The sequence below is a fragment of the Bradyrhizobium sp. HKCCYLRH3073 genome (genome assembly GCF_051167995.1).
Taxonomy (GTDB): Bacteria; Pseudomonadota; Alphaproteobacteria; order Rhizobiales; family Xanthobacteraceae; genus Bradyrhizobium.
In genome coordinates this window covers 1-115,343 of sequence record NZ_JBNPUD010000002.1, presented here as the reverse complement: position 1 = coordinate 115,343, position 115,343 = coordinate 1, and the positions used below count along the sequence as shown (strand labels likewise).

Genomic DNA, 115,343 nt, shown 5'->3' with positions numbered 1-115,343 from the left:
TCGGCGAGCTTCTCGGTGATGGCGCCACCGAGCTCCTCGGCATCGACGATGGTCACCGCGCGACGGTAGTAGCGGGTGACGTCGTGGCCGATGCCGATCGCGATCAGCTCGACCGGCGAGCGGGTCTCGATCTCCTCGATGATGTGGCGCAGATGCCGCTCGAGATAGTTGCCGGGATTGACCGACAGCGTGGAGTCATCGACCGGCGCGCCGTCCGAGATCATCATCAGGATCTTGCGCTGCTCGGCACGCCCGAGCAGGCGCTTGTGCGCCCAGTCGAGCGCCTCGCCGTCGATGTTCTCTTTCAACAGCCCCTCGCGCATCATCAGGCCGAGATTCTTGCGCGCCCGCCGCCACGGCGCATCGGCCGACTTGTAGATGATATGGCGGAGATCGTTGAGGCGGCCGGGATTGGCCGGCTTGCCGGCGGCAAGCCACGCCTCGCGCGACTGCCCGCCCTTCCAGGCCCGCGTCGTGAAGCCGAGGATCTCGACCTTGACGCCGCAGCGCTCCAGCGTGCGGGCGAGGATGTCGGCGCAAGTCGCGGCCACCGTGATCGGTCGGCCACGCATCGAGCCGGAATTGTCGAGCAGCAGGGTCACCACGGTGTCACGGAAGGTCGCTTCCTTCTCACGCATGAACGACAGCGGTTGATAGGGGTCGATGACCACGCGCGACAGCCGCGCCGGATCGAGGATGCCTTCCTCGAGATCGAACTCCCAGGCGCGGTTCTGCTGCGCCATCAGCCGGCGCTGCAGCCGGTTGGCGAGCCGCGCCACGATGCCCTGCAGATGTGCGAGCTGCTTGTCGAGATAGGAGCGCAGCCGCTCCAGCTCGTCATGGTCGCACAGGTCTTCCGCGGCAATGACCTCGTCGAACTTCGGCGCGAAGGCGTGATATTCCGGCCCGCGCGGCTCGTTGGCGCCGCCGCGGTTCGGACGCGTCGCCTCGCCCGGCGTCTCGTCGTCGCCGAGCTCGCCGTCGTCGAGCGTGTCGGACGCCGAAGCCTGGGCGGCCTCCATCGCGCTCTCCGACATCTCGTCCGACGTCGTCTGCGCCTGGTCTGCGCTCATCTCCTGCGCGGCGTCGGATTCGGGCGAGCCCTCGGCGCCGGACTGGTCGTTGTCGCCGTCGCGGCTGTCGTCGTTGTCCTCGTCCTCTTCGGAATCGGCGTTGCGCTCGTCGCCGAGATCCAGCGCCGACAAGAGATCGTGCACGAGGTCGCCGAACTTCGCCTGATCCTCGGTGAAGCGGCCGAGCTCATCGAGACGCTGGCCGATCCTGTCCTCCAGGAACGGACGCCAGAGATCGACCACCTTGCGCGCCGCGTTCGGCGGCGCCATGCCAGTGAGGCGCTCACGCACCATCATGGCCAACGCATCCGACAGCGGTGCGTCGGCACGGTCGGTGATCTCGTCATATTTGCCGCGATGGAAGTGATCATCGAGCATCGCCGTGAGATTCTTGGCGACGCCGGCCATGCGTTTTGCACCGATCGCCTCGACACGCGCCTGCTCGACCGCCTCGAACACGCCACGCGCCTGCGGATTGCCCGGGATCAGCTTGCGATGGATTTTCGGATCGTGGCAGGCGAGCTTCAGCGCGATCGAGTCGGCATGGCCGCGCACGACGGCGGCGTCGCGCTTGGTCATCTTGCGCGCCGGCTCCGGCAGCCGGGCCTTGCCCGGCGCAAGGCCGGGACGCTCGGCTGCGAAGGAGACTTCGAGCTCAGGCGCCCTGGCGATCGCGCGCAGGCACCCCGTGACCGACCTCTTGAAAGGTTCGGTCGGTGCTTCCTTGACGCCAGGACGGGGCTTGTTGCTCGGTGTGGTCATCTGGTTCCTGCGGCTATCGTCCCGGCGAACGCCAGGCCCGATAACCACCGGCGTTCGTTTGTTCGCACTCGCTCTCCCGCATCACCCCACGAGAGAGGCCGCGGCGTATGGGTCCCGGCCCGAGGCCGGGACCACGCCGTTGTGTCAGCTCAGCGCCACGTTGATGGAGGATTCCGGCAGCTCCGCATTGAAGCAGCGCTGATAGAATTCGGCGACCAGCGGACGCTCGAGCTCGTCGCACTTGTTGAGGAACGTCACACGGAAGGCGAAGCCGATGTCACCGAAGATCTCGGCGTTCTCGGCCCAGGTGATCACCGTGCGCGGGCTCATCACCGTCGACAGATCGCCATTGGCGAAGGCGTTGCGCGTGAGGTCGGCGAGCCGCACCATCTTGTTAACGATGTCGCGTCCCTGCGCGTTCTGATAGTGCTTGGCCTTGGCCAGCACGATCTCGACCTCCTCGTCATGGGCGAGGTAGTTGAGCGTGGTGACGATCGACCAGCGGTCCATCTGGCCCTGGTTGATCTGCTGGGTGCCGTGATAGAGGCCCGAGGTATCGCCAAGGCCGATCGTATTGGCGGTCGCGAACAGGCGGAATGCCGGGTGCGGCTTGATCACCTTGTTCTGGTCGAGCAGCGTCAGGCGGCCCGACACCTCCAACACGCGCTGGATCACGAACATCACGTCCGGACGGCCGGCGTCGTATTCGTCGAACACCAGCGCGACGTTGTGCTGCAGTGCCCAGGGCAGGATGCCGTCACGGAACTCGGTCACCTGCTTGCCGTCCTTGACCACGATCGCGTCCTTGCCGACGAGGTCGATACGGCTGATGTGGCTGTCGAGATTGACCCGCACGCACGGCCAGTTGAGCCGCGCCGCGACCTGCTCGATATGGGTCGACTTGCCCGTTCCATGGTAGCCGGTCACCATCACGCGGCGGTTCTTGGCGAAGCCGGCCAGGATCGCCAGCGTGGTGGCGCGGTCGAAGCGGTAATCGGCATCGACCTCGGGAACGTGCGGGTCGGTCGCTGAAAAAGCCGGCACCTCAAGGTCGCTGTCGATCCCGAACACCTGCCGCACCGACACCTTCATGTCGGGCACACCGGTCATCTCCTGCGCATTGGTCGTAGCGGCGGTCGTCATTCATCCTCCGAGGTCCCGGGCATTCCCGAAACCAGATTTCATGTTTGGCTGCGGTTGAAGGGCTTCGACGCCAGCCTAGCAGAGAGCACGCGCGGGCAGAAGCCTAAGCCTTGATCAAAGTTCCGTCGTTATATCATCGAGATAGGCATGGGTGGCCGTTTTCGGAAGGCTGCCCTGCGAATCGTGCCACCTTTTCGCCCACCGGCTCTTCCCAGGAATCTCGACGTGGCACCCAGGGCCGGGGTTCCTACTTATCGGGAAGTCCCCGCCCCACCCTCTCCACCAACAGGAACCGCGTGGCCCATCTGCTCGACCCACTCATTGCCTTTGTCTCAGCGCATGCGGGACTGGCCTATCTCACCCTGTTTCTGGCCGCCTTGCTGGAGGCGATCCCGATCGTGGGCTCGGTGATTCCGGGCACGACCATCATCCTGGCGCTGAGCGCGCTGATTCCGGGCGGCGAGCTGACCCTGCAATGGGTGCTGGCGGCGGCCGTCCTGGGCGCGGTGCTCGGGGACGGCGGGGCGTTCTGGGTCGGCCATCGCCGGCAGCGCGAGATCCTGGCGAACTGGCCATTCTCGAACTATCCGCGCCTGGTGGCGCAGAGCGAGGCCTTCTTCCACCGGTTCGGCACCCTGGCGATCTTCTTCGCCCGCTTTGTCGCGCCGATCCGAGCCGTCGTGCCGATCACGGCCGGCGCGCTCGACATCCCTCCGCTGCGCTTCTACGCCGTGAACATCCCAGCCATCGCGCTGTGGGCCTGCGCCCACGTCCTGCCCGGCGTCTTCGCGGTGCAGCTGTTGCACCGTTATGGCGGGATTCCGCATCATAGCCATATCGCCAAGTCCACCTGGATCATCGCGGCTGTCGCGGGCACGATCGTGGTCTGGCTGGTCCTCAGATTGGTGCGGAAGCGGCGCGAGTCTGAGCTCGCCGCTGGCGTCACGGATTAGAACGCTACAGCGCATCCAACATGGCTCCGCGGCCGGGTGCGGGTCCGATATAGCGAGCACGTGGGCGGATCAGGCGGCCGTGCTGCAGCTGCTCGCAGGCATGGGCGAGCCAGCCGACGCAGCGTGCCATCGCGAACAGCGCCAGCTCGCTGCCGGCAGGCAGCCGCAGGCTATGCACCAGCACCGCCAGCGCATAGTCGATATTGACGAACTCGCCGGTCGCCTCGGCGATCCGCTCCGGCACCTCGCGGGTGAATTTGCGCGGCGCGCCGGCGCGCGTCAGCGCCTCCAGCAGCGAGATGGCGCGGGGGTCGCCGTGCTTGTAGACGCCGTGGCCGAAGCCGGCGAAGCGCTCGCCGAGCGCCACCCGCTCGCGGATCAGCGGCGCGACATCGCGATCAACGAGGGTCTTCACCAGTTGCGACGCCAGGACGCCGGCGCCGCCGTGCTGCGGTCCTTTGAGCGCCGCAAGACCCGCGATGACGGCATCGTAGAGACTGAGGCCCGTCGACGCCGCACAGCGGACGGTGAAGGTCGACGCGTTCAGCTCATGATCGGCCAGCAGCACCAGGGTGTGGCGGATCAGGTCCGGCGCATGTTCATGTCCGGGCGCCCAGCTCCGCGCGACCTGAACATGCAGCGGATCGGCTGAGGTGGGCTGGTTCAACATGGTTGCGACCACCAGCCGGACGATGCGCGCGCCGACCAGCGCCCGACCATCGGGAGCGCGGTTGAACGCCGCGGGATCGGCATGTGTCGCCAGCGCCAGCACCGCGATGGCCCGGTCGATCGGCGCCGCACGCCGCGCGGCATCGGCGATGAAACCCATCTCCTCCGACACGGCCGGAAGGTTGCCCGGCGCAAACGGATCGAGCGCGGTCACGTCCCACAGCAGGGTCGCAGCATGTTCCAGCGTGCCGCGCACGGCTAGGTCGACGCAATTGACGCCTCGATAGATCGGACCGGCTTCGGTGATTGTCGACACGGCGGAATCGAACACGGGGAGGTCCGCATCGAAGCTGCGGAAGGCGCGCGGCTCGGGGGCCGGTGCACGCCGCTCCTTCAGGGCCCGGATGTCCTCGGCGCGATAGCGGTTGCCGCGCGAATTCGGCGACGGCTCGGAGCGGACCAGTCCGCGGCTGACATAGGCGTAGAGGGTGGCCGGCGAGATCGCCAGTTCAGCCGAAGCTTCGGGCGCAGATAGGTAAAGACCGCTGTCTTTTTTCATATTGATCAGCTTAATCAAGATTGATCAAGTTGTCGACTGGGCGGATCTTGGCAGCGTGACCATTTCTCGAAGGAGACCCGCCATGACCATCCAGCTCGGCAAGACCCCCATCGGCCTCGACGGAATCGCCGCCGCCGAGACCGTGCTCAGCCACGTCGACGGCCAGCAGGGGGAGCTCATCATCGCCGGAGCGCGTGTGGCTGACCTCGCCGCCGCCAGCGGCTTCGAGGGCGTGACTGCCCGACTATGGAGCGCGGCGACGAAGCGCAGCGTCGGCGAGACGGATGTCCGTGCCAGCCTCGGCCAGGCCCGCGCGCGCGCCTTTACGCGGCTGCCCGAGCTGCTCGCCGCGACCTCCGGCCTGTCGATCATCGACGGCTTCCGCGCCGCCATCGCGGCGCTGCGGTCCGAGCCCGGGCTCGACGACGAAGCCACGATCGTCGGCGCCTGCCCGGTGATCGCCGGCGCCCTGGTCCAGCGCGCACAGGGAGCACAGCCGATTGCGCCCGATCCTGACGCCGGCCACGCCGCAGACACCCTGCGCATGGTCCGCGGCGATACGCCTGCGGCTGGCGAGGTGGCGACGCTGGACACGTATCTCGTCACCGTCAGCGATCACGGCATGAACGCCTCGACCTTCGCCGCGCGCGTCGTCGCCTCGACCCAGGCCGACCTGTTCGCATCGGTGACCGCCGGCTATTGCGCGCTCACCGGCCCGCTGCATGGCGGGGCGCCGGAGCCGGTGCTGGAGATGCTCAACGCGATCGGCACGCGCGAGAACATCAAGCCGTGGGTCGACGCGGCGCTCGGCCGCGGCGAGCGGCTGATGGGGTTCGGACATCGGATCTATCGCGTGCGCGATCCGCGGGCCGACGTGCTCAAGGCCGCGATCGAGCGGCTGGCGGGCAGCGGCGCCGACCTGCCGTTTGCGAGCGAGGTGGAGGCTTACATCCGCCAGGCGCTGCGGCGGAAGAATCCGGAGCGGGCGCTCGACACCAATGTCGAGTTCTTCACCGCCATCCTGCTCGATGCGCTGAAGATTCCGCGCCAGGCGTTCACGCCGATCTTCGCGGTGGCGCGGGCCGCCGGCTGGACCGCCCATGCGCGGGAGCAGCAGCGGACGGGGCGGTTGATCCGGCCGAGCTCGGCCTATATCGGGCCGAAGCCCTGAGACCTTCGACGCAACGCGCGGCAGCCTCACGCGCTGCCGCGCGTCAGCCCTTCACCACCGTCTTCAGGTAGTTGTAGGCCTTGATGATCTCGATCAGGCGATCCTCGGTGGAGCGGTCGCCGCCATTGGCATCGGGATGGTGCTGCTTCACCAGCGCCTTGTACTTGACCTTGACGTCTTCCAGCGTCGCGTCGGGACCGAGGCCCATGACCTGCAGCGCCTTGCGCTCGGCGTTGAACACCTTGCGCGTCTCGGCCTTGGGGGCCGACCGGGGATCCGGGCGCCAGCTGCCGCGGCCGTTGATCTCGGCGAATACGCTGAACGGATCGGCGGCATCGCCGAGATCGCCCTCGGCGCTGCCGGTGCCGCGCTTGGCCGACGTGTTGGCCCCCATCTTCCAGGTCGGGCGGTGTCCGGTCAGCGCATCCTTCTGATAGCGCGCGACCGCCTCGGCGTTCATCCCCGAGAAGAAATTATAGGACTGGTTGTACTCGCGCACGTGATCGAGACAGAAGTGCCAATACTCGCGCGCGTTCTCGCGTCCCTTGGGCGCGCGATGCGAGCCCTTGTTCTTGCAGTCCGGCCACTGACAGGGCTGGGCCTCCTCGCGCACCACCGGCTGCCGCGCAGCCGCCTTCTTGGGCTTGATGCGGATGGAGTCGAAGAATTTGTTTGAATCGATCGGCATGGCGGACTTTGACTACGCAACGCGAAAAGCTTCAAGTCTTGACATTGCGAATACCTCGGGCGGGGACCGCCGATTGACGAAAAATAATTTGATGCGTATTTCCAGAGACCATGCGGACCCGAGATGCTATCATCAAAAAGTTGCGCGAAGCTTTCACGCCTGAAAGCCTCGATGTTCAGGACGAATCACATCTGCATGAAGGCCATATGGGCCATCAGCCGAGCGGTGAGACCCATTTCCGCGTGTATATTGTGTCGCAGGCCTTCGCGGGCAAGAGCCGTGTCGATCGCCACCGCCTGATCAACGCCGCATTGGCAGCGGAACTTGCCGGCTCGGTGCACGCGCTCGCGCTGCATGCGAAGGCGCCGGGCGAGGCTTGATCCCATCGCTTTGTTTGAGCATGATCTCTTCGGAAAACCGGCTTCCACTTTTCCGGATCATGCTCTAGCTAGAACGCCGTGCCTGCACGGCGCGGCCGCGTCTCCTCGGTTTCGCCGCGCGGCACCGGTACGATGCGCAGCGCAGTGATGCGATTGCGCTCCCGGCGCAGCACGCGAAACCGGAAGCCGTGAAACGTGAAGCTCTGGCCGCGCTCGGGGATCGAACGCGCCTCGTGAATGACGAGACCGGCAACTGTCGTTGCTTCCTCATCCGGCAGCGTCCAGTCCATCGCGCGATTGAGATCGCGGATCGGCACTGAGCCATCGACGACGACGGATCCGTCCGGCTGCACGCGCACACCCGCGACCTGCACATCCTGCTCGTCGGAGATGTCGCCGACGATCTCCTCCAGAATATCCTCCAGCGTGACGATGCCTTCGACCTCGCCATACTCGTCGACCACGAGCGCGAAATGCGTCTTGCGCCGGCGGAACGCCTTCAGCTGTTCCGACACGGACCGCATCTCGGGTACGAACCACGGCGGCAGCGCCAGTGAAGCAACGTCGATGTGCGACACGTCGCCCTCGGCGGCGCGGATCGCACGCAGCAAGTCCTTCGCATGCAGCACGCCGATGATGTTCTCCGGCGTGCCGCGCCACAGCGGGATGCGTGTGTATTCGGTGGCGAGCACCTCGCGCACCAGTTCTTCCTGCGGCAGGTCCGCATTCACCATCACCATCTCGGTGCGGTGGACCATGACGTCGGACACCTGCAATTCGCGCAGATCGAGCAGGCCGCCGAGCATGTCGCGATCCTGCTTCTCGACCTTGCCTTCATGATGCAACAGATCGACGGCGCCGCGCAGGCGTTCGGTCGGCGACAGGATCGGCTGATTGGCCCCGACCTTGAAGCCGATCAGCCGCATCAGCCCGCGCACGATCGCTTCGATCACGGCGAGCACCGGACCGAGCACGATCACCGCCGCCCGCATCGGCCTGGCGACCGCGAGCGAGACGCGATCCGGCGCGTTGATCGCGATCGTCTTCGGCAGCACCTCGGCAAAGATCACGACCAGCGCGGTCATCACGCCGGTCGCGTAGAGCACGCCGACCTCACCGAACCAGGCGGTGAAAATACCGGTCGCCAGCGCGGAGGCGCCGATATTGGCGATGTTGTTGCCGAGCAGCAGCGCGCCGATCAGCCGTTCGCGCGTGTCGAACAGGCTCGACACCACGTCGGCATCGCGATTGCCCTGCTTCGACAGCCGCAGCATCGAGGCGCGAGAGGCGCCGGTCAGCGCGGTCTCGCTCAGCGCAAAGAAGGCGGAGGCGGCGAGGAGGAGAATGACGACGGAGAGTGTGAACCAGTCCATGACGCCGATGTCGCTCTGGAGGGAGGCAGCCGATGATCCGTTGGCACTGCTCAATACGGCGTAAAGCCCGGGATCAGCTTCTGCTGCGCAATTTGGCCTGGAGAAAGTCGCGGACCCGCGCCGGATCGACGTCGTTCGCGATGACGGCGCGGCCGATGGCTTCCATCAGGATGAAGGTCAACTTGCCGCGCTTGACCTTCTTGTCCTGCGCCATCAAGGCCAAGAGCCGGTCGGCGTCGCCGATCCCCTCCTGGGCAAAGCCGGCGATGTCCTGCAGATGGGTCGGCAGGCCGACCGCAGCAAGGTGACGCTCGATGCGCACGACGTCGTCCGGCGGCAGCATGCCGAGCTCGGCCGAGAACTGCGCCGCCAGCACCATGCCGACGGAAACGCCCTCGCCGTGGAACAGGCGGTCGGAGAAGCCGGTGACGGCCTCCAGCGCATGGCCGAAGGTGTGGCCGAGATTGAGCAGCGCGCGGTCGCCAGTCTCGCGCTCGTCGCGGGCCACGATCGCCGCCTTGGCGCGGCACGAGGTCGCGACCGCGTGCTCGCGCGCGGCGCCGCCTCTGACGATGTCGGCGTGATTGGCCTCGAGCCAGGCGAAGAAGCTGGCATCGCCGAGCAGGCCGTATTTGGCGACCTCGGCATAGCCGGCGCGGAACTGGCGCGGCGACAGGGTATCGAGCACGGCGGTGTCGGCGATCACCAGCACCGGCTGATGGAAGGCGCCGAGCAGGTTCTTGCCTTGCGGCGAATTGATGCCGGTCTTGCCGCCGACGGAGCTGTCGACCTGCGCCAGCAGCGAGGTCGGCACCTGCACGAAATCGACGCCGCGGCGCAGGATGGCGGCCGCGAAGCCGGCGAGATCGCCGACCACGCCGCCACCGAGCGCGACGACCAGATCGTTGCGTTCGATCCTGGCAGCGATCAGCGCCTCGCTGACCTTCTCCAGGCCGGCATAGGTCTTGGAGCCCTCGCCCTCATCGACCACGATCGTGGACGCCGGGATGCCCGCCTCCGCCAGGATCGCCTCGGTCGGCTTCAGCCAATGCGCGGCCACGGTACGGTCGGTGACGATGGCCGTGCGCACGCCCGGCCGCAGCGCCGCGATGCGCTGGCCGAGCGAAGCCAGCACGCCGCGGCCGATGACGATGTCATAGGCGCGCTCGCCGAGCGCGACGTCGACGATGATCGGATCGGAATGCTTCAGAGGTGCTGTCATCGGAGCGCGCCCATCGCGTGCGGAGGATCGGGTTGAACTGGATCGGGTTGCGGTCCGGCCGGCCCCGCCTCGGTCTCCGGTGACGAGAAGAACGCCTGCAGCGCCTCAATGCAGTCCTCGACAACGCGATCATGCGGCACATCGCGCGAGCAGATCGTGAGATCGGCAAGCTGGTAGACCGGCTCGCGCTCGACGAGCAGGCGAGCGACCGTGCCTTCGGGATCGGCGGTCTGCAGCAGCGGCCGGTCGGCCCGCCGCCGGACGCGGCGCATGATCACGTCGGCATCGGCCTTCAGCCAAACAGAGACCGCCTTCTCATGGATGCGCCGCCGCGTCTCCTCGCGCATGAAGGCGCCGCCACCGGTTGCCAGCACACCGGGCCCGTTTTCGAGCAGCCGGGCGATCACCCGGGCCTCGCCGTTGCGGAAATAGTCCTCGCCGCGCGATTCGAAGATTTCCGGTATGGTCATGCCGGCCGCGGTCTCGATCTCGGTGTCCGCATCGACGAAGGGCAGCCGCAACCGCGCCGCGAGCCGCCGGCCCACGGTCGACTTGCCGACACCCATCATGCCGACCAGCACGATCAGCCGCTTGCCGAGGCCTGCGAGAATAGCGGTCTCCGGAGCGGCTGGGCTTACAGCGGGTTGGGACGTGTCGGTCATATGAAGGCTTCTAACCCAGCCCCTGCTGCTTTCAAAGGCATCCTGTTCCGCGACACGCAACCGGTTCTCCCCGCGGACGTCGTTCCGGGGCGCGCGCAGCGCGAGCCCGGAACCCATACCCACAGGATGCTGTGTGAGGCAGGCTGGCTGTTGGCATCTCGCCGACGACATCGTCCTGCGGTGATGGATTCCGGGCTCGCCGCGCTGCGCGCGCCGCCCCGGAATGAGGGAGCAAGCAGAACCGACCTCCGGACGAACGGTGGAGAGCGCCGGACTTGCCAGCCGGGTGCGAACATGTTGGATGAAACTATTCCTTCCCTGGTGGCCCGCGCGACCCCGATGCCCAGCCTGTTCCGCTTCCTGACCGTGATCGCCGTCATCGTCGGCGTGGTCTATGGCGCGATCTACGCGCTGGCGAATTTCGTCAGTCCCAAATCGCGGGAGATGACGGTGACGATCCCGCCGGACAAGTTCCAGAAGAAATGATCCGGCACGCGAGCGCGAACTCAAAAGCCACACGGCATTGATTAAGCATTTTGCGCTTCTCTGAGGTGGCCGGGCGCCGCGATATCGGCCAGATTTGCAGTCACCGCTCGATGTGCCCCGGCGAATACCTCGTAGTGATTCGATCGCCTCGGACGCAGCGGATTTCACGACATGAAGGTCAAGGCCTCCGACGCCAGGCTGATGAGCCTGTTCCTCGACATGATGGCCGCCGAGCAGGGCGCCGGTCAGAACACGCTGGACGCCTATCGCCGCGACCTCACCGATCTCTCCGAATTTCTCGGCGGCAAGGCCAACAGCTTTGCCACGGCCGACACCCAGGCGTTGCGCGACTATCTCGCCGACCTCGATACCAGGGGCTTCAAGTCCTCCAGCGTGGCGCGGCGGCTGTCGGCGATGCGGCACCTGTTCCGCTTCCTGCTGAGCGAGCGCATCCGCAGCGACGATCCCGCCGCCATCCTGTCCGGCCCGAAACGCGGCCGTTCCTTGCCCAAGGTGCTGTCGATCGGCGATGTCGACCGGATGCTGACCAGGGCCAAGGAGCTCTCCGAGGTCGGCGAGGCCTCGCCGGCGCAGCGGCTGCGCGCGCTGCGGCTGTATTGCCTGCTCGAGGTGCTGTACGCGACCGGCCTGCGCGTCTCCGAGCTGGTGGCGCTGCCGCGCACCGCGGCCCGCAACGACGCCCGCATGATCGTGGTGCGCGGCAAGGGCAACAAGGAGCGGCTGGTGCCGCTGAACCAGGCCTCGCGCCAGGCGATGGCCGACTATCTCGCCGCCCTGGATGCGCTGAAGCCTGAGAAGAAGGCCAGTGCGACATTCGGCAAATGGCTGTTTCCCTCGTTCGGCGAGAGCGGCCACCTCACCCGCCAGCACTTCGCCCGCGACCTCAAGGAACTCGCGGTGGCCAGCGGCCTGCCCGCCCGGCTGGTGTCGCCGCACGTGCTGCGCCACGCCTTCGCCAGCCATCTGCTGCACAACGGCGCCGACCTGCGCATCGTGCAGACCCTGCTCGGCCACACCGACATCTCGACCACCCAGATCTACACCCACGTGGTCGAGGAGCGGCTCAAGAGCCTGGTCCGCGACCTGCACCCGCTGGCCGAGACCTGACCTCGCTTCACACCTTCCCGAAACCAAATCCGCCGGCGTGACGCCCGGCCGGCTTGACTTCGCGCCCGTCTGCCCCGAAAGAGCGCCATCCTGCCCGCGATCCCGGCGCGATGCCTGGAGGCTGGGCACCGATCGTACCCTAAGCTCCTGAAGTCGTTCGGCTTCAGGTCCGAAGGCCGAACCGATTTCGTCTCCCAGCGCTCTTCCTTCAGCTCTTCCATGCCGGATCCCATGCGCAGCTACCTCGATTTCGAAAAGCCTGTTGCCGAGCTCGATTCCAAGGTCGACGAACTCCGGGCGATGGCCGCCTCCGGCACCGATATCGGCGAGGAGGTCAGCCGGATCGAGGAGAAGGCCGGCCAGGCGCTGGCCGAGCTCTACGCCACGCTCACGCCGTGGCAGAAGACCATGGTGGCCCGCCATCCGCAGCGGCCGCACTTCACCGACTTCGTGGGCGGCCTGATCACCGAGTTCACCCCGCTCGCCGGCGACCGCAAGTTCGGCGAGGACGCCGCTCTGCTCGGCGGCTTCGGCCGCTTTCGCGGCGAGCCGATCTGCGTGATGGGCCAGGAAAAGGGCGCCACCACCGAGTCCCGGCTCAAACACAATTTCGGCATGGCCCGTCCCGAAGGCTACCGCAAGGCGGTCCGGCTGATGGAGATGGCCGAGCGCTTCGGCATCCCCGTGCTGTCGCTGGTCGATTCCGCCGGCGCCTATCCCGGCATCGGCGCCGAGGAGCGCGGCCAGGCCGAAGCGATCGCGCGCTCGACCGACGCCTGCCTGGCGCTCGGCGTCCCCAACATCGCGATCATCACCGGCGAAGGCATGTCGGGCGGCGCGATCGCGCTGACCACCGCCAACCGGGTGCTGATGCTGGAGCACGCGATCTACAGCGTGATCTCGCCGGAAGCCGCCTCCTCGATCCTCTGGCGCGACGGCACCAAGGCGCAGGAAGCCGCCAACAGCATGAAGATCACCGCCCAGGACATGCTCCGCTTCGGCGTGGTCGACACCATTCTCAAGGAGCCGGTCGGCGGCGCTCACCGCGATCCCGCGGCAATGATCGCGGCGACCGGCGAGGCGATCGCCCAGGCGCTCGACGAGCTGAAGGGCCTCGACGCCGACGCCATCCGCAAGCAGCGTCGGCAGAAGTTCATCGAGATCGGCCGCAAGCTCGGCTGACCGGGCTTGCGCTCGGGCCTCGGCGCTCGCGGTTTTGTGAGTCTTTCCAGCCGTTTGGCCGCATTTCGGCCCCGCCGACGGGGTCTGCTGTTTAGAAGTTGTTGACCAAGGCGGCCGGGGCCAGGTGGCATCGCCGGAGCGCGGGTTGCGAGGCCTGGGGTCAAAGGCTACAATTTTAATCAATGGTTTGACGGCATGACGCAGGGTCGACCCGTGATTTATCCAGCTTTCGGGCCGATCGGGTGAGATGAGACTGGGGTGTTGCGGCATGCGGGGTTTGCGGGGAGCTTTGCTTTGATCAACCGCGCTTTCGTCCGGGTTCTCCTGACCTCGGCGGCGTTGGCCGCCGGTGCGCTGCTGACCGGTTGCAACAGCGATCAGGTCGGACTCGCCACCAACGCCAAGGCCAACCAGCCGGTACCGCCGAAGCTCGTCGCGACGATGGGCGAGAAGGATATGGATCTGCAGTCGCCGATCCTGGTCCGCGTCTTCAAGCAGGAGGCCGAGCTCGAGGTCTGGAAGCAGGACCGCTCGGGCAAGTTCGCGCTGCTCAAGACCTATCCGATCTGCCGCTGGTCGGGCGATCTTGGACCCAAAGTGCGCGAGGGCGACCGCCAGGCGCCGGAGGGCTTCTACTCGATCAATCCGAGCCAGATGAACCCGCAATCGGCCTACTATCTGTCGTTCAACACCGGCTATCCGAACGCGTTCGACAAGGCGCTCGGCCGCACCGGCTCGCAGCTGATGGTGCATGGCGACTGCTCCTCGCGCGGCTGCTTCGCGATGACCGACGAGCAGATCGCCGAGATCTATGCGCTCGGGCGCGAGTCGTTCTTCGGCGGCCAGCGCGCCTTCCAGTTCCAGGCCTATCCGTTCCGGATGACGCCGGTGAACATGGCGAGGCACCGCAACAATCCGAACATGCCGTTCTGGCGCATGATCAAGGAAGGCTATGACGCCTTCGAGGTCACGCGGCAGGAGCCGAAGGTCGACTTCTGCGAGAAGAAATACGTCTTCAACGCCCAGAAGCCGCCGGGCGCGACGCATGATCCGGTGTTCGACGCCTCTGCCAAGTGCCCGGCCTATGTCGTGCCCGACGAGATCACCGCCGCCGTGCGCGACAAGCAGCAGGCCGACGAGGCGGAATATGCCAAGCTCGTCGCCAAGGGCACGCCGGTCGCCAAGCTCAACACCGGCATCGACGGCGGCATGAATCCGATCTTCGCCAGCCGCGTGCCCGGAGCCTCCACCGGCCTGTCCGACGCCGGCGAGGCGCCGGGCCTGTCGCTCGCCAACTTCCAGGCCGCGCCAGGCACGATACCCGGTCACGTCAACCCGCCGCGCGCGCCCGGCGCCGACGAGGTCGCGATGCCGGCCAGTGCCGCGGAGGCGCCGGTGAGCGCGCCGTCGACCCGCGTGGCGGCCGTCAGCGCGCCCGAGAAGCCGAGCTTCATGTCGAGCCTCGCCCGCAAGGTCGGGATCGGCGGCAATGCGGCGGCTGAGAGCACGGCGACAGCCAAGCCCGCGCCGAGCAAGACCGCAGAGGCGAAGCCCGCCGAGACCAAGCCAGCGCCGAAGCCGGTCGCGGCCAAGCCCGCCGAGACCCGGCAGGCTGCCGCGCGGCCGCCGTTCAAGCCCGCGACCAGCGAGGCGCCGGCCACCACCGCCTCGGCTCCCGCCCAGACCCAGACCGCGCTGGTCTCCGGCGCCGTCCCGGTGCTGCAGTCGAACTCGTTCGACAGCCGGTTTTCGGGATTCAAGTAGGTAGGACGTCGGCGCCGCCGGCTCGGAAGAGCCGATCCGAACGCATGACGCCACCCTCCCCTGGAGGGGAAGCACCGCGTTCGTGGTGCCATCGTGGTCAACGATCTCAAACTGCATCTGGGGATGCGCGTCTCTGTTCTCGCGGCGCATTCGGCGTCCGAGTGATGCATCGATCTCACCCTCTTCAAGACCGAGGGTGCAGGGAAGGCCGGACCTCGACTGAGGCCCGTGGCCCGCCTGCGAAAAAAATGCAGGCGGCAGGAACCACAGGTCCAGCCGGACGATCCGGCCCTCCCTGCGCGACGGTTTGAACGGCTGCTTCGCGCTCTCCCTGGGGACCGGGCTGTCTTGCCCCCATCACCGGCGAGATGCACGAGGCATCATCAGCCGGCTTGACCTCAGCATCGGGAGGCCAGGACCACGCGACTTGACCGTACGGACCGGTGTTGTTCGTCGGCGCGATCAACTCACGCTGCAAACCGGCCCGCCCATCACATCCCGCACTCCACGCTTCGTGACGACCGCGCAGCGCCCCTCGCCGATGAGGCGGGACGACAGGAATAGATCACGAATTTCCGAAATCGCGAAGCGGAATATTTTCGCTCACGGGACTGGACAGCCCAAATCAGCCTGAACGCGCAGGCGAAATCAGGTTTTCCGCGCCAATGACTTTGCGGCGGATCAGGGGGGATGGACGCGCCCCGCATTCGCGACGAGCCGCAGGACCGAGTCGCCCGACGGGCAGACACGACAGCATCGCCCAAGGCCGCGCGAAGGCAGACCGGTTGACGGTCCGGGTATCATGTCATATTAAAAGTTACATGAGATCCAACAGCCAGTTGTCCGGCATCCTCCACGTCCTGCTCCACATGGCGGAGCACGACGGCCCGGTCACCTCCGAAGCGCTCGCAGCGATGATGCAGACCAACCCGGTCGTGATCCGCAGAATCATGGCGGGGCTCCGGGACAGCGGCTATGTGCGCTCCGCGAAGGGCCATGGCGGCGGCTGGACGCTCGACTGCGATCTGGCGGCCGTCACCCTGCGCGACGTCTACGATTCGCTCGGACGTCCGTCGCTGTTCGCGATCGGCCATCGGAGCGACAATCCCGACTGTCTCGTCGAGCAGGCGGTCAATGCCGCGCTCGACACCTCCATCCGGGCCGCCGAGGGGTTGCTGCTGTCCCGTCTCGGCGCCATCACGCTGGCGGCGCTGAGCGCTGATTTCCACGACCGCCTCGAACGACGCAAGCGACCTCGCAAGGGAGACATTTGTCATGCCGGCTGACATTGCCGACGGCGCTCAGCAGTTCATCCGCGCGTTTTCCGATCCCGAATTCGTCGCGCGCTATACCGATGGTCCACGGCGCTTCGTGCCCGGTCTCGACGGGCTGCACCGGATGACGGCGGTTTTGCTGGCCGAGCGGGCGCCCGACCATGCGCGGGTGCTCGTGCTGGGCGCGGGCGGCGGGCTCGAGCTGAATGCGTTGGCCGAAGCGCACCCATCGTGGACCTTCGTCGGGCTCGATCCGGCGCCGCAGATGCTGCGACTCGCCGAACGCACGCTCGGCGCGCGGATCAGCCGGGTCGAACTGATCGAGGGCACGATCGACGCCGCGCCGGCGGGCCCGTTCGACGCGGCGACATGCCTGCTGACGCTGCATTTTCTGGCAGCGCCGGAGCGTTTGCAGACGGTCCGCGCCGTGCACGACCGGCTCCGCCCTGGCGCGCCGTTCGTGGTCGCCCATAGCTGCCTGCCGAAGGAGCCGACTGAGCGGGCGCTGTGGCTGGATCGCTACGCGGCCTATGCCGTTGCGTCGGGCACGGACCCCGAGCAGGCAAGGACGATGCGCGCGACCGTCGATGCCAGCGTCAACATGCTGAGCCCCGAGGAGGATGAAGCGATCTTGTGCGACGGCGGCTTTCGCGATGCCCGTCGCTTCTTTGCCGCGCTGACCTGGCATGGCTGGATCGGCCACGCCTGAACCGCGGCTGAGCATCACACCGATGCCCCCCTGAACGATCGCGATCAGGGCCTGCTAATGAGTTGCCCGGCCTAAGCGGGCATCCACGTATTCCCTCCCTGCGGCCACTGAAGAGGTGGATGGCCTGGCCTTGCGGACAGGCTTCGCGCCCGAGCCCTGCCACCTCTCAGCTTGCGTGACGTCGCGCACGGAGCGCGGGGACGCGATCTGCGACAAACGGCGCGTCACCCGAGGCGAGGTGACGCAACCGAGAGGAGCAGGTCATGAGCTTTTGGGATGATATCGGAGATGCCGTCAGTTCCGCAGTCGATGACGTGAAGGACGTCGCGAAGGATGTGGCGGGCGCAGTCGGCGGCGCGGCGGGCGCCGTGGTCAACACGGTCGAGCACGTCGCCGGCGATGCGGCGCATGCCGTGGGCAGCGTGGTGCACGGGATCGGCGCGCTCGGCGGCGAGGCCATCCATACCGTCGGCGGCGTGCTCGGCGCGATCGGGCATGGCGCCGAGGCGATCGGCGGCGGCCTGCTTCACACCGTCGGCGACGTCGCGTCGACCGTGGTCCATGTCGGCGGCGACGTCCTCCACACCGGGATCAACGTCGCCGGCGACGTGGCGTCCGGCGTCGGCCACCTGGTGCATGGCGACCTCGACGGCGTCATCAACGACGTCAAGCATATCGGCGGCGACATCGTCGACGGCGGGCTCAAGGTCGGTGGCGACGTGGCGCATGGCGCCCTCGACGTCGCCGGCGACCTCGCGCACACCGCGGTCGGCCTCGGCGAGGCCGGGCTGGAGGCAGCGGGCGCAGTCGGCCACGGCGCGCTCGACATGGCCGGCACCATCGTCGGAACGGCCGGCGAGGTCGGCATGGACGCGCTCGACGCCGCAGGCGCGGTGGTGAAGGGCGGCTTCGACGCCGGCGTGGCGGTGGCTGACGGGGCCATCGGCGTGGTCACCGACACGGCGTCGGCGGCCGGCCACCTGATCGGCGGACCGATCGGCGAGGCGATCTCCGGCATCGCGCACGGCGCCGATGCGGTCGGCACCGGAATCGTCGATGGCGTCGGCCACTTCGTCGGCGAAGGCCTCAACGGGCTGGCACAGACCGCGGGCGATTTGAGCCACTCGCTGGGTCAGCAGCTCGACGCGATTGGCCACGACCTCGGCTCACTGGTCAACGACCTCAGCCATGGCGATCTCGGCGCTGCCATCGGCGATATCTTCAAGCTGGCGCAGGACGGCTTGCGCGGCGACGGCATCGCGGTGGCCCATGGCGGGTCCGAGGGCGGCAGCCATGGCGGGTTCTGGGACTCGATCGCCTCGGCGATCCAGCAGTCGGGCGACAACGCCCAGGGTGGCCAGGGCTCGGGCTTGGGCTCGGGGTTCGGCTCCGGTCCGCTGCACGGCGAAGGCTCGTCGCACAACCCGATCATCGTCGACAATTTCGGCGACCATGGCCACCCCGGCAACACCGGCATCGTGCCGCCGAATTTCGATCACGCGCCCGTGGCCGTGCACGATGCGCCGCACGCCGACTACAGCCACATCGTCCAGATGGACGATTCGCATCACTTCGCGATGCATGGCTGAGGCAAGCAGGACATCCCGCCGTGACCGTCACGGCGGGATGTCGCGTCAGGACCGATCGGCGCTCTGCTGGACGATGGCCGGCGGCGCGCCGGTCGCCTGCGCGCGATCACGCGGCAGGTGATCGTTCATTGCCGAGAGTGCGCACAGCGCCAGCGAGCCCCAGACCGCGGCGCTGAAATACAGCGACATCCAGGCGATCTCTTCCTTCCAGTGCTCGAACTCGTGGGTGACGGTCCAGCGCGTGGCGGAGTCGCGCAGGCCGGCGAGCGGATGCAGCAGCGGCGTGCCGGCGGCGCGCTCGATGCGCCAGCGCTTCACATACATCGGGACATCGATCACGACGAGGAAGGCGAGATAGCAGGCGATGCCGACGAGGCCCGCGATCAGCAGGCCGCGCACCACGCCATCGAACTCCGGCAGCAGCCGGCCGAGCCCGATGCCGACGAGCAGGAAGGCCACCGCCCACAGCGAGTTCTCGATCGCGTTGTAGAGGAAATTCCGGGTGACGACAGCGTACCAGGAACAGATCTCGGCGATGACGATCAGCGGCACGATGATACGGGCCATGTTCACCGCGGTCTCGGCATCGGCGATGGCGCCGAGCTGCGCGAGGATGATGGCCCACTGTGCCGCGAAGGCGATCTCGGCGATGGTCGCCACGGTGCGGCCGACGAACACGCTCGACAGCCAACTGTCGACCAGGCAGATGCGCTGCACGTCGGCGCGCGGCAGCACCGAGCGGAAGGCGCAGCCGAACACATAGGCCGCCGACAGCGCCAGCATCGAACCGGTCTGGGACGCCTGACCCGCCGAACTGCTGCCGCCGTTGAGCTGGCGGTACAGGATGAACCAGAACACGATGTTGGCGAGGCTGACGAGCGTCAGCATCGCCCACCACAGGGCGACCGGGTTCGACAGGGCTCGCGACTGCGCACGCATCCGGGCACTCCAATTTTCATGTGAACGACATGGGATCGTATTAATTTGGTCATGGAGCGGCAACCCGTTCCGGCCACGGAAGGCGCGCAAAAGGCCGTGTGCCGGGAGGGAGGTCGGCGACCGCGCGGCGGCCCCATCCCGTGCCCTGCACGGCCAGGAACTTCCGCCCTTCCTCGCCGTTCATGACGCGGCTGCGGCGTCGCGCCGCGGCCTGTCATCATCAGCCTGGAGCCGCGCAATGGCCGCAGCCCGCCATCTGCAGCGCGCGCCGCTGCTCACCTTCACCGCGATCGTTGTCGGCCTGATGGGCCTCGCGCTGCTCGCCGGCGGGGCGTGGCTCGCCGCGATCGGCGGCTCACCGTATTACCTGGTCGCAGGCCTCGCGCTGCTGGTCGTCGCGGTGCTGCTGTGGCGGCGGCATGCGGCGGCGCTGTGGATCTATGCGGCGCTGCTGCTGGGCACGATGATCTGGGCGATCTGGGAGGTCGGGCTGGATTTCTGGTCGCTGGCGCCGCGCGGCGACGTGCTGGTGCCGCTCGGCGTCTGGCTGCTGCTGCCATTCATCACGGCGCATCTGGTGGGCGACATGCGCGCGGCGCGCTGGGGGCTCGTGGCCGTGCTTGCGGTGGCCGTGGTCGTGCTCGGCGCCTCCCTGCGCGGCGATCGTTTCGGCGCCGATGGCGCGCTGCCGCAGGCCGCGGCGGCGACGGCCGGCACCGATACCGCGCCCGCCGAGGCGCAGGCGGACTGGACCGCCTATGGCGCGACCAATTTCGGCACGCGCTTCTCGAGCCTGAAGCAGATCACACCCGACAATGTGAAGACTCTCAAGCTCGCCTGGGAATTCCGCACCGGCGACCGCAAAGGGCCCGACGATCCCGACGAGTTCACCAACGAGGTCACGCCGCTGAAGATCGGCGATCTGCTCTACACCTGCTCGCCGCATCAGATCGTGTTCGCGCTCGATGCCGCCACCGGCAAGCAGCGCTGGACGTTCGATCCGAAGATCGAGCATCACAAGAATTTCCAGCACATGACCTGCCGCGGCGTGGCCTATCACGAGACCAAGCCGGGCGCGGTCGACGTGTCAGGCGCGGCGGCCCCGACGGAATGCGCCAGGCGCATCTTCCTGCCGACCAATGACGGAAGGCTGTTTGCGCTCGACGCCGACAGCGGCAAGCCATGCGAGGGCTTTGGCGAGCACGGCCAGATCGATCTCAAGGCCGGCAACGAGATCACCACGCTCGGCTTCTACGAAGGCACCTCGCCGCCGGTCGTCACCGACAAGGTCGTGATCATGGCCGGCGCCGTGATCGACAACTACTCCAACAAGGTGCCGTCGGGCGCGATCCGCGGCTTCGACGTCTACACGGGCAAGCTGCTGTGGGCGTTCGATCCCGGCAATCCCGATCCCAACGAGATGCCGTCGGCCACGCATCACTTCACGCCGGGCTCGCCGAACGGCTGGAGCGTCGGCGCGGCCGACGAGGCGCTCGGCCTGGTCTACATCCCGCTCGGCTCGAGCTCGCCGGACATCTGGGGCGGCAACCGCTCGGCCGACAACGAGCGCTATGATTCGGCACTGGTGGCGCTGGACATCGCCACGGGAAAATTGCGCTGGTCGTTCCAGAATGTGCATCATGATCTGTGGGACATGGACATGCCGTCACAGCCGAGCCTGGTCGACATGCCCGGCAAGGACGGCGTGGTGCCGGCGATCTACGTGCCGGCCAAGACCGGCAACATCTTCGTGCTCGATCGCCGCGACGGGCATCTGCTGGTCCCCGCGCCGGAGAAGCCGGTGCCGCAGGGTGCTGCGCCCGGCGACCGGCTGTCGCCGACGCAGCCGTTCTCCGAACTGAGCTTCCGGCCGCGCCAGGAGCTTTCGGGCGCGCAGATGTGGGGCGCGACGATGTTCGATCAGTTGGCGTGCCGCATCATGTTCAAGCGGCTGCGCTACGAAGGGCCGTTCACGCCCCCCTCCGAGCAGGGCACCCTGGTCTATCCCGGCGATTTCGGCATGTTCGAGTGGGGCGGCATCGCCATCGATCCCGTGAAGAAGATCGCGATCGCCAATCCGCAGTCGATCCCGTTCGTGTCGCGGCTGGTGCCGCGCGGCAAGAACAATCCGGCCGAACCCAACGCCGCGCATCCGCCGGGCACCGAGCTCGGCGTGCAGCCGATGTACGGCACGCCCTACGGCGTCTCGCTCGGCATCTTCCTGTCGCCGCTCGGCATCCCCTGCATGGCGCCGCCCTGGGGCAGTCTCGCCGCCATCGACCTCAAGACCAACGCGATCGTCTGGCAGCACCGCGTCGGCACCATCCGCGACCAGGCGCCGCTGCCGCTGCCGTTCAAGCTGGGCGTACCGATGCTCGGCGGCCCGATGGTCACTGCGGGCGGCGTCGCCTTCCTGACCGGCACCATGGACGACTACATCCGCGCCTTCGACGTCAAGGACGGCCGCCTGCTGTGGCAGGACCGGCTGCCGGCCGGCGGCCAGTCGACGCCGATGACCTACGAGGCCGGCGGCAAACAGTATGTCGTCACCGTCGATGGCGGGCACGGCTCGTTCGGGACCAAGCTCGGCGACTATGTGCGGGCCTACGCGCTGCCCGGCAACGTCGCCAGCAAATAGTCCCGCGTGTTCCAGCTCCGCAAAGAGTCGCGCATGGCGTTGGCAGTTTCGTCACGATGTCCCAGGTTCCATGGCGAAACCCAGCGCCGGCGGCCGGCGGCTTAATCATCGGCTGTCCGACCTCGTGCATGACTCGGCGCGGGCAGAGGTGCTGCCCGCGTTGACGCTTCGCTAACCGCGATTCCGCGCGCGCCAAAACCCGTCCCGCCGCGGAGCGTAGCTGGCTGCGTGAGGTAAATTGCCGATGTTGACGATTCTGTCCTGCCTGCCCGCCGATCATGATCTGCGCTACGTCGCCGCCGCGCTGCTGGTCTGCGTGCTCGGCTCCCTGCTGTCGATGCGGCTGCTGGCGCGCGTCCGCCGCAACACCGGCCTGCGACGCTTCCATCTGCTGTTCCTGGCCGGGCTGGTCGCCGGCGGCACGGTCTGGACGACGCATTTTGCCGCCATCCTCGGCTATGACGCATCCGGCAACCGTTCGTTCGAGGCGGGACTCACGTTCGCTTCGCTCGGCCTCGCCGTGGTGTTTTCCTGGCTGGGCTTCTTCATCACCACGCGAACGCAGCGCGGCCCGCTGATCGAGGTCGGCGGCGCCGTGTTCGGGCTGGGCATCGCCGCGATGCATTACACCGGCATGGGCGCGCTCAATCTCGACGGCATCCGAACCTGGCACGCGCCGGCGATCTGGCTCTCGGTCGCGCTGGCGACGGGCTTCGGCGCCGTCGCCGCCAACCGCATCGCCCGTCCCGTCACGCGGTTCTGCAAATATGGCAGCTCGCTGGCGATGGTGCTCGCGATCCTGAGCCTGCATTTCACCGGCATGGCTGCGCTGACCTTGGCGCCGATGGCCGGCATCGACGCGCCCGTGCAATCGCTGTCCGACAGCGTGATGCTGATCAGCATCGTCACCGGCATCGGCCTGATCATGGCGATGGCCGCCTCGGCCTATATGATCGATCTGCAGGCGGCGCAGGAGGCTGTCGAAGGCTATCGGCAGCTCGCGTTGCAGGATCCGCTGACCGGCCTGCCCAACCGCAACGGCCTCGGCCATCGGCTGGCGCCGCTGCTGACCGACGGCGACGAGACGGCGCACCTGGTGGTGCTCGCGATCGACCTCGACCGCTTCAAGGACATCAACGACGCCCACGGCCATGCCGCGGGCGATGCGGTGCTGACGATGATCGCGCAGCGTATTGCATCGACGCTGCAGCCCGGCGAGTTCCTGGCGCGGATCGGCGGCGACGAGTTCGTCGCCGTCAAGAGCGAGATCTTCGCGCGCACCGAGGCGGCGAAGTTCGCCGAGCGGATGCGCACGCTGGTGCTGGCGCCTGTCGAGTGGGAGGAACGCAGCCTCTCGGTCGGCTGCAGCATCGGCATCGCGCTGCATCCCGACCACGGCCTCACCGCCGACGAGCTTCTCACCCGCGCCGACCTCGCGATGTACCGCGCCAAGAGTCTCGGCCAGGGCAAGATCTGCACCTATGAGCCGTCGATGGACGAGGCCAGCCGGCGCCGCGCCGAGCTCGCCATCGACCTCAAGCGCGCGCTGGTGCGCAACGAGTTCGAGCTGCACTACCAGGTGCAGAACGACACGCAGAGCGGCGGCATCATCGGCTTCGAGGCGCTGCTGCGCTGGAATCACCCGGTGAAGGGCCGCGTGCCGCCGAACGATTTCATTCCGATGGCCGAACAAACCGGGCTGATCGTCGACATCGGCGACTGGGTGCTGCGCACCGCCTGCGCCACCGCCGCGAGCTGGAGCCAGCCGTTCAAGGTCGCCGTCAACGTCGCGCCGATGCAGCTCAACCACGACCTGCCGAAGCGCGTCGCCGAGGTGCTGCGCGAGACCGGATTGGCGCCGGAGCGGCTGGAGATCGAGCTGACAGAAACGGGCATCATCGCCGACCGCCAGCACGCGCTACAGGTAATGCAGGCGCTGAAGGCTATCGGCGTCACGGTGGCGATGGACGATTTCGGCACCGGCTACTCGTCGCTGTCGACCTTGCAGGTGTTTCCGTTCGACAAGATCAAGGTCGACAAGAGCTTCATCCAGTCGGTCGAGACCAGCGTGCACGCCGCGGCGATCGTCAAGGCGACCCTGCTGCTCGGGCGCAGCCTCAACATCCCCGTGCTGGCCGAGGGCGTCGAGACCGAGCAGCACCTCGCCTTCCTGCGCGAGGAGGGCTGCAGCAGCGTGCAGGGCTTCCTGTTCGGCAAGCCGATGCCGCAGGAGGCGATCAGCCGGATGATCCGCGACGTGCCGACAGCGCCGGCGCGCGCGCCTGCCAAGAGCGCTGCGGCTGCCTGAGCAGGCGGACGTCTCAGAAAGTTCGGATGATCTTGAAATCGAGCCCGTCGGCCGCGGCGAGATGCATCGCCATGCCGGCGCGGCCCTGCCGGATCGTCACCTCGCCGCGCGCGCCGGAATAGACGATGTTGCGGCCGGCGGCTGCGAGCGGTCGCAGGGACAGCGAGCCGGCGCGCTCGGCGGCGGCTTTCAGGAAGCGCAGGCCTTCGTAGTTCGACTGGCCGACCGATCCGACCGGCGGCGCGGCGGCGCCGAACATGGCGGTGTAGCGGCTCATGAACGCGTCATTGGCCTTGGAGCCGATGCAGCTGAAATAGCCGGAGGCCGAATACAGGTTCTCGGTGTTGTCGGCGCCGATGCCGAGCAGCACCGTTTCGTCCACCGCGCCGGCGAGACGCAGGGTGGTCGCGGCGAGGCCCGATTCGCCGAAGGCGCGGTTGAAGGTGATGCTGTCGGTGCCGATCAGCGAGATCAGCACGACATCCGGCTTGGCGGCGCGGATGCGCGCCAGATGCGCCTCGTGATCATCCTCGCCGACCGGCACGAACTCCTCGCCGACGACATGCCCGCCGGCCTCGGTGATGTAGGTCTTGGTCTGAAGATGCGACTGCCAGGGCCAGACATAGTCGCTGCCGATCAGGTACCAGCGCCTGGCGCCCTTGTTCTCCGTCAGCCAGTGAATGGCGGGGCGCGTCTGGCTGTGCGGCGTCTCGCCGATCGCCATCACGCCGGGCGTGCGCTCGCCGCCTTCATAGACCGGCGTATACACATACGGGATGCGGCCGCGGGTGAGCCGGCGCAGCGCCAGCCTCACGGCGCTGATATGCGAGCCCATGACGACGTCGATGCCGTCGAATTCGAGCGCGTCCCTGGCGCGCTCGGCGACCTCGTCCGCCGGCCCGCCGGAATCGTAGAACGACAACTCGATCTCGCGGCCGAGAATGCCGCCGCGGCGGTTGATCTCGGACACCGCGAGCAGCGCGCTGTTGGTCGCGGCCGGCCCCCAGATGCCGGGCGAGCCGGAGAAGGTGAGGAAGTTGCCGACGCGCAGCCTGCTCCGGGAGCCGCGCCGCTGCAGACGGTCGGGATCGAGGGGGGCGAGTGCGGGAAGGCCGGCCCGCCGCGGCGGGCTCCTGAACAGCAGGGACGGCGGCAGACCGAGACGCCCGGCCGTGACAGATCCTGTCGAGAGCACACCCACTCCTTGGCCGTAACCGTGTCTGGCCCATTGTGGGCCGGCGGTCATACGCCGTCAAAATCAGCACGTGTTCGGCAAATATCCTATTCGAAAATGTTGAATGTTCAAGAATTGGGATGCATATAGATCGGGCAGCAACTGCCGGACATTCATTCAAGTCGGGACCGCAAGCGAAGTTCATCGTGGCCAAACCGCCCCATCCCAACACCCCCCTCACCGAACACCTCGCCTACCTGCTCGCGCAGGCCAACCGCGAGATCAACCGGCAGCTGGAGTCGCGCCTGAGCACCGAGGGCGTGCCCGTCGAGCAGTGGCGCATCCTCAAGGTGCTCTCCGATGGCGAGGGGCACTCGATGGGCGATCTCGCCGATGCCGTGCTGCTGAACCACCCGACCCTGACCAAGATGATCGACCGCATGGTGTCGGACTCGCTGGTCTACCGTCGCCAGGACGCCCACGACCGCCGCAAGGTGTTGATGTTCATCAGCGACCATGGCAAGGCGCTGTGCAAGCGGCTGAACTCGCTGGCGGCCAGCCAGGAAGCGCACATCCTGGAGAACTATGGCGACAAGGCCACCGGCGAGCTGAAGCGGCTGCTCGAGAATTTGATCGACGCGGCGAGCTGAGGAGGCGCTGCTTGAACGATCGATTCGCGGTGCGCGTTAGTGCGCCGCCTCCCCTTGTGGGAGAGGGCGCTGTATCGCACAGCGCATGGCGGGGCTCGATCCGGGTGAGCGACAGCGCGCTTCTCCCCAACTAACGCTGCAGCGCAGCGTTGCTGCGACAATTCTCCCGGAGTCCCCAATCATACCGGGATAGACGCAAGACGAATCCTCGCTCATCCTGTCCTCTCGCGATCGCGACAAACGGGCCACAGAGCCCGCGCGCGATCACCGGCCGCATCGGCCGGACGAGGACACGACACCGGGAGGACAGGCCATGGGCATTCACCTGCTCGATCGCGCCATCGGCAGCGACTATCCGACATTCGCCAGCACGGCTGACATCCGAGCCTTCGAGCAGACGCCGTATGATGAACGCATCGCCGCGCGGAGCACCTATGAGGCGCTGAAATGCGGCGCGTCTGCCAATCCGGACGCGCCGGCGATCCAGTTTCTGCAGAATGCCGATCCCGCCGATACGCCGGTCGTGATCTCCTATCGCGACTTCGTCGCCAGGGTGACGCAGGCCGCGAACATGTTTCATGCGCTCGGCGTCGGCCCTGACGACGTCGTCAGCTTCATGCTGCCTCTGGTGCCGGACGCGTTCGTCACGCTGTTCGGCGCCGAGGCGGCCGGCATCGCCAACCCGGTCAATCCGCTGCTCGAGCCGCACCAGATCGCCGAGATTCTCGATGCCGCCAAGACCAAGGTGCTGGTGGCGCTCGGTCCCCTGCCCGGCACCGACATCTGGCAGAAGGTGGAGAAGGTGCGCGGCGGCCTCAAGCACCTCAAGGCGATCGTGCAGGTGCATGGCGGCGGCGGTGATCCTGCCAACGGCATTCATGCCTTCAACGATTTGATCGGGCCGCAGCCGAGCGATCATCTGGTCAGCGGCCGGCAGATCAAGGCGAGCGACACCGCCGCCTATTTCCACACCGGCGGCACCACCGGCACGCCGAAGCTGGTGCGCCACAGCCATGGCAATCAGGTCTATCAGGCCTGGGGCGTCAACCTGATCCTGAAGGCCAAGCCCGGCGGCACCCTGCTGTTCGGCATGCCGCTGTTTCACGTCGGGGGATCGCTGACCCAGGCGCTGCAGACGCTGTCGGCGGGCGGCTGCCTCGTCGTGCTCTCCGGCGCCGGCTGGCGCAATCCGAACGCGGTGCGCAACATCTGGGGCCTGGTCGAGCGCTTCAAGCCGGAGACGCTGTCGAGCGTGCCGACCGTGCTGGCGGCGACGCTCGCGGTGCCGCAGGGCGATGCCGACATCTCCAGCCTGCGCTACGCCGCAGGCGGCGGCTCGGCGATTCCGGTCGCGGTCGGACAGGCGATCATGGACAAGCTCAAGCTGCCGGTGATCGAAGTCTACGGCATGACCGAGACCGCGAGCGTGCACACCATGGCCTATCCGGACCAGCCGATCCGGCTCGGCTCGGTCGGCCTGCCCCTGCCCTACGCCAAGGTGCGGATCGTCAAGCTCGACGCCGATGGCCGTTACGAGCGCGATTGCGCACCGGATGAGATCGGAGTCGTCATCATGGCCGGGCCCGGCGTGTTCTCCGGCTATCTCGACGACGTCCACAACAAGGGCGCCTTCGTCGACGGCCATTGGGTGAACTCCGGCGATCTCGGCCGGCTCGATGCCGACGGCTTCCTGTGGATCACCGGCCGCGCCAAGGATCTCGTGATCCGCGGCGGCCACAACATCGATCCGGCGCCGATCGAGGAGATCCTGTTCCAGCATCCTTCGGTCGGCTTCGCCGCGGTGGTCGGCCAGCCCGACGCTTACGCCGGCGAGCTGCCGATCGGCTATGTCCAGCTCAAGCCCGGTGCTGCCGTGCAGCCGGGCGAGCTGGAGGACTGGGTGCGCGCGCGCACGCCGGAGCGCGCCGCAGTGCCGGTGCAGATCATCCCGATCGATCCGATGCCGGTGACCGGCGTCGGCAAGGTGTTCAAGCCGCAGCTGCGCTGGGACGCCGCGGCGCGCGTGTTCACCAAGGTGCTGTCGCAACTGACCGACCGCGGCATCGATTGCAGCGTCAAGGTCGGCGCCCATGGCAGCCACGGCAGCCTCGCCACGGTGACCTTGCGCAACGTGCCGGCGGAGAGCCGGGAGGCGATCGAGACCGAGGTGCACACGCTGCTGGCGCCGTTCGTGATCCGGCACGAGGTGGTGATGGGGTGAGCACCGGCAGAGCAAGAGCCCCAAGTGGGGGGCTCGGTAATTTTGCGGAATGTTGCGGTCGAACTACATGCAGTTCGACCGCTGCATGTTACCACCTCGGCGGGAAGCTGAGGAATTCTGGGAATGCTGAGAGTTCTGCTGGGTACGGCGGCGATTGCCTTCACCGCCTCGACTGTGTTCGCCGCCGATCTGCCGCTCAAGGCCAGCCGCCCGGCAGCTCCCATCAAGTTCACCTGGACCGGCTGTTTCGTCGGTGGCCATCTCGGCGGACTGGTCAGCGACGATCGGACGACGAATGATCTCGGCGTCTCAAGGGACTACGATGCCGCAGGCTTTGTCGGTGGCGGCCAGATCGGCTGCGACTACCAGTTTGCGCCCAACTGGGCGATCGGCGCCGAAGCCCGCGCTTCCTGGAGCACGCTGCGAACAAGTCATCCCGGCTCAGTGCGGAACCGCATCACCGGAGCGGTCCGCCCCTCGCAATTCATCACAACGAACGATGTCCTGGCTTCAGCAACGGTTCGGCTCGGCTACATCTATGGCGAGCGTTGGCTGGTCTATGCCCGCGGCGGTGCTGCATGGACCCGCGAGCGCAATGAGGACCCGTTCATCCTGCCGGCGGGAGATGCGGTCGATCCGAGCACGACGTCGACGCGGCCCGGCTGGACCGTCGGAGGCGGTGTCGAGTGGGCCTTTGCGCCGCATTGGTCGGCGAATGTCGAATACAACTACTATGACTTCGGCACCCGCGGCATCACGATGACCAACACGGCCCCGGTCGTCAACATCACCGGCTTCGAGGTCAGCGACCGCATGCACGCCGCAACGCTCGGCGTGAACTATCGATTCTGAGACCGCGGGCTCGCACGCACGGGATTTGTTGAGGCGGACGGCTGCCGCCGTCCGTTTCTACTTTGGCTCGCCGGGCGATGCCGCGGGCCATAAGACGCCCTTCTCGACCGCCACCTTGCGCAACAGATCCGGACGATCGGAGATGATGCCGTCGGCTCCGATATCGATCAGCCGCGCCATGTCCTCGGGCTTGTTGACCGTCCACACGACGGCTCGCAAGCCGAGCGCATGCGCCTCACTGATCAGCTCGGGCGTGACATCGGCGAAATAGGGCGACCACACCTTGCCGCCGGCCGCGCGGATTGTGCGCGGCAGCGAGCCGCCGTGATCGGCGGGGTTGAAGCCGGCAGTCCAATGCGTGGCCTGTGCGAGAGAGACGTTCGGCGACCTGCCGCGCTGGATCGTCAGATACACCGTCGGAATCTCGGGCGCACGCTGCTGCACCAGCTGCAGGGTGCGCCAGTCGAACGACTGGACCATGACGCGGTCGGTGAACGCCTCCGCCTTCAGCAGATCGAGCAGCAGCGTGACGAAGCGTTCCGGATCGGGCGCCTCCTCGGGATGATGGGGATCGAGCTTGGTCTCGATGTTGAGGCGCACATGCGTGTTGCCCGCGCTGCGCACCAGATCGATGAGCTGTTTCAGGGTCGGAATGCACGGCGGAGGAACATCACCCGACAAGGCCCGCTGCTCCGGAAACTGCCTGGCGTAGTCGCTGCCTGGACGGATCTGGCCGAGGTCGTAGGACTGCACCTCCGAGAGCGGCAGCTCGATCAGCAGCGGCCCGGGCTGAGCGACGTAGTTGCCGGCGGCATCGCGGGCGAGATCCGGATTGATGCGCCGCTCATGCGAGACCACGAGCACGCCATCGCGAGTGGCACCGATATCGAGCTCGAGCGTGTCGACACCCATTGCCAGCGCAGCGGCAAAGGCCTGCAGCGTGTTCTCCGGAAACAGACCGCGGCCGCCACGATGAGCCTCGATGTCGAAGGCCATGGCTAGGCTCCCAGCAAAAGAGAGAAGCAGGGACAGAGACAATACGAGACATCGGCGCCACATGGCGCCAGCCTATCATACCTGCACGGAGAGCCCATTCCCCTTGTCTCCGCGCGCCTTCTGAACTAGGCCTTTTCCCATCAGACCGGCAGACGATGCCTGTCGTGGATCGAGGGGAGGCGATTCCCGCGCGCGCTGCAGCGCCCGCGCCCCCATGCCCTTTGACCCTCCTTGCGAGCCTTGTTTTCCGAGTTCACGCGCGACGGACCATGCCCATGACCGACCTCCCTGTCATCATCGCCGGCGGCGGCATCGGCGGCCTGGCGACGGCGCTGACCCTGCAGCAGATCGGCGTGCCCTGCATCGTCCATGAAAGCGTGCGCGAGATGCGGCCGCTCGGCGTCGGCATCAATTTGCAGCCCAATGCGGTGCGCGAGCTCTACGACCTCGGCATCGGCGCTGCCGATCTCGACCAGGTCGGCGTCCCCGCGAAGGAATGGGCGCTGGTCGGGCTGAACGGCAACGACATCTATTCCGAGCCGCGCGGCCTGCTCGCCGGCTACGACTGGCCGCAATATGCCGTGCATCGCGGCAAGCTGCACATGCTGCTGTACAGCCGGCTGGTGGAGCGTGCCGGGCGCGACGCCGTGCGGCTCGGCAGCCGCGTCACTGGATATGACAAGAATGCCGATGGGTCGGTGATGGCCCGCGTCGAGCATGCCGACGGCTCGCGCTCCGAGCAGCGCGGGCGGCTCCTGATCGGCGCCGACGGCATCCACTCGGCGATCCGGGCGCAGATGCATCCCACGCAGCCGCCGATCCATTGGGGCGGCGCCGTGATGTGGCGCGGCGTCACCTGGGCGAAGCCGATGCGCACCGGCTCGTCCTTCGTCGGGCTGGGCACCCACCGCCATCGCGTCGTGGTCTATCCGATCTCGCATCCCGATCCGAAGACCGGACTGGCGCTGATCAACTGGATCGCGGAAGTGACGATGGACAACACCGAGGGCTGGAAGCAGACCGGCTGGTTCCGGCAGGTGCCGGTAGCTGAGTTCGCGCATCATTTCGCCGGCTGGACCTATGACTGGCTCGACGTGCCCGCGCTGATCGCCGGCGCCGACGGCGCCTACGAGAACCCGATGATCGACCGCGATCCGGTCTCGACCTGGGTCGACGGCCCCGTCGCGCTGATGGGTGACGCCGCGCACGCGATGTATCCGACCGGCTCCAACGGCGCCAGCCAGGCGATCGTGGACGCGCGCGTGCTCGGCGCCTGCCTGCTGGTGCATGGCGTGACGCCCGCCGCGCTCGCGGCCTATGACGAGAAACTGTGCGGCCCGATCTCGCAGGTCATCCTGCGCAACCGCGGCGCCGGACCGTTCGGCCTGCTCAATCTGGTGGACGAGCGTTGTGGCGGGACGTTCACCGATATCGATGACGTGATCCCGCCGGCCGAACGCGACGCGTTCATGGCCGGCTACAAGAAGGCGGCCGGCTTTGCGATCGAGCAGCTGAACGCGGCGCCGCGGACGATTGCGGAAGGGGCAAGGGTCGGCGGTCTGGCGACGATCTGAGTCCTGCGGTCAGCGACGTGATCTGAACCGGTGAACCTGAGTCGCCGAAACAGCCGCCAAGCGGGGATCGCCATGCTCCGACGATTTGGTCGACGGTCCCTGGCGGCCGCATTCCTGACGCTGACGGGTCAGACCGGCCTTGCTGCCGACTGCAGCAAGAGACCGGCAACCGCGCAACTGGTCGGCCCGATGATCATGGCCGGTTTCTTCGGGACCAAGACATCGGATCCGGGATTTCAGCAAGTCCTGTCCGATCTCGAGGAGGGGCTGATCGGCGGCGTCGTCATCCTCGGCCGCAACGTCGGAACATCGGACGATCTCACCGCGATGATCGACCGGATCCGATCATGCAAATGCGCGTCTCCTCCGTTCATCGCCATCGACGATGAAGGAGGTACGGTCGAGCGGCTCGGATCGAATGTCGGCCTTGCGGAAACACCGTCGGCCGCAGAGGTCGCTCGCGGCTCCATCACGGCGGCGCGAAGCGCTTACACCGCGCTCGCCGAGAAGCTCGCGACGCTGCACATCAACATAAATCTCGCGCCGGTGGTGGACCTCAACACCAACCCGTCGAACCCGGTCATCGGGCAGCGGCAACGCAGCTATGGCGCCGACTCCGACGCCGTCGTGCGCTATGCGGCGGCGTTCATCCAGGCGCACCGAAAAAAAGGCATCCTGACGGTGCTCAAGCATTTTCCCGGGCATGGATCATCGACCGCCGACAGCCATGCCGGCATTGCCGACGTCACAACCACCTGGTCACCGGCAGAGTTGAAGCCGTACCGGCGGCTGATGAGGCGAGGGCTCGCCGGGGCGATCATGGTCGGACATCTGGCGAATTCCCGGCGATGGGGCGGCGTTGCCACCCAGAGCGACGGACATGCGATCGATCGCCTGCTGCGCCGCGACCTCGGCTACGACGGCGTGGTGATGACGGACGATCTCGCCATGAAAGCCATCCTCGATGCCAAGCCGCCGGCCGCCGCCGCCATCGACGCGGTCAAGGCGGGCGCGGATATCATCATGTTCACCAAATTGAGCGACGCGGATCAGACCTCCGACGTCGGCCGCGAGATCAATCGCGCGCTGACCGCCGCCGTCTGCTCCGGCGAGCTCAAGGCCGGCAACCTGCAACGCTCCGCCGCGCGCATCCGAAAGTGGACGTCGGGCTGGACGCAGCACGGCCGCTCGTAAGCACAGCATCACGCGCGCGTCGCCGTGCGCTGATCTCAGTCCCATGCTGCCAACAGGTGTGAGGCGGCATGCTGGAGCAAGCAGTGTGCCCAAGCACGCCGGCCTGTGGTTATGGATCCCGGCGTTCGCCGGGATGACGGCGGTGGGTTCGGCGCACAGCTCGATCAACAGCGTCATTGCGAGCGCTGCGAAGCAATCCAGAGTCGCGGGCGGGACTCTGGATTGCTTCGCTTCGCTCGCAACGACAATGGAGAGACTGCCGCGCGCAGACCCGCGCCTACGCGTACTTTCCGTGGCAGTGCTTGTACTTCTTGCCCGAGCCGCACGGGCAATCCTCGTTGCGGCCGATCTTGCCCCAGGTGGCGGGGTCGTTCGGGTTGCGCGCTTCGGCCGGGACCGGGGCTGCACCTGACGACGGCACGAGCGACACGTTGGCGAAGGCCATTTCGTCCTCGCCGGTGTTGGGATCCGCGTGGTGCGCCTGCATCGGCGGCAGCACCTGCTGCTGCTCCTCCGGCGGCACGATCTCGACACGCATCAGCTGCGCGGTGACGGCCTCGCGCAGATGCGCGATCATGGCCTCGAACAGCGTGAAGGCTTCCGACTTGTACTCCTGCAACGGATCGCGCTGGCCGTAGCCGCGCAAGCCGATGACCTGGCGCAGATGATCGAGCATCACCAGGTGCTCGCGCCAGAGATGGTCCAGCGTCTGCAAGAGGATCGTCTTCTCGACGTAGCGCATCACGTCGGGGCCCCATTGCGCAACCTTGGCGGCCATGCGCTCATCGGCGTGGGTCTCGATGCGCTTGAGCAGCTCCTCGTCGGCGATGCCCTCTTCCTTCGCCCATTCATCGACCGGCAGGTCGAGGTCGAGCACGCGCTTCAGCTCCTCCCTCAGGCCGGCGACGTCCCACTGCTCGGCATAGGCATGCTCGGGCACGTGCTTGCTGACGAGATCGTCGATGAAGGCATGGCGCATGTCGGTGATCGTTTCGACGACGCTCTCGTCCTGCATCAGCTCGACGCGCTGGTCGAAGATCACCTTGCGCTGGTCGTTCTGGACGTTGTCGAACTTCAGGAGGTTCTTGCGGATGTCGAAGTTGCGCGCCTCGACCTTCTGCTGCGCCTTCTCCAGCGCCTTGTTGATCCAGGGATGGATGATGGCTTCGCCTTCCTTCAGGCCGAGCCGGGTCAGCATGCTGTCGAGCCGGTCGGACCCGAAGATCCGCATCAAATCGTCTTCCAGCGACAGGAAGAACTTGGAGCGGCCGGGGTCGCCCTGGCGGCCTGAGCGGCCGCGCAACTGGTTGTCGATGCGGCGGGATTCGTGCCGCTCGGAACCGATGATGTAGAGGCCGCCGGGCTTGGTCACGGTCTTGGCAGGCTTCGAGCCCTTGGCCGGCTCGATCTCGACCGTCTCCTCGGCCTTCAACACGATCTCGCGGAAGCGGGCGATGTCGGCCTTGATCTGCTCGATCTTGGCGGCCTTCTCGGCCTCATCAGTAATGCCACCGGTCTCCTGCTGGATGCGCATCTCCAAGGAGCCACCGAGCTTGATGTCGGTGCCGCGGCCGGCCATGTTGGTCGCGATCGTGATCGCGCCGGGCACGCCGGCTTCCGCCACGATATAGGCTTCCTGCTCGTGGAAGCGCGCGTTCAGCACTGCGAACAGCTTGGCCGGCTTGCCGGCGCGGGCCGCAGCATAGAGCTTGTCGAGCGCGCGCTCGCTGCCGAAATCGATCTGCTTGTAGCCGTGCTGCTTGAGATAGGCGGCCAGCACCTCGGACTTCTCGATCGAGGCGGTGCCGACCAGCACCGGCTGCAGGCGCGAATTCGCTCGCTCGATCTCGGCGAGGATCGCGGCGTATTTCTCCTGCTGGGTGCGATAGACCTCGTCATCCTCGTCGAGACGCGCGACCGGCAGGTTGGTCGGGATCTCCAGCACCTCGAGCTTGTAGATGTCGAACAGCTCGTCGGCCTCGGTGGCGGCCGTGCCGGTCATGCCGGCGAGCTTGGCGTACATGCGGAAGTAGTTCTGGAAGGTGATCGAGGCCAGCGTCTGGTTCTCGGGCTGTACCGGCTGGTGCTCCTTGGCCTCGAGCGCCTGGTGCAGGCCTTCGGAATAGCGCCGGCCCGGCATCATGCGGCCGGTGAATTCGTCGATGATCACGACCTCGCCGTCGCGGACGATGTAGTCCTTGTCGCGGGTGAACAGCGTGTGTGCGCGCAGCGCCTGGTTGATGTGATGGACGACGGAGACGTTCTCGACGTCGTAGAGCGAGTCGCCCTTGAGCTGGCCGGCGTCACGCAGCAGGGTCTCGATCTTCTCCATGCCGGCTTCGGTGAGCGTCACCGTGCGCTGCTTCTCGTCGACCTCGTAGTCGGTCTTGTCGAGCTTCGGCACGAAGGTGTCGATGGTGTTGTAGAACTCGGAGCGATCGTCGAGCGGGCCGGAGATGATCAGCGGCGTGCGCGCCTCGTCGATCAGGATCGAGTCCACCTCGTCGACGATCGCGAAATAGTGCCCGCGCTGGACCATGTCCTCCAGCCGGTACTTCATGTTGTCGCGCAGGTAGTCGAAGCCGTATTCGTTGTTGGTGCCGTAGGTGATGTCGCAGGCATAGGCCGCCTTGCGCTCGGCATCGTCGAGGCCGTGCACGATCACGCCGGTGGTCAGGCCGAGGAAGCCGTAGATCTGGCTCATCCAGCCGGCGTCGCGGCGGGCGAGGTAGTCGTTCACCGTCACGACGTGGACGCCCTTGCCGGCCAGCGCATTGAGGTAGACCGCGAGGGTCGCCACCAGCGTCTTGCCTTCGCCGGTCTTCATCTCGGCGATGTCGCCCTCGTGCAGCACCATGCCGCCGATCAGCTGGACGTCGAAATGGCGCTGGCCGAGGGTGCGCTTGGAGGCCTCGCGGACGGTGGCGAAGGCCGGGACCAGGATATCGTCGAGGGTCTTGCCGTCGGCGAGCTGCGTCTTGAACTCCTCGGTGCGCGCCTTGAGCTGCTCGTCGGTCAGCTTGGCGAGCTCCGGCTCCAGCGCGTTGATGGCGTTGACACGGGACTGGTAGCCCTTGACGCGACGGTCGTTGGCGGAGCCGAATAGCTTACGGGCGAGCGCGCCGATCATTGCTGAAATCCTGCCTCTATGGGGTCTGCGTAGCAGCCGTAACTCGTGGTTTGGGTTTGCTGTTCCCGACGTGATGCACCGCAGCACCCGCGCCAGCCTCGACCTTCGGCGCCGGGCGGCGTCCGCCAGATGAGTGGGAGACAGGCAAACCAGGGTTCAACGGCCAAAAACGCAGCAAAATAAGCGCTATCGCCCTTGAAGCGACCGGGGAGAGATATGGCTGGGGGGGAACGTTGTCAACGGCGCCCGACGGCGGGCCGTCGCCGCCAACATGTCGCCGATTTCACGAAATTGACAGACTTTTCGCGTTGCCAAGGCCCGGCGATTGGGCGAGTGTCCCGGCCGCCCTGAGGCCTCCCCCTCGAGCCCCCTCTTCTCAACAAGGATTTTCCATGACCACGTCGTTCCCGGTTACGAAAACCGGCCTGCGCCTCGGCCTTGCCACCGCTCTCGCCGGAAGTCTCGCGTTGTCCCTGCTTGCCGCGCCCGCACGCGCCGCCGACGATGCCAACCCGGTGCTGGCCAAGGTGAACGGCGCCGAGATCCGCAAGAGCGACGTGACGCTCGCCGAGGAGGAGCTCGGACAGAGCCTCGCGCAGATGGATCCGGCGACCAAGGACGAGAACGTGCTGTCGTTCCTGATCGACATGAAGCTGGTCGCCAAGGCGGCCGAGGACAAGAAGGTCGCCGACACCGAGGAGTTCAAGAAGCGCCTCGCCTTCACCCGCAACCGCCTGCTGATGGACAGCCTGCTCGCCACCGAGGGCAAGGCCGCGACCACGCCGGACGCGATGAAGAAGGTCTATGAGGAAGCCGCCAAGCAGATCGGCGGCGAACAGGAGGTCCACGCCCGCCACATTCTGGTGGAGACCGAGGACGAGGCCAAGGCCGTCAAGGCCGAGCTCGCCAAGGGTGCCGATTTCGCCGAGCTCGCCAAGAAGAAGTCCAAGGATCCCGGCGCCTCGGACGGCGGCGACCTCGGCTTCTTCACCAAGGAGCAGATGGTGCCGGAATTCGCCAACGTCGCCTTCTCGCTGGAGCCGGGCAAGATCTCCGATCCGGTGAAGACCCAGTTCGGCTGGCACGTCATCAAGGTCGAGGAAAAGCGCAGCCGCAAGCCGCCGGAGTTCGACCAGGTCAAGGGCCAGATCGAGACCTACGTCACCCGCAAGGCGCAGGCCGACTACGTCGGCAAGCTGCGCGAGGCCGCCAAGATCGAGCGCCTGGACAAGCCGGCCGCGACCGACGCGGCCAAGCCGGCGGATGCCAAGCCCGCCGATGCGAAGCCGGCCGAGCCGGCGAAGAAGTAAGCGGCATCGCCACTTGGCTTGAGACGCGACATACTCACGTCATGAACAGCGTCGTCCCCGCGAACGCGGGGACCCATACCGCGTGATGCCTGAAACGGGCATGCGGCCGATACCGCGGATCACGACTAAATCCTGTGGTTATGGATCCCCGCGTTCGCGGGGATGACACCGTGGGAGTTGCAAGCCTCTCCCGTATCATTGGCTGAGATGATACAGAGCGCTTCCCGCTCATCCCTGCCGGAAGCCTCTCCGATGTCCTCAGCCGTCTCCCCGCTCGCCCCCACCGATGTCCCCGACATGCCCGCCGTCGCGGGCGTCAAGCTCGCGACTGCGGCGGCCGGCATCCGCTACAAGAACCGTACCGACGTGCTGCTGGCGCTGGTCGATCCCGGCACCACGGTGGCCGGCGTGTTCACGCTGTCGAAATGCCCGTCGGCGCCGGTCGAATGGTGCCGGGCCAAGCTGAAGGGCGGCAAGGCGCGCGCGCTGGTGGTGAACTCCGGCAACGCCAACGCCTTCACCGGCAAGACCGGCAAGCAGTCGACGGCGCTGACGGCGGCCATCGCCGCCAAGGCGGTCGGCTGCAAGCAGGACGAGATCTTCCTGGCCTCGACCGGCGTGATCGGCGAGCCGCTGGATGCGACCAAATTCGACGGCGTGCTCGAAGGGTTGGCCGGCACCGCGGCGCCTGAGGACTGGATGGGCGCGGCGCGCGCCATCATGACCACCGACACCTTCCCGAAGGTGGCGACCGCCACCGTGAAGCTCGGCAAGGCCAGGGTGACGATCAACGGCATGGCCAAGGGCGCCGGCATGATCGCGCCAGACATGGCGACAATGCTGTCGTTCATCTTCACTGATGCGCCGATCACGGCCCCCGCACTGCAGGCGCTGCTCAAGGCCGGCGTCGAGGACACCTTCAACGCGGTGACGATCGACGGCGATACCTCGACCTCCGACACCCTGCTCGCCTTCGCCACCGGCGCCGCCGCGGCGAAGGGCGCGCCGAAGATCAGCCGCGCCAGCGATCCGCGCGCCAAAGCATTCGTCAAGGCGTTCAACGCCGTGCTGGCCGACCTCGCCGAGCAGGTCGCGCGCGACGGCGAGGGCGCCCGCAAGCTGGTCGAGATCATCGTCGAGGGCGCCAAGAGCAAGCCGTCGGCGCGCAAGATCGCGATGTCGATCGCCAACTCGCCGCTGGTGAAGACCGCGATCGCCGGCGAGGACGCCAACTGGGGCCGCGTGGTGATGGCGGTCGGCAAGGCCGGCGAGCCGGCCGACCGCGACAAGCTCTCGATCTCGTTCAACGGCATCCGCGTCGCATCGAAGGGCGCGCGCGATCCGTCCTATGACGAGGCGGAAGTCTCCGAGGCGATGAAGGCGCAGAAGGTGCAGATCAAGGTCGCGCTCGGCCTCGGCAAGGGCCGCGACCGTGTGCTGACCTGCGACCTGACCAAGGAGTATGTCGCGATCAACGGCGACTACCGGTCCTGATTCCGCAACCGACCGCGGCAAGGAAGCGCGCAAATGCCGGCGCGCTTCCGGGGGGCGTGTTGATCAGCTCGCGATCCGTGCGTCGGCGACCGCCTTCTGGAACAGCGCCTTCATCGCCTCGGCGATGCCCTGGGTCGGCGAGACCTCGAAATAGAATCCGTCCGAGGCGCAGGCCTGCATCTTCTGCGCGATCTCGCTGTTCGGCGACGGACCGAACGGTCCTTTGTTGAAAGGATCGATCCAGCTCATGTACCAGCTGTTGGTCGGCAGCTGCAGATAGGTCGTGTAGAGCACCGCGATCTTGATGCCGCGGTTCTTGAGCGTGGTGCAGAGCGCCGGATTGATCGGCGACTGGCAGCGATTGCCGCTGGCCTTGGGCTTCAGGCAGGACGCGTTGCTCTCGTCCGCGACCCCGTCGGAGACGAAGAACAGGTATTTCAACGGCGAGCCGGTGGTGCCGTCGCCGGGCGTCGAGATTTCGTTGTTGATGGCCGGGAATACCGAGGTGAACGGCGTATCCTTGTCGGCGGTGTAGGCGTCATTGTTGCCGTAGACGCCCATCAGGTCGATGTTGCCCGCGGCGCTCTTGGCGCTGGACAGGCTCGACGACAGCGAAAACAGCGCCCGCAATCCGATCGTCTTCGACGCTGCGCCGAAATCGTAGATCGCCATGCGGAACTGGTTCGTATAGGTCTGCGTCTGCTGCGCCGTATCCATCAACTGCTGGGTGGCGTTGCGCAGCACGTCGATCCGGGTGGTGACGTTGAGCGTCTTGGCGAGGTTGTAGTAGTTGTTGGCGTCGTTGTAGTCGTGGCAGGCGAAGGCGCATTTGTCGGAGGTCGCATTGACCATCTTGGTCACGTCCGCCGGCGTCGCCGCCACGCCCATCGACGGCGAATTGTCGAGCAGCAGGTAGAAATCGATGTATCGCGGCATCGAGGCCTTGGCCGTCGACGAGCCCTGCAGGGTCATGGTCTTGAACCCGACGATGTTCATGAACATCATCGGCACGGTGGCCGAGAACGACACGGTGGCGGTCAGCACCGAGCCGGCCTTCTTCACCTCCGGCGTCAGACTGGTCAGCGTATAGCCCGACGTGCCGGACATGTTGCCGTTGAAGATCTTTGCCGCGTCGTCATTGCCGGCGGCAATCACGCCGTCCGAGGTCATCGTGCCCGCGGCGATGAAGGCCGGCGCGGTGCGGGACACTGCGCCGACCGAGGCAGCGTCGACCGCCGCCTGCAGCTTGGCGCGCATCTGGTTGGCGCGGCTGTAGTCGACGCCGCAGCCGACCGCGGTGATCAGCGGAACGCAGACGATCGCGAACGTCACTGCGACGTTGCCGCTGACGTCGCGGCGCAGGCGGCCGAGCAGGCTAGATAGAATTCGCATGAATGATGCCTAACAAACCATGAGGAGGCCACGGCGTTCACCCGTGAAAATACGCGGCCGGCCATTAAGGTTGGCTTATTTCAACCGTGGAAACGGGGCGCGAAACGGCCTAGGTTAAAATTCCCTCAACAGCGTGCCTGGTTCTCGGACCGGCGCATCCCTCTCGCAACCGATCGGATCATGCCCGACCTGAAACTCACGCTCGTCGTCGCCTGCGCGCTCGTCGACGCCGACAATCGTGTGCTGCTGGCGCAGCGGCCGCCCGGCAAGACGCTCGCGGGACTCTGGGAGTTTCCCGGCGGCAAGCTCGAGCCGGGTGAGCGCCCCGAAGCGAGCCTGATCCGCGAACTCGACGAGGAGCTCGGCATCACCGTGCGCGAGGCCTGCCTCGCGCCGCTGACCTTTGCCAGCCACGCCTATGAGACGTTCCATCTGTTGATGCCGCTCTACATCTGCCGGCGCTGGGAAGGCCTGGTGACCGCGCGCGAGGGCCAGCAACTGGCCTGGGTGCGGCCGAACAAGCTGCGCGACTATCCGATGCCGCCCGCGGACATTCCGCTGCTGCCGCATCTGATTGATTTATTGATGTAGCTGGGACGGCGCCCAACCTCACTCGTCATGCGCGGACTTGATCCGCGCATCCATCCTCTTCCGAAGACTCTCGAAGAGGATGGATCGCCGGGTCAAGCCCGGCGATGACGAGTCTGCTTACTCGCGATCACCGGCTCCCTGGCTCCGCTTCACCGCCGCTTCCAGGCTGGCGGTCGCCGATCCCGGCTTTAGCGGCTTCTGCTGGCTTTCGTGCGGAGCCCAGCCGGACAGCCAGACGATATCGAAGGTGGCGCGGATGCGGCCGTCGGGATCGGCGAAGCGCTCGGCATAGATTTCGGCCATCCGCAGCAAGGTCGCACGACGCAGCGGCGTGCGGCGGCGCTCGACCAGGCTGTTGGTCGCGCCCATGCGGCGGAGATCCTGCATCAGGCCGAACGCACTGGCATAGCGCACCACGACCCGGTCGACGTCGGTGACCGGCAGAGCAAAGCCGGCACGCTGCAACAGACCGCCGACATCGCGCAGATCGGCGAACGGGACGACACGCGGCGACACACCGCCCTCGCATTCGGCCTCGGCGGCCGCGAAGGATTGCCGGAGCTCGGTCAGCGTATCGCCGCCGATCATCGCCGCAAGCAGCAGACCATCTGGGCGCAAGGCCCGGCGAACCTGCACCAGCAGGCCGGGCAGGTCATTGACGAATTGGAACGCCAGCGCCGACAGCGCCAGATCGAGCGATTGCGGCGCCAGCGGCAGCGTCTCATCCGCCGTGGCGGGCGCCGCCAGATGGGCCAGTTGCGCAACGCCGCCTGTGAGATGTGGCGCCAAACCGGCGCCGGGCGTCCAGATATCGGCGGCCGCATCGAACGACCGGTTCACCGCGGCGAGGCGGTCCGCGATGTCCTCGGCGACGCGCTCCAGCAGGAACGTCTCGGGCGCGCCCGCAGCCCGCCGCTGCCGCTGCGCAAGCAGGGGACGGTCGAACAGAATGGGAGCTGTCGCGGGCTGGGTCATCGGGGCTGGTTACGCCGATCCTGGTGGCCGGGCAATGCGCCGCTTGAGCGGCGCGGGTTGCGACGCTAGCCTCAACACATGGGCGTGACGTTTGCTCCAATCAGCGTCGGACGACTTCGTACAGCCGTAGGCGCGCTGCACGGCGGTCTCGCGCATGTCGCGAAGCTCGCACTCGACGTCGCGCTCCCCACACTGTGCATCGCCTGTCGCGAGCCGGTCGACGGCGAGGGCGTCTGTGCCGCCTGCTGGGGCAAGCTGTCGTTCATCGAGCGGCCGTATTGCCCGAAGCTCGGCATCCCCTTCGTCTACGATCCCGGCCCCGAGCTGCTGTCGATGGAAGCGATCGCGGCGCCGCCGGCTTACGCCCGCGCACGCGCGGCGGTGCGCTATGACGAGGTCGCACGCACCCTGGTGCATCAGCTGAAATATCAGGATCGCACCGATCTGGCGCCGATCATGGGACGCTGGATGGCCCGCGCCGGCCGTGAGCTGCTGGCCGAAGCCGACCTCGTGGTCCCCGTGCCCCTGCATTGGCGGCGCGGCTTTTCCCGCCGCTATAACCAGTCCGGCGCCCTTGCCCGGGTGGTCGCCCGCTGTAGCCGCGTCCGAATGAGCGGCGATACGCTGCGCCGTGTCCGCGCCACCGAGCAGCAGGTCGGCTTGTCGCGCGCCCAGCGCGCCAGCAATGTGCAGGGCGCATTCCAGGTATCTTCAGACCGCCTGCATGAGGTGCAGGGGCGCCGCATCGTGATCGTCGACGACGTGCTGACCACCGGCGCGACGGTGGAGGCCTGCGCCCGCGCGCTGCTGCGCGCCAAGGCGGCCGAGGTCAGCGTGCTGGTCTTCGCCCGGGTTGTCGATGCCCCCCGGGCTCCCATATAATCTATTGTTCTGAAACAGCTGAGCGCGACATGACCGCTGCGATCGAAATCTATACCCGTCCGGGGTGCGGCTACTGCACCGCGGCCAAATCGCTCCTGACCCGCAAGAACGTTGCCTTTACCGAGCACGACGCGGGCAGGGATCCGACGGTTCGGCAGAAGATGTATGATCGTGTCGGCCCGGGCTCGACCTTTCCGCAGATCTTCATCGGCCAGACCCATGTCGGCGGCTGCGACGATCTCTATGCGCTCGATCGCGAGGGCAGGCTCGACGCCATGCTGGCGGGAGACAAGGCGACATCATGAGCAACGACCGCAGCTTTACCGCCGCCATGGTGCAGATGCGCACCTCGCTCCTGCCCGAGCCGAGCCTCGAGCAGGGCACAAGGCTGATCCGGGAAGCGGTGGCGCAGGGCGCGGAGTACGTCCAGACGCCGGAAGTGAGCAACATGATGCAGCTCAACCGGACGGCGCTGTTCGAGCAGCTCAAGAGCGAGGCGGACGATCCCTCTCTCAAGGCCTATCAGGCGCTCGCGAAGGAGCTGGGCATCCATCTGCACATCGGATCGCTGGCGCTGCGCTTCTCGGCAGACAAGGCCGTGAACCGCTCGTTCCTGATCGGGCCCGACGGCAACGTGCTGGCGAGCTACGACAAGATCCACATGTTCGACATCGACCTGCCGGGCGGCGAGAGCTATCGCGAGTCCGCCAATTATCAGCCGGGCGAGACGGCCGTGATCTCGGATCTGCCCTGGGGCCGTCTGGGGCTGACGATCTGCTACGACGTGCGCTTCCCGGCGCTGTATCGCGCGCTGGCCGAGAGCGGCGCCTCGTTCATCAGCGTGCCCTCAGCGTTCACCCGCAAGACCGGCGAGGCGCACTGGCACACGCTGCTGCGCGCCCGGGCCATCGAGACCGGCTGCTTCGTGTTCGCCGCCGCCCAATGCGGCGTGCACGAGAACAAGCGCGAGACCTTCGGGCATTCGCTGATCATCGATCCCTGGGGCGAGATCCTCGCGGAGGGCGGCGTCGAGCCCGGCGTCATCATGGCGCGGATCGATCCCGCGCGGGTCGAGAGCGTGCGCCAGACCATTCCTTCGCTGCAGCACGGCCGCCGGTTCGGCATCGCCGACCCCAACGCGGGTCCGGACTATCTGCACCTGGTGCGGGGCTCGGCATGATTCGCTACGCGCTGCGCTGCGAGCGTGACCACACGTTCGAAAGCTGGTTCCAGAGTTCCTCGGCCTACGATTCGCAGGTGAAGCGCAAGCTGGTGGAATGCCCGGCCTGCGGCTCGACCAAGATCGAGAAGGCGATCATGGCGCCGCGCATCGTCAGCAAGAAGGGCCGCGACGCGGCGCCCGTGCCTGCCGCGCCTGCTCCGGTACCGACGCCCGCCCAGGAGGTCATTCCGCCCGGATCGACGTCGCTGATGATGGCGCAGGAGCGCGAGCTGCGCGCCAAGCTCAAGGAGCTGCGCGACCACATCGTCAAGAACGCCGACGATGTCGGCGAGCGTTTCCCGACGGAGGCGCGCAAGATGCATTACGGCGAGACCGAGCACCGGCCGATCTATGGCGAGGCTTCGCTCGACGAGGCCCGCGAGCTGATCGAGGAAGGCATCGAGGTCGCGCCGATCCCGGTGCTGCCGGACGATCGGAATTGACGGGCTCGGCGCGTTCTTCGGCGAAAGCCTGCCAGTGATGCGCGCACGATCTCGGCAACCTCTCCGTCATTGCGAGCGCAGCGAAGCAATCCAGAGTCCCACCCACAGCCCTGGATTGTTTCGCTGCGCTCGCAATGACGGTTGAGACATGTTGGCCCACACTGCGACCTGCCCCCGGAGATGACGATGTTCCCCCTCTCCTCCTCCTGGCAGCTCTGGGCGTTGTTGTCGGCGCTGTTCGCCGCGCTGACCGCGATCTTCGCCAAGGTCGGCGTCGAGGGGCTCAACTCCGATCTCGCCACGCTGATCCGCACCGCGATCGTGCTGGTGACGCTGGCGCTGATCCTGTTCGCGACCGGCCAGCTGACGAGCCCCGGCCCGATCTCGATGAAGAGCTGGCTCTTCCTGACGCTGTCGGCGCTCGGCACCGGCGCCTCGTGGCTGTGCTATTTCCGCGCCCTGAAGCTCGGGCCGGCGACGCTGGTCGCGCCGATCGACAAGCTCAGCGTCGTGCTGGTCGCCTTGTTCGGGGCCGTGTTTCTCGGCGAGCGACCGAGTCCCCAGGGCTGGATCGGCATCGCGCTGATCGCGGCCGGTGCCGTGCTGATCGCGCTCAAGGGTTGACTACACCGCGATCAGCAGCGCCACCCCGGCGACGATCAGCGCGATGCCGCCGATCTCGCGCAGCGAAACCGGCTGCTTGAACGAGTAGTACGACACGCCTTGCGCGAACAGCACCTCGATCAGCGCCAGCGTGCGGACATTGGCGGCCGCGGTCAGCGCAAACGCCAGGAACCAGAATTGCGACGCGAAGGCGCCGACGAAGCCGGCCATCATCGACGGCCGCCACAGCGACAGGATCCCGCGCAGGATGCCGGGGGCGCGCGCCAGCAGATAGACGGTGAGGAGCGCCGTCTGCACGAACAGGCCCCAGACCAGCGTGTAGGACGCCGCCGTGACGAAGGAGACGCCGTCGACGGTGATGATGGCACCGCGGAAGCCGACGGCCGACAAGGCGAACGCGGCGGCTGCGACCAGTCCGGTCACCGTCGGCTTCAATTCTGCGAAGCCCTTCTCGCCACCGGGACGCAGCGCGGTGATAACGACGCCGATGGTAGCGATCAGGATGGCGACCAGCTTCGGCAGCGAGAGCGGATCACCGAGGAAGATGAAGCCGAAGATCGCGGTCTGGATCGCCTCGGTCTTCAGATAGGCGGTGGTGACGACGAACGAGCGATCGGTCATCGCCAGCAGCATCAGCCCGGTGGCGATGATCTGGCTGAGCGCGCCGAGCAGCAGCCACGGCCAGAACACAGCAGGCGGCCATGGCAGATGGTCGCCGGTGGCCAGCAGCACCACGGTCAGGAACACCAGCGAGAACGGAAAGCCGAACAGGAAGCGGATATTGGTCGCACCCCAGGTGCCGAGCTTCGCCGTCAGCGACCGCTGCATCGCATTGCGCGCGACCTGGCCGGCGGCGGCGACCAGGGTGAAGGGAATCCAGAGGGAGGCGATGGAGAGCATGGGGAGGTGACTTTACGGCGGTGAGGACTGCACCGTGGCGAGGGCCGCACGCGGGGTCAACAGCGCATGCGGCATTTCAGCCGCATGTCAGGATTGCAGCTCTCGCTCGAAGCGCCCGCATCTTCGACGTTTTATGGTACGCTCGCGCCACAAAGAGGGTGTCGTCCCTGCGAACGCGTGCGTTCGCAGGGACGATGGCGGAATTTGGAGCGGCTACCTGTTGTTCTTCGCGCGCCATGCCGCGAAGTCGGCGGGCGTCTGCGGGTCGGTTGCCGGATAGAGGCCGAGGATCGAGCGGCCCTTGGCAACTTCCTCGGCAACGAAATCCTCGAACGCGGTCATCTCGAACGTCTCGTCCGCGATCTCGTCGGCGAGATGGGCTGGGATGACGATGACGCCGTCGGAATCGCCGAGGATGACGTCGCCGGGAAACACCGGGGCGTCGCCGCAGGCGATCGGGCCATTGATCTCGATGGCATGATGCAGGGTGAGATTGGTCGGCGCGCTCGGGCGCTGGTGGAAGGCGGGGATGCCGAGTCTCGCGATGTCGGCGGCATCACGGAAGCCGCCGTCGGTGACGACGCCGGCGACGCCGCGCTGCTGCAGCCGGCTGACCAGGATCGCGCCGGCCGAAGCAGCGCGCGCGTCCTTGCGGCTGTCCATCACCAGCACGGCGCCGGGCGGACAATCCTCGACGGCCTTGCGCTGCGGATGGCCGCGGTCGCGAAACACCTCGATCGTGTTGAGATCCTCGCGCGCCGGGATGTAGCGCAGCGTGAAGGCCTCGCCGACCATGGTCGGCTGCGCCGAGCTGAGCGGATGGACGTTCTGGATGCACTGGATGCGCAGGCCGCGCTTGAACAGCGCGGTGGCGACGGTCGCGGTCGAGACGGTCTTGAGCTTGTTGCGGGTGGCGGTGCTGAGTCTGGTCATGTCTTGGGCTTGCTCGCTGCGCTCCCTCCCCCTTGCGGGGAGGGGTTGGGGGTGGGGGTCCACATCAATGGTGTCGCTTGGGGCTACCCCCTCCCCAGCCCTCCTCCACAAGGGGGGAGGGAGCGCGCCTTTGTTGCGGTGATAGCTTGAATCCCAATCTCGAAGTTCCAGACTCAGGCTTCGCCTGCCTAGGAACGACAATCGCTAACTAATAAATAGCCGGCTCGCCCACCGGCGCGCCGAAGCCGGTTTCCAGGAAGTCGAAGTCGCAGCCATCATTGGCCTGCCTGATGTGGCGGGCGAACATCCAGCCATAGCCGCGCTCGAAGCGCGGCGTGGGCGGCTGCCATTCGGCACGGCGGCGGGCCAGCTCGTCCTCGGGAACGTCGAGATTGATGGTGCGGGCGGCGACGTCGAGCGTGATGAGATCGCCGTTGCGCACCAGCGCCAGGGGACCGCCGATATAGGACTCTGGCGATACGTGCAGGATGCAGGCGCCGTAGCTGGTGCCGCTCATGCGAGCGTCCGACAGGCGCACCATGTCGCGGACGCCCTGCTTCACCAGCTTGGTCGGGATCGGCAGCATGCCCCATTCCGGCATGCCCGGGCCGCCCTGCGGCCCGGCATTGCGCAGGATCAGCACATGATCAGCGGTAACATCGAGATCGGGATCGTCGATCGCCTTCTTCATCGACGGATAGTCGTCGAACACCAGCGCCGGGCCGGAATGCTTGAGGAAGCGTGGCTCGCAAGCCGAAGGCTTGATGACGCAGCCGTCCGGCGCAAGATTGCCCTTGAGCACGGCGAGTGCGCCCTCGCGGTAGATCGGGTTGGACTGCGGACGGATGACGTCGTCGTTGTAGACGCCGGCATCCGCGATGTTGTCACCGAGCGTACGGCCGTTGACGGTGAGGCAGTCGAGATGGAGGTGCTCCGTCATCCGGTTCATCAGTCCCGGCAAGCCGCCGGCGTAGTAGAAGTCCTCCATCAGATAGGTGTCGCCGCTCGGCCGCACATTGGCGAGCACCGGCACCTTGCGGCTCGCGGCCTCGAAATCATCGAGGCCAATGCCTGCACCCGCGCGGCGCGCCTGCGCGATCACATGGATGATGGCGTTGGTCGAGCAACCCATTGCCATCGCCACCGCGATCGCGTTCTCGAACGCGGCCTTGGTCTGGATCTTCGACGGCGTCAGGTCCTCCCACACCATCTCGACGATGCGGCGGCCGCATTCCGAGCTCATCCGGATGTGCTCGGCATCGGCGGCGGGGATCGACGAGGCGCCCGGGAGGGTCATGCCGATCGCTTCCGCGATCGCAGTCATGGTCGACGCCGTGCCCATGGTCATGCAGGTGCCGTGGCTGCGGGCGATACCCGCCTCCATCGCATTCCAGTCGGCGTCCGACAGCTTGCCGGCGCGGCGCTCGTCCCAGTATTTCCAGGCGTCGGAGCCGGAGCCGAGCGTCTTGCCTTTCCAATTGCCGCGCAGCATCGGCCCCGCGGGAAGATAGATCGCCGGCAGGTTCATGCTGGTGGCGCCGAGCAGCAACGCCGGCGTGGTCTTGTCGCAGCCGCCCATCAGCACGACACCATCGACGGGATGGCTGCGCAAGAGCTCCTCGACATCCATCGCCAGCATGTTGCGATAGAGCATCGTGGTCGGCTTCAACAGCGACTCCGACAGCGACAGCGCCGGCAGCTCGATCGGGAAGCCGCCGGCCATCAGCACGCCGCGCTTGACGTCGTCGACGCGGCTCTTGAAGTGCATGTGGCAGGGCTGCGCATCCGACCAGGTGTTGACGATGGCGATGACCGGGCGGCCCTTCCATTCCTCCTGGGCGTAGCCCATCTGCATCACCCGCGAGCGGTGGCCGAAGGAGCGGAGATCGTCGGGCGCGAACCAGCGCGCGCTGCGCAGCTGATCGGGTTGCTTGCGGTCGTTCATGATTGGGTGCCCCAGGTCAGCACGGTCTTGCGCTCGATGGTCCGGAAGATCAGGTTCTCGACCACGAGACCGATCAGAATCACGGTCAGGAGGCCGGCGAACACCGCCGGGATTTCGAGCAGGTTGCGGTTCTCGAAGATGAACCAGCCGAGACCGCCCTGGCCAGAGGAGACACCGAAGACCAGCTCCGCGGCAATCAGGGTGCGCCAGGCAAAGGCCCAGCCGATCTTCAGGCCGGTGAGGATGGCCCCGAACGCCGCCGGGATCAGGATGCGGATCACGTAGGAGAAGCCGGTGAGGCCATAGTTGCGGCCGACCATGCGCAGCGTGTTCGACACGCTCTTGAAGCCCGAATGGGTGTTGAGCGCGACCGGCCACAGCACCGAATGGATCAGCACGAACACGAGACTGCCGCTGCCGAGCCCGAACCAGATCAGGGCCAGCGGCAACAGCGCGATCGCCGGCAAGGGATTGAACATCGCCGTGATCGTCTCGAGGAAATCGGTGCCGATGCGGGTCGAGATCGCGAGCACAGTCAGGATCGCCGCGAGAACGATGCCGGCGGCATAGCCCATGAACAGCACCTTCAGCGAGGTCCAGACGCGCATCGGAATGGTGCCGTCGCGGACCTTCTCCCACAGCGCCGCGATGGTGTCGGAGAAGGTCGGGAACAGCAGGGGATTGTCGAGATAGCTGCCATAGGCCTGCCAGATCGCGGTGAGCAGGACAATGATCAGGGTCTTGCGCACGAAGCCGTCGTTCCACAGCAGCTCGAGCACGCCGAGCTTGCGCGCGACATCTGCAGGCGCGGCGCTCGCGGCCGACGTATCACGCAGGATGATCTTGGCTTCAGCCATGGGCGCCGTCCTCAATGCGTCGTTGCGGGTTCGGAGAACAAGAGATCATGGATCTGCTTCTCCAGGCGCGCCGCGCTGCCGTCCTCGGCCGACACCTTGTCGACGTCGATGACCTCGGCCTTGACCCGGCCGGGATGCGGCGACAGCAGCAGGATGCGGTTGCCGATCTTGATCGCCTCCGCGATCGAATGCGTCACGAACAGCACCGTGAACTTGGTCTCATTCCAGAGCTGCAGCAGCTCGTCCTGGCAGGTCCGCCGCGTCAGCGCATCGAGCGCCGCGAACGGCTCGTCCATCAGCAGGATGTCCGGCTCCATCGCCATGCCCCTGGCAATTGCGACGCGCTGCTTCATGCCGCCCGACAGCGTGTGCGGATAGGCATCGACGACGCGCGTCAGCCCGACCTTTTCGATGTAGGCGCGGGCGCGGCTCTCGGCCTCCTTGCGCGGCATGCGTCGCGCCGTCAGCAGTGGAAACATGACGTTGGCGAGCACGGTCTTCCAGGGCAGCAGCTGGTCGAACTCCTGGAAGATCATCATGCGGTCGGCGCCGGGCCCGGTGATCTCGCGGCCGTCGATGCGCATCCGGCCTTCGCTCGGCTTGATGTAGCCGCCGACCGCCTTCAGCAAGGTCGACTTGCCGCATCCCGACGGCCCCAGCAGCACGAAGCGGTCGGAGCGGTCGACGGAGAAGCCGACCCGCTCCGTCGCGGTGATCACCGCGCTGGAGGTCTTGTAGCGGAGGGTGACGCCATCGACGTCGAGCAGCGCGGACATCAGTTGCCCTTCAGATCATGCGCGACCGGCAGATAATAGTCGGTCCAGGCCTTGGGCTGGGTCTTGATGGTGCCGATCTTGGCGAGATGGGCGGCGAACTTCATCGTGCCCTGCGGCTCCAGATTCCATTCCATCATGCCGGGCTCCTTGAGCCAGGCAAGCAGGTCCTCGACCGAGGTCTTGTCGCCGGTGATCTCCTTGTAGATCTCGACCGCGGTCCGGGTGTCGCTGCGGATCAGGTCCTGCGCTTCCTTGGTGGCCTCGCGCACCGCCTGGATGATCTTCGGATTGGCGTCGGCGAACTTCGTCGTGGTGAAGAACTGCGCCTGGCTGAGCGGCCCGCCCATCACGTCGGGCGAATTCAGCACGACATGCGCGCCGGGCACGTTCTTCAATTCGAGAAACGTGTAGGGCGGGATCGAGAAATGATTGTGCACCTCGTGCTGCGGATTCGATAGCGCCGTATAGGCGTCGGGGTGACCGAGCTGCACGGTGTTGGCGTCGAGCTTGTTCCACTGATCGGCGCCGAACGCCTCGGCGGCCGCGATCTGCAGCACGATGGCTTGGGTCGAGACCTTCACGGTCGGCACCGCGATCTTGTCGCTGGGGCCAAAATCCTTGATCGACTTGATATTGGGATCGCGGCTGATCAGGGTCATCGGCTGCGCCGAGGTCGCGACGATGCCCTTCACGCCACCGCGGGTGCGATCCCACAGCAGCAGCAGATTGCCGGTGCCGGTGTTGAGGATGTCGACGCTGCCCGACAGCAGCGCATCGGTCTGCGCGCCGCCGCCGGAGAAGGTCAGCCATTTGGTGGTGACGCCGGGCACGCCGAGCGCGGCAGCATGCTTCTCGATCAGCTTCTGCTTCTCGATGATGTGGCTCGGCATGTAGAAGATGCCGGGCTGGCGCGACAGCGAGATTTCGGTCTTCTGCTGGGCCTGCGCGGCGTCATTCCAGGCCGGCGCGACCAGCAGCGCGGCCAGCAGGCCGGCGGCTCGTGCGGCCGAGCGCGCGAACTTCTCGAACATGGGACATCCCTCCTCGCGTGCCGACTCCTTCTTGACGGCCGGCGGAGAGATGCACTAATGCATTAGTGCATCTCTGACAAGGGCTGTTCTCCCCCTGCGACATTCGAGCCGGACGTCCGACCCCATGGCATTGCCTGCGACGCCTGCTGCGGTTCTCCCGCCCGAACGGCTCGATCCGAGCCGGCGCGCGGCACCGCAGGTCTTCGAACGGTTGCGCGACCAGATCATCGCCCTGGCGCTGCCACCGGGAGCACCATTGTCGCGGCCGGCGCTGCAGGCCGAGTTCGGCCTCAGCTCGACGCCGATCCGCGACGCGCTGATGCGCCTCGCCGAGGAAGGCCTCGTCGACGTGTTCCCGCAGCACGCGACCCTGGTCAGCCGCATCGATGTTGGTCGGGCGCAGCAGGCGCAGTTCCTGCGCCAGGCGCTGGAGCTCGAGATCGTGCGCCTGCTCGCGCTGCGGCCTGCGACGGCCCCGATCGACGAACTGAACGCGCTGATCGCCCAGCAGCGGCGCTTCGCCAGGGACGGCGACTTCGCGTCATTCACGGTGGTCGACAACGCATTCCACGAGCGGCTCTACACCGCCGCGGACAAGCACGAGCTGTGGACCCTGGTGCGGAGCCGCAGCGGTCACATCGACCGGCTGCGCCGGCTGCATCTGCCGTCCCCCGGCAAGGCGCAGACGATCCTGCGCCACCACAAGCAGATCGTCGACGCGATCGCCGCGGGCCGCCCGGACGACGCGCAGACGCATCTGCGCGAGCACCTGACCGGCACGCTGAGCGACCTCGCGACCATTCGGGGCCGCTGGCCGGACTATCTCAGCGGCTAGTGGCACGCCGATACGAGCAAAACAGGAGCCCTGGCAAATCGTCCATCACCCAGATTAATCGAATGTGAAGCGTTCCAGCCTTACAACCACGGCGCGAATGCCTCAAATGCAGGCAAGAACGCCGTTCGAGCACACGCCTCGCTCCCGCAACGCAAGGCGCCCGGATTGTCTCCCGATTGGCGCGTCCGGAACAGCGGTGTCTGCCCGCGTCCCATCCTGCATGTGACTTGTCCGGCGAAACGCTTGCGGCGCGCCGCGAATTGGGCAAAACCTTACAACTGACCGTTGGTCTTGCTGCCAGCCAATCGGGAGATGCGGAGCGTGGCGAAGATTCTGGTCGTGGACGACGATCCGCTCATGCAGCTGACAATTCAGCGCGTGCTCGAACGGGCCGGTCACGTCGTCGGCATCGCCGGCGACGGCCAGAAGGCGCTCGTCCGCTTCAAGAGCGAGAGCTTTGACCTGGTGATCCTGGACATCTTCATGCCGGGCATGGACGGGCTGGAGGCGATGCGCATGATCCTCAGGCACACGCCGGGTGTTCCGATCATCATGACCTCGGGACGTTCCCACACCCCGGCCTCGATGTCTGAGCCCGACTATCTTACCATGGCCACCAAGCTCGGAGCGGTTTCCGCGTTGCCCAAACCGTTCAAACCGGCAGCCCTCCTGACGATGGTTTCCGAATGCCTGGCATCGGCAGGCGATCGGGCTACTCGACCCCGGCCAGGCCAAGATGCTGTTCCGAAATCCTGACGGCCGAACCGAAGGGCTGCTGCTCAGCAGCGCGCAGCGCGCGAGCGAGGCTTCGCGGTTCGGCGGGCGCCTCACGCTGACGACGCGGCTGGCGATCGCGATGATCCTGCTGGTCGCGATCGCGGTGTTCGCCGTCGGCTGGCTCGGCTATCGCAGCCTCGAGCGGGCGCTGTTGCCGCGCGCGCTCGATCGAATCGAGTCGCATTCGCGCCTGATGGCGACCGAGCTCGAAAACTATGTCGGCAGCGCCCGCAACGACATCAACGGCTATCGCGCCTCGCCGAATCTGGCAACGTTGATACGCACACTGAAGACGGGGGCTCCCGATCCCCGCGAAGGGCTGCCGGCGCAGTCGTGGCGCGAGCGGGTCGCAACGCGCTACTTCGCCGAGCTGCAGGCCAAGCCGACCTACGCGATGATCCGCCTGGTCGGGATCGAGAACGATTATCGCGAGCTGATCCGGGTCGACCGGCTCGGGCCGGGCAACACGGTGCGGATCGTTCCGGAGAACGAGTTGATCACGCGCGGCGAGCGCAACTACATCAAGGAGACGCTGAGCCTGCCGCCCGGCGGCATCCGGCTGTCGCCGATCATTCTCGACGGCAACACGACGGACCCCAAGACAGGCGTGCCGATGCTGTGCGTCGGCACGCCGGTGTTCGGGGCGGACGGCAAGCCGTTCGCGATCCTGATGGTCGATCTCGACATGCGCCCGGTGTTCGCGCATCTGCGCACGGCGGCCCGCCCGGGCGCACAGCTCTATGTCGTGAACGCCCGCGGCGACTATCTCTTCCATCCCGAATCAGACCGGGAATTCGCCTCGAAACGCGGCCGATCGACGCGATGGCAGGACGATTTTCCGACGCTCGCAGGCGCAACCGGCAGCGCCGAGGGTTTCGCGCAGATCCTGCACGACGAGGCCGATCGTCCCGGCGGCGTCGCCTTCGCGCCGGCGCTGCTCGCGGGACAGGAATGGGTGGCCGTGATCGAGACGATCCCGAACACCGCCTTCATGGCGCCCGCCCTCGCCATCCGCAAGACGGCGATCGAGGTCGGCCTGATCGCAATGCTGTGCGCGGCCGCGCTCGCCTTCGTGGTCGCGCGCTCGCTGACGCGGCCGATCAACCAGCTCACCCAGGCCGTCGAGGGCGTGGGGCGCGGCGAGGCGGTGAATATCCCGCTCGAGGCGGTCGGCGAGACCGGCGTGCTGGCGCGCGCCTTCGCCCGCGTGCTGGACGAGGTTCGCACCAAGACCGCCGAGCTCGAGCGCGAGGTCCAGGAGCATTACCTGACCGAAGCGGCGCGCGACCATTTCGCCGCCCGCGAACGGCTCTACAGTGCCGCGGTGGAATCGTCGAACGACGCGATCGTGACGCTGTCGCTGGACGGCACCATCACCGCCTGGAATCCGGCAGCCGAGGCCATGCTGGGCTACTCCGCCGAGGAGGCCGTGGGCCGCCTTGCCGATTTCCTCGTGCCGCCCGAGCGCATGCCCGAGGCCCAGGACTTCCTCGTGCGCGTGGCGCGCGGCGAGCGGATCCAGCATTTCGAGACGGTGCGGATCCGCAAGGACGGTGAGCTGGTCCAGGTCTCGCTCAGCGTCTCGCCGATCAAATCACCGACGGGCCAGATCATCGGCGCCTCCAAGATCGCACGCGACGTCACCGAGAGCCGCCGGACCGAGCTGGCGCTGCGCCAGCAGACCGAGGAGCGGCGGCGCATCTTCGAGACGTCGCAGGACCTGATCCTCATCACCGACCGCAATGGCATCCTGATTCAGGTCTCACCGAGCGTGGAGACGATTCTCGGCTATGCGCCAGCCGAGATGATCGGCCGCAGCGGCGCGGATTTTATCCACTCGGACGATCTGCTCAAAGCACGCGAGGAGCTGCGCGCCTCGCGCCTCGGCCTTCGGGCGCGCACCTCCGACTGCCGCTACGTCCACAAGGACGGCCGCGTGGTGACGCTGTCCTGGACCTCGAACTGGTCGGAGCCGGTGCAGCGCCACTTCTTCATCGGCCGCGACATGACCGAGAGCCGGCTGGCGCAGGAGACGCTGCGGGAAAGCGAACAGCTCGCCCGCAACATCATCGAGACCGCGCTCGATGCCTTCGTCCAGGTCGACGACAACGGCGCCATTCTCAACTGGAACTCCCAGGCCGAGAAGATCTTCGGCTGGTCGCGCGCCGAGATCATCGGCAAGGACGTCTTCGACGTCATCACGGTCGGGGATGTCGGCGAGGAGCTGCGCGCCGCGCTCGGCCGTATCCTGATGACCGGACAAGCGAGCGCACTCGGGGGCGGCCGCCGACGCGAGGTCATGGTGAAGCGGCGCGACGGCCGCGAGTTCAAGGCCGAGCTCAGCGTGACCGCGCTGAGGACCCGCAACGGTGTCGTGCTGAACGGCTTCTTCCGCGACCTCACCGACAAGATCGCGACCGAGGAGCGGATCCGCCAGTCCGAGAAGATGGAGGCGATCGGCCAGCTCACCGGCGGCATCGCACACGACTTCAACAACATCCTCACCGTGATCACCGGCACGATCGAGATTCTCGCCGCGGCCGTGGCCAAGGAGCCGCAGCTCGCCGCGATCACCAGGATGATCGACGAGGCCGCCGCGCGCGGGGCCGATCTCACCCAGCATCTGCTCGCCTTTGCGCGCCGGCAGCCGCTGCAGCCGCGCGAGGTCGACGTCAACACGCTGATGATCGACACGGCCAAGCTGCTGCGGCCGACGCTCGGAGAGCAGATCGAGATCGAGTCCGTCTTCCAGGACGAGACCTGCGTGGCGCATGTCGATCCGAACCAGCTCGCCACGGCGGTCATCAACCTCGCGCTCAATGCCCGCGACGCGATGCTGAATGGCGGCAAGCTCATCCTGGAGACCGGCTGGGCCGACCTCGACGAGAACTACGCAAGTCTCTACGACGACGTGCGGCCCGGTCGCTACGCGATGATCGCGGTGAGCGACAGTGGCAGCGGCATTCCCGCCGCCATCATCGACAAGGTGTTCAATCCGTTCTTCACCTCGAAGGGGCCGGGCAAGGGGACGGGGCTCGGATTGTCGATGGTGTACGGCTTCGTGAAGCAATCGGCCGGCCACATCAGGATCTACAGCGAAGAGGGTCACGGCACCACGATCCGGATGTACCTGCCGCCGGGCAGCGAAGAAGCGATCACGCAGCCATCGGGCGCCGCGCCGGCGATCCAGGGCGGCCAGGAGACGATCCTGGTGGTGGAGGACGACCGGCTGGTGCGCGGCTACGTTCTCGCCCAGCTCCATGCGCTGGGCTACGCGACGCTGGAGGCGGCCAATGCCGCCGAAGCGCTGGCGATCACCAATGCCGGAGAGCCGTTCGATCTACTCTTCACCGACATCATCATGCCGGGGACGATGAACGGCCGCCAGCTCGCATCCGAGATCCAGCGGCTTCGTCCCACGCAGCGGGTCCTGTTCACCTCCGGCTATACCGAGAATGCCGTGGTGCATCACGGCCGGCTCGACGAAGGAATTCTTCTGTTGCCGAAACCGTACCGCAAATCCGAGCTGGCCAGGATGATCCGCAAGGCGCTCGCCGCGACCGAGGCTTGAAAAGCGAGGCTTGACCAATGCGGCCTGACCGACGCGGCCTGCGCCTGCGATTGCCGCTGCTCCAGAGCGCGGCCACGTGCGGGCGGCCCGGCCATCGGCTCAATTGGCGCGCGACGCCGTCATCACGATGCGGATCAGATCGGCCGCGTTGCGCGCGCCGAGCTTCTTCATGATGTTGGCGCGGTGATCCTCGATCGTGCGCGGGCTGATGCCCAGCGTGCGCCCCGCCTCCTTGTTCGAGGCCCCCGCCGTGAACTGTTCCAGGACCTCGCGCTCGCGCCGCGTCAGCGGCTCGCGGCCGGGGAAATGCAGCGAGCCGATCTTCGGCGAGGCATTCTCCTTCTGCCGCCGCGCGAACGCGCCAATCGCCTCGTTCAGACGGGCCACGATCTCACTGCCGCGGAACGGCTTCTCGATGAAGTCGAGCGCCCCGTTCTTGATCGCATTCACGGCCATCGGGATGTCGCCCTGGCCTGAGATCATGAAGATCGGAGCCGGATAGTCCTCGCCGTGCAATTCCCTGAGAATGTCGAGACCGGACTTTCCGGGGATGTGCACATCGAGCAGGATGCAGGCCGGTGTCCTGCTCCGCGCCACCGCCAGGAGCGCGGCGCCGTCCGCAAAACAGATCACTTCATACCCACCTGCCGACAAGACCATCGAGAGGGTGTCGCGCACGGCTGGGTCGTCATCGACGACAAAAATCTCACCGCGGGAAGTTGTTTGTTCGGCCATGGGCGATTGCTCTTGCAAAGGAGAAGAAACAATGAAAGCGCGTCTTATGATACCATACTCGTCGGGTGCTTTGGGCACCCGTATTTGTACGGTTTATGATCCTAACCCACAAGTAGTAGCTGCAGATCGGTGATCGCCTTCACGAGACCACGATCTGGACACGATCTCAAGGCAGTCGTCTCGAGCAGCATGCTGCCTTGCAAAACACATCAACGCCGACAGCATCATGATCGACATCAAACTCTGATCGCATCAGCGTTGCCGACGTGCACCACGCCGAACAGACATGCTCGGCGCCAGACGCGTGCACGGCTCTCTGTCCACGAAAATCTGCACGGCATTTGACACAAGACGTACAGGCGTCAGCCGGCCTTGCCCTCGTTTTGATCAGAGATCGGCGGGATTTGGACGTTGCACAGGATTGTGCACTCCGGACGGCGGCTTGCGCCGATGCGGCTCTCTCAGGACCGATGCTTCGCGGCAACACTTTCGGCTGCGACGCCGCCCCAGGTGTGAACCACGGGCAGGCCGAGCGCAGTCTTGCCGAGATTGGCCAGGCAGATGCGCAGCGCCGCCAGATCGACTGGCTTCGGCAGGCTCTGCAGGTCGATTCCGAGCGAGCGCGCGAACAGCCGGGCCTCAATTCGCTTGGCCGCGTCCATGCCGCTGATCACGATCACGGAACCGGCGAAGCGGGTATCTGCGATGACCTTGAGGACCTCGGTCCCGTCGCCGTCCTCGAGCATGAGATCGAGCGTGACGCAGTCAAAGCGCTTGTTGCGCACCTCGCGGATCGCATCGCTGCACGTGGCCGCGACCGTCACGGCGTGGCCGGCCTGCTTGGCCGCCAGCGCGATCAGCGTCCGCTGCGCGGCGTCGTCGTCGACGACCAAGAGCTGCAGCGCGCGCCGCTCGCCATCATCGGCGCGCTCCGACCGGCTGGATGCAAGTTCCGAACTCATGACCGGCATTGGCCGTCCCTGGAAATTTGACCGACGTCATTGTCTTACACGTCCGACCCTGCGGCGACGTAAAGCGGCTCTCCGAAAAACCGCCACCCGTCTTAGGACTTGCGCAGGACACGGGCTGGCGCGTCTCTTCGTCGCTCCGCGCGCGGAAGCTTCCCAAGCCGCGGGCGAGCAATGCGCCGTGCCGCCGGAAGGCGAACTAGTTGACGGTCGCTTCCTGGCCGGCGGAGGCGTTGCCACGTTTCTTCTTGTTCTTTCCCTTGATGAACTGGATGTCCATCTCGGAGCCGTTGACCCGGACCAGCTCGCAGCGGCGGTAGGCGAGCCCCGTCGAGGACAGCAGCAGAAAGAACTCCTTCAGGTTCAATCCCTGGATCGATCCTTCGACCGTCAGCACCGCGTCGTTGTCCGAGATGGCGTTGAGCTGGCAGTCCCTGCGCCAGGTCCCGTCGATGCCCATGATGCAGACATCGTAGCCGCGGCTGAAGGTGACCCGCTCCGTACCTTTGTTGTCGTCAGACATCTTCGCGTCCTGCTCTATTGGGCTGCCGACATCTAGTTGCCCGCGGCCGCGATCCTGGGCATTCCCGGAGCCGGCGCCTTCGCCGCGGAAACGATCCCGCTCGGGCGATACAGGCCACGCCGGTCCGTAAGGGGCTTGAACACGTCGGTGAGGCCGACGACGGTCTCCGCGGCACCGAGAACGAGGAAGCCGTCCGGCTCCATCAACTTGGCGAGCCGGCCGAAAATGTTGATCTTGGTGTCCTGATCGAAATAGATCAGCACGTTGCGGCAGAACACGACGTCGAACGTGCCGAGCTGGGAGAAGTCGTGCAGCAGATTGAGCTGGCGATGCTGGACCATGCCGCGCACGTCGGAATTGATCTGCCAGAGTTCGCCCGCCTGCTTGAAATATTTGACCAGAAGCTGGATCGGCAGCCCGCGCTGCACCTCGAACTGGCTGTAGAGACCCGCCTTGGACTTCTCGAGCACCTCCTGGGAGAGATCGGTGGCGATGATCTCGATGCGCCATCCACTGAGCGCAGATCCCATCTCCTTGAGCGACATCGCCAGCGAATACGGCTCCTGGCCGGTCGAGCAAGCGGCGCACCAGATCCGGATCGACTTGCGGTTGGCGCGCGCCTTGAGGAGCTCCGGCATGATCACGTCGCGAAAATGATCGAACGGGACCTTGTCGCGGAAGAAGAACGTCTCGTTGGTCGTCATCGCTTCGACGACCTGGCTGATCAAGGCGCTCGACCCGTCCTTCAGCTTCTGGACGAGATCGCTGATGCTGGCCAGGCCGGCCTTTCGCGCGAGCGGAAGCAGGCGGCTCTCGATCAGATATTGCTTGTCGGCAGACAGATCGAGACCCGATTTGTCTCGAAGCAGTTTGCGCAGGAACTCATAATCGGGCTGGTTCACGGGCGGCCTCTTCTGGGCAGACGAAGGGATCAGGCGGATTCGGCTGACAGCGCCTGGATGAGACCGACTTCCTGGAATTTGGCGGCGACGATTTCCTTGTCGAACGGCTTCATGATGTATTCGTTGGCGCCGGCGTTCAGCGCGCGCGAGATATGATCGATGTCGTTCTCGGTGGTGCAGAACACCACCTTCGGGCCTTCGCCGCCCGGCAGCCGGCGCAGGCGCCCGAGGAAATCATAACCGTCCATGACGGGCATGTTCCAGTCGAGCAGAATGGCGTCCGGCAGGCTCTTGGTGCAGATCTCGAGCGCCCGCTCGCCATCCTCCGCCTCGACGACGGAAAAGCCCAGCTCCTCCAGGATACGGCGTGCGATCTTGCGCACGACGCTGGAGTCATCCACGACCAGACAGCTCTTCATTGTTGTCTCCCCTATGGGACGGTTGACGGGCTAGGCAGCGATTGCTGCCTTCGGCAGGAGCTCGAGCACGCGATCGACGTCGAGAATGACCATCAGCTGGCCGTCGAGGCGGTGCACGCCGCCGGCGAATTTCGCCATGCGCGGGTCGAGGTTGACGGGGTTCTCCTCCCGGCCCTCCTCGGGCAGCCGCAGCACCTCGCCGATCTGGTCGATCAGGAGACCATAGGACTCGCCGCGCAGATCGACGCCGACCGCCATCGGCGGCTTGCCGTCCTCGGCGCGCGCGAGGCCGAGCCGCGCCCGCATGTCGACGACGGTCACGATGCGGCCGCGCAGGTTCAGGACGCCTGCGATCTCCGCCGATGACAGCGGCACCCGCGTCACCCGCTCCGGCATGAACACGTCCTGGACCCGGGAGATCGGCAGGCCGAACAGCTGGCCGCCGATCATCGCGGTGACGTATTCGACGGCGGCGCCCTCGGTGGTTTCGATCTTGCTGCTCATCGCACGCTACTCCTGTCCGCTTGCTGTCACGCGGCCCGCCGGTTGGCTTCGGCGCGGGCCCGTTCCTCGATCTGTTCCTTCAGCGCCGCGATCAGGCCGGGCCGGTCGAACTTGGCGATGTAGTCGTAGAGCCCGGCCTGGCGGCCGCGCTCGATCGCCGCCGGCGACACCAGCGACGACACCGCGATGACCGGCATCTGGTTCAGGTTCTGGTCGGCGCGGATCGCCTCGGTGAACTCGAAGCCGTTCATCTCCGGCATCTCGATGTCGGTGACGACGATGTCGAAGCTGTGCCCGGAGCGCAGCGTGGCCAGGCCCTCGAGCGCCGAGGCCGCCGTGCGCACCTTGTAGCCGGCCGACTTCAACACCGGCGCCAGCATGTTGCGGAAGAACGGCGAGTCATCGACCAGCAGCACCGACTGCGTCTGCGACTCGGTGGCCATCTCCTTGCGGATGAACCAGTCGGCGAACGCCATCGGCAGGAAGTGGCCGACGTCGATCACCTCGGTCGCCTGGCCCTTGATCACCGCCGAGCCGAGGATGCCGTCCTTGGCGCCGGAGACCTGGATGTTGAGCCGCTCCTCGACGATGTCGATGATCTCGTCGACCACGAGGCCCATCGCGCGGGTCTCGTCGGCGAACACCAGGATCGGCTGCGAGCCCGACGTCTGCACCGACACGCCTTCCATCTGCACCAAGGGCATCAGCTGGTCGCGGTACTGCACCATGTAGCGGCCGTTGGAGATCTCGATCTTGTCGGCCGCGATCTCCTCGAGCCGCGTGACCAGCGCCAGCGGCACCGCCTTGGGCTGCGCCGTCCCGGCCCGGAACACCAGCAGCGAGGTGAGCTGCTCGCCGCCGATGGCGTGATGCGCGGCGTGCTCGTCGGACACCGCCTGCGAGGCCGAGCCGGCGGCGCCGAGCGCTTTCGCAATGCCGTTCGGATCGATGATCATGATCACGGCGCCGTCGCCCAGGATCGTGTTGCCCGAGAACATGTCGATGTGACGCAGCTTGGTCGACATCGGCTTGACCACGATTTCCTCGGTGTGGAACACGCAGTCCACCACGATGCCGAAGGTCTGGTTGCCGACCTGCGTCACCACGATGAAGCCGTTCTCCGGATCGGTCGACGAGCCGTCGTCGATCTTCAGGAGCTTCTTCAGATGCATCAGCGGCAAGAGCTTGTTGCGCAGGCGCAGGACCGCGGTGTCCTTGATGCGCTCGATGCGGTGCTCGGAGTTGGCGCGCGCGCGCACCAGCTCGACGACCGACAATTGCGGGATCGCGAAGCGGTCGCCGCCGGCTTCGACGATCAGCGCCGAGACGATCGCGAGCGTCAGCGGGATCTTGATGGTGACCGAGGTGCCCTCGCCGACCACCGACTTGATGTCGATGGTGCCGCCGATCTGGTCGATGTTGGTGCGCACCACGTCCATGCCGACGCCGCGGCCCGAGACCGAGGTGACGGCGGCCGCGGTCGAGAAGCCCGGCTCGAAGATGAACTTGTGGATCTGCGCTTCGGTCATCTTCTCGAGCTCGGCCTCGGTGACGAGGCCGTTCGCCAGGGCCTTGGCCTTGATGCGCTCGGTGTTGAGGCCGCGGCCGTTGTCGGCGATGCAGATGATGATATGGCCGCCTTCATGATAGGCGGAGAGCCGGATGGTGCCCTGCTCGGCCTTGCCGGCCGCGGCGCGCTCGGCCATCGTCTCCAGGCCGTGATCGGCGGAGTTGCGCACCATGTGGGTGAGCGGGTCCTTGATCAGGTCGAGCACCTGGCGGTCGAGCTCGGTGTCGGCGCCGTGCATCTCGAGCTCGATCTGCTTGCCGAGTTCGGTCGCGAGGTCGCGGACGATGCGCGGCAGCTTCTGCCAGGCATTGCCGATCGGCTGCATGCGCGTCTTCATGACGCCCTCCTGCAGCTCGGCGGTGACGTTGGACAGCCGCTGCAGCGGCACCTTGAACTCGGTGTCCTCGTTGCGGCGGGCGATCTCGAGCAGCTGGTTGCGCGTCAGCACCAGCTCGGAGACCATCGTCATCAGATGTTCGAGCGTGTCGACGTTGACGCGGATCGACTGGTTGGCGACCTTGTCGTTCTCGTGCACCTCGCCGTCGGCATTGGCCTTCGGCCGCGCCGCCTTCTTCGGCTCGGCCTTCTCTGCTTCCGCCTTGGCAGGCCCGGCCTTGGCGACCGGCGCCGGGGCAGCGGCTTTGGGCTCAGGCGCCTTCTCATGCGCGGGCGGCATCTCGATCGCGGTCTCGCGGAAGGCGCGCTCCAGCTCGTCGAGCGACACTTCGCCCGGACGCAGCGGACGCTCCAGCGTCTGGTCGATCAACGAGCCCTGCGTCACCGCGGGCTTGGGCGGCGGTTCGGGCGCCGCGGGCGCGAGCGGTGGCGCGGCCTCGCCGGCGGCCATGGCCGCCATGCCGCGCTCGACCATGGCTTCGAGCTCGCTGATGAGGTCGCGGTCCTCGCCCTCGGGCTCGGCCTCGTTGGCCTCGAGCTGTCCCAGGATGTCCTTGATGCGGTCGATGGTGGTGAGGATCAGCGTCACGGCCTCGCCGGTGACCGGCATGCCGTCGCGGAATTTGCCCATCAGGGTTTCGGCGGCATGCGCCAGCGCCTCGAGCCGCGGCAGGCCGAGGAAACCGCAGGTCCCCTTGATCGTGTGCACCAGCCGGAAGATGTTATCGAGGATCTTGGCGTTGTTCGGCTCCTGCTCGAACCGCACCAATTGATTGTCGACGGTATCCAGGCTCTCGCTGGTCTCCGTCAGGAACTCACGCAACAGATCGTCCATGAAACTGGCCTTCCAAGAATTGGCGCCGCGGTCACGGGGCGACCGCTGATCCTGTCAGAGCGACGGTCGGTCCCGGCCTTCACCAGCAGCGCGGATCGATACCCGGCCCTCGCCGACTCGGCTGAACAGACTTTCGTCCAAGCCATCGTTAGGTGGGGCTTTTATCCGTCCCGTTAATTTTATCGTCCGTGCTAATACGGACGTAGCACCGACCTCTCAGGCTGAGGTGAGCCCGGCCCCTTTCCGCGGCCGGAATGTCAAGGCATCGCTTCTGCCGGCGCGACTGCGCGATCCTCTCGCTCGATCAGCGCCCTGATCTCCTTCAGCGCCTTGTACAGCGCTCCTTCCGTGACATGGCGATCCACCATCTCGGCTTGGCCGGCGGCTTCCGGAATCGCCCTGCGCAACTCGTTCATACAGGCGAGATAGGACGCGCGATAACGGATCGCGTCGTTCTTCAGATACATCGTCTGGACGCAGAGGTAGAGGCGCTTGGCCGGCGTATCGGCGGTCTCGGCGGTGACGGTGTCACGCTCGCGGAGGATAGGCGCGTCGCCTTCGACGATGAAGCGGGCGCGCGTGTTCGAATTCACGATGACACTGTCGCCGATCACGATGCGCTCGAAAGGCTTCAGCTCGACCCGCAGGGGCATGGCCCAGTCTCCTCTCAGAAGGCTCCTCTCGGGAGTCTCCTCTCGGGAGCGGCGTCGTCGGCAGGCTGCACTCGCGTCGACACGACGTTGCTCTCGTGCTCGCTGTCCGGCTGATCCGGCGCCGCAGCCGAGCGGCGTCAATTTGCGAATAGTCTAGAGCCGAAAACGGCGGGGCAAGCCCCGCCGCCTCCGATATTCGTGGGTGCCGTCCGCGCCTTAGCGCAGCAGCTGCAGCACGCTCGCCTGCGACTGGTTGGCGAGCGACAGCGCGGACACCGCGATCGACTGGCGGGTCGACAGCGCCTGGCTGTTGGCCGCTTCCTCGTTGGTGTCGGCCAGCGTCAGGTTCGACGAACCGGTCTGCAGCACGTTGATCAGGTTCTTGTTGAAGTCCTGACGAACCTGCACGACCGAGAGGTTCGAACCCAGCGTGGAGGCCTCGTTGCGCAGCGTCGAGCTCGCCGAGTTGAGCACGCCGATGACCTTGTTCGCCGAGTTGTTGTCGAGGAAGTCGGTGCCCGAGGTCAACGTCGAGAGGCCGAGGCCCGCCGAGTTGAACGTGACACCGGTGATCGACAGCGTCGACTTGCCGGTTTCGTTGAAGGTCAGCTTCAGCGTATCGCCGTTCAGCAGGTTGATGCCGTTGAACGAGGCGTCAGCCGCGGTCGTGTTGATCTGCGCCAGCACGTTGTTGTACTGGGAGACCAGGCTCGCGCGCTGCGTCTGAGCAGTCGCGTCCGCCACCGGAGCCGCCGCCGTCAGGCCGTTGAAGGACTGGCTGGAAGCAGCCGCCGTACCACCGATCGCGCCGATCGTGGCCGAAGCCGCGTCGTTGGTCGTGGTGATCGAGATCTTGCCGGTGGACGAGTCAACGGTGGCCTGCAGGTTGTTGGCTGCGAGCTTGGCGTTGAGATCGTTCAGCGACTTGACCTGCCCTGTCCCCAGGCCGAACGTGATGCTGGTCGCCGTGCCACCTCCTGTGGCGCCGACCGTCAAGGTCTGACCCGACAAGCCGTCGCCGACGGCAGTCAGCCCGAGCTTGGCCAAGGTGCCGCTGCTGCCCGAGAGCGTCAATCCCGCCGCCGGCGGCGTCAGGGTGATCGCACCCGCGGTGATCGACGCCGTCACGCCGGTCTGGGTCTGGATCGCCGACAGCAGGTTGCTGACGCTGTCGCCGATGCCGATGTTGGTGCCCGTCGAGGACGTGCCGGTGATGAAGGTGAAGGTGGTGCCGTTGACGACCAGCGTCTCACCCGACGTGATGCCGGTGGAGAGGTCGTTCGACGAGGTGCCCGACGTACCCGACAGCTTGGTCGAGCCGGTGATCGCCGCCGGAGTCGTATTGTCGTTCTGGACGACCGAACCGGTCACAGCGGTCGAGCTGGAGCCGAGCAGGTCGGTGGCGGTCGCACCGGTCAGGGCCGCCGAGGTCACGCTCGACTTGGTGGAGTAGCCCACCGCGCTCTGCAGAACCTGGTTGGCGATCGACTTGGCACTGTCGACGAGCTTCTGCAGCGAGGTGATGCCGGTGTTGGCGGCCTGCAGCACCTGCACGCCGTTGCCGATGCCGTCGAGCAGATTGGAGATGTCGGAAGCGCGGTTGTCGAGACCCTGGGCGGTGAAGAAGTTGGTCGGATTGTCGAGCGCCGAGTTGACCTTCTTGCCCGTGGAGAGATTGTTCTGGGTGGTGGCGAGGAGCTGAGCTGTCGACTGAAGCGATAGCAGATTCTGGCGTACCGACGCCGAGAGGACGATACCTGACATTTTCATACCCTTCTGGTGTGAAATAAGCCCCGATCCCTTCGAGATCAGGGTGAAGCCCAGGTCGACTTGAGCGACCCGGACGACGGGCGTCACGGTGAATGGCAGTGGCTAACAAACGCTGAAGAGTTGTGGGGCGCAGCCGCCTCAATCAGCAGAACAGGCGCATCGGCGCGGCTCATTGCCGCGTCATCACGCAGGAACGCCCCTTGAAAAGGCTCATTGATTCAACAACCGCACCCGTCATTCACAACGCGTCAACCACCTTTGGAAAGGTTTCGACACGCGCGGCTACATTCCGTCGGCGGTCGTCATCGACCAGCGGACGACGCCTAGATGCGGTTTGCGATCAGAGCGCCAGCGGCGGAGCTTCGATCTCGATCAACGGCGTGAGACCGGCCGCGCGCTGGCGGCCGAACATGAGGACCGCCGCAATCAGCCGGTCGATGTCGCTCGTCCCGGTGCGATGATTGACGATCGCGGCACGGATCGCCAGCCGTCCGTCGAGCATCGTGGTCGACGGTGCGGCGAGGCCGGATTCGTGGATGTCGGCGACGATCTCGCCGTTGAGCGCATCGGCATCGTCTGCGCGATAGCGGAAGCAGACGATGTTGAGATTGACCGGCGCCAGCAGCTCGAGCTCGGGCTCGGCGCGCACCCGCGACTCCAGATGGCGCGCGAGCTCGCAGCTTCGCGCGATCACGGCACCGAGCGCGTCCGTGCCGAACGTTCTCAGCGTGAACCAGGTCTTCAGCGCCCGGAAGCCGCGCGACAGATCAGGACCGAGATCGCAGGGCCATTCGGCGCCCGCCGCGAGACCGCGGGTTTCCCGGCGCAGATAGGCGGCCGGCGAGGCGAAGGCGTCACGATGCTTGGTGCCATCGCGCACCAGCAGGAAGCCCGCATCGTAGGGCACCTGCCCCCATTTGTGAAAATCCAGCGCAATCGAATCCGCCAGCTCGATGCCGGCGAGCTTCGGTGCGAGCTCCGCTGACAGCATCGCGAGCGCACCGAAGGCGCCGTCGACGTGAAACCAGAGCCCCTCGGCACGGCAGAGCTCGGCAACAGCCGCGAGGTCGTCGATGGCGCCGATATCGACGGTGCCAGCGGAGGCGACGACGAGAAACGGATGCAGGCCCGCGGCGCGATCGCGCGCGATCGCGGTCCGCAGCTCGCCGACGTCGACGCGATGTGCGGCATCCACCGCGATGCAGCCGAGCGCGTCGCTGCCCAGTCCGCAGATGTCCATCGCCTTGGCGATGCAGCCATGCGCCGCCTTCGACGTGTAGGCGCGCAAGCGCCGCCCCTCCTCACCGAGACCCGCCGAGCGAACCGACGCGCCGAGCTCGGCGCGGCGCGCCACCAGCACCGCCATCAGGTTCGCCATCGAGGTGCCGGTGACGAAGATGCCGCTGGCGCATACCGGAAAGCCGAACAACTGGCGCGTCCAGTCGACGACCTGCCGCTCGATCTCGATCGGCGCATGGTCGCGGCCGCCGAGATTGGCGTTCAGTCCGGCAGCCAGCATCTCGGCAAGCATGCCGACCACGGTGCCGCCGCCGTGCACCCAACCCATGAATCCGGGATGCACGTTGCCGGTCGCGTAGGGAACGACGAGCTCGCTGAAATCGCGATAGACCTCGGCGAGATCGGTCGGCGCATGCGGCAGCGCGCTGCGGAAGCTCTGCCGTGTCGCCGGCGACATCGGCTGCCACACCGGCCGGTCGCGGATATCGGCGACATAGTCGATCATGTCGTCGAGCATGCGATGACCGAGCGCGCGCATCTGGTCCCAATGTTGCGGATCGAGCGTCTCCGCCGTCCGCGACGCGGGATCGATGCGCAGCCCGGCGGTCACGCCGCCTGCTCCGCCCGAGACGCGGCGCGCTTCTCGATCATGGCCGCGAAGGCCGCGAAGATCTTCTGCATCTGCGGCGGCTTGTAGGGGAAGATCTCCGGCGAATCCATGTTGTGGACGACGGCCGTATTGTCGGCCTCGAACACTAGCAGCGCGCCGTCCCTGGTCTCGGCGCAATCGATGATGAAATAGTCGAGGCCGACGCGCGCAGCGATCGCATCGAGCACGCTCCGATGGCGGCGGCCGAAGCCGATATCGAAGGTCTGCATGAAGGTCGCCTCTTCGAGGCGCTTGCTCTCGCTGCCGGCCATGTTGGCGTTGAGGTACCAGATGTCCCAGCGCCGCGCGATCGCCATGTGGCAGGCGTAGGCCGTGCCGTCGACGAACACGATGCGGTACTTGCGGAACTGGCCGTCCTCGCTGGCATAGTCGACGAAGCGCGAGACGAAGAACTCCTGCTCGTCGCGCTCGTCGAGATAGAGCGACAGCTCGAGCGGCTCGTCGATCTTCTCGAGGCCGACGCCGGCATGCGAGCCGCGCGGCCGCACGATGACCGGGAAGGCGAGCGAGTGGTCGACGTCGGTGATCCATTCGCGCTCGTCGGCGATCTCGATCAGGCGCTCGCGGTCGACGGGGATTGTCGCCGGAATGGTGAGTCCGTCGATGCAGGCCAGCAGCGCATGCAGCTTGTCGCGGTCGAGATGCCAGATCCGCTCCGGCGGATTGAGCAGCGGACGCGGCCAGCGCGCCGCGACGGCATCGATCTCGCGCAGCGCGTGCTGGCAATCCTCGGAATCGGAGGCGATGACGATGGCGACGTCATGGGCCGGCAGCGGTGCCAGCAGGTTCGCGCCTGGAACGACGTAGAGCAGCAGCAGCTCGAAGTCGGTATCCTCGAGCAGGAACTCGATCGGCGTGTTGCTGCCCATGTCGGTGGCCGCAGCGAGCGCGAGCACGCGCAGGCGCGGCGTCTCGCTCTTGCAGCGCACGCGATAGAGCTGCTGCGACTGCAGCACGTCGTGCTGGATTGCAAGCCCGGACGATTTCTCGCCGATGAGCTGCGCGATCAGCGCCAGGTCGAGCCCCTCGCCCGGCTCCGCGCGGCCGTCGAGCAGCTTGGCGAGCAAGGCGGCCCACATCGGTTTCAGGTCCTGGCCGTCGAAGGCGGCCTTGGCGAGCTTGGCCATGCCGACCCGGTCGGCACATCCTGCGCCGGTGGCGTCGGCCAGCGCGAGCAAATCAGTCGGCATTGCAGATGTCCCTGAGATCCTGGCTGCTCAGATCCGATACGAGCAGCTCTGTTTTGGCAACGATGTCGGCGACGCGGTCGATGTCGGATTCGAGATTGACCCGGGCGGCGGTGACGTCGTCACACCATGCGTCCGTCACCTGGCGCGCCCCGATGCACAGCCGCAGCGCGGCCGTCGGCGCCTCGCCCGCGCGTTCGATCCGCACCGGCTGGCCGATCAGGCACTGGCGCGCGGCAACCTCGGCCGCTCGCCCGGTGAAGCGGCTGCCTAGATCGCGCTGCAGCGCGCGATATACCGCCTGCGTCTCACCGAGGCCGAGCGCGCCGCCGTCACGCTGGAGCGCGAACGGGAAGATGGTGGGAAAGCCGAACGCGCCATCGCTCGCATCCGGCGCAGGCGCGCGGGCGGCGATCGGACGCAGCGCCGGCGACAGCATCAGCAGGCTTTCGATGGACTCGCCGAGCTGCCGGATCGCCATCCGGCGGAACGGCTCGGGCACGGCGTGATATGCGGCGATCTCCGCCAGCGCGGCTTCCCAGCGCAGCCATTGGCCGATATTGGCGCGCGGCGCCGTGCGCGCGCGCAGATCCGTCCAGGCGAGCGGCCAATCGCTGCGATTGACATAGTCGAACAGGCCGGGCGCGATCGGATGTCCGCAGCGCAGCGCAGCCGCTGCGGCCGCGGGCACCAGCAGGGCGCCGCTGAAGGCGGGTCCGCCGAAGAACTTCGCGCCCGTGACGAGCACCAGATGGCCGCGATCGAGATGGGCGCGCAGCCGCGCCGTGCCGAGCCGCATCTGGCAGGCATCGACGACGACCTGCACGCGCCCCGGCCAGCGCCGCGCCACCTCGTCCAGGCAGGCCATGTCCGGCGCGCGCCAGCCGAGCTTGGAGGACTCCATGACCTGCAGCAGGACGCTACGGCCCTTCCGCGCCAGCGCCTCGACGCTGTCGAGCACCTCGGCATCGATATCGCCGCGCGGCTGCATCGATGCGCCGTCGAGCAGCGGCAGCGACACGGCGTCGCCCGAGAGCCCCTCGATCGGCGTGTTCGTCCGCACCGCCAGGCCGTTCGCCGTCCGCGTGCTGAAATGGTGTCCCCGGGCGCTCGCGGCAGTGCCGCTTCCGGTCTGGTCGCTGCCGACGACGATGCTCGTGACGCTCTCGCCGAGCATCGCCCGCACCAGCGCCAGCGCATGCAGTTGCGAGTCGGTGCCGGACGGCGAGAACACGATGTCGATGTCGTCGGCAAGGCCGAGATGTCCGCGCAGTTCGCAGCGCATCTCCTCGGTGCGCCGGTCGAGCGCGGCGTCGAGGCCGAGCGAGATCGCCGCATGCATCAGTTGCTCGCGCGCCAGCTCGACGCGCGCATAGGCGCGTTCCGAAATCGGCGACGCCGTGCTCGATGCGAAGCACAGCACATCGGGTTCGGGCGACGGCCCGCAGCCATAGACGTTGCGGCCCCAGGGGCGATCGAGCGCCAGGCGGGCGTCGCCGCCATCGATCAGGAGATCGCCGAGCAGGGCAAACAGATCACGCAGTCCGGCCGCGACGCCCTGCTCGCGCCGGTCGATGCGGGATGGCTGGGAGATCTGCGACCGGGTTGCCGCCGGGGTCATGGTACGGATCGTCAGGCTGCGTCAGCCGCAGCAGCGGTCGGAACCGCCACCGCCGAGGCGAATTGCGAGGCGACATTGCCATGGAAGACGGACGGACCGACGTGATCGAGCCGGCTGTCGAGATCGGCCCAGATCTCGCCGCCGAGATCGGTCCATCGTCTGCAGAACGCGAAATCCTCGCTGAGATAGGTGCCGGTCGCCGGATCGATCATGCATTCGAACAGCGCGAAGCGGTTCGGGCTGCCGGCCAGCGCATCCTGCGAATGCTCGCGGAAGAACTGCAGCGGCGCGTAGGCCGGATGCGCGATCATCGCCTCGATGACGCGGCGGCGGATCATCAGGAAGCCGGTGCCGGCATAGCGCACGCGGGTAAAGCCGTTGACCACCGCGACGTGGTCCGGATTGTCAATCTCCAGCACGTAGTCGAGCGACGCCGCCGGCACGTCCATCCGGTTGTCGTTGATGGCGCGGCGCGCCTTGCTCCAGTTGACCTTCTTGACCGGATAGACACCGGCGACCATGTCGCCGCCGGACTCGATCAGCCGGAAGACCTGCCTGGGCGTAAAGCCGATGTCGGCATCGACGAACAGCAGATGGGTTGCTGTGGGATCATTGAGGAACAGGGTGACGAGATTGGCCCTCGCCCGGGTGATCAGCGCATCACCGTCGCGCATGTGGACGGTGAGGCCGACGTTGGAGGTGGCGCGCAACTCGCGCTGCAGGGCGAAGATCGAGCTCGCATAGATGCTCGACACCTGACCGCCGAAGCATGGTGTCGCGACCACCAGATGAATGCGCTCGTCGGTTCCGTCACTCACGTTCCGCCTCCAGACAAAGAGGCTCTCGCCCCAGATCTGAACAAAAGCTAAAGAGACGTGGTTAACGAAAACCTAACCGCCGTCCCCGGGGCGCTACAGATATTTCACCAGCGTCAACTGGGCGAGCATCGCCGTCGTCTGGTAGGACGCCTGGAGGTTGGTCTGGAGCTGCAGGATCTGGCTCGCCACCTCCTGCTGCGAGATGCCCTCGGTCTGGTCGACCATGGCCTGCATTGCCGCCTTGGCCTGGGTCTGGCGCGCCGTGGCGTCCTTCATCGTGGTCTGGGCGTTGGCGAACTCGGTCTGGATGTCCGAGATCGCCTGCTGGCCGAGCTGCGGCGTCAGGTTGGCGGCGATGCGCTGGCTGAGCGCGCCGATCTGCTGCGGGGCATTCGCACCCGCCGGCGGCGTGTTGACGGCGGCATAGACCGCGGTCTGCTGCACGAGGTTGCGGATCGCATACTCGTTGCCCTGGGCGCCGAACTGAATGCTCTGCGCCGTGTCGATCCGGATGGTCGCGCTCGACCGCGCCGAGCCGGGACCGCTGTTGCCGGTGTACCAGGCGACGGTGTTGGCCGAACCGTTGACGAGGCTGGTCGCCGACCCCAGCGGCGAGCCGGAGACGCGCAACGGCGGCGTCGGCGCCGTCACGGTGCCGGAGAAGCCGAGCGCCCCGAACGCACCCGCGTTCGAGCTCGACACCGAGAAGCTGGCGGCGTCGTCGGTGCGCAAGGTGATCACGCCGCCGCTGACCGTCGACGGCGTCGACGTGCCGCTGAGCGTATCGATCTTCGACAGCAGCGTCTGCACGCTGTCGCCGACATTGATCTGGTTGTTGCCGTTGGCGCCGGAGGCGACGAAGGTCAGCGTCTGTCCGTTGACGGTGATGGTGTCGCCGGTTGCAAAGCTGGTCGCGATCGAGTCGGAGCCCGCACCGCCCGACAGCAGCGTCGCTCCGGTGATCGGAGCCGGCGTTGCGAGCTTGTTGTTGACCACGGTGCCCGACACGGAGCTCGCCGTGTTGAAGAAGTTGTCACCGGCGACGACCGCCGAGGCGGCGGTCAGCGAGGTGTTGGCCAGCGTCGACAGCGCCGTGTTGAGCGCCGCGTTGAGATTGGCGGAGGTGGCCGCGGGCGTGGCACCGATGGCGAACGTATTGGTCGGCGCCGGCGTCGTGGTGGACGCCGTCAGCTTGATCGATTCCGAGGTGCCGTCGGGCAGCTTGAAGGTGAAGCTGATCTGGTCGCCCGCATTCGGATTGCCGGCGGTGAGATCGACCGAGATGCCCGCGGGCGAGCCGGACGGTCCGGTCACCGTGGCGTTGGTCAGCGACGACGTCACCCCGCTCAGCTTGAAGCCGAACGGCGAGCCGGCGACGTCCTCCGCCAGCGTGATCGGCATGGTGGCCGACGCCGACAGGTTGAGACGCCCGAGACCGTTGAGCCCGAGATCCGCCTGCTGCCGCTCGGCGATGACCTGCTTGAGCCCGGCCTGCGTTGTGGTGCCGTTCAGGATGTCATCGGCCGATGCGATCGCCGGCCGGTCGGTGGCGCTGCCGGAGAAAATGTAGCGGTCGCCGACCTGCGTGTTGAGGATGCCGGTGATCGCCGACAGGTTGGACAGCGCCGTCAATTGTCCCGTGGTCTGGCCAGTGCTGGTCAGGTTCTGTGGTGTCGCCGAGGCGCCACTCTGGACCTGGTCATGAATCTTGGACAGCGATTGCAGCGAGGTATTGACCGCGCCGATCACGGTATTGACGTGGGTCATCGTCAGCGTGAACGCCGAGATGTTCGACAGCTGCGCCCGCGCCGCGATCGCGAACCCCTCGTCGGGCCCCATGCCGGCGTAGTTGTTCGCCTTGACGCCGCTCGAGAGCTGCGTGGAAAGGTCCGCGAGCTGGCTCGTGATGTTCCGCACGGACAGGCCGAGCAGAGAGCTTCCGTAATTGACACTGCTGATGGTCATCTTACACGCGCCTCACTAAAACGCCTGGAGCAGGCTCTGCATCATGCTTTGCACGACCGACATGATATGGGCGTTTGCCGCATAGGTGTTCTGGACCTGGATCAGGTTGGACATCTCGCTGTCCATGTTGACCCCCGCGGTGCCCTGGAACTTCTCCTTCAGCGTGCTGACCACGACGGCCTGGCCCTGGCTGAGCTGGGTCGCCAGCGTCGACGCACTGCCCTGCTGGCTGACGAATTGCTGCAGATAGCCGGACACCGTGCCCTGGAACGGCTGCGCCGCCGAGCCGAGGCCGGTGGTCGGCGAGTAGCTGAAGGTCGCCGAGGTGAGCTGCGCGAACAGGAAGTCCGGCCGCGTCGAGTCGCCGGCCGCGGTCTGCGGCGAGGTCGAATAGGTCGACAGCTTGGTCGGATCGTTGAGCAGCGCCGGGTTGACGTTGAGCCGCCCGGCGAGCCCCGTCATCTGCGAGCCGGTCGAGGTGATTGCGCCGGTGTAGAGCGCGCCGCCGTCGGTGAACACCGGGAGCTGCGCATTGCCGCTGGCAAGCGTCTGCGTCGTGGTGGTGGCCGAGGCCGCCTTGACGGTCGCCTGGCTGGTGCCGTCGTCGGTGATCCGCAGCGTGCTGCCGGAGGGATTGGAGAACTGCAGATGCGCCGACCCGAGCGCGCTGTTGAGCTGCGACACCACCGAGGCCATGCCGAGCGAGAAGTCGACGCCGACATAGGACGGGTTGGCGCCGGTGGCATTCTGCAGCGGCAGCGCAGCGGGATCGTTGACGTTGACGACCTTGATCTGACGCTGGACGTTGCTCGAGTCCGTGTAGGTCAGGTTGATGGTGTTGCCCGCCAGCAGCCCTGATGTCGAGACGTCAAAGCCGGCCGGCGGACCGGTCACCGCGGTGCCCGCCGTGGTCTTGTCGGACAGTGCCGAAGCCATCGTCGCCGCGAGCTGGTCGACCTGGGTCTGGGCCTGCACCAGGGTCTGGTCGCGCAGCTTGAGGTCGGCTGCGATCTGGCCCGAGTTCAGGAGATTGTTCGACACGACGTCGAGCGACACGCCGTTCGACAGCTTGATGTTGAGCTGGCCGACGCCGGTCTTGGTCGGATCGCTGTTGTAGAGCGAGGTGGCGTCGAGCGTCCCCGGCGAAGAGAAGGTGAACTCCGAGCTGAGGCCCGCGCCGACCAGCTGGATGCCCGAATTGGTGAATATGCTCGTGCCGTTGGTCGGGTCGGACACGACGCGGATATCGACATATTTGGCGAGCGTGTTGATCGCGTTGTCGCGCTGATCCTGCAGGGTCGCCGCCAGCGGGTCCGAGCTGTCGAGGCCCTGCAGCTGCGTGTTGAGCGTCGCAATCTGCTTGATCGCCGCGTTGGCCTGCGTGACCGAATTGCCGATGTCCTGCTCGACATTGCTGCGCAGGGTCTGGATGCCCTTGGTGGTCGCGTTGAGCTGCAGCGCCACGCCCTGCGCCGCCGACAGCGCCACCGATTGCGCCGACTGGTTGCTCGGATTGTTCGACAGCGACTGCAGCGCCGTGGTGAAATTGTTCAGCGCCGTCTCGAGCGTGCCGCTGCCGCCGGGCGTACCGTACACGGTCTGCAGCTGGCTCAGGATGTTGGCCATCTGATTGGCGTAGGTCCCGCCCGAGGTCTCGGTGCGGAGCTGGTTCTGGACGAACAGATCGAGCTGACGGTTGACGCCGGTCGTCGTCACCGTCGAGCCGAAGCCGCCGCTGGCGACCTCGATCTGGTTTGGGTTCTGCGCGACGTAGCCGGGGGTGTTCGCGTTGGCGACGTTCGACGAGATGATCGAGAGCGCGGCCTGCGTCGAACGCAGGCCGGACATCGCGGTGGCGAGGGCAGAACTCAAACCCATGTGCGGTAGCCTTATGTCAATTCAACTGCCACGTCTCAGCGCGATCAGCGCAGCACGTTCAGAAGATCCTGCACCATCGAATTGGCCGTCGTGATCACCTTGGTGTTGGCCGAATAGGCCTGCTGGGTCACGATCAGCTTGGTGAACTCGTCGGCGATGTCGGTGTTCGAGCCTTCCAGCGAGCCGCCCGAGATCTTGCCGGTCGCGCCGATGATGGCCTGGCCGGACTGATCGGTCGCCTCATAGGCGCCGCCGTCGAGCGCCTTCAGGTAATTGGTGCCGTTGAAATGCGACAGCGTCACCTGCGCCAGGTTGATGGTCTGGCCGTTGGAGAAGGTGCCGGTGACGACGCCGCTGTTGTTGACGGCGACCGACTGCAACTGACCGGCGGCGAAGCCGTTCTGATTGATCTGGTTGATGGTCGCCGAGCCGATCGTGCTCGCATATTGCGTCAGCGCGCCCGAGGAGATGTTGAGGCTGACGGTACCGAGCGTGGTGCCGTCGACCACGACGTTGGGGATGGAGATGTTGGAGGTCGTCGGCGACACCAGCGAGCCGTCGGAGGCGAACTGGAAGTTGGTGCCGACGTTCTGCCACGCCACGGTCGAGCCGGTCGCGTTCGAGTCGGTCTGGTAGAACAGGTTCCAGGTGTCCTTGTGGCCGGTGCCGAGCGTCGCGCTGTCGACCTTGCCCCAGCGCAACTGCACGTTCACCGGCGTGCCCGACGAGTTGTAGGCCGTGACCGCGCCGCCAGAGATCGTCTCGTTGTTGAAGTTGGTGAGATCGTTGCCGATCACGATGCCGGTGCCGGGACTCGCCGTGCGCGTCAGTGCCACCGGTGACGTGAGGCCGAGCGCGGTGAAACCCGGGGACGCGCTGCTCATGGTCCAGTCCTCGCCGCTGCCGGAATGCAGCGTGATCTTGCCGGCGGTGATGGTGGGCGTCACGCCGGTGACGGCCGCGATCTTCGCCATCAGCGTGCCGACGGAGTCGCCGACGTTGATCTGGGTGCCCGAGGCGCCGGAGGCGACGAAAGTGAAGGTGATGACGTCGCCCGCGCTGCCGGTCATGGTGATCGTGTCGCCGGTGGCAAAGTTGCTCGTGATCGAATCGGTGGCCGCACCACCCGACAGCAGCGTCGACGTGGTGATGTTCGCCGCGTTCTTGTTGACCGCCGTACCGCCGGTGACGGTGGAGTCGGCGTAGAAGTTGGTGCCCACCGGCAGCGGCACGTTGGAGAGGTCGGCCGAGTTGAGGCCGCCGGCCGCGACCAGGGTGCCGGTCGCGGCATTGCCGCTCGCGGCGGTCTTCGGCTGCGTCGGCAGGTTGGCGGCGTACTGGATTGCGGTGGTCGCCTGCGCCGGCACGAAATTGTTGGCGAATTGCAGCACGGTCGGCACGTTGCCGGTGGCGTTGCCGGTCTTCGGATCGACCGCGACGCCCATCAGGTAATAGCCGGCGCCGTTGATCAGGTTGCCGTTGGCGTTGAGCTGGAAGTCGCCGCGCCGGGTGTAGTTGGTGACGCCAGTGAAGACCGGCACGTTGTCGACGACCGAGGAGGCCTTCTGCACGTTGAAGAAGCCGTCGCCGTTGATCGCCATGTTGGTGGCGACCGAGGACGTCGAGACGGTGCCCTGGGTGGTGATGGTGGCCTTGGCGAAGGCGGTGACGCCGCCGGCATTCTGGCGCGTCGGGTTGGTCGCGTTGGGGATGAGGTCTTCGAAGCTGGTGCCGATGCCCTTGTAGCCGACGGTCGACGCGTTCGCGATGTTACCGGAAATGTTCTGCAGCGCGAATGATTGAGCGGACAGACCGCTCACCGAAGTGTTCATCGCGTCGAAGATACCCATACCAATCTCTCCACTGTGATGCCGGTGACGGGTCGGCCCGCACCGCGTTTCGTGGAGAGCTGTCGCAATCGCTGTGCCAGATGCGAAAATACTGTGAAATCAGCGGGTTGAAAAACAACAACGTCAAAAAACCAGCGTCAAAACTGGTGAACAATTGCCGAGCCGGCAGTTCTTGCCGGGCCGGACACGCCAAATCGCGCTCCGGCGCGGCCGCTCGTCACGGCTGACGGCGCGTCCTCAAGACCCCCATCTGAGCCTTGAACGGACGAGCCGGAATATCCGGGCGCAGATTCCCGTCAGGTCGACGACGGATTTGCCGGGTGGAACGTGAGCGACAGCCCGTCCATGCAGTAGCGCAGGCCGGTCGGCTTGGGGCCATCGTCGAACACGTGGCCGAGATGGCCGCCGCAACGGCGGCAATGCACCTCGGTGCGGACCATGCCGTAGGTCTTGTCCTGGCGGGTCGCCACGGCATTGTCGAGCGGCTTGAAGAAGCTCGGCCAGCCGGTGCCGCTGTCGAACTTGGTGTCGGAGGAGAACAGCGGCAGGTCGCAGCCGGCGCAGGCGAAGGTACCCTTGCGATGCTCCTTCAGCAGCGGGCTGGTCCAGGGCCGCTCGGTGCCCTCCTCGCGTAGGATCTCGTATTGCTGCGGCGTCAGTTGCGCGCGCCACTCGGCCTCGGTTTTCTCGACCTCGAACTTCTCGGCGGCGCGGGCCGGCGCGGAACCGCCGAGCCAGCGCAGGGCGGCGAAGCCGAACAGTCCGGCGGCGGTGGTCAACATCAGGCGGCGGTCGATCATGGCGGTCTCCGTACGGCGATGGGTTACCGGATCTACGGATGGGATCCCGCGAAGTTACGTCGGGCGCGGGCGCGGCGGCTCACTTTCTTGCGAGGTGTCAGCCCTCCCCGGCGTCGGGATGGCGGTTCAGATCGGATGGCTGCGGCCGCAGCGGCAGCCGCGAGCCGGGCCGCTCGGCCGCCCGGCGCCGCGCTTCGGCCGCCCGGATCTCGCGCATGCGCTCCTGCGCACGCACGCGCTCGCGGTGTCGCGCCAGCGTCCCGGCGGCGGCGGAGCGGCCGCGGACCCAGAGATTGACGACATGCCCGGCAACCCGGCCGCTGACGCCGCCGGCCCAGACCAGTTCGAACGGCGAGAACAGCTTCCAGCGGTCGTCGCCGGCGAGGATCGCCTGGGCGATCAGCTGTCCGGCCATCGCCGAAGTGTTGAGCCCCTGCCGGCCGAAGCCGCTCGCGACCCACAGGCCTTTGCGGAGCTGGCCGATCTGCGGCATGCCGTGCACGGTCTGGCCGGTGACGCCGCCGAAGGTGTCGGCGATCTCGACCCGGCCGAGCTGCGGAAACACCGTCCGGATCCGGCGCTGCAGCGCCGCGGCAAATCCGCTGGGCCGCGCGTCCCAGGTCGTCTCCGGGCTCGCCCACATCAGCCGGTCACCGTCGACGATACGGAAATGATCGATGCCGTCGGTGTCGCTGACCGATCCCTGGAAGGAAATCGCCTCGGCGAGGCGCTCGCCGAGCGGCGCGGTGACGCCGCCATAGCGCCACACCGGCAGCAGCGTATCGGACAGCTTCTGCAGCGGCGCGCCGAGATGGATGTTGCCGGCCAGCACGATGTGCGAGGCGCGCATCCGCGCCGACGGCGTCACGATGCGCTTGCGCACGCCCGACGCATCGATGCTGACCACCGGCGTGTCCTCGAAGATCCGCGCCCCGGCCTTGTGCGCGAGCCGCGCCAGCGCGTGAACGTACCTGCGGCCGTCGAGCTGGAACGCCTTGGGATAATGGACGCCGTGGAAGTAGCGGTCGGTCTTGAGCTCGGTCCTGACGCGCTCGACCTGCCAGCCCTCGACCTCGGTGTCGAAATCCTCGTGCAGCATCTGCAGGCGGCGGATCAAGGCGTCGCCGGCGTCGACATTGGAGACTTCGAGCGCGCCCTCGCTGAGCCCGATGCCCGGCATCGCTGCCTCGGTGGCCTGGGCGCGGATGAACTCGGCACCGGACCAGGACAACGCCCATAGCGCCCGGGCATGCGCGAGCCCGACGCGCTCGATCAGATCCGGCAGCGGCAGGTCGAACCCAGGCATCACCGTGCCGATCATGTGGCCGGATGCGTTCCACCCGACCTGGCGGCCTTCCAGCACCGCGACGCTCGCCCCCTGCCGGGCCGCGCACAATGCCACCGTCAAGCCGGCCAATCCCGCCCCGACCACGCAGACGTCGACGTCGAGGTCGAAATTCAGCCTGGTGCGGCCGTGTGCACCTGCGGCATCCGCGTCATCGTTCACGCTTGTGGAAGTCTCGCTCATGGCGTTTTCTTAGCGAACCCTGCGCCGGACGTCATGACGCTTTTAATGGCGACAAAGAGACGTGGTACAGCCGGACCCAGCCTGAACGATTCGAGACGGAATTCCATGCGCCGATTGATGCTGCTGCGCCACGCCAAGACCGAGACTGACGCGCCGACCGGCCGCGACCAGGACCGCCGTCTCGACGAGCGCGGGCACCAGGATGCCGCCATGATCGGCGATTTCATCGCCAGCCACCCGCCGGTGCCGGAGCTGGTGCTGGTCTCGACCGCGGTCCGGGCACAGCAGACCTGGGACCTCGCGCTTGCGGCGATGAAGGACCGTGTCCCGGCCCCGCAGGTCGAGACCGTTCCCGGGCTCTACGGCGCCGAGCCGATGCAGATGCTGCATCACATCCGCCTCGCGGCAGTGCACGATCCGAAGCAGCTCCTGCTCGTCGGGCACAATCCCGGAATGCACGAGCTCGCGCTGGCGCTGACCGGCGGGGGCGATTCAGAGGCCCGCCACGAGCTGATGCGCAACATGCCGACCGCGGGTTTGGCGGTGCTCGATTTCGACACCGACGATTGGGGCGACGTCAGCTTCACCCGCGGCCGTCTCCTGAGATTCGTCACGCCCAAGCTGCTCAAGCATGGCTCGGTCGATTGACAGGCAGGTCCGGTCCGGCGCGTAATCCCGGCGGACAGAGGAGGACCTTCGATGTTCAACTCGATTCTGGTGCCGATCGATCTGGCCGACACCGACCTCGCCAAGCCCGCCATCGCCACCGCGGCCACGTTGGCACAGACCTGGAGCGGCACGGTGCATCTGCTCAACGTCATGCCGATGACGCCGGTGATGCTCGCCGAATACGTCCCGGCCGATTTCGACGCGCAGCAGCGCGAGACCGCCGAGGAAGCGCTGTCGATCGTGGCGCGCGAATCCGGCATCCCGGCGGAGCGCATCAGCTATACGGTGCGCCAGGGCGGCATCTATCACGAGATCCTCGAGGAGGCAGCCAAGGTCAAGGCCGACCTGATCGTAATGACCTCGCACCGCCCGGCGATGCGGACCTACTTCCTCGGCAGCAATGCCGGCCACGTCGTGCGCTACGCCAAGTGCTCGGTGCTCGTGGTGAGGCCGTAAGACGCGGCCCGTCCGACGCATCCTGCGCGTGGACCAATTTCCACTTCGTGGTCATTGCCATTGCATTGGCGTTTCTCGATCATATTGCCCGACCGAAGCGCCGACTGAGGACACCGTCATGAGATGGCCTCTGCCTTATCCAAGGGCTGGTGACGTATTGGGTATCCTATTCATCGTCGCGCTGCTTTGCCTTCTCGTTTCTGGCTTCTACTGGTTTCCCAATCCTAATCCGAATACCGGATTTGGTCCGGACTGGGATTGCACTCCTGTCCCCAATGGCCAACCGATCTGCATCAAAAAGATAGGTCAGTGAACGCAGTCCGCTGACGGAATGAACCACGCGGTTGTCCGAATGCCCCCGATCATGCGTCGGCGTGATCTCGATCGAGATCTTGCTTCGGTTGGCTGTGAATAAGGATCCGGCTAGCGTGAAACGATCCCATCGAATCTCACGCGCGTGTTGGAAGACCCTGAGCAAGTGTTGGGTCAGACGGGCGGAGCCCGAACGGCGCGGGCAAGCCAGAAGCTGCGCTCGCCTTTGGCCGGCTCGCCGACTGACTGTGCGATCAGTTCGAATCCATTGTCGCGCAGCAACGCAGCGTACTCGGACGGATCGAGAGACGCATGATAGAGCGGATCGCCGCGGTAGGACCCGATGGCTTCGCCATGTGCGGGTCCGGCGTTGAACAGCAGCACGCCGCCCGAAGCCGCGCAGGCCGCGAAGATCGGAAACATGCGCCGCTGGTCATCATGTCCGAGATGGAAGAAGCTGTCCCACGCCAACACCCCGTCAAATCGCCGCCCTGAGGTCCACGACCGCATGTCGGCAACGACCCATTCCTGATCCGGCATTCGCGTCCGACACAGCGCGATCATCGTCGGCGAGCTGTCCACCCCGGTGACGGAAAATCCTTGCGCCGAGATGTGCGCTGCGACCGGCACACCACCCCCGCAGCCAAGATCGAGCACGTTCGCGCCCGGCCGCAGGAGCGTAACGAAGCGTTCGATGGGAGGCTTGTCAGTCCAGGCGGCCGCGCGGCGGTCAGCGTCCCACGCCAATGCGTGACGCTCATAATGGGCGACGATCCGGCTCGCACCTCGGCTCATGGAAGCTCCGTCATAGAAGTAGGGTCGGCAAAGGCGCGCCCGATCAGCGTGCTTGTCCGTGCCATCTGAGGGCGCTGTGCCCACCGTCTCGCGCGGATGGAGAGACGGTGGGCACATCATCGTGCGGCTCGCGCCCCCCGATGACTTTGCCCACCCTACGGGGCTCGCACCTTTGCCTCGAGCTTTGCGCCTCACGGCCACTCCGCAATGTAGCCCTTCGCCTTGTACGGCGCGATCTTGTCCCATTCGCCGAGCACGCGGCGGCGGAATTCGGGATGTGTGTGCCAGAGATGGCGCGGCACGCCGAAGCCGTCCACCGTCAGCAGCATCTTCTCCACCTCGGGCCAGTGCCGCTGCAGGGTCATCGCGTAGCGCCGCGCGGTCCAGCTGTTGCCGAGACAGATCACGCTGCCGACATTGGCGAGGCCGAGCGCGGCGTCGATCACCGGCAGCGCGAGCACGACGTTCTCGCCGGTGTTCGTGGCATGATGCTCTTCGAGGATGCGCTCGGCCGGAACGCCGCGCCTCACCATGGCGGCCTTGATCAGCGTACACTCCGAAACATCCGCGCCCGGCGTGATGCCGCCGCTGACGATGGCGTGGCGGAAGTAGCCCTGCTGCCATAGCTTCGCCGCCGTCTCGGCACGCAGCTCCTCGTCGACGCGGGTGCCGAACACGAACAGCAGATCGGCCGGCCGCAGCGGCGTGTCGGCGAAATGCCGCGCGTTGATCGCGGCGATCTCGGCGTCATCCGGCCTGCGCAGCGCGCGATCCTGCATCGTCCCACTCCGAAAGCGACTCGCTCAGTCTGGCATGGTGCGCCAAATCTGCACGATCACATTCGGTGACCGGCGATGCGATTGCGTGATCACGGCAGCAGCGCGGCCGGAATGTCCGTGAACGTGTAGCTGCGCGGCCTGTTGCGGGTGATGAAGCCGCCGACATACCAGGCGAACAGCGCGGCGAAGCCGATCAGGAACAACGCGCCCGACCATTCGGCGATGACGAGCGCACGCACCAGAAGCCCGGCCATCGCGACGGCGAGCAGCGCGATCGCGGCGAGCGCCGCGCCGTAGGTGACGCGGCCGAGGCCCGCGGTCAGCCGCGCGTTGCTGCCGCTGACGGCGAGCCGCGCATGCAACCCGAGAATGAAGGCGCGATAGGCCTCGCTCTGCGGCGCCATCAGGGCAGCCGTCTGCCAAGAGACGGAGATGATGCCGAGGCGGCGGCCGTCGCGATGGGTGACGTCGGCCCGAAAACGCTTCGCCTGCATCGACACCGGTCGGTAGGACAGCCGGATCGCGGCGATCTCGGCGTAAGGCCACAGGCCGGTACGGCCGGCGAACCGCCACGACAGGCCCTGCTCCGTCAGTTCGAACTGGTGCGCGGCCCCGATCAGCGACGCCTTGTAGGCGTAGCGGATCGTATCATCGCCGGCCGTGGTGGTGCGCTCGGAAATGGATCGGTCCTGTTGCGTGTGGCACGCGCCTTATCCTACAAGCGGAGCATGAGCGAAACGATCTATTTTCCGCGCCATTTGATCCTGGCCGGGGCGATGGCCGCCGGCGTGCTGCTGGCGCTGGCGGTGCACATGCTCGGCGCCCGCTACGGGCTCGATCTCGGCGGCCTGTGGCAGACCGAGAGCGGCGCCTTCATGCCGGCGGGATCGGCGATCGCGTGGTGGCTGATCGCCACCGTCGGGTTCTCCTCGGGCTACTTCATCGCCAACATCATGCACAGCGCGGTGTCGGGCGAGATCCCGCAGCGGATGCGCAACTTCCTGGTCGTGGTCGGCGTCCTGATGCTGGCCGGCATCGGCCAGGCGATCTCCGGTCCGAGCCCCGTGCCGTCGGCCTCGGGCGTACTGGCAGGCCTCGCCGCGCTCTGCCTCGGCGCCCTGATGGCGTTCTGCGGCGCCAACTTCGCGCTGCGCAAGACCTGACCGGCGCGATCCGCCGACGCCGCGCGGGCGACCCGCGCGGCGTTTTGCCTCATCAACGATCGAGCGTCAGCTCGCGGCGCGCAGGTTGACGCTCGTCTCGGCGAGCTTGGTCAGCTTCATGTCGGTCGCCTTCTCCTCGTCGAGCGTCTTCTGCAGCACGGCGGCGCAGTCGCTGCGGCCGAGCTGCTTGGCCCAGGCGATCAGGCTGCCATAGCGGGTGATCTCATAGTGCTCGGCCGCTTGGCCGGCATTGATCAGGGCGGCGTCGAGCACGGTCTTGTCCGCGACCTCGCCGGCGACCTCCTCCGCCTCTTCGATGATGCCGTCGATCGCCGGGCAGTCGACTGCCTTGGGCGCGATGCCATGCATCTCGAACACCTGCTCGAGCCGCTTCACATGCGTCCTGGTTTCGTCGAGATGGGCAAGAAAACCCTGCTTGAGCTTCTGATCCGTCGCCTTCTCCGCCATCTTGGGCAGCGCTTTGACGAGCTGGTTTTCGGCGTAATAGATGTCCTGCAGCTGATGAACGAACAGATCGTTCATCGTCTTGATGTCCTTTGTGAACAATCCCATTTGCTTCACGTCCTCCTGGTTCGGGAACATGGCAGGTCCCGCCCCCGACTGGTGGTCGCCATGTTCGCTGTGCTCGCGGGCGCTAACCGGCGGCAGCGGCGGTCGTTCCTGTGTCACCGAGCCTGCCGTCCGGAACCGGGCGCGGAGGACCAAGTTTGCCCGTGAACCCCGCGGGTAACCAGTTGGACCGAACTGAGGCGGATGGGCGGCCAGCCATGTGACCGGAGTGTGACAGACCTGCGCCGCATGGGTCGGAGCTGACCTGTGTCAAGGACTGCACAAGCCGCGCATTTTAGCATAAGAAACAGGCTGTCACGAATTGCCCGCCCCATCGATCAATGGTTTCGCCTCTTTTCCAAGATCTAGTACCGCCCCGCCGGGAGGATGAATGCAGCGCCTGCTGACCACGCTTGGGCGTGGCTTCAAGAAATGGATCGGCTGGAAGCGGCTGGGGATTGCAGCGAGCCTTGCGATCATCGCCTTCGCGATCACGACGCTCGTGCGCACGCTGAAGGGCGTCGACGCCGGCGTCATCCTGACCGCGCTCACCGAAATCCCGCCCGGTCACATCGCGCTCGCGGCCTTGTGTGTGGTCGGCGCGTTCTGCACGCTGACCTTCTATGACTATTTTGCACTGCGAACGATTGGCAAGAAACACGTGCCCTATCGCATCGCGGCGATGAGCGCCTTCACCAGCTATTCGATCGGCCACAACATCGGCGCCACCGTGTTCACCGGCGGCGCCATCCGGTTCCGGATCTACTCCGACTACGGCCTGTCCGCGATCGACGTCGCCAAGATCTGCTTCCTATCGGGCCTGACCTTCTGGCTCGGCAATCTGTTCGTGCTCGGTATCGGCATGACCTTGCATCCGGCCGCCGCCACCGCGATGGACCAGTTGCCCCCGGCGGTGAACCAGTTGATCGCGATCGGCATCCTCGGGGCGATCTTCGCCTATCTCGGATGGCTGACCGCCGGCAAGAACCGGCGCCAGCTCGGCCAGAACGGTTGGAAGGTGGTGCTGCCCTCGGCGCAGCTCACGCTCGTGCAGATCCTGATCGGAGTGGTCGACCTCGGCTTCTGCGCGCTGGCGATGTACCTCCTCGTCCCCGCCGCTCCGCCGATCGATTTCCTGTCGCTGTCGGTGGTGTTCATCCTCGCTACCCTGCTCGGCTTTGCCAGCCATGCCCCCGGCAGCATCGGCGTGTTCGATGCCGCGATGCTGGTGGCGCTGCCGCAGTTCGGCCGCGAGCAGTTGCTGGCCACCCTGCTCGTCTTCCGCGTGCTGTATTTCGTGATCCCGTTCGCGACGGCGATCTCCATCATGGGCATCAGGGAACTCTGGCTGAACGTGGTCAAGCCGTGGCAGGAGCGGCGCCGGCTGCAGGGCGCGGTGTCGGACGAGATCGCCGCCAAGCGCGCCGCGACCACGGCGCATGCTGCGGTTCCCCAGCGCATCAAGCGGCACTCCCAGCGCTGAGCATCAATTCTCTCGCGGACGACGCAGCGGCTCGCCCCTCGGCCGGTTGAAGTCGCGTGCGATCCTCTTATTTCCGCCCCATCGCTGACGTGAATCCTTGCGCATGACCCGAATGCCCCATCGTCCGTTGCTCGCCGCCTGCGTCCTGGCCGGCCTGCTTGCCCCTCTCGCCGCCACCGAGGCCGCCGCGCAGTTCGGCACGGCGCCGCTGCAGATCAGCTGGGAGGTGCGCAACCGCTTCCGTCTCTTCCGGGAGGAGCGCGACTTCCTGCTGCATACCGAGAGCACGCGCGACCGCTCCATCCTCGCCGCCGAGCAGGCGTTGGCGGTGCAGAGCGACGGCCGCGGCTGGGCCCGCAACGTCGTCAACCGGCTCTGCATCGACCTCGCCGGTCGCATCAACGAGCCATGCACGCGCGACAACGTCAAGGAAAGCTATCTCACGCCGATCGACCACCCGGTCACCGTGCGCCTGACCGGCCCGGTTCCGGTCGGCGCCACCTGCGCGTGGTCGTTCGACGACGGCGACGGGCCGCAGACCTCGACATTCGACTGCGCCGAGCCGGTCAACCTGCGCGTCCGCTACGGCCGGCAGACCGTGGCATCCGTCGATGTCGCCAGCCCGGATGGGACGCTGCAGGTCTCGACCGGAATCCAGGTCCGCGACGTCCTGATCGCCGGCCTCGGCGACAGCATCGCCTCCGGCGAGGGCAATCCGGACCGCCCGATCGCGCTCGCCGACGAAGGCTTCTGCTTCCGCTCCTATCTCGGCGGTCCGACCGCGCAATATTATCGGCCGAGCCGCGCCGGCTTCAAAGGCGGCCGCGCCTGCGAGGCGCCGGACACGCTGCAGAACTGGCAGAAGCACAGCGCGGTCTGGCTCAACGCCGCCTGCCACCGCTCGCTCTACAGCTACCAGACACGGACGGCGCTGGCGCTCGCCGTGCGCTATCCGCATGTCGCGGTCACCTACCTGCCGCTTGCCTGCACCGGCGCTACCATCGCCGACGGCCTGTTTGGCAGTCAGCGCGCGCGCGAATGCACGCCGGGCCGCTCTGCGGCCACCTGCGCCGGCGGCGTCAACGGCCAGCTCGGCGAGCTGCGCGAGGCGCTGACCGCGGCCAAGCGCCGCCAGCCGGACCGCAAGCTCGATCTGATTCTGCTGTCGATCGGCGCCAACGACATCAACTTCTCCGGCCTCGTCGCCGACGTCATCGTCGATACGCCCACCGAGCGCACGCTGTTCAAGCGCTCCGGCGTGATCGGCTCGGTCGAGGAATCGCGCAGCGAGCTGGCGCGCGACCTGCCGCAGGGTTTTGCCAAGCTGCGCGAGGCGCTGAAGCCGCTGGTCGGCGACCTCTCGCACGTCATCTACACATCCTACGGCAACCCGGCGCTGAGCGGCCCGGGCACGCCCTGCCCGGGTGGTCCGGCCGGCTTCGAGGTCCACCCGTCGTTCAATGCCAATCCGCAGCGGCTCGCCAAGGTCGCCGGCTTCGTCGAGAACGAGTTCCTGCCGTCACTGCGCGGGCTGGCGCAATGCACCGCGGGAGTCCTTTGCCGCGACCCGCAGGCCGACCGCATGACCTTCGTCGATGCGCATCAGGCCGCGTTTGCCGATCACGGCTTCTGCGCCCGCTCGCCGCAGGATCCGCCGTTCGACCGCGAATGCTTTTCGGCCGACGGCGCCAGCTTCGATCCGAACATCGTCAGCGCCGCCAACGAGCCGCTGCTGTGCGGCCGCGGCGCCAGCGAGTATCGCCCCTATCTGCCGCGCGCGCGCTGGATCCGCGACGCCAACGACAGCTACTTCTCGGCGATGACCTATCCGCAAGGGCTGCCGGCGGCGATGCAGCCCTCCGACATCCACGATGCGAGCTGGGGCGTGCTGTCCGCGGTCTATGGCGGCGCCGTGCATCCGACGGCGGAGGGCCATGCCGCGATGGCCGACGCCGCCTTTCCGGCTGCGGCGCAAGTGCTCAACCTCGATGCGGCCGAGCCCAACGTCACCAGCCAGCCGCTGCCGCCCGCGGGCGTGGTGAGGCAGTAGTCGGCCATTCGGGCAGAGATCGCAGAGGAAGAACGGCCTGAAGCGCTCCGCTCCGCACAGCGTCTTTCGGGAGGCCGTCCGTGAGCGGGCGCTCAGGGACAATGGCCGTGTGGCAGCGAGATCTCTGAGCCTCATGGTGAGTTGGGAGCGGACGGAGAGCTGGGCCGCCCCCTCGACGTCCCAACGCTCAGCGCGCAAGTCGGCGGCGACCACCGCCAAGCGATCCTGATTGTCGTTGTGCCCAATATGGGTTGTTCACGCACATGGCCGCGAGACCCCAGCCTGCCCTTCGACACTGATCCCAGGATGTATAGGTGCATTCGAAAGAGGTGCTACCACCCCATTCCCACTTTTGTAGGCAGACAGGATAATTGGAATCATGGGTTTGAGCAGCGGCGATCGGGATCATGGAGATGGCCGCGCTCCCCGCGATTATCCAACGCAGCATCAGCATCGCTCCCTCGTCGAATTCCGACCGCTGCGGCCAATGGCCCGCACAACCACCGGCAAGCAACGCTCGGATGATCATGGAGACCTTGTCGTCGACCACGCGCTTGATCTGGATCAAGCTCTTCGCCGACGCGGTGTCCGAGATCGCGCTCCCTTGTCGGCCCGGAGCGACGGTCGTAGTTCGGAAGCCGTCTACTTGATTGCAGCCGGCTTCTTCATCATCGGCGGCGCCTGCTTGGTGGCAGGGCCTGTTGCCGTCGTCGCTTGCGAGGGCAGATATTTGGCGAGGATCGCCGGATCGATCTGCGCCATGTTGCTGTCCGGCAGGCGGGTCCAGGTCTCGTCCTTGCCGAACAGCGAGATGCCGAGATAGCCGTGCAGGATCAGCGACTGCCCATCCGGAGTGACCCGCATGTTGGCCTTCCAGATGTTGCCGTCGCGCGGGTTGAGCACGTTGCCGCCTTCGTATTTCAGCCCCTCGCGCTTCATGTCACGCACGAAGGAGATGCCGAGCACCGGCGCATTCTTGCGGTCATCGCTGCACTTCGAACAGACCTCGTTCGGATTGTCGCCGGGACGCGGAAACGTCTTGGCGATCACGCCCTCGAACACGCCGTCGTGGTCGATGAAGAGAAACCAGCCGACGGGCCTGCCATCCTCCACCTTCTGCCACAGACCGGCCGCGGTCGGCTCAGCCGCGAGCGCAGGCCGCGTCAGCAGAGCACCGGCAACAACGAGCGCGCCGATCGCGAGCTTCGTCACACCAGGCACCAGCCGAAGTCGGGGAAACGCATTGCGCATCATCATCTCACCTTGACCAAGTCACAAAATGAATGGCCGCACAGTACGGCCGTTTCGTGCATCGTTCCAGCCCATAACAGGTCTGGCGCGCCGGTGAAACCGGCACGCGCAGGAAACATTTCTTCACATTTGAGTTGGTCCGGCGGTGCCGGGTTCCACTGTGCGAACGAATTAGTTGACGCCGAGCTTCTTCTGCAGGCTCGACGACGACGTCGTGTACTGGAACACCAGCCGCTTCTCCGGATACACGTAGCGGTGCGCCTTCTGCGCCATCAGCGCGCCCTCGTGGAAGCCGCACAGGATCAGCTTGATCTTGCCGGGATAGGTATTGATGTCGCCGATCGCGAAGATGCCGGGCACCGAGGTCTCGAACGCCGACGTCTCGACCGGAATGAGATTGTGCTCGAGCGCGAGGCCCCACTCGGCGACCGGGCCGAGCTTCATCGTCAGGCCGAAGAACGGCAGCATCATCTCGCACGGCACGGCCTCGACCGCATTGTCGTTGCCCTTGATGGTGGCCGCGGAAAGCTGACCGTTCGCACCTTCGAGCGCGGTCACCTGACCGATGCGCAGATCCATCTTGCCGCTCGCGACCAGCGCGCGCATCTGCTCGACGCTGTGCGGCGCGGCACGGAAGTCGTCGCGGCGATGGACGAGCGTGATGCGCTTGGCAAGGGGATGCAGATTGAGCGTCCAGTCGAGCGCGGAATCGCCGCCGCCGACGATGACGACATGCTTGTCGCGGAACTGCTCCATCTTGCGCACGGCATAAAATACCGAGGTGCCTTCGTAGGCCTCGATGCCCGGCACCGGCGGACGCTTGGGCTGGAACGAGCCGCCGCCGGCGGCGATCACCACGACCTTGCACTCGAACACCTTGCCGGCATCGGTGGTGACGCGAAAACCGGGATCGCCGATCTTCTCGACCTTCTCGACCATCTCGCCGAGATGGAAGGTCGGACTGAACGGCTTGATCTGCTCCATCAATTGATCGGTGAGGCCCTGCCCCGTCACCATCGGCACGCCGGGAATGTCGTAGATCGGCTTCTCCGGATACAGCTCGGCGCATTGGCCGCCGACCTTATCGAGGATGTCGATCAGATGCGCCTTGATGTCGAGCAGCCCCAGTTCAAAAACGGCAAACAGTCCGCAAGGGCCCGCGCCAATGATCAGCACATCGGTCTTGATCGCTTCGCTCATGTCGCTCTTCTCGTTGGAGGCGCCGCTCGACGGATGGCGGCAGATGGCGGTTCCGAATTTGTAGCCAACGGGCTGGTCGCAGGGAAGGCACAAAAGCCGCCCTTCGCTCGCGCGGCTTGCAGCGGCGGGTTTAGCCGGGTTTGAAGGGGACATGAATGATGGAGATCAATCGGTGACAGAGACGGCCCGTCGCGACCACGCGCCACGCCTGGAGGACTTTCCCTACCGCCTCACGGACAATGTCCGCTTCGGCGACCTCGACCCCAACCAGCACGTCAACAACGCAGTCTACGCGACCTATTTCGAGACCGGCCGGGTGACCCTGATGAAGGACCCGCGGCACGGCCTCGGCCAAGAGGGGCTGGCCTGGATCATGGTGCGGCTCGACATGCATTTCCGGGCCGAGCTGCGCTGGCCGGGCACAATCGAGTTGGGACTGGGGGTCGTGAGGCTGGGGCGCACGTCGGTGACCTGCGAGCAGGTCGTATTCTCGGACGGGCGCTGCGTGGCGTCGGCCACCGCGGTCATGGTCCTGATCGACGAAGTGACGCGCAAGCCGGCGCCGCTGACGCCGAATCTCATTGCTGCGCTAAAGCCCTGGGTCCGCCGCGGCGTGACGATCACGCCGCCGGCATAGGCTTGGCGGCGATCATCGGAGGCGCGGCGACGAGGGCGCGAGGCGAACGGTCAGGCCTGACGCTCGGGGGTGGAGACGACGAGGCCGTCGAGTTCGTCGGAGACCTTGATCTGGCAGGAAAGACGGGAATTCGGCCGGACATCGTAGCCGAAATCGAGCATGTCCTCTTCCATCGGGGTCGGCGGGCCGACCTTCTCGCGCCAGGCTTCGTCGACATAGACATGGCAGGTCGCGCAGGCGCAGGCGCCGCCACATTCAGCCTCGATGCCGGGAATGGCATTGCGGATCGCCGCTTCCATCACGGTCGCGCCGTTCTCGATCTCAACGGTTCGGGATTCGCCGGTATGGTCGACAAAGGTGATCTTGGCCATGTGTGCTCGTGCTGCGCAGGAAATGAGGTCGGGCTGTCCTATAACGGACCGCTCCGCTCCGCGCTAGTGCTGCCGCCGGCCGCTCAGGCCGCGCCGAGCATCTCCGAAATCGCCGCGCGGGCCTGCGCGATCGCCGTGCCGAGCCAGGCCAGCGCATCGGCCGGATCGCCCGCCCGCAGCGCCGCTTCGAGCCCTTCCGCCGCATCGGCAACGTCGAGCGCGCCGACGGCGCGGGCCGAGCCCTTCAGCGTGTGGGCGACGGTGGCGGCATCCTCGGGCATCACCTGCAACCGCTCCAGCAGGCGGACGGCCTGGCTGGAGAACATGGCGAGCACCTCGCGCTCGAGCGCGCTGTCGCCGAGCGTCATCCGGCGCAGCAGGTCCAGGCTGATCGGCCCGTCATCGGGAACCAGCGGGGGCGAGGGCATCCATTCGATCCGTGAAAGGTCGGGAATCATGGCGGCAATCCGGTCCGGCGGGCGCGCGCGCGCCTGTGGTAAGCCAAGCACGACAATGGTTAATGCATTGTTACCGGCCCAATTGCCGCGGGTTTGCCGCGATTTGGGCCCGGCTCTGCCCCAATCGCGGCAGAAACGGGAATTCGCAGAACTTCTAAAGTGTTAACGGCGGCTGCTGTTAACGATGATTAAGAATCTCTTAACCACGGCCATTTCTTTCAACAGGCACAGCCAATAGGATGATGCCCGGATGGAGTGGGTCACCTGGCGGAATTTGCCACCCCTGGTGCCTGCGAGGGATGACGTCCGGTTCGAGCGTTGCGAGAGGGCACTCGTACGCGGCTCGCCGGATCGAAATTAAGACGAGGGCTCGGACTCAACATGGCGAACACTCCGAAAAAGGTCAAAGACCCGACTGAAGTTGCGCTGTCCGCCATTCAGGAGGCTTTGAACATCAGCGATTCGTCCGCGCCCACGGACTCGCAGAGCTCGGTCCACGCTGACGGAGCCCCGCCGGTCATGCCGAACGGCGTGTCGAGCCTGGATTCGTTCGACTCCCGTCCGGGCATCGATCGCAGCAGCCTTGACGAGATCGAGCCGCCGCCGCTCGCCGCGCGCCGTCCGGCCAATGACGACCGCGAAACCATCGGCCAGTTGCTGCAGGCGATCCAGAAGGGCCGCCCGTCGCGCGGCGTCTACACGCTGGCAACCGCCTTTGCAGGCATCTGGATCGTCGGCTGCGTGCTGCTGACCATCGGTTTCCTGCCCGCCTTGCAGGCCTTGATCGGCCAGAGCGGCGGCGTGCTGGTGCTCGCCGGCCTCGCCGCGGTGTTCTTCGCACCCGTTCTGCTGTTCTATTTCCTCGCGAGCCTCGCCTGGCGCGGCCAGGAGCTGCGCATGATCGCGCAGTCGATGGCGCAGGTGGCGATCCGCTTCTCCGAGCCGGAGGGCGCCGTCAGCGATTCGATCGTGACCGTCGGCCAGGCCATCCGCCGCGAGGTCGCGGCGATGGGCGACGGCGTCGAGCGCGCGATCGCGCGCGCGGGCGAGCTCGAGATGCTGGTCGCCAACGAGGTCGCGGCCCTCGAGCGCGCCTACAGCGACAACGAGGTCCGCATCCGCGCCCTGCTGCAGGACATCGCCCACCAGCGCGACAACCTCGTCGGCCAGGCCGAGCAGGTCCGCAGCGCCATCTCGGGCGTCCAGATCGACCTTCGCCACGACATCGCGCTGATCTCGGACGCCATCGCCTCGCGGGTCGACGAGGTCGCCAAGAGCATCACCGGCGCGCTGGAAGAGCGCGGCGCCCACATCACGGCCGCGCTCGGCAACGCCGGCGACAACATGATCCTCGCGCTCGGCGAGCGCGGTGGCGATCTGCTCGACCGGCTCGAAGAGGCCAGCGCCGAGACCACCCGCGCCGTGCTCGACGCCTCGGAGCGGCTCACCACCAGCCTCAATTTCAAGACCGGCCACGTCCACGACGAGTTCGCCGACCTGTCGGACCGAGTCCACGAGATGCTCAACGAGCGCATCGACCGCATCACCGGCGAGTTCGAGCAGCGCACGGCGGCCATCGTCGACGGCATCTCGGTGCGCACCGAGCAGCTCCACGACCAGCTCAAGGCCTCCGGCGAGTCCCTCCTGCTGGAGCTCGAGCTGCGCAGCGGCGATCTCGTCACCAAGATCGACGAGGCGAGCCAGCGCATGTCCGGCCACATCGTCACGTCAGGCGAGAAGGCGAGCGAGTCGCTCGATGCGACCGTCAATTCGCTGGTCGCCAAGGTCGTCAGCCAGACCGAGAGCACCCACGACACGCTGTCGATCCAGATCAGTGCCTTCGACGAGCTGGTGAAGAACCAGGGCACCGAGCTCGCCGAGCGCTTCGCACGCGACAGCTCGACCTTGGGCGCGCTGATCACCCGGCACATCACAGAGTTCGACCGCACGGTGAAGACCTATGGCGGCGAGATCGTCGAGCGCATGGGCCAGCGGACCCAGGAAATCTCCGACAATCTCAAGTCCTATGTCGATACGTTCGATACGCGGCTGTCGTCCAACAGCGGTGAGATCACGGCGACGCTGGATCAGCGGCTGAACCAGTTCGAGACCAATCTGCAGGCCCGCATCACCACCCTCGACACCTCGCTCGATGCGAAGATCAAGACCTTCGACGACAGCGTCGAGGGCCGCCTCAAGTCGCTCGAGGAGAACTTCGACACCCGCGCGACCTCGGTCACCTCGACGATCGAGGGCCGCCTCGGTACTCTGTCCAATTCGCTGACCGACGGCGCGGCGCAGGTTCTACACGCGATCGACTCGCGGCTGACCGTTCTGACCACCTCGCTGACCGACGGCTCGGCACAGGCGATCCAGTCGATCGATTCCCGCCTCAACATTCTGACCTCCTCACTGACCGACGGCACCGACAAGGCGCTCGAAGCGATCGATCAGCGCATCCATAGCCTGTCGAACATCATCGATGGCCGCAGCTACGAGCTGACCGAGGCGGTCACCGCGCGCTTCCAGGACATCCATCAGGGCATCGAGACCCGCGTCGGCTCGATCGCCAAGGACATCGACCAGCGCGTCTCGCAGTTCGAAGACCTGCTCGGCTCGCGCGTCGAGGCCGTGGCCGGCCGCATCGAGAGCAGCGGCCGCCAGGCCAGCGACGAACTGATGACCCGCGCCGAGCTGCTGTCCGCCAGCATCAAGTCGCATGTGGAAGATGCGGAGCGGGCGCTCACAAACCTCGTGGTCAACACCAGCGAGACGATCCAGACCGGTGCCCGCTCGGCACAGCAGTCGCTGCTCAACGTCTCGACTGACGTCGGCTCGCAGCTGAAGAACACGTCCGCCGAGGTCGAGCGTGCCCTGTCGAACGCAGGCAGCGGCGCGGCCGAGGCCGTCCTGACCAGTGCGCGCGAGGCCCAGGCCGCGCTGGTCGCGGCCTCCGGCGAGACCGCCGACCAGATCAAGTCGCTGTCGGCCGACGTCGAGCGTACGCTCACGGCGGCAGGGTCGACCACCGCAGCCTCGATCCTCGCCGGTGCGCGCGAGGCCCAGAACACGCTGGTGTCCGCCTCCTCCGACGCCGCCACCCACGTCAAGTCGCTCGCCGTCGACGTCGAGCAGGCGCTGACGGCCGCCGGCTCAGCCACGGCAGCCTCGATCCTCGCCGGTGCGCGCGAGGTCCAGAACACGCTGGTGTCCGCCTCCTCCAACGCAGCCGACCACGTGAAGTCGCTCGCAGCCGACGTGCAGCGCTCGCTGACCAGTGCCGGGACGGAAACCGCCGAAGCCATCACGGCGGGCGCTCGCGATGCCCAGCATGCCCTGCTCGCGGCATCGAGCGAAGCGGCCGAACAGGTCAAGGCGCTGACCGTCGACGTCCAGCGCTCGCTGTCGATCGCGGGGACGACCACCGCGGAAACGATCACCGGCGGCGCCCGGGAAGCGCAGAACACGCTGATCAGCGCTTCGTCCGAAGCGGCCAATCACGTCAAGTCGCTGGCGGCCGACGTCGAGCGCACGCTCGCGGCGGTCGGGACCAGCACGGCCGCGGCAATCGTCGACAGCGCCCGCGACGTCCAGTCGAAGCTCGTCACCGCCTCGACGGAAGCAACCGAGCACGTCAAGTCGCTGGCCGTCGACGTCGAGCGGACGCTGTCGTCCGTCGGCGCCGATACCGCGACCTCGATCCTCAACAGCGCGCGCCAGGCGCAGATGTCGCTGACCGCCACGTCGGCCGACACCGCAGCCACCCTGGTCGGCAGCGCACGCGAAGCCCAGGCGGTGCTGACGACGACCACGACCGAGACGGTCGCGGTGATCGTCGGCGGCGCGCGCGAGGCGCAGAACCTGCTGACGGCCACCTCCACCGACACCGCGGGCCAGCTCAAGGCGATGTCGTCGGAGATCGAGCGCGTCATCAATTCCGTCGCGGCGAACACCACCGACGCGATCCAGAGCAGCGCGCTCAACGCGCAGAGCGCGCTCGTCGCCGCCTCCAACGAGGTCTCCACGCGGGTCAAGTCGACCTCGACCGAGATCGAGCGCTCGGTGCTCGCCGCCGGCAACTCGTTCGGCTCGGCCATGACCGGCAAGACCGACGAGATCGTCACCTATGTGCAGCAGCAGAGCGAGCGGCTGTCGCAGATGCTCGACGGCAAGCGCGGCACCCTGGTCGAGGCGCTCAACTCCAAGACCAACCAACTCACGATCGAGATCGATCGCGTCACCACCGACGCGCTGAAGGCGATCGAGGTGCGCGGCCAGAACTTCGCCCAGAGCGTCAATGGCAACGGCTCCGAGGTCGCCCGCACCATCACCTCGGCGGGCGAGCTTGCGACCACCGCGATCACCAAGTCGCTCAAGGAGCTGGAGCAGGCCTCGCGCGCGGCGATCGAGCAGTCGCGCCAGGTCTCGGTGGCCGCGGTCACCGAGATGCAGGAGACGAGCAAGATCCTGCGCACCGACACGGTCGCCCTGTTCGAGCGTCTGCGCGAGGGCAACATCCTGCTGCAGGAGGTCCTGACCGGAGCCCACGACAACCTCAACTCGCTGGAGCGGGCGCTGGTCACCCGGGTGGCCGACTTCGTCACCGCGATGAACGACGTCACCGCGCGCAACGGCACCGCGACGCAGACGCTCGAGGACCAGCTCAACGTGTTCAACTCCAAGACGTCGCGGGCGCTGGAGGATCTCAACTCGCTGTCCAGCCAGTTCGACGCGCATGGCAAGGCGCTGATCGAGGCGGCGGCGATCGTCGAGCAGAGCAACCGCGATGCGACCGTCTCGATCTCGGATCGCAAGACGACGCTGGAATCGCTGGTCACCACCATCGATCTGCGCACGGCCGATCTCGACCAGCGTCTGACCCGCTTCACCACCCTGCTCGACGAGTCCTTGGCGGCCGCCGAGGAGCGCGCCCGCGACATCGCCCGCGTCGTGGCGGAAACGGCGGGTGCCGGCTCCACCGCGCTCAGCCGCCAGTTCGAAGCCATCCGCACCAACGCCGAGGAGGAGCGCCGCCTCACCACGTCGCAGATGCAGGAGATCTACCAGCAGAGCACGCAGGAAGCCGATGCGATGTTCAAGCAGTCGGCCGAGAAGTTCGCCACGCTGGTGTCGAGCATGAAGCAGATGACCGCCGAGATGCATCGCGAGCTCGAGGCGACGCGCAACGAGCTGCGCCGCGGCGTGCTGGAGATGCCGCAGGAGGCCGCCGAGAGCACGGCGCAGATGCGCAAGGTCATCGTCGACCAGATCGAGGCGCTGGCCGAGCTCAACCGGATCGTCGCCCATCATGGCCGCGGCCTCGACGTGGTCAGCGCGTCGCGCCCCGCCGCGGTCGCCGCGCCCGCCGCCGTGATCCGTCAGGAAGAGCCGATCGTCGCCGCAGCCGTCGGCGGCCGGCCCGACATGCGCCTGCGCGAGCCGGCTGCGACCAGCGTCGCCAACCTGCCGCCGCCGGATCTCGGCATGCAGCCGCCGGCCCCGCCGCCGCAGCCACGCCGGGTCGAAGCGCCGCCGATGGGTCCGGTCGCCGATCAGCGCAGCGACAACTGGCTGTCCGACCTGCTCAACCGGGCCGACAACAGCACCGCCGGCCAGCCGCAGCCTCCGCGTGGCCGCGGTCCGGCGCAGCAGTCGGGCAATCCACTGGAGTCGCTGTCGCTCGACATCGCCCGGCTGATGGACCGCAATCTCGCGGCAGAGATGTGGGACCGCTACCAGCGCGGCGAGACCAAGGCGTTCTCCAAGCGTCTCTACACCCCGGCCGGCCAGAAGGCGTTCGACGAGGTCGCCCGCAAGTACCGCGCCGACCGCACCTTCAAGCAGACGGTGGACCGCTACATCACCGAGTTCGAGCGACTGCTCGACGAGGTCGCCCGCGACGACCGCAATCCGCAGGCGCTGCGTGCCCAGCTCACCTCGGAGACCGGGCTGGTCTACACCCTGCTCGCCCACGCCGCCGGAAGGCTGGCGTGACGAAGGGGGCGAATGGCGAGTAGCCGACCAACGATCGAAAAACAAACGGAGGCCGCGAGGCCTCCGTTTTGCTTTTGCAGGTCCAGCAACGCTTTTTCCGGCTTCGCTCGTTCCCGCCCCGCTTCCGCTCAACCGGACAGGAAGGCCTGGCGCTGGATGGCGCATCCTGCAGTCGAGGTCGCCCAGGACTCGGACGTCACGGTCCGTCAGACGAGACGACGACGCACCGACCAAGGAGCCACCAGCGGCGCGCGGCAGGAGAGCTCACGCACCCTATTCGCTATTCCCCGTTCGCTATTCGCCAAGGCCTCACCGCCGTCCGCTGGCGGAGGGCGCGGGCGCCGGCTGCGAGGCCTGGGCGTTGCTCGGGCTGGAGTTGCTGGCCCCGAACAGGACCCGGGTCGGATTGCGGTCGAAATTGTTCACGGCGCGGCTGATGTCGGACAGCGTGCGCCGTCCATCGGCCATCAGCGCGCCGGAGCGCTTGTCCAGATCCTCGGCGAGCTCGCGGATCGACTTCACCGTCAGGAACAGCTCGCCGCCATCCTTGCCGCCGGCCAGCGTGTTGAGACCGAGCATCAGGGTATCGGCCTTGCCCATGATGCCGTCGACCCGGCTCATGACGCCATCGATGCGCTCGGAATTACGGGCCAGCGACTGGGTGAACACCTCGAGATTCTTGATTGAGTTCTTTACGGCGTCCTGGTTGTCGGCGACGACCTTGTTGATGTTCTGCAAGGTGGCGCGGATCGCTTCGGTCACGTCCTGCAGCCGGGTCGGATCGGCACGCAGCACCGGCACGCCATCCTCGTCGAGCGGCGGCGGCGGCGCAGCCTCCTCGCCGCCCTTCAGCGAGATCGCGGCGACGCCGGTCAGGCCCTGGAACTCGAGCCCGACCAGGGTGTCCTTGCGGATCGGCGCGTTGTTCTCGACCATCGCCAGCGCCACGACGCGGCGCGGATTGTCGAGCTTGACCGAAATGACCTCGCCGACCCGGATACCATTGAAGTTGACGCTGCCGCCGTTGCGCAGACCCGCGGCCGGCCCCTCGAACACGACCCGCAGCGGGCTGCGCTGCTTGGTCGTGTGCAGGCTCTGAAACCAGAGGACAAACCCGATCGCCGCGGCAATCACTGCCAGCGTGAACGACCCGATCAGGACGTAATTCGCCCGCGTTTCCATTACCAACTCCGGTACCGGCACGTCACGGCGGTCATCCAGCCCCCGCTTCCGCGCACTGTCGGTTGGCGCCGGACAGCGGCACCCACCCCATCAACTTTGTCGCGGCAGTCCCCACTCCCGCTCACAAAAATCGTCCCTGGGGCGCGTCGCGCTACCCCATCACGGCTCGGGCACGCTTGCCGTGGAAATACTGTCGGAGCCACGGATGTTCCGAGGCCTGCATGTCGGCCATCGATCCCGCGGCGATAATCTTGCCGTCGCCAAGCACGGCGATGCGGTCGCACGCCGTATACAGGCTGTCGAGATCATGGGTTACCATGAAAACCGTCAGTCCCAAAGTGCGCTGCAGGGTCCGGACGAGCTCGTCGAAATCGCCGGCGCCGATCGGGTCGAGTCCCGAGGTCGGCTCATCGAGGAACACCAGTTCCGGATCGAGCGCGAGCGCGCGTGCCAGCGCGACCCGCTTGATCATGCCCCCCGACAGCTCGCTCGGGAAACGATCAGCAACATCGGGCCGCAATCCGACCATCACGAGCTTTGCGATCATGATCTCGTCGAGCAGACGCTGCGAGACCTTGAGATACTCCCGGACCGGGAACTGGATGTTCTGCCGCACCGTGAGCGAGGAGAACAACGCGCCCTGTTGGAACAGCACGCCCCAGCGCCGCTCGACGGCGCGGCGGCCGGCACGATCGGCGGCGTCGAGATCGACGCCGAACACCTCGATGTTGCCCGACAGCTTCGGCACCAGACCGATGATGGTGCGCGTCAGCACCGACTTGCCCGCGCCGGAGGGACCGACGAAGCCCAGGATCTCGCCGCGCTTGACGTCGAGGTCGAGCCCGTCGAGCACGCGCGTCTTGCCGAACTGCACGGTGACGTCACGCACGCGGATGATGGGATCGGAGACCTGCTGCACCATCTCAGCTCACATCCCGACCGCGGCAAAGAAGATCGCGAACACGCCGTCCATCACGATGACGAAAAAGATGCCCTTCACCACCGACGAAGTGGTGTGGCGCCCCAGCGACTCGGCGCTGCCCTGCACGGCCAGTCCTTCGACGCAGGCGACGATCCCGATCACGGCAGCCATCACCGGCGCCTTGAGCAGGCCGACCTTGAAATGATCGATCGAGATCGCATCGCGCAGGCGCAGCAGGAAGGCCTCGGGATCGACGCCGCCATAAAACCAGGCCACCAGCCCGCCGCCATAGAGCGCGGCGATGTCGCCGAGGAAGGCCAGGATCGGCAGCGCGATCACCAGCGCCAGCATGCGCGGCAGGATCAGGACCTCGATCGGATCGAAGCCCATGGTGCGCAGCGCGTCGATTTCCTCGCGCATCTTCATCGAGCCGAGCTCGGCCGTGTAGGCGCTGCCCGACCGGCCGGCGATCATGATCGCCACAAGCAGCACGCCGATCTCGCGCAGCACCAGCACGCCTAGCATGTCGACGACGAAGATGTCCGCGCCGAACCTTCGGAAATGGAAGATGCCCTGCTGAGCGATGATGCAGCCGATCAGGAAGGTGATCAGCACGATGATCGGCACCGCGCGCCAGCACACCTGCTCGAGATGATGAATGGTCGAGGTCAGTCGGAAGCTGCGGGGATGAATGAGGACCCGGCCGCTAGCGACGATCACGGCGCCGAGCATGTCGATGAGTGCGGCGACCGTGCCGAAGATGCCGGCGACACTGAGGCCGATCTGGCCGAGCATGCCGGTGATGGTCACCATCGTCGCGTCGCCATTGGGCGCGGTGCTGACGCGGCGAACCTCGTCGACCAGGCTGGCGTAGTTCGCAGAGAGCCCATCGATCCGGACCTCGACGGTTCCGGTCGTGAAGCTGCGGCGCAGCCGCTCGATCAGCCAGGCGCCGAACGTGTCGAGCTTGGACACCTGGGAGACGTCGATGGAGACATCGATCTTCTTGCCGGCGAGCTTTTCGGCATCGGCGACGAGCCGTTCGAGCGACGGCGCAAAGGGCGCAGTCCAGGCGCCGGTCGCGCGCAGCGACAGCGCATTGCCATCGCCACTGCGCTGCAGATCAGGGCCGCCCTTCACGACGGCCATCCTCGGAGCCTTGGACGTCCGCTCCTTGACGAGAAAAATCCCACCGCGTCGCTACCACCTTGCCGGAGACCACTATCAACAGCCATAGTCGGTCACATCGCGCAAGTCCCAAGCGCCTCATTCCGGTTCACAAAGCGCCAGACTTTCAAATGACTTCCAACGGTTTTCCAATACTGGACGCCCGGATCGGCCACTGGCCGATCGCCGGCAGCTTCACGATCAGCCGCGGCGTCAAGACCGAAGCCGTGACAGTGATCGCGGAGCTGCGACACGGGACGATGGTTGGCCACGGCGAATGCGTGCCCTATCCGCGTTATGGCGAAACGCCCGATGCGGCGCTGAGCGCCCTGCTCGCGATGCGCGATGCGATCGCCTCTGGTCTCGACCGCAACGCCCTGCAGACGGCGATGCCGCCGGGCGCGGCGCGCAATGCCCTCGATTGCGCGCTGCTCGACCTCGAAGCCAAACGAAACGGCCGGCGCATCTGGGACCTGCTCGGACGCCGCGCACCGGCGCCGTGCGTCACGGCCTACACGATTTCGCTCGGGACCCCCGATGTGATGGCCAAAGCTGCGGCCAAGGCCGCGCACCGCCCGCTGCTCAAGATCAAGCTCGGCGGCGACGGCGATCCGGCGCGGATTGCAGCCGTGCGAGCCGCGGCGCCGCAGTCACAACTGATCGTCGACGCCAACGAGGCCTGGACCGAGGCCGTCCTGGAATCCAATCTCGCAGCCTGCGCCGCTGCCGGCGTCACGCTGGTCGAGCAGCCGCTGCCCGCAGGCAACGACGAAGCGCTCGGAAGGATCGCGCGCCCGCTCGCCGTCTGCGCCGACGAGAGCGTGCACGACCGCAGCTCGCTGGACGCGCTGCGTGGGCGCTACGACGCCGTCAACATCAAGCTCGATAAGACCGGAGGACTCACCGAGGCGCTTGCCATGGCCGATGCCGCGCGCGCGCTCGGCTTCGACATCATGGTCGGCTGCATGGTGGCGACGTCGCTGTCGATGGCGCCGGCCATGCTGCTGACGCCGTTCGCCCGTTTCGTCGATCTGGACGGACCGCTGCTGCTCGCCGAGGATTGCGAGCACGGCCTGCACTACGAGGACAGCCTGGTCTATCCGCCCGATCAGGCGTTGTGGGGCTGAAGCGAGACGCCGCGGCGCGCGAGCCACATCAGCGCGCCGCCCGCTCCGGCCATCGCAGCCATCACGTAGTAGACGCCGGGGCCATAGGCCGCATAGACCGGCCCCGAGAGGGCCGACGCCGCCGAGCCGACCACGCCGCTGGCGGCGGCATAATAGCCCTGCCCGCGCGCGGTCAGATGCGCCGGCACCTGGCGCACCAGCAGCCCCATGGTTCCGACCAGCGTCAGCCCGAAAGTGAAGCCATGGCTGATCTGGACCGCCGCGAGCCCCGCCGCATGCGGCTCCTGCGCCGTGAGGCTCCAGCGCAGCACGGCCGCCATCGCACCGATCATGACCAGGCTGGCGGGCGCCAGCGTGAACCGTGGCGACAGGGCGAACACGACGATCTCGGCGAGCACGCCCATGGTCCAGAGCCAAGCGATGGTCAGCCCGCTGAAGCCCTGCGCCTTCCACTCGATGGCGGAGAACGTGTAGTAGGCCGCATGGCTGGCCTGAATCAGCGCCGAAGCTGCGATGATGCAGAGGAAGCTCGGATTGCCCAGCAGACTGCGGCCGTCCCGGGACGGGCCGGCGCCTTGCGGCAAGGGCGGCAGCGCCTGCAGCAGCAGGCTGCTTGCCGCACCGCACAGCGCAACCGAGACGATGATCCAGATCAGCTCGGACGACGGCGCGAGATCGGCCAGCCCGCCGCACAGCAGCGTTCCAGCGATGAAGGCCGCCGATCCCCACAGCCGCAGGCGACCGTAGTTCAGGCCATAGCTCATCACGCCACGAAGCGCATAGGCGTCCGTCAGCGGGACAACGGGTGTCCATAGGCAGCAGGTCGCCACGTAGACCAGGAATACCAGCCAGGGTTCGCGCTGGAAGGCAAGAACCGCAAAGCCCGATGCCGTTGCGAAGGTGGCCAGCCCCATCGCGGTGCGCAGGGCCTGCCGGCGCTCGGCGACCGCAGTGATCAGCGGCAGGACGGTGAAGCGGGTTACGGCGGGAACCGCAATGATGACGCCAATCCATGCGGCATCCAGCCCGATCGCCCGTAGCCATACGGGAAAGAACGGCAGATGCGTGCCCGACAGCATGAACACCGCGCCATAGAACAGCCCCAACCTGTCCGCGAATCGGCGCGACAATACCGGCGATGTGGTGGAGATTTGTCGGGACAGTGGCATCAATTCAATTGCGATTCGATCAATATCATGGTGATCGTTATGCCAACGCGCAGCAATGTGCGCGATAGGTTTGCCATGGTCGATGAAGTCTTCGCCCTCTCGCCGATATCCGCCCGTGCGGCTCAGCCGAACGAGGCCGATTACGAGGCGATCCGCGACGCCTTCATGGAGACGTCCCGAGGCCGCTGGTTCCTCGGTGAATATGCCAAGCGCAACCGCAATGCTGACACCAGCATGGTGCTCGACGCCGTCGCCCGCATCGAGCACGCTCTTGCCTCGCAGCGTCAGCAGCAGCAGGAATTCGAGCAGGCGGACAGCAAGGCGCTGCCCGAAGCGCTCGCCGCGATCCGCGCCACGGTCGAAGACGCCGCGTTGGCCGCCGCATCTGCGGTCGACCGCATGGCCCTCGAGCAGAACCTGGCGCCGGTGCGCAAGGGCATCCGAATCATCAAGGAGATTTCCTGGCGCTGGCGCGAGATCGGCGCCGATTCCCGGATCTGTGACCTGATCGATTCGCAGGTGACATCGATCGAGGCCGCCTGCGATCAGCTTGCGAGCGCCGACCCCAAGGTCGCGCTGCTTGCGGCGTTCGAGATCATCAAGACGCGGCTGAAGGAGCTCGAGGCGGAGAAAGCGAGCGTTCCGCCTGCGGCGGACGAGATCAGTCCGGCGGCCGAGGCCGCCGCTTCGCCAGCGCCTGATGTCGCATCAAGTCCGTCCGCCGAGATGGTGGTCTCGGAGCCGGAGCCTGCACCGGAACAGAGCGAGGCGTCCCAGGCAGCGCTCGAGATCGCCATTCCGCTCGTTGCGGCGGTGGCCGCGATGGAAGTGGTTGAGACCTCCTCGGCTGATGACGCTGTGATCGTGGCGGCCGCAGCAGTCGACGCCAGGATCGTTGACGCCGAAACTGCGGCAGTGGTGCAGCCCCCGGAAGCTGCGACGGAGCCGTCGGTGGACGAAGCCCTGCTCGAGATCGAGCAGCACGCCGCGGCGGCCCTGGATGACGCCGCCGCCGCAGAAGCCGAAGACGAAGCTATTCTGGAATTGGTCGCGGCGGAGATGGGTGTCCTCGACCCGATCGACGACGAGGAGTTCAGCCGGGTCAGGACGCTCGGCTTCGACATTGAGGAGCCGACCTCGGTCGACGACGACATCGTCGCGAGCTTCAGCGAGACAGCGCCGTCGGAGCCGGATCTCGTGCTGACCACGGCAGAAGCCCCGGTTGCCACGGCGGCGCCGGCTCCGGCTGCGCCCACGATGCCTGCCCCGCCGGTGTCTGCCCCGCCGGTGTCTGCTCCGTCGATGTCTGCCCCTCCGATGCCGGCCCCGCCCACGGCGGCCCCGCGCATGGCATCGCCTCCAGTCCCGGCGCCAATCCCCAGCGCGCCCGTATCGCCACCGCTTCCGGAGGCGATCACCATCGAGACCCTGGCCGCCGTGGCGGCTGCGGTCGCAGCTCAATCTCCCGCAGCGGCCCCGCAGGCCGACGTTGCGCCGAGCCAGCAGGTCCGCCCGACCGCTGCCGCGGCTCACAGCACCAGCGCATCCGCGATGCCCAAGCCTGCCTACGAGCCGTCGCTGGGATCGACACTCCTGTCGAACGGCCTTCTGCAGCGGCCACAGGCGCCCGCCAATGACTCGCTGGCGCCGATCCGTCGCATGACCCAGCCTGAGAAGATCGCATTCTTCTCGTAGGCCGAGAGCATCTCGGCCACCTCCTGTTGAACCTCGATCACTGAGCACCAAGGGTGCCGCGTTGATGGGTGACGCGGATCACGTACGCCACTGCGTGATCTGCGTAGCCTGCTCCTCAAGCCATTCGCTTTGCGCATGCTTGAGGAGAACGCCGTGTCCGTTCCGAAATTTCGCGCTGTAACGTCCGCCTGGAAATCCCTGCTCATGTCCGCGCTGCTGGGCCTGATGGCCTGGGTCGGCCCGGGCTCGGCGTTCGCCGCCGGCAGTGAGCTCGACACCCTTCACGCGCCACCGCGCGCGCTGGCAGCTCCCTCACCGGCAAGGGAGAGCAACACGCCCGCCGCGATCCCTCAAGGAGCCGAGCCACGCGTCGCGCTCGTGATCGGCAATGCGAGCTATCAGAACGCGCCGCCGCTGGAGAACCCGGACAACGACGCCCATGCTGTTGCCAAGCTGTTGAACTCGGCCGGCTTCGAGGTGATCACGGCGACCGACCTGACGCAGAACGAGATGCTCAAGGTCGTGGAGGATTTTTCGAGCCGGGTGGCAGCACACGGCCCGAATACCGTGGCAATGGTCTACTACGCCGGCCACGGGGTTCAGCTCGCGGGCGAGAACTATCTGATCCCGATCGATGCCCGCATCTCGGCGCCCTCCGACCTGACGACGGGGACCATCCGGCTGGTGGATCTGATGGCGACGCTCGACGCCATCCCGAGCCGCATGCGGATCGTCGTACTGGACGCCTGCCGCAACAATCCATTCCCTGCCATCAACGATGCCGGACGCGGATTGGCCATCGTCGACGCGCCGAACGGCTCCATCCTCGGATACTCGACCTCGCCCGGCGCGGAGGCGCTCGACGGCCGCGGCGAGCACAGCCCTTATGCGCAGGCCTTCCTCAACCTCGCGCGACAGCCGAACCTGCCGATCGAGCAATTGTTCAAGCGCATCCGTCTGCAGGTCAACCAGACCACCGACGGCCGGCAGACGCCGTGGGAAAGCTCTTCGCTCACCGGCGATTTCACCTTCTTCGGGGATACGCTGGTCGCGGCCGCGCGCCCTGCCGAGAATGCGCCGGTGATCCAGATGGCGGCCGACCTGCCCAGCCGGTCCGTGCGGCAGGCCTATGACTACGTGCTGTCGGAGAACCGTCCGCAATATTATCGCGAGTTCATCGCGATGTATCCGCGCGATCCGCTCGCCGACCGCATCCGCGCCCTGCTCGCCGGCCTCGTGCAGGCCGCGGCGTGGCACGAGGCCGTACTGGCGAATTCGCCGGCCGCCTATCGGAGCTTCCGTGAATCCTATGCCGACAGTCCATATGCGCCGGTCGCGCTGCGGCTGCAGGGACAGCCGCGGCCCATCCCCGTGCTGCAACCGAGCCGCCTCATGATGCCACCGCAACTGGCGCCGATCGCGCGACCGTTCAATCCGGGCGCCCAGATCCCGCAGCCGAAGCTGCCGACCACCACCATGCCGCCGCGCGGGCCGCTGCCGCCCACGGTCGTCACGAAAGGCGATGCCGTCAACAACGCGATTCCCAAGAAGGTCGTCGATCCCGGGCCGATCTCTCAGACGAAATTGCGCGACAGGATCATGCCGCCGGCAAATCCGCCCGTGACTACGAAAATCCAGCGCGACCCACTGAAGCGCAGTCCTGGTCGGCCATTCGACACCCGCGAGGTCCGGCGTCCCTTCCCCGGCAATTCCGGACCGTTCAAGCCGAACATCAACGCGTCGCATCCGTCGATGGCGCGGGGTCAAGGCGGGATGCAGGGCGGCCTGACGCGGGGCGCGCCGCACATCGCGCAGTCCGGACTGCGGATGGGTGGTGGAGGATCGGCAAGAGGCGGCCTCGGCTTTCGCTGAGGCTTGATCGTCAGGCAATCAGCCGGGCGTAGAGCTCAGCGTCGACATTGCCGCCGGAGAGCACGATCACCACAGTCTTGCCCGCCGCGTCCAGCCGGCCGGCCAGCAATGCCGCGAGCCCGACCGACCCGCCGGGCTCGACCACGAGCTTCAGCTCCCGGAAGGCAAAGCCGACCGCCCGCCCCACCTCCTCATCCGAGGCCTCGACCGCAGCCGACAGAAGTTGGCTGTTGATCGCGAAGGTGATCTCGCCCGGAATCGCCGCCATCAGCGCGTCGCAGATGGTCCGGCCCTTTGCATCGTGGGCCTCGCGGTGACCGGCCCGCAGCGAGCGCGCATGGTCGTCGAAGCCGCTTGGCTCGGCAACGATCATCTGCGTCTGCGGATATCGCGCCTTCACCGCGGTCGAGACGCCGGCAAGCAGCCCGCCGCCGGAAGCAGGCACAATCACCAGATCCGGTGACAGGCCGAGCGCAGCAAGGTCGTCGGCGATCTCGCGGCCAACGGTGCCCTGCCCGGCGATGACGAAGGGATCGTCATAGGGCGGCACCACCGTCGAGCCGCGCTTTGCAGCGATGCCGCGCGCGATCGCTTCGCGGTCCTCGCGGTCGCGATCATAGAGCACGACGTCGGCACCGAACGCCTTGGTGCGCTCGCGCTTGGCCACCGGCGCATCCGAGGGCATCACGATCGTGGCGTCCATGCCCAGCAATGTGGCGGCATGGGCGACGCCCTGCGCATGATTGCCGGAGGAGAATGCGACGACGCCGTTGCCGCGCGCTGCTTGCGGGATCGACGCCAGCTTGTTGTAGGCGCCGCGGAACTTGAACGAGCCGGTCCGCTGCAGCACCTCCGGCTTCACGAACACGTTCGCTTTGAACCGCTCGTTGAGCACGGGAGCCGGCAGCAGCGGGGTCCGCACGGCCACGGGCGCGAGGACGCGTGCCGCCGCATCGATGTCGGCGGCGGTCACGGGCAGGATCGGGGAATGAGCTGTCATACCCCTATTTTACCGCGCCCGATTGCCGAGAGGCAAGGGAGCCGGTGTCAGGCGGCGCGGGCGGCCAGTTGCGGAACCGGCGCGGGCTGCCGCTGCGGATCGGTCCAGGTAAGGATCTCGAAACGGCCGTCCTCGTGCTCGACCAGCGCCGTGCAGCTCTCGACCCAGTCGCCGCAATTCATGTAGCGGATGCCGTCCTGGTCGCGGATGACGGCGCAATGGATGTGGCCGCAGATCACGCCGTCAGCGCCATGCCGGCGCGCCTCGGAGGCCAGTGCCGTCTCGAACGCGCCGATATAGTTCACCGCGTTCTTGACCTTCTGCTTGGCCCATTGCGACAGCGACCAATAGGGCACGCCGAACATGCGGCGGAAGAAGTTGACCAGCCGGTTCATCTGGATCGCGAAATCATAGGCCTTGTCGCCGAGATGGGCGAGCCAGCGCGCGTTCTGCACGACCAGATCGAAGATGTCGCCGTGAATGACGAGATAGCGTTTGCCGTCGGTGCCGGTGTGCACGATGTTCTCGACGACGTCGATGCCGCCGAAATGCGTGCCGTAGTAGCCGCGCAGGAACTCGTCGTGATTGCCGGGGACGTAAACGACCTTGGCGCCCTTGCGCGCCTTGCGCAGCATCTTCTGCACCAGGTCGTTATGCGACTGCGGCCAATGCCAGCTCGATTTGAGCGCCCAGCCATCGATGATGTCACCGACCAGATAGATCGTATCGGCATCATGGTGGCGCAGGAAATCGACCAGGAGATTGGCCTGCGAGCCGCGGGCTCCGAGATGAACGTCCGAGATGAACAACGTCCGAAAGCGCCGAGCCGGGCTTTCTTCACCAGCAGTCTCAAGTCCCATGCGCGCCCACCTAACAGCCCCTGATGACACCGCGATGACGAACGGCCGCATCGACAGAACCCGTCCTGCCGGACCGCGACCGGACACCGCTCGTTCGACGACTCGCGACGCCCTTCGTCACTACCCCGCGATACCAGCGCGGTGCGACAATCAGGCGACAGGCGGACGGCGCGAACAGGGAAAATCGGCCTCCTATCTCGGGATGGTGACGACGCGCAGATTGTTGGTGGTGCCGGCCTGCGCGAACGGGATGCCGGCGACGACGACGAGCAGGTCGCCGGCTTCCGCGAACTCCTCCTGCGCAGCGAAGAAGGTCGCGCGATCGACCATTTCCTCGTAGTTCTGCACGTCCTGCGACAGCACGCTGTGCGCGCCCCACAACAGGCACATGCGCCGCGAGGTGTCCTCGTTCGGCGTGATCGCCAGAATCGGCAGGCTCGGCCGCTTGCGCGCAACGCGGGAGGCCGAAGTTCCGCTCGACGTATAGGCCACGATCGCCCTGGCGTGGATCGCCGACGCCAGGTCGGCCGCGGCGGTCGCCACCGCATGCGGTGCGGTCTGCTCCTCGCCCGGCTGCGTCGCCTCGACGATGGAGCGGTACATCTTGTGGCCCTCGGTTGCCTTGATGATGCTGTCCATCATCGCGACCGCCTCGCGCGGGTATTGCCCGCTGGCCGATTCCGCCGACAGCATCACCGCGTCGGCGCCGTCATAGATCGCGGTCGCGACGTCGGAGACCTCGGCGCGGGTCGGCGTCGGCGTCGCGACCATCGAATCCAGCATCTGCGTCGCGACGATCACCGGCTTCACCGCGAGCCGGCAGGCGCGCACCAGCTCCTTCTGCTTGCCCGGCACGTCCTCATTGGGAATCTCGACGCCGAGATCGCCGCGCGCGACCATGATCGCGTCCGACAGCTGGATGATGTCGTCGATGCGCTCCAGCGCCGCCGGCTTCTCGATCTTGGACATGATGCCGGCGCGGCCATTGATCAGGCCCCTGGCCTCCAGCACGTCGGACGGCTTCTGCACGAACGACAGCGCCACCCAGTCGACGCCGAGGTCGAGCCCAAAGGCAAGATCGGAGCGGTCCTTGGCCGTCAGCGGCGACAGCTCCAGAATCGTGCCCGGCAGATTGACGCCCTTGTGATTGGAGATCGCGCCGCCGACGATCACCTTGGCTTCGATCCAGTCGTCGCCGAGGCCCATGACGCGCACCCGCACGCGGCCGTCATCGATCAGAAGATCGTGACCGGGCGCGACCGCCGCAAAGATCTCCGGATGCGGCAACGGAATCGACGTCTTGTCGCCCTCGGTGCCGTTGAGGACAAACCGAATCGTCTCGCCGGCTTCGACCTGGATCTTCTTGTCGCGCAGCGTGCCGACACGAATCTTCGGACCCTGCAGATCCATCAAGATGCCGATTGGCCGCTGCACCTCCTTCTCGAGGGCGCGGACCGCGGCATGGACCCTGGCGTGATCGGCCTGCGTGCCGTGACTGAAATTGAGACGAAATGTGTCTACACCGGCGAGGAACAGCGCTTTCAGCATCTCCGGAGAATTGCTCGCGGGACCGACAGTCGCGACGATCTTGGCTCGACGGTGACGACGCATGATGTGTCCTTTCTCCTGAAGCCCAGGTCCTTTAAGCCGTGTCTCGCGTCACTATGACATGCATGTGATTAGCATGCGCGGACGCGGCGGAAGCGCTGGTATACGCCCCGCAGCGTCCATTGCAAGCGCGACGCAGAACACGCCTAAATTGTGCAAGCGAGTAGCACTCCTCAGACGTTGGAGCCGTGGATCGCGTCGATGACGGCGTCGGTCACCTCCTTGGTCGTCGCCTTGCCGCCCACATCGGGGGTGAGGATGCCGGCTGCGCAGACCTTCTCGACCGCAGCCATCAGCCTGACGGCCGCGTCCTTTTCGCCGAGGTGCTCGAGCATCTGCGCGCCGGTCCAGAACGTCGCCACCGGATTGGCGATGCCCTTGCCGGTGATGTCGAACGCCGAGCCGTGGATCGGCTCGAACATCGAGGGGAAGCGCCGCTCCGGATCGATGTTGCCGGTCGGCGCCACGCCGAGGCTGCCGGCGAGCGCGCCGGCGAGATCGGACAGGATGTCGGCATGCAGATTGGTCGCGACGATGGTGTCGAGGCTCTTCGGCTGCAGGGTCATGCGCACCGTCATCGCGTCGACCAGCATCTTGTCCCAGGTCACGTCGGGGAATTCCCGCGCCACCTCGGCGGCGATCTCGTCCCACATCACCATGCCGTGGCGCTGCGCGTTCGACTTGGTGACGACGGTCAGGAACTTGCGCGGCCGCGACTGCGCCAGCTTGAACGCGTAGCGCATGATTCTGACGACGCCGACGCGGGTGAAGACCGCGACCTCGGTGCCGACCTCCTCCGGCAGGCCGCGATGCGCGCGGCCGCCCATGCCGGCATATTCGCCCTCGGAATTCTCGCGCACGATCACCCAGTCGAGATCGCCGACGCCGACATTGCGCAACGGCGAGGCCACGCCGGGCAGGATCTTGGTCGGACGCACATTGGCGTACTGATCAAAACCCTGGCAGATCGGCAGCCGCAGACCCCACAACGTGATGTGATCGGGCACGTCGGGCGCGCCGACCGCGCCGAAATAGATCGCATCGAATTTCTTGAGTTCGGTAAGGCCGTCGGCCGGCATCATCACGCCGTGCTTCTTGTAGTAGTCCGAGCCCCAGTCGAAGGTCTTGACGTTGAAGCTGATGTCGCCCGCGCGCTTGGCGAGTGCCTCGAGCACGCGGACGCCCTCGGAGATGACCTCGGGGCCGATGCCGTCGGCGGGAATGGCGGCGATGGAATGGGTGCGCATTTGAGCTTTTCTTGACCTCTGTCCGGGCGTTTCACCCGGACAGCTTTTGCACGACATCCCGCGAACGACAAGCCGGCGCCGGGCTGTGTCGCCGCCCTACCCCAGCGGCGCCTCCGCGATGTCGAGCAGCGCGCCGAGGCCGTGGCGCAGGCCGCGCATTGGCTGCTGCTCCGAGGACAGGCCGAGCGCCAGCATGGACCGCCCCGTGACCTCGTAGACATGCCCGAACGGAAACGACTGCGGCTGCGCATCCGGCTGGTTGGTGTCGAGCAGCGCCAGCCAGTTGTGGCCCTCGGGCACGGACGGCAGCGTGAAGTTCACGACGTCGTAATGCGCGTTGTAGACCAGCAAGAGCGTCGCGTCCGATCCGCGCCGCTTGACGCCGGTCTCCTGGGCGCGGCCGTCGAGCAGCATGCCGAAACAGCGCGCATGATCGTCCGTCCACTGCTCGGTCGTCATCTCCTCGCCGGACGGATCGAGCCAGGTCACATCCTTGACGTCGAGCTCCTCATTGTGCGAGCCGACCAGGAAGCGGCTGCGATAGAGGATCGGGAAGGCCTTGCGCATCGCGATCAGCTTGCGCGTGAACTCGCGCAACGCCCTGCCCTGCGGCGTGATGCCCATCCAGTCGAGCCAGGTGGTCTCGTTGTCCTGCGCATAGGCATTGTTGCTGCCGTTCTGGGTATGGCCGAACTCGTCGCCCGCCAGCAGCATCGGCGTGCCGTGCGACAGCAGCATCGTGGCCAGGAGATTGCGCTTCTGCCGCTCGCGCAACGCCGTGATCTCGGGGTCGTCGGTCGGCCCTTCGACGCCGCAATTCCAGGAGTGGTTGTTGCTGTGGCCGTCGCGATTGTCCTCGCCATTCGCCTCGTTGTGCTTCTCGTTGTAGGAGACGAGGTCGTTGAGGTTGAAGCCGTCATGGGCGGTGATGAAGTTCACGCTCGCCCAGGGCCTCCGGCCGCGCTTGTTGAACAGGTCGCCCGAGCCCGAGATGCGCTTGGCGAAGTCGGCCAGCGTGCCGCCGTCGCCTTTCCAGAAGGCGCGCGCGGTGTCGCGGAACTTGTCGTTCCATTCGGCCCAACCCGGCGGAAACTGCCCGACCTGATAGCCGCCCGGGCCGATGTCCCAGGGCTCGGCGATCAGCTTGACGCTGGACAGCACCGGATCCTGCCGGCAGGCGTCGAGGAAGCTGCCGCCTTCGTCGAAGCCGTAGGGCTCGCGCGCCAGGATGGTGGCGAGATCGAAGCGGAAGCCGTCGACCCGCATCTCGGTCGCCCAATAGCGCAGCGAGTCCGCGACGAGCTGCAGCACGCGCTGGTGCGACAGGTTCACGGTGTTGCCGGTGCCGGTGTCGTTGATGTAGTAGCGCTTCTGGTCCGGCATCAGCCGGTAGTAGCTGGCATTGTCGATGCCCTTGAACGACAGGGTCGGCCCGAGCTCGTTGCCTTCGGCGGTGTGGTTGTAGACCACGTCGAGGATGACCTCGATGCCGTTGGCGTGGAACTGGTTGACCATGGTCTTGAATTCGGTCGCGAAGGGCGTCTTGAGATAACGCGGCTCCGGCGCGAAGAAGCCGATCGAATTGTAGCCCCAGTAGTTGCGCAGGCCCTTCTCGACCAGATAGCTGTCGTCGATGAAGGCATGGATCGGCAGCAACTCGGCAGAGGTGATGCCGAGGGAGCGCAGATAGGTCGGAATATCCTGATGCGCGAGGCCGGCGAAAGTGCCGCGATCGGCCTCGGGCACCAGCGGATGCAGCTTGGTGAAGCCCTTGACGTGCATTTCGTAGAAGATCGTCCGCTCCCACGGAATCTCCGGCTTGCGTGAGGTGCCCCAGGTGAAGGCGGGATCGATGACCCGGCATTTCAGCATCAGGGGCGCACTGTCACGATCGTCGAACGACAGATCCTTGTCGGCATGATCGAGCTGGTAGCCGAACAGCTCCGGGCCCCAGCGCAGGTTGCCGACGAGCTGCTTGGCATAGGGATCGATGACGAGCTTGTTCGGATTGAAGCGGTGGCCGGCGTCGGGCTCGTAGGGTCCGTGCACGCGATAGCCGTACACCGTGCCGGGACGGGCGGTCGGCAGATAGCCGTGCCACACCTCGTCGGTGTATTCGGGGAGCTCGATGCGCTCGAGCTCGGTCTCGCCGGTGTCGTCGAACAGGCACAGCTCGACCTTGGTCGCGTGGGCGGAAAAGATCGCAAAGTTGACGCCGAGGCCGTCCCAGGTCGCGCCGAGCGGGAACGGACGGCCTTCGCTGATCTTGGCCTTGCGCAGGTTGAACGCCGCCTGCGTCAGGGCGTCGGCCCTGTCGGTGATCTGATCCATTGCTGCCCCCCTGGCAATGCGCTGTCTAATGCGTCTCGGATGCCGCAACGACCTCGACGGCAGCGGTCTCCGTGGCTGCAACGGACGCAATCACCTCAGCGGGCGGCACATCCGCGGGGACGGCCGGCTTGCTCGCGCGCTGCTGATGGACTTCCTTCGAAATCGCGGCGATGGAATTGCCGATGCGGCCGACGATCTCGGTCAACTCGGCCGGCGTGACGCGCAGCCTCCGCGTGACGATGCGGACCTGGACCCGATCGGTGAGATCGAGCTTGTTGCGGATGGGCTGGATTTTGGGACGGCGCATTGGGATCCTCCTGCGTGAGGGCTAACCGCGGCTGCGGAATTTGGTTCCCAAAGCGAGCCGCCGGCATGCCCAGGACCGCGATGAGGACATGAATCATTGGTCTCGCGGCGTATTACGCCCGAGTGATGTCAGTCGTGTCACCCTCGCCTCAGGCAGAGGGCACGGGGAATGCCGGGAGCTGGCCGCCCCCATGGCCCGCCTGCAGAAAAAAAGCAGGCGGCAGTCACCACAGGTTCAGCCGAGACATCCCGGCATTCCCCGCGCGATGGTTTTCACGCTTACTTCGCGATCTCCCCGGTGTCCGGCTTGTGAGCCACCGTCGCCCTCGGGCTCGTCGCCCGAGGACTTGGCGCCAGCGTCGGGGCGCCAGGACCACGCGACTTCGCGTCCGCAAGCTGCCGTTCGTCCACGCGAGCCTCCCCGCGCTGCGGCATCCTGCAGCCACCGCATCCCGCGCCCAACGTTCCGTGACGATCGCGAAGCGCCCCTCTCGAGGAGCACGGGATGGCGATGGTGTAGCATGTTTTCTGGAAACGCGAAATAGAAATTTTCAGTCGACGATGGGCGCCTTTTCGCACGCACGCGTTCGACGGGGTGGCCGGGGACTGCCCTTGCACCGGTCAGCCGAACGAACGGCGGGAGTTGACCGAAGCACTCCGTCTTGTGCGGTGCTTCAAGAAGGATTTGGATGTAGGACGTCAGCACCCATACGCGCGACAAAGCCACGTCCGCTTTTGACCGATTCCGTTGAAAAAGTCGGCAGTTGCGACGCAGAGAGATCGATGATTCAGTCCGTCTAGTTGGCAGGACTAAAGG

At 66.6% G+C, this 115,343-nt stretch carries 94 protein-coding genes (1 of these 94 running past the window's edge); 38 read left to right on the top strand and 56 right to left on the bottom strand.

The features are described 5' to 3' along the window. Together cobT and cobS are read right to left on the bottom strand one after the other, a co-directional pair. Positions 1-1,835, bottom strand: partial view of a cobaltochelatase subunit CobT gene (gene cobT / locus ACQR1X_RS04485; RefSeq protein WP_315800586.1) — the 5' portion only. 67 nt of this gene lie to the left of the window's left edge; only the first 1,835 of its 1,902 coding nucleotides appear in the window; it begins with the start codon at positions 1,833-1,835; its stop codon lies beyond the left edge, outside the window. A 144-nt stretch (positions 1,836-1,979) separates the two neighbouring features. After that, entirely contained in the window at positions 1,980-2,978 is a 999-nt protein-coding gene (cobS, locus tag ACQR1X_RS04480) for a cobaltochelatase subunit CobS (RefSeq protein ID WP_315800587.1), read from the bottom strand. Between the two features lie 296 nt (positions 2,979-3,274). Here cobS and ACQR1X_RS04475 point away from each other — a divergent pair, with 296 nt between their 5' ends. Continuing rightward, entirely contained in the window at positions 3,275-3,931 is a 657-nt protein-coding gene (locus ACQR1X_RS04475) for a DedA family protein (RefSeq protein WP_315800588.1), read from the top strand. Positions 3,932-3,935: 4 nt separating this feature from the next. Here ACQR1X_RS04475 and ACQR1X_RS04470 read toward each other — a convergent pair whose 3' ends face one another. Next, the gene (locus tag ACQR1X_RS04470; protein WP_434898411.1) at positions 3,936-5,159 is read right to left on the bottom strand and encodes a citrate/2-methylcitrate synthase; all 1,224 of its coding nucleotides are present in this window, start codon (positions 5,157-5,159) and stop codon (positions 3,936-3,938) included. A gap of 82 nt (positions 5,160-5,241) precedes the next feature. Here ACQR1X_RS04470 and ACQR1X_RS04465 point away from each other — a divergent pair, with 82 nt between their 5' ends. Further along, entirely contained in the window at positions 5,242-6,330 is a 1,089-nt protein-coding gene (locus ACQR1X_RS04465; protein ID WP_434873416.1) for a citrate synthase/methylcitrate synthase, read from the top strand. Positions 6,331-6,373: 43 nt separating this feature from the next. On the opposite strand, the gene ACQR1X_RS04460 is transcribed toward ACQR1X_RS04465, so the two are convergent. Beyond that, a complete protein-coding gene (locus tag ACQR1X_RS04460; RefSeq protein ID WP_315800591.1) occupies positions 6,374-7,018 on the bottom strand; it encodes a J domain-containing protein in 645 nt (214 codons plus the stop codon). A 110-nt stretch (positions 7,019-7,128) separates the two neighbouring features. Here ACQR1X_RS04460 and ACQR1X_RS04455 point away from each other — a divergent pair, with 110 nt between their 5' ends. Next, positions 7,129-7,398 (top strand): BolA family protein, encoded by a 270-nt coding sequence (locus tag ACQR1X_RS04455; RefSeq protein ID WP_315800592.1) that lies wholly within the window; start codon positions 7,129-7,131, stop codon positions 7,396-7,398. 68 nt (positions 7,399-7,466) lie between these two features. Here the strand turns inward: ACQR1X_RS04455 and ACQR1X_RS04450 are convergent, their stop codons facing one another. From ACQR1X_RS04450 to ACQR1X_RS04440, 3 genes are all read right to left on the bottom strand, one after another. After that, positions 7,467-8,771: an HlyC/CorC family transporter gene (locus ACQR1X_RS04450; protein ID WP_315800593.1), complete on the bottom strand. Its 1,305-nt coding sequence runs from the start codon at positions 8,769-8,771 to the stop codon at positions 7,467-7,469. A gap of 73 nt (positions 8,772-8,844) precedes the next feature. Continuing rightward, complete coding sequence (gene aroB, locus ACQR1X_RS04445) at positions 8,845-9,993, bottom strand: 3-dehydroquinate synthase (RefSeq protein WP_316216835.1); 1,149 nt, start codon at positions 9,991-9,993, stop codon at positions 8,845-8,847. After that, complete coding sequence (locus ACQR1X_RS04440) at positions 9,990-10,655, bottom strand: shikimate kinase (protein WP_434898410.1); 666 nt, start codon at positions 10,653-10,655, stop codon at positions 9,990-9,992. The genes aroB and ACQR1X_RS04440 overlap by 4 nt, the downstream gene beginning before the upstream one ends. 339 nt (positions 10,656-10,994) lie before the next feature. On the opposite strand from ACQR1X_RS04440, the gene ACQR1X_RS04435 reads away from it, so the two are divergent. The 7 genes from ACQR1X_RS04435 to ACQR1X_RS04405 all read left to right on the top strand — a co-directional run bounded on the left by ACQR1X_RS04435 (position 10,995) and on the right by ACQR1X_RS04405 (position 18,787). After that, a complete protein-coding gene (locus tag ACQR1X_RS04435; RefSeq protein WP_315800919.1) occupies positions 10,995-11,141 on the top strand; it encodes a histidine kinase in 147 nt (48 codons plus the stop codon). A gap of 171 nt (positions 11,142-11,312) precedes the next feature. Next, positions 11,313-12,269: a site-specific tyrosine recombinase XerD gene (gene xerD, locus ACQR1X_RS04430; protein ID WP_315800596.1), complete on the top strand. Its 957-nt coding sequence runs from the start codon at positions 11,313-11,315 to the stop codon at positions 12,267-12,269. Positions 12,270-12,488: 219 nt separating this feature from the next. Next, entirely contained in the window at positions 12,489-13,451 is a 963-nt protein-coding gene (locus ACQR1X_RS04425; protein ID WP_315800597.1) for an acetyl-CoA carboxylase carboxyltransferase subunit alpha, read from the top strand. A gap of 294 nt (positions 13,452-13,745) precedes the next feature. After that, a complete protein-coding gene (locus tag ACQR1X_RS04420) occupies positions 13,746-15,215 on the top strand; it encodes a L,D-transpeptidase family protein (RefSeq protein ID WP_316182907.1) in 1,470 nt (489 codons plus the stop codon). 821 nt (positions 15,216-16,036) lie between these two features. Continuing rightward, positions 16,037-16,501, top strand: coding sequence for an Rrf2 family transcriptional regulator (locus ACQR1X_RS04415; RefSeq protein ID WP_434898409.1), 465 nt, complete (start codon positions 16,037-16,039; stop codon positions 16,499-16,501). Then, positions 16,491-17,198 carry a class I SAM-dependent methyltransferase gene (locus ACQR1X_RS04410; protein ID WP_434898408.1) on the top strand — a complete coding sequence of 236 codons (708 nt, stop codon included), beginning with the start codon at positions 16,491-16,493 and terminating at the stop codon, positions 17,196-17,198. The genes ACQR1X_RS04415 and ACQR1X_RS04410 overlap by 11 nt, the downstream gene beginning before the upstream one ends. A 263-nt stretch (positions 17,199-17,461) precedes the next feature. After that, the gene (locus ACQR1X_RS04405; protein WP_434873413.1) at positions 17,462-18,787 is read left to right on the top strand and encodes a hypothetical protein; all 1,326 of its coding nucleotides are present in this window, start codon (positions 17,462-17,464) and stop codon (positions 18,785-18,787) included. A 45-nt stretch (positions 18,788-18,832) separates the two neighbouring features. Here the strand turns inward: ACQR1X_RS04405 and ACQR1X_RS04400 are convergent, their stop codons facing one another. Then, entirely contained in the window at positions 18,833-19,726 is an 894-nt protein-coding gene (locus ACQR1X_RS04400; protein ID WP_315800602.1) for a hypothetical protein, read from the bottom strand. 238 nt (positions 19,727-19,964) lie between these two features. On the opposite strand from ACQR1X_RS04400, the gene ACQR1X_RS04395 reads away from it, so the two are divergent. Both ACQR1X_RS04395 and ACQR1X_RS04390 read left to right on the top strand, forming a co-directional pair. Beyond that, the gene (locus ACQR1X_RS04395; RefSeq protein ID WP_434898407.1) at positions 19,965-22,364 is read left to right on the top strand and encodes a membrane-bound PQQ-dependent dehydrogenase, glucose/quinate/shikimate family; all 2,400 of its coding nucleotides are present in this window, start codon (positions 19,965-19,967) and stop codon (positions 22,362-22,364) included. Between the two features lie 244 nt (positions 22,365-22,608). Next, positions 22,609-24,672 carry a putative bifunctional diguanylate cyclase/phosphodiesterase gene (locus ACQR1X_RS04390; RefSeq protein WP_434898406.1) on the top strand — a complete coding sequence of 688 codons (2,064 nt, stop codon included), beginning with the start codon at positions 22,609-22,611 and terminating at the stop codon, positions 24,670-24,672. Positions 24,673-24,685: 13 nt separating this feature from the next. On the opposite strand, the gene ACQR1X_RS04385 is transcribed toward ACQR1X_RS04390, so the two are convergent. Then, positions 24,686-25,867, bottom strand: a complete 1,182-nt coding sequence (locus ACQR1X_RS04385) for a substrate-binding domain-containing protein (RefSeq protein WP_434893262.1) — start codon at positions 25,865-25,867, stop codon at positions 24,686-24,688. 185 nt (positions 25,868-26,052) lie between these two features. Between ACQR1X_RS04385 and ACQR1X_RS04380 the strand changes: the two genes are divergently transcribed. The 3 genes from ACQR1X_RS04380 to ACQR1X_RS04370 all read left to right on the top strand — a co-directional run bounded on the left by ACQR1X_RS04380 (position 26,053) and on the right by ACQR1X_RS04370 (position 29,569). After that, positions 26,053-26,496, top strand: coding sequence for a MarR family winged helix-turn-helix transcriptional regulator (locus ACQR1X_RS04380; protein ID WP_315735215.1), 444 nt, complete (start codon positions 26,053-26,055; stop codon positions 26,494-26,496). 313 nt (positions 26,497-26,809) lie between these two features. Then, positions 26,810-28,717 (top strand): acyl-CoA synthetase, encoded by a 1,908-nt coding sequence (locus tag ACQR1X_RS04375; protein WP_434885361.1) that lies wholly within the window; start codon positions 26,810-26,812, stop codon positions 28,715-28,717. 123 nt (positions 28,718-28,840) lie between these two features. Then, the gene (locus ACQR1X_RS04370) at positions 28,841-29,569 is read left to right on the top strand and encodes an outer membrane protein (RefSeq protein ID WP_434893263.1); all 729 of its coding nucleotides are present in this window, start codon (positions 28,841-28,843) and stop codon (positions 29,567-29,569) included. Positions 29,570-29,626: 57 nt separating this feature from the next. Here ACQR1X_RS04370 and ACQR1X_RS04365 read toward each other — a convergent pair whose 3' ends face one another. Beyond that, a complete protein-coding gene (locus tag ACQR1X_RS04365) occupies positions 29,627-30,565 on the bottom strand; it encodes a glycerophosphodiester phosphodiesterase (RefSeq protein ID WP_315800608.1) in 939 nt (312 codons plus the stop codon). Positions 30,566-30,840: 275 nt separating this feature from the next. Here ACQR1X_RS04365 and ACQR1X_RS04360 point away from each other — a divergent pair, with 275 nt between their 5' ends. After that, positions 30,841-32,139: a flavin-dependent oxidoreductase gene (locus ACQR1X_RS04360; RefSeq protein WP_434888183.1), complete on the top strand. Its 1,299-nt coding sequence runs from the start codon at positions 30,841-30,843 to the stop codon at positions 32,137-32,139. 72 nt (positions 32,140-32,211) lie between these two features. Continuing rightward, entirely contained in the window at positions 32,212-33,333 is a 1,122-nt protein-coding gene (locus tag ACQR1X_RS04355) for a glycoside hydrolase family 3 N-terminal domain-containing protein (protein WP_316182897.1), read from the top strand. A gap of 277 nt (positions 33,334-33,610) precedes the next feature. Here the strand turns inward: ACQR1X_RS04355 and secA are convergent, their stop codons facing one another. Then, positions 33,611-36,463, bottom strand: coding sequence for a preprotein translocase subunit SecA (secA, locus tag ACQR1X_RS04350; RefSeq protein WP_434846549.1), 2,853 nt, complete (start codon positions 36,461-36,463; stop codon positions 33,611-33,613). 392 nt (positions 36,464-36,855) lie between these two features. On the opposite strand from secA, the gene ACQR1X_RS04345 reads away from it, so the two are divergent. After that, a complete protein-coding gene (locus ACQR1X_RS04345) occupies positions 36,856-37,773 on the top strand; it encodes a peptidylprolyl isomerase (RefSeq protein WP_316216846.1) in 918 nt (305 codons plus the stop codon). Between the two features lie 252 nt (positions 37,774-38,025). Beyond that, complete coding sequence (argJ, locus tag ACQR1X_RS04340; RefSeq protein WP_434846550.1) at positions 38,026-39,267, top strand: bifunctional glutamate N-acetyltransferase/amino-acid acetyltransferase ArgJ; 1,242 nt, start codon at positions 38,026-38,028, stop codon at positions 39,265-39,267. Positions 39,268-39,330: 63 nt separating this feature from the next. Here the strand turns inward: argJ and ACQR1X_RS04335 are convergent, their stop codons facing one another. Next, on the bottom strand, positions 39,331-40,659 hold the full coding sequence (locus ACQR1X_RS04335; RefSeq protein WP_434898405.1) for a TadE/TadG family type IV pilus assembly protein: 1,329 nt from the start codon (positions 40,657-40,659) through the stop codon (positions 39,331-39,333). Positions 40,660-40,839: 180 nt separating this feature from the next. Between ACQR1X_RS04335 and ACQR1X_RS04330 the strand changes: the two genes are divergently transcribed. Beyond that, complete coding sequence (locus ACQR1X_RS04330) at positions 40,840-41,250, top strand: (deoxy)nucleoside triphosphate pyrophosphohydrolase (protein ID WP_315800615.1); 411 nt, start codon at positions 40,840-40,842, stop codon at positions 41,248-41,250. Positions 41,251-41,367: 117 nt separating this feature from the next. Here the strand turns inward: ACQR1X_RS04330 and ACQR1X_RS04325 are convergent, their stop codons facing one another. Continuing rightward, positions 41,368-42,225: a methyltransferase domain-containing protein gene (locus ACQR1X_RS04325; protein ID WP_434898404.1), complete on the bottom strand. Its 858-nt coding sequence runs from the start codon at positions 42,223-42,225 to the stop codon at positions 41,368-41,370. Positions 42,226-42,303: 78 nt separating this feature from the next. On the opposite strand from ACQR1X_RS04325, the gene ACQR1X_RS04320 reads away from it, so the two are divergent. From ACQR1X_RS04320 to ACQR1X_RS04300, 5 genes are all read left to right on the top strand, one after another. Beyond that, on the top strand, positions 42,304-43,107 hold the full coding sequence (locus tag ACQR1X_RS04320) for a ComF family protein (protein WP_434898403.1): 804 nt from the start codon (positions 42,304-42,306) through the stop codon (positions 43,105-43,107). 29 nt (positions 43,108-43,136) lie between these two features. Continuing rightward, a complete protein-coding gene (gene grxC / locus ACQR1X_RS04315; protein WP_434890410.1) occupies positions 43,137-43,412 on the top strand; it encodes a glutaredoxin 3 in 276 nt (91 codons plus the stop codon). Continuing rightward, entirely contained in the window at positions 43,409-44,287 is an 879-nt protein-coding gene (locus ACQR1X_RS04310) for a carbon-nitrogen hydrolase family protein (RefSeq protein WP_316182888.1), read from the top strand. The genes grxC and ACQR1X_RS04310 overlap by 4 nt, the downstream gene beginning before the upstream one ends. Beyond that, positions 44,284-44,772 carry a DUF1178 family protein gene (locus tag ACQR1X_RS04305; protein ID WP_316182887.1) on the top strand — a complete coding sequence of 163 codons (489 nt, stop codon included), beginning with the start codon at positions 44,284-44,286 and terminating at the stop codon, positions 44,770-44,772. Before ACQR1X_RS04310 ends, ACQR1X_RS04305 begins: the two co-directional genes overlap by 4 nt. A gap of 186 nt (positions 44,773-44,958) precedes the next feature. Then, positions 44,959-45,396, top strand: coding sequence for an EamA family transporter (locus tag ACQR1X_RS04300; protein WP_316216851.1), 438 nt, complete (start codon positions 44,959-44,961; stop codon positions 45,394-45,396). On the opposite strand, the gene ACQR1X_RS04295 is transcribed toward ACQR1X_RS04300, so the two are convergent. The 6 genes from ACQR1X_RS04295 to ACQR1X_RS04270 form a co-directional block, all read right to left on the bottom strand. Next, positions 45,397-46,296: an EamA family transporter gene (locus tag ACQR1X_RS04295; protein WP_315800622.1), complete on the bottom strand. Its 900-nt coding sequence runs from the start codon at positions 46,294-46,296 to the stop codon at positions 45,397-45,399. Positions 46,297-46,509: 213 nt separating this feature from the next. Beyond that, positions 46,510-47,229, bottom strand: a complete 720-nt coding sequence (locus tag ACQR1X_RS04290) for a ribonuclease activity regulator RraA (RefSeq protein WP_316182885.1) — start codon at positions 47,227-47,229, stop codon at positions 46,510-46,512. A 208-nt stretch (positions 47,230-47,437) separates the two neighbouring features. Continuing rightward, positions 47,438-49,174, bottom strand: coding sequence for an L-arabinonate dehydratase (araD, locus tag ACQR1X_RS04285; RefSeq protein ID WP_434898402.1), 1,737 nt, complete (start codon positions 49,172-49,174; stop codon positions 47,438-47,440). After that, entirely contained in the window at positions 49,171-50,031 is an 861-nt protein-coding gene (locus ACQR1X_RS04280) for an ABC transporter permease (RefSeq protein ID WP_434898401.1), read from the bottom strand. The genes araD and ACQR1X_RS04280 overlap by 4 nt, the downstream gene beginning before the upstream one ends. Before the next feature lie 11 nt (positions 50,032-50,042). After that, on the bottom strand, positions 50,043-50,807 hold the full coding sequence (locus ACQR1X_RS04275) for an ABC transporter ATP-binding protein (protein WP_434898400.1): 765 nt from the start codon (positions 50,805-50,807) through the stop codon (positions 50,043-50,045). Beyond that, the gene (locus tag ACQR1X_RS04270; RefSeq protein WP_434898399.1) at positions 50,807-51,838 is read right to left on the bottom strand and encodes an ABC transporter substrate-binding protein; all 1,032 of its coding nucleotides are present in this window, start codon (positions 51,836-51,838) and stop codon (positions 50,807-50,809) included. Before ACQR1X_RS04270 ends, ACQR1X_RS04275 begins: the two co-directional genes overlap by 1 nt. A gap of 124 nt (positions 51,839-51,962) precedes the next feature. On the opposite strand from ACQR1X_RS04270, the gene ACQR1X_RS04265 reads away from it, so the two are divergent. From ACQR1X_RS04265 to ACQR1X_RS04255, 3 genes are all read left to right on the top strand, one after another. After that, positions 51,963-52,673: a GntR family transcriptional regulator gene (locus ACQR1X_RS04265; protein ID WP_315800628.1), complete on the top strand. Its 711-nt coding sequence runs from the start codon at positions 51,963-51,965 to the stop codon at positions 52,671-52,673. Between the two features lie 321 nt (positions 52,674-52,994). After that, entirely contained in the window at positions 52,995-53,429 is a 435-nt protein-coding gene (locus ACQR1X_RS04260; RefSeq protein WP_315800629.1) for a response regulator, read from the top strand. Continuing rightward, positions 53,410-57,021, top strand: coding sequence for a PAS domain S-box protein (locus ACQR1X_RS04255; RefSeq protein ID WP_434898398.1), 3,612 nt, complete (start codon positions 53,410-53,412; stop codon positions 57,019-57,021). The genes ACQR1X_RS04260 and ACQR1X_RS04255 overlap by 20 nt, the downstream gene beginning before the upstream one ends. A gap of 99 nt (positions 57,022-57,120) precedes the next feature. On the opposite strand, the gene ACQR1X_RS04250 is transcribed toward ACQR1X_RS04255, so the two are convergent. The 18 genes from ACQR1X_RS04250 to ACQR1X_RS04165 form a co-directional block, all read right to left on the bottom strand. After that, a complete protein-coding gene (locus tag ACQR1X_RS04250; protein ID WP_315717165.1) occupies positions 57,121-57,756 on the bottom strand; it encodes a response regulator transcription factor in 636 nt (211 codons plus the stop codon). Between the two features lie 461 nt (positions 57,757-58,217). Next, positions 58,218-58,727: a response regulator gene (locus tag ACQR1X_RS04245; protein WP_315800631.1), complete on the bottom strand. Its 510-nt coding sequence runs from the start codon at positions 58,725-58,727 to the stop codon at positions 58,218-58,220. A gap of 196 nt (positions 58,728-58,923) precedes the next feature. After that, complete coding sequence (locus ACQR1X_RS04240; RefSeq protein WP_315800632.1) at positions 58,924-59,247, bottom strand: PilZ domain-containing protein; 324 nt, start codon at positions 59,245-59,247, stop codon at positions 58,924-58,926. A 32-nt stretch (positions 59,248-59,279) separates the two neighbouring features. Then, positions 59,280-60,149, bottom strand: a complete 870-nt coding sequence (locus tag ACQR1X_RS04235) for a CheR family methyltransferase (RefSeq protein WP_315800633.1) — start codon at positions 60,147-60,149, stop codon at positions 59,280-59,282. Positions 60,150-60,178: 29 nt separating this feature from the next. After that, positions 60,179-60,568 carry a response regulator gene (locus ACQR1X_RS04230; protein WP_315716971.1) on the bottom strand — a complete coding sequence of 130 codons (390 nt, stop codon included), beginning with the start codon at positions 60,566-60,568 and terminating at the stop codon, positions 60,179-60,181. Positions 60,569-60,598: 30 nt separating this feature from the next. Further along, the gene (locus tag ACQR1X_RS04225) at positions 60,599-61,072 is read right to left on the bottom strand and encodes a chemotaxis protein CheW (RefSeq protein WP_315800634.1); all 474 of its coding nucleotides are present in this window, start codon (positions 61,070-61,072) and stop codon (positions 60,599-60,601) included. Between the two features lie 26 nt (positions 61,073-61,098). Next, on the bottom strand, positions 61,099-63,873 hold the full coding sequence (locus tag ACQR1X_RS04220; protein WP_315800635.1) for a hybrid sensor histidine kinase/response regulator: 2,775 nt from the start codon (positions 63,871-63,873) through the stop codon (positions 61,099-61,101). A 257-nt stretch (positions 63,874-64,130) separates the two neighbouring features. Beyond that, a complete protein-coding gene (gene flbT / locus ACQR1X_RS04215; protein WP_315716969.1) occupies positions 64,131-64,526 on the bottom strand; it encodes a flagellar biosynthesis repressor FlbT in 396 nt (131 codons plus the stop codon). A gap of 216 nt (positions 64,527-64,742) precedes the next feature. Continuing rightward, positions 64,743-66,290, bottom strand: a complete 1,548-nt coding sequence (locus ACQR1X_RS04210; RefSeq protein ID WP_434898397.1) for a flagellin — start codon at positions 66,288-66,290, stop codon at positions 64,743-64,745. A 346-nt stretch (positions 66,291-66,636) separates the two neighbouring features. Then, positions 66,637-68,073 carry a pyridoxal phosphate-dependent decarboxylase family protein gene (locus ACQR1X_RS04205; RefSeq protein ID WP_316239310.1) on the bottom strand — a complete coding sequence of 479 codons (1,437 nt, stop codon included), beginning with the start codon at positions 68,071-68,073 and terminating at the stop codon, positions 66,637-66,639. A gap of 68 nt (positions 68,074-68,141) precedes the next feature. Beyond that, the gene (locus ACQR1X_RS04200) at positions 68,142-69,332 is read right to left on the bottom strand and encodes an ATP-grasp domain-containing protein (protein ID WP_434893862.1); all 1,191 of its coding nucleotides are present in this window, start codon (positions 69,330-69,332) and stop codon (positions 68,142-68,144) included. A gap of 52 nt (positions 69,333-69,384) precedes the next feature. Continuing rightward, entirely contained in the window at positions 69,385-71,013 is a 1,629-nt protein-coding gene (locus ACQR1X_RS04195; protein ID WP_434898396.1) for a hypothetical protein, read from the bottom strand. Positions 71,014-71,024: 11 nt separating this feature from the next. Next, positions 71,025-71,831, bottom strand: a complete 807-nt coding sequence (locus ACQR1X_RS04190) for a hypothetical protein (RefSeq protein ID WP_315804314.1) — start codon at positions 71,829-71,831, stop codon at positions 71,025-71,027. Positions 71,832-71,924: 93 nt separating this feature from the next. Beyond that, a complete protein-coding gene (locus ACQR1X_RS04185) occupies positions 71,925-73,796 on the bottom strand; it encodes a flagellar protein (RefSeq protein WP_434883452.1) in 1,872 nt (623 codons plus the stop codon). Between the two features lie 15 nt (positions 73,797-73,811). Beyond that, positions 73,812-75,674: a flagellar hook-associated protein FlgK gene (gene flgK, locus ACQR1X_RS04180; protein WP_316182989.1), complete on the bottom strand. Its 1,863-nt coding sequence runs from the start codon at positions 75,672-75,674 to the stop codon at positions 73,812-73,814. Between the two features lie 44 nt (positions 75,675-75,718). Then, the gene (locus tag ACQR1X_RS04175; RefSeq protein ID WP_316182988.1) at positions 75,719-77,524 is read right to left on the bottom strand and encodes a flagellar hook-basal body complex protein; all 1,806 of its coding nucleotides are present in this window, start codon (positions 77,522-77,524) and stop codon (positions 75,719-75,721) included. A gap of 296 nt (positions 77,525-77,820) precedes the next feature. Next, positions 77,821-78,324, bottom strand: coding sequence for a peptide-methionine (R)-S-oxide reductase MsrB (gene msrB, locus ACQR1X_RS04170; protein WP_316182987.1), 504 nt, complete (start codon positions 78,322-78,324; stop codon positions 77,821-77,823). A 97-nt stretch (positions 78,325-78,421) separates the two neighbouring features. Further along, positions 78,422-79,852: an NAD(P)/FAD-dependent oxidoreductase gene (locus ACQR1X_RS04165; RefSeq protein WP_315804319.1), complete on the bottom strand. Its 1,431-nt coding sequence runs from the start codon at positions 79,850-79,852 to the stop codon at positions 78,422-78,424. A 105-nt stretch (positions 79,853-79,957) separates the two neighbouring features. On the opposite strand from ACQR1X_RS04165, the gene ACQR1X_RS04160 reads away from it, so the two are divergent. Then, entirely contained in the window at positions 79,958-80,500 is a 543-nt protein-coding gene (locus ACQR1X_RS04160; protein ID WP_315804320.1) for a SixA phosphatase family protein, read from the top strand. A 51-nt stretch (positions 80,501-80,551) separates the two neighbouring features. Next, positions 80,552-80,977, top strand: a complete 426-nt coding sequence (locus tag ACQR1X_RS04155; RefSeq protein ID WP_284420907.1) for a universal stress protein — start codon at positions 80,552-80,554, stop codon at positions 80,975-80,977. Between the two features lie 486 nt (positions 80,978-81,463). On the opposite strand, the gene ACQR1X_RS04150 is transcribed toward ACQR1X_RS04155, so the two are convergent. The 3 genes from ACQR1X_RS04150 to ACQR1X_RS04140 form a co-directional block, all read right to left on the bottom strand. Further along, positions 81,464-82,084, bottom strand: a complete 621-nt coding sequence (locus ACQR1X_RS04150; protein WP_434893828.1) for a class I SAM-dependent methyltransferase — start codon at positions 82,082-82,084, stop codon at positions 81,464-81,466. A 191-nt stretch (positions 82,085-82,275) separates the two neighbouring features. After that, positions 82,276-82,863 (bottom strand): YdcF family protein, encoded by a 588-nt coding sequence (locus tag ACQR1X_RS04145; protein ID WP_316216863.1) that lies wholly within the window; start codon positions 82,861-82,863, stop codon positions 82,276-82,278. Between the two features lie 89 nt (positions 82,864-82,952). Further along, positions 82,953-83,543 carry a hypothetical protein gene (locus ACQR1X_RS04140; RefSeq protein ID WP_434898598.1) on the bottom strand — a complete coding sequence of 197 codons (591 nt, stop codon included), beginning with the start codon at positions 83,541-83,543 and terminating at the stop codon, positions 82,953-82,955. Between the two features lie 48 nt (positions 83,544-83,591). On the opposite strand from ACQR1X_RS04140, the gene ACQR1X_RS04135 reads away from it, so the two are divergent. Next, positions 83,592-84,026 (top strand): hypothetical protein, encoded by a 435-nt coding sequence (locus tag ACQR1X_RS04135; protein WP_315712681.1) that lies wholly within the window; start codon positions 83,592-83,594, stop codon positions 84,024-84,026. Between the two features lie 66 nt (positions 84,027-84,092). On the opposite strand, the gene ACQR1X_RS04130 is transcribed toward ACQR1X_RS04135, so the two are convergent. After that, positions 84,093-84,599 carry a ferritin-like domain-containing protein gene (locus ACQR1X_RS04130; protein WP_316239268.1) on the bottom strand — a complete coding sequence of 169 codons (507 nt, stop codon included), beginning with the start codon at positions 84,597-84,599 and terminating at the stop codon, positions 84,093-84,095. 388 nt (positions 84,600-84,987) lie between these two features. On the opposite strand from ACQR1X_RS04130, the gene ACQR1X_RS04125 reads away from it, so the two are divergent. After that, positions 84,988-86,079 (top strand): lysylphosphatidylglycerol synthase transmembrane domain-containing protein, encoded by a 1,092-nt coding sequence (locus tag ACQR1X_RS04125; RefSeq protein ID WP_315804325.1) that lies wholly within the window; start codon positions 84,988-84,990, stop codon positions 86,077-86,079. Positions 86,080-86,182: 103 nt separating this feature from the next. Beyond that, positions 86,183-88,129 (top strand): hypothetical protein, encoded by a 1,947-nt coding sequence (locus tag ACQR1X_RS04120; RefSeq protein WP_434898395.1) that lies wholly within the window; start codon positions 86,183-86,185, stop codon positions 88,127-88,129. Between the two features lie 187 nt (positions 88,130-88,316). Here the strand turns inward: ACQR1X_RS04120 and ACQR1X_RS04115 are convergent, their stop codons facing one another. From ACQR1X_RS04115 to ACQR1X_RS04105, 3 genes are all read right to left on the bottom strand, one after another. Further along, a complete protein-coding gene (locus tag ACQR1X_RS04115) occupies positions 88,317-88,697 on the bottom strand; it encodes a DUF3551 domain-containing protein (RefSeq protein ID WP_434848205.1) in 381 nt (126 codons plus the stop codon). Positions 88,698-88,771: 74 nt separating this feature from the next. Beyond that, on the bottom strand, positions 88,772-89,380 hold the full coding sequence (locus ACQR1X_RS04110; RefSeq protein WP_315804353.1) for a DUF2147 domain-containing protein: 609 nt from the start codon (positions 89,378-89,380) through the stop codon (positions 88,772-88,774). Between the two features lie 171 nt (positions 89,381-89,551). Then, positions 89,552-90,580, bottom strand: a complete 1,029-nt coding sequence (locus ACQR1X_RS04105) for an NAD(P)/FAD-dependent oxidoreductase (protein WP_434898394.1) — start codon at positions 90,578-90,580, stop codon at positions 89,552-89,554. A gap of 172 nt (positions 90,581-90,752) precedes the next feature. Here ACQR1X_RS04105 and ACQR1X_RS04100 point away from each other — a divergent pair, with 172 nt between their 5' ends. Beyond that, positions 90,753-91,217: an acyl-CoA thioesterase gene (locus ACQR1X_RS04100; RefSeq protein ID WP_434898393.1), complete on the top strand. Its 465-nt coding sequence runs from the start codon at positions 90,753-90,755 to the stop codon at positions 91,215-91,217. A gap of 50 nt (positions 91,218-91,267) precedes the next feature. Here the strand turns inward: ACQR1X_RS04100 and ACQR1X_RS04095 are convergent, their stop codons facing one another. Then, entirely contained in the window at positions 91,268-91,588 is a 321-nt protein-coding gene (locus ACQR1X_RS04095; protein WP_315707114.1) for a 2Fe-2S iron-sulfur cluster-binding protein, read from the bottom strand. Positions 91,589-91,671: 83 nt separating this feature from the next. Continuing rightward, a complete protein-coding gene (locus ACQR1X_RS04090; RefSeq protein ID WP_315804330.1) occupies positions 91,672-92,016 on the bottom strand; it encodes an Hpt domain-containing protein in 345 nt (114 codons plus the stop codon). A 411-nt stretch (positions 92,017-92,427) separates the two neighbouring features. Here ACQR1X_RS04090 and ACQR1X_RS04085 point away from each other — a divergent pair, with 411 nt between their 5' ends. Then, positions 92,428-98,040: a methyl-accepting chemotaxis protein gene (locus tag ACQR1X_RS04085; RefSeq protein WP_434881026.1), complete on the top strand. Its 5,613-nt coding sequence runs from the start codon at positions 92,428-92,430 to the stop codon at positions 98,038-98,040. A 309-nt stretch (positions 98,041-98,349) separates the two neighbouring features. On the opposite strand, the gene ACQR1X_RS04080 is transcribed toward ACQR1X_RS04085, so the two are convergent. The 3 genes from ACQR1X_RS04080 to ACQR1X_RS04070 form a co-directional block, all read right to left on the bottom strand. Beyond that, positions 98,350-99,222, bottom strand: a complete 873-nt coding sequence (locus tag ACQR1X_RS04080) for an MlaD family protein (protein ID WP_315804332.1) — start codon at positions 99,220-99,222, stop codon at positions 98,350-98,352. A 151-nt stretch (positions 99,223-99,373) separates the two neighbouring features. Then, positions 99,374-100,144: an ABC transporter ATP-binding protein gene (locus tag ACQR1X_RS04075; RefSeq protein ID WP_315804333.1), complete on the bottom strand. Its 771-nt coding sequence runs from the start codon at positions 100,142-100,144 to the stop codon at positions 99,374-99,376. A gap of 6 nt (positions 100,145-100,150) precedes the next feature. Then, positions 100,151-101,284, bottom strand: coding sequence for an ABC transporter permease (locus ACQR1X_RS04070; protein ID WP_315804354.1), 1,134 nt, complete (start codon positions 101,282-101,284; stop codon positions 100,151-100,153). A 158-nt stretch (positions 101,285-101,442) separates the two neighbouring features. Here ACQR1X_RS04070 and dgcA point away from each other — a divergent pair, with 158 nt between their 5' ends. Then, the gene (dgcA, locus tag ACQR1X_RS04065) at positions 101,443-102,438 is read left to right on the top strand and encodes an N-acetyl-D-Glu racemase DgcA (protein WP_316239272.1); all 996 of its coding nucleotides are present in this window, start codon (positions 101,443-101,445) and stop codon (positions 102,436-102,438) included. Here the strand turns inward: dgcA and ACQR1X_RS04060 are convergent. Further along, positions 102,420-103,607 carry an MFS transporter gene (locus tag ACQR1X_RS04060; RefSeq protein ID WP_434881025.1) on the bottom strand — a complete coding sequence of 396 codons (1,188 nt, stop codon included), beginning with the start codon at positions 103,605-103,607 and terminating at the stop codon, positions 102,420-102,422. The genes dgcA and ACQR1X_RS04060 overlap by 19 nt on opposite strands. Before the next feature lie 75 nt (positions 103,608-103,682). Here ACQR1X_RS04060 and ACQR1X_RS04055 point away from each other — a divergent pair, with 75 nt between their 5' ends. Beyond that, positions 103,683-105,302 carry a hypothetical protein gene (locus tag ACQR1X_RS04055; protein ID WP_316182976.1) on the top strand — a complete coding sequence of 540 codons (1,620 nt, stop codon included), beginning with the start codon at positions 103,683-103,685 and terminating at the stop codon, positions 105,300-105,302. Between the two features lie 204 nt (positions 105,303-105,506). After that, positions 105,507-107,174: a caspase family protein gene (locus ACQR1X_RS04050; RefSeq protein ID WP_434881024.1), complete on the top strand. Its 1,668-nt coding sequence runs from the start codon at positions 105,507-105,509 to the stop codon at positions 107,172-107,174. Positions 107,175-107,184: 10 nt separating this feature from the next. Here the strand turns inward: ACQR1X_RS04050 and ACQR1X_RS04045 are convergent, their stop codons facing one another. The 6 genes from ACQR1X_RS04045 to ACQR1X_RS04020 all read right to left on the bottom strand — a co-directional run bounded on the left by ACQR1X_RS04045 (position 107,185) and on the right by ACQR1X_RS04020 (position 114,527). Continuing rightward, positions 107,185-108,174: a threonine ammonia-lyase gene (locus tag ACQR1X_RS04045; RefSeq protein ID WP_434898392.1), complete on the bottom strand. Its 990-nt coding sequence runs from the start codon at positions 108,172-108,174 to the stop codon at positions 107,185-107,187. Positions 108,175-108,221: 47 nt separating this feature from the next. After that, positions 108,222-109,034, bottom strand: a complete 813-nt coding sequence (locus ACQR1X_RS04040) for a UDP-2,3-diacylglucosamine diphosphatase (protein ID WP_315804339.1) — start codon at positions 109,032-109,034, stop codon at positions 108,222-108,224. 192 nt (positions 109,035-109,226) lie between these two features. Next, positions 109,227-110,645, bottom strand: a complete 1,419-nt coding sequence (gene pyk, locus ACQR1X_RS04035) for a pyruvate kinase (protein WP_434898391.1) — start codon at positions 110,643-110,645, stop codon at positions 109,227-109,229. Positions 110,646-110,815: 170 nt separating this feature from the next. After that, a complete protein-coding gene (locus ACQR1X_RS04030; protein WP_434898390.1) occupies positions 110,816-111,889 on the bottom strand; it encodes a tartrate dehydrogenase in 1,074 nt (357 codons plus the stop codon). Between the two features lie 96 nt (positions 111,890-111,985). Next, positions 111,986-114,220, bottom strand: coding sequence for a glycogen debranching protein GlgX (gene glgX / locus ACQR1X_RS04025; RefSeq protein ID WP_434898389.1), 2,235 nt, complete (start codon positions 114,218-114,220; stop codon positions 111,986-111,988). 25 nt (positions 114,221-114,245) lie between these two features. Continuing rightward, entirely contained in the window at positions 114,246-114,527 is a 282-nt protein-coding gene (locus ACQR1X_RS04020; protein ID WP_315804343.1) for a DUF3606 domain-containing protein, read from the bottom strand. Between the last annotated feature and the right edge of the window lie 816 nt (positions 114,528-115,343).

Bases quoted from the DNA above. Each gene is read 5' to 3' on its own strand.
- cobS (WP_315800587.1), bottom strand. From the start codon at position 2,978: ATGACGACCGCCGCTACGACCAATGCGCAGGAGATGACCGGTGTGCCC.
- ACQR1X_RS04470 (WP_434898411.1), bottom strand. From the start codon at position 5,159: ATGAAAAAAGACAGCGGTCTTTACCTATCTGCGCCCGAAGCTTCGGCT.
- ACQR1X_RS04465 (WP_434873416.1), top strand. From the start codon at position 5,242: ATGACCATCCAGCTCGGCAAGACCCCCATCGGCCTCGACGGAATCGCC.
- ACQR1X_RS04460 (WP_315800591.1), bottom strand. From the start codon at position 7,018: ATGCCGATCGATTCAAACAAATTCTTCGACTCCATCCGCATCAAGCCC.
- ACQR1X_RS04455 (WP_315800592.1), top strand. From the start codon at position 7,129: ATGCGGACCCGAGATGCTATCATCAAAAAGTTGCGCGAAGCTTTCACG.
- ACQR1X_RS04450 (WP_315800593.1), bottom strand. From the start codon at position 8,771: ATGGACTGGTTCACACTCTCCGTCGTCATTCTCCTCCTCGCCGCCTCC.
- aroB (WP_316216835.1), bottom strand. From the start codon at position 9,993: ATGACAGCACCTCTGAAGCATTCCGATCCGATCATCGTCGACGTCGCG.
- ACQR1X_RS04440 (WP_434898410.1), bottom strand. From the start codon at position 10,655: ATGACCGACACGTCCCAACCCGCTGTAAGCCCAGCCGCTCCGGAGACC.
- ACQR1X_RS04435 (WP_315800919.1), top strand. From the start codon at position 10,995: ATGCCCAGCCTGTTCCGCTTCCTGACCGTGATCGCCGTCATCGTCGGC.
- xerD (WP_315800596.1), top strand. From the start codon at position 11,313: ATGAAGGTCAAGGCCTCCGACGCCAGGCTGATGAGCCTGTTCCTCGAC.
- ACQR1X_RS04425 (WP_315800597.1), top strand. From the start codon at position 12,489: ATGCCGGATCCCATGCGCAGCTACCTCGATTTCGAAAAGCCTGTTGCC.
- ACQR1X_RS04415 (WP_434898409.1), top strand. From the start codon at position 16,037: ATGAGATCCAACAGCCAGTTGTCCGGCATCCTCCACGTCCTGCTCCAC.
- ACQR1X_RS04410 (WP_434898408.1), top strand. From the start codon at position 16,491: ATGCCGGCTGACATTGCCGACGGCGCTCAGCAGTTCATCCGCGCGTTT.
- ACQR1X_RS04405 (WP_434873413.1), top strand. From the start codon at position 17,462: ATGAGCTTTTGGGATGATATCGGAGATGCCGTCAGTTCCGCAGTCGAT.
- ACQR1X_RS04400 (WP_315800602.1), bottom strand. From the start codon at position 19,726: ATGCGTGCGCAGTCGCGAGCCCTGTCGAACCCGGTCGCCCTGTGGTGG.
- ACQR1X_RS04395 (WP_434898407.1), top strand. From the start codon at position 19,965: ATGGCCGCAGCCCGCCATCTGCAGCGCGCGCCGCTGCTCACCTTCACC.
- ACQR1X_RS04390 (WP_434898406.1), top strand. From the start codon at position 22,609: ATGTTGACGATTCTGTCCTGCCTGCCCGCCGATCATGATCTGCGCTAC.
- ACQR1X_RS04375 (WP_434885361.1), top strand. From the start codon at position 26,810: ATGGGCATTCACCTGCTCGATCGCGCCATCGGCAGCGACTATCCGACA.
- ACQR1X_RS04370 (WP_434893263.1), top strand. From the start codon at position 28,841: ATGCTGAGAGTTCTGCTGGGTACGGCGGCGATTGCCTTCACCGCCTCG.
- ACQR1X_RS04365 (WP_315800608.1), bottom strand. From the start codon at position 30,565: ATGGCCTTCGACATCGAGGCTCATCGTGGCGGCCGCGGTCTGTTTCCG.
- ACQR1X_RS04360 (WP_434888183.1), top strand. From the start codon at position 30,841: ATGACCGACCTCCCTGTCATCATCGCCGGCGGCGGCATCGGCGGCCTG.
- ACQR1X_RS04355 (WP_316182897.1), top strand. From the start codon at position 32,212: ATGCTCCGACGATTTGGTCGACGGTCCCTGGCGGCCGCATTCCTGACG.
- secA (WP_434846549.1), bottom strand. From the start codon at position 36,463: ATGATCGGCGCGCTCGCCCGTAAGCTATTCGGCTCCGCCAACGACCGT.
- ACQR1X_RS04345 (WP_316216846.1), top strand. From the start codon at position 36,856: ATGACCACGTCGTTCCCGGTTACGAAAACCGGCCTGCGCCTCGGCCTT.
- argJ (WP_434846550.1), top strand. From the start codon at position 38,026: ATGTCCTCAGCCGTCTCCCCGCTCGCCCCCACCGATGTCCCCGACATG.
- ACQR1X_RS04335 (WP_434898405.1), bottom strand. From the start codon at position 40,659: ATGCGAATTCTATCTAGCCTGCTCGGCCGCCTGCGCCGCGACGTCAGC.
- ACQR1X_RS04330 (WP_315800615.1), top strand. From the start codon at position 40,840: ATGCCCGACCTGAAACTCACGCTCGTCGTCGCCTGCGCGCTCGTCGAC.
- ACQR1X_RS04325 (WP_434898404.1), bottom strand. From the start codon at position 42,225: ATGACCCAGCCCGCGACAGCTCCCATTCTGTTCGACCGTCCCCTGCTT.
- ACQR1X_RS04320 (WP_434898403.1), top strand. From the start codon at position 42,304: ATGGGCGTGACGTTTGCTCCAATCAGCGTCGGACGACTTCGTACAGCC.
- grxC (WP_434890410.1), top strand. From the start codon at position 43,137: ATGACCGCTGCGATCGAAATCTATACCCGTCCGGGGTGCGGCTACTGC.
- ACQR1X_RS04310 (WP_316182888.1), top strand. From the start codon at position 43,409: ATGAGCAACGACCGCAGCTTTACCGCCGCCATGGTGCAGATGCGCACC.
- ACQR1X_RS04305 (WP_316182887.1), top strand. From the start codon at position 44,284: ATGATTCGCTACGCGCTGCGCTGCGAGCGTGACCACACGTTCGAAAGC.
- ACQR1X_RS04300 (WP_316216851.1), top strand. From the start codon at position 44,959: ATGTTCCCCCTCTCCTCCTCCTGGCAGCTCTGGGCGTTGTTGTCGGCG.
- ACQR1X_RS04295 (WP_315800622.1), bottom strand. From the start codon at position 46,296: ATGCTCTCCATCGCCTCCCTCTGGATTCCCTTCACCCTGGTCGCCGCC.
- ACQR1X_RS04290 (WP_316182885.1), bottom strand. From the start codon at position 47,229: ATGACCAGACTCAGCACCGCCACCCGCAACAAGCTCAAGACCGTCTCG.
- araD (WP_434898402.1), bottom strand. From the start codon at position 49,174: ATGAACGACCGCAAGCAACCCGATCAGCTGCGCAGCGCGCGCTGGTTC.
- ACQR1X_RS04280 (WP_434898401.1), bottom strand. From the start codon at position 50,031: ATGGCTGAAGCCAAGATCATCCTGCGTGATACGTCGGCCGCGAGCGCC.
- ACQR1X_RS04275 (WP_434898400.1), bottom strand. From the start codon at position 50,807: ATGTCCGCGCTGCTCGACGTCGATGGCGTCACCCTCCGCTACAAGACC.
- ACQR1X_RS04270 (WP_434898399.1), bottom strand. From the start codon at position 51,838: ATGTTCGAGAAGTTCGCGCGCTCGGCCGCACGAGCCGCCGGCCTGCTG.
- ACQR1X_RS04265 (WP_315800628.1), top strand. From the start codon at position 51,963: ATGGCATTGCCTGCGACGCCTGCTGCGGTTCTCCCGCCCGAACGGCTC.
- ACQR1X_RS04255 (WP_434898398.1), top strand. From the start codon at position 53,410: ATGCTGTTCCGAAATCCTGACGGCCGAACCGAAGGGCTGCTGCTCAGC.
- ACQR1X_RS04250 (WP_315717165.1), bottom strand. From the start codon at position 57,756: ATGGCCGAACAAACAACTTCCCGCGGTGAGATTTTTGTCGTCGATGAC.
- ACQR1X_RS04245 (WP_315800631.1), bottom strand. From the start codon at position 58,727: ATGCCGGTCATGAGTTCGGAACTTGCATCCAGCCGGTCGGAGCGCGCC.
- ACQR1X_RS04240 (WP_315800632.1), bottom strand. From the start codon at position 59,247: ATGTCTGACGACAACAAAGGTACGGAGCGGGTCACCTTCAGCCGCGGC.
- ACQR1X_RS04230 (WP_315716971.1), bottom strand. From the start codon at position 60,568: ATGAAGAGCTGTCTGGTCGTGGATGACTCCAGCGTCGTGCGCAAGATC.
- ACQR1X_RS04225 (WP_315800634.1), bottom strand. From the start codon at position 61,072: ATGAGCAGCAAGATCGAAACCACCGAGGGCGCCGCCGTCGAATACGTC.
- ACQR1X_RS04220 (WP_315800635.1), bottom strand. From the start codon at position 63,873: ATGGACGATCTGTTGCGTGAGTTCCTGACGGAGACCAGCGAGAGCCTG.
- flbT (WP_315716969.1), bottom strand. From the start codon at position 64,526: ATGCCCCTGCGGGTCGAGCTGAAGCCTTTCGAGCGCATCGTGATCGGC.
- ACQR1X_RS04210 (WP_434898397.1), bottom strand. From the start codon at position 66,290: ATGTCAGGTATCGTCCTCTCGGCGTCGGTACGCCAGAATCTGCTATCG.
- ACQR1X_RS04205 (WP_316239310.1), bottom strand. From the start codon at position 68,073: ATGCGCGCGCTCGGTCATCGCATGCTCGACGACATGATCGACTATGTC.
- ACQR1X_RS04200 (WP_434893862.1), bottom strand. From the start codon at position 69,332: ATGGCCAAGCTCGCCAAGGCCGCCTTCGACGGCCAGGACCTGAAACCG.
- ACQR1X_RS04195 (WP_434898396.1), bottom strand. From the start codon at position 71,013: ATGACCCCGGCGGCAACCCGGTCGCAGATCTCCCAGCCATCCCGCATC.
- ACQR1X_RS04185 (WP_434883452.1), bottom strand. From the start codon at position 73,796: ATGACCATCAGCAGTGTCAATTACGGAAGCTCTCTGCTCGGCCTGTCC.
- flgK (WP_316182989.1), bottom strand. From the start codon at position 75,674: ATGGGTTTGAGTTCTGCCCTCGCCACCGCGATGTCCGGCCTGCGTTCG.
- ACQR1X_RS04175 (WP_316182988.1), bottom strand. From the start codon at position 77,524: ATGGGTATCTTCGACGCGATGAACACTTCGGTGAGCGGTCTGTCCGCT.
- msrB (WP_316182987.1), bottom strand. From the start codon at position 78,324: ATGATCGACCGCCGCCTGATGTTGACCACCGCCGCCGGACTGTTCGGC.
- ACQR1X_RS04165 (WP_315804319.1), bottom strand. From the start codon at position 79,852: ATGAGCGAGACTTCCACAAGCGTGAACGATGACGCGGATGCCGCAGGT.
- ACQR1X_RS04160 (WP_315804320.1), top strand. From the start codon at position 79,958: ATGCGCCGATTGATGCTGCTGCGCCACGCCAAGACCGAGACTGACGCG.
- ACQR1X_RS04155 (WP_284420907.1), top strand. From the start codon at position 80,552: ATGTTCAACTCGATTCTGGTGCCGATCGATCTGGCCGACACCGACCTC.
- ACQR1X_RS04150 (WP_434893828.1), bottom strand. From the start codon at position 82,084: ATGAGCCGAGGTGCGAGCCGGATCGTCGCCCATTATGAGCGTCACGCA.
- ACQR1X_RS04145 (WP_316216863.1), bottom strand. From the start codon at position 82,863: ATGCAGGATCGCGCGCTGCGCAGGCCGGATGACGCCGAGATCGCCGCG.
- ACQR1X_RS04135 (WP_315712681.1), top strand. From the start codon at position 83,592: ATGAGCGAAACGATCTATTTTCCGCGCCATTTGATCCTGGCCGGGGCG.
- ACQR1X_RS04130 (WP_316239268.1), bottom strand. From the start codon at position 84,599: ATGGGATTGTTCACAAAGGACATCAAGACGATGAACGATCTGTTCGTT.
- ACQR1X_RS04125 (WP_315804325.1), top strand. From the start codon at position 84,988: ATGCAGCGCCTGCTGACCACGCTTGGGCGTGGCTTCAAGAAATGGATC.
- ACQR1X_RS04120 (WP_434898395.1), top strand. From the start codon at position 86,183: ATGACCCGAATGCCCCATCGTCCGTTGCTCGCCGCCTGCGTCCTGGCC.
- ACQR1X_RS04110 (WP_315804353.1), bottom strand. From the start codon at position 89,380: ATGCGCAATGCGTTTCCCCGACTTCGGCTGGTGCCTGGTGTGACGAAG.
- ACQR1X_RS04105 (WP_434898394.1), bottom strand. From the start codon at position 90,580: ATGAGCGAAGCGATCAAGACCGATGTGCTGATCATTGGCGCGGGCCCT.
- ACQR1X_RS04095 (WP_315707114.1), bottom strand. From the start codon at position 91,588: ATGGCCAAGATCACCTTTGTCGACCATACCGGCGAATCCCGAACCGTT.
- ACQR1X_RS04090 (WP_315804330.1), bottom strand. From the start codon at position 92,016: ATGCCCTCGCCCCCGCTGGTTCCCGATGACGGGCCGATCAGCCTGGAC.
- ACQR1X_RS04085 (WP_434881026.1), top strand. From the start codon at position 92,428: ATGGCGAACACTCCGAAAAAGGTCAAAGACCCGACTGAAGTTGCGCTG.
- ACQR1X_RS04080 (WP_315804332.1), bottom strand. From the start codon at position 99,222: ATGGAAACGCGGGCGAATTACGTCCTGATCGGGTCGTTCACGCTGGCA.
- ACQR1X_RS04075 (WP_315804333.1), bottom strand. From the start codon at position 100,144: ATGGTGCAGCAGGTCTCCGATCCCATCATCCGCGTGCGTGACGTCACC.
- dgcA (WP_316239272.1), top strand. From the start codon at position 101,443: ATGACTTCCAACGGTTTTCCAATACTGGACGCCCGGATCGGCCACTGG.
- ACQR1X_RS04060 (WP_434881025.1), bottom strand. From the start codon at position 103,607: ATGCCACTGTCCCGACAAATCTCCACCACATCGCCGGTATTGTCGCGC.
- ACQR1X_RS04055 (WP_316182976.1), top strand. From the start codon at position 103,683: ATGGTCGATGAAGTCTTCGCCCTCTCGCCGATATCCGCCCGTGCGGCT.
- ACQR1X_RS04050 (WP_434881024.1), top strand. From the start codon at position 105,507: ATGTCCGCGCTGCTGGGCCTGATGGCCTGGGTCGGCCCGGGCTCGGCG.
- ACQR1X_RS04045 (WP_434898392.1), bottom strand. From the start codon at position 108,174: ATGACAGCTCATTCCCCGATCCTGCCCGTGACCGCCGCCGACATCGAT.
- ACQR1X_RS04040 (WP_315804339.1), bottom strand. From the start codon at position 109,034: ATGGGACTTGAGACTGCTGGTGAAGAAAGCCCGGCTCGGCGCTTTCGG.
- pyk (WP_434898391.1), bottom strand. From the start codon at position 110,645: ATGCGTCGTCACCGTCGAGCCAAGATCGTCGCGACTGTCGGTCCCGCG.
- ACQR1X_RS04030 (WP_434898390.1), bottom strand. From the start codon at position 111,889: ATGCGCACCCATTCCATCGCCGCCATTCCCGCCGACGGCATCGGCCCC.
- glgX (WP_434898389.1), bottom strand. From the start codon at position 114,220: ATGGATCAGATCACCGACAGGGCCGACGCCCTGACGCAGGCGGCGTTC.
- ACQR1X_RS04020 (WP_315804343.1), bottom strand. From the start codon at position 114,527: ATGCGCCGTCCCAAAATCCAGCCCATCCGCAACAAGCTCGATCTCACC.